113 protein-coding genes and 14 tRNA genes (2 of these 127 only partly in view) are annotated in these 115,343 nt (G+C 26.3%); 67 read left to right on the forward strand and 60 right to left on the reverse strand.

The genetic code is table 11. The annotated features are described in order from the left end of the window. Both AMYT_RS14910 and AMYT_RS02910 read left to right on the forward strand, forming a co-directional pair. Positions 1-33: the end of a DUF5989 family protein gene (locus AMYT_RS14910; protein ID WP_162919460.1), read on the forward strand. It extends 117 nt beyond the left edge of the window; 33 of the gene's 150 nt are visible here — the last part of the coding sequence; the start codon falls outside the window, past its left edge; it ends in the stop codon at positions 31-33. A gap of 11 nt (positions 34-44) precedes the next feature. Continuing rightward, positions 45-1,931, forward strand: coding sequence for a carbamoyltransferase family protein (locus AMYT_RS02910; RefSeq protein ID WP_114841072.1), 1,887 nt, complete (start codon positions 45-47; stop codon positions 1,929-1,931). Between the two features lie 16 nt (positions 1,932-1,947). On the opposite strand, the gene AMYT_RS02915 is transcribed toward AMYT_RS02910, so the two are convergent. The 4 genes from AMYT_RS02915 to AMYT_RS02930 form a co-directional block, all read right to left on the reverse strand. Further along, positions 1,948-2,520 (reverse strand): ComF family protein, encoded by a 573-nt coding sequence (locus AMYT_RS02915; protein WP_114841073.1) that lies wholly within the window; start codon positions 2,518-2,520, stop codon positions 1,948-1,950. Positions 2,521-2,676: 156 nt separating this feature from the next. After that, positions 2,677-4,464, reverse strand: a complete 1,788-nt coding sequence (lepA, locus tag AMYT_RS02920) for a translation elongation factor 4 (RefSeq protein WP_114841074.1) — start codon at positions 4,462-4,464, stop codon at positions 2,677-2,679. 113 nt (positions 4,465-4,577) lie between these two features. After that, complete coding sequence (locus AMYT_RS02925; RefSeq protein WP_114841075.1) at positions 4,578-5,591, reverse strand: OmpA family protein; 1,014 nt, start codon at positions 5,589-5,591, stop codon at positions 4,578-4,580. A gap of 79 nt (positions 5,592-5,670) precedes the next feature. After that, a complete protein-coding gene (locus AMYT_RS02930; protein WP_114841076.1) occupies positions 5,671-6,603 on the reverse strand; it encodes a ribose-phosphate pyrophosphokinase in 933 nt (310 codons plus the stop codon). Between the two features lie 186 nt (positions 6,604-6,789). Between AMYT_RS02930 and AMYT_RS02935 the strand changes: the two genes are divergently transcribed. Then, the gene (locus AMYT_RS02935; RefSeq protein ID WP_114841077.1) at positions 6,790-7,899 is read left to right on the forward strand and encodes an Opr family porin; all 1,110 of its coding nucleotides are present in this window, start codon (positions 6,790-6,792) and stop codon (positions 7,897-7,899) included. 50 nt (positions 7,900-7,949) lie between these two features. Here the strand turns inward: AMYT_RS02935 and mnmA are convergent, their stop codons facing one another. From mnmA to AMYT_RS02950, 3 genes are all read right to left on the reverse strand, one after another. Continuing rightward, positions 7,950-8,987, reverse strand: a complete 1,038-nt coding sequence (gene mnmA / locus AMYT_RS02940) for a tRNA 2-thiouridine(34) synthase MnmA (protein ID WP_114841078.1) — start codon at positions 8,985-8,987, stop codon at positions 7,950-7,952. Further along, positions 8,980-9,465 carry a 2-amino-4-hydroxy-6-hydroxymethyldihydropteridine diphosphokinase gene (gene folK, locus AMYT_RS02945; protein ID WP_114841079.1) on the reverse strand — a complete coding sequence of 162 codons (486 nt, stop codon included), beginning with the start codon at positions 9,463-9,465 and terminating at the stop codon, positions 8,980-8,982. The genes mnmA and folK overlap by 8 nt, the downstream gene beginning before the upstream one ends. Before the next feature lie 104 nt (positions 9,466-9,569). Next, positions 9,570-10,595 carry a M24 family metallopeptidase gene (locus AMYT_RS02950; protein WP_114841080.1) on the reverse strand — a complete coding sequence of 342 codons (1,026 nt, stop codon included), beginning with the start codon at positions 10,593-10,595 and terminating at the stop codon, positions 9,570-9,572. 66 nt (positions 10,596-10,661) lie between these two features. Between AMYT_RS02950 and aroQ the strand changes: the two genes are divergently transcribed. From aroQ to sppA, 3 genes are read left to right on the forward strand one after another with little or no spacing between them, the layout of a single operon-like run. Next, the gene (aroQ, locus tag AMYT_RS02955; RefSeq protein WP_114841081.1) at positions 10,662-11,135 is read left to right on the forward strand and encodes a type II 3-dehydroquinate dehydratase; all 474 of its coding nucleotides are present in this window, start codon (positions 10,662-10,664) and stop codon (positions 11,133-11,135) included. Between the two features lie 5 nt (positions 11,136-11,140). Further along, positions 11,141-12,364, forward strand: coding sequence for an aminofutalosine deaminase family hydrolase (gene mqnF, locus AMYT_RS02960; RefSeq protein WP_114841082.1), 1,224 nt, complete (start codon positions 11,141-11,143; stop codon positions 12,362-12,364). Then, positions 12,357-13,244, forward strand: coding sequence for a signal peptide peptidase SppA (gene sppA / locus AMYT_RS02965; RefSeq protein ID WP_114841083.1), 888 nt, complete (start codon positions 12,357-12,359; stop codon positions 13,242-13,244). The genes mqnF and sppA overlap by 8 nt, the downstream gene beginning before the upstream one ends. 74 nt (positions 13,245-13,318) lie before the next feature. Here sppA and AMYT_RS02970 read toward each other — a convergent pair whose 3' ends face one another. The 28 genes from AMYT_RS02970 to AMYT_RS03105 all read right to left on the reverse strand — a co-directional run bounded on the left by AMYT_RS02970 (position 13,319) and on the right by AMYT_RS03105 (position 32,418). After that, complete coding sequence (locus AMYT_RS02970; protein ID WP_114841084.1) at positions 13,319-14,521, reverse strand: acetate/propionate family kinase; 1,203 nt, start codon at positions 14,519-14,521, stop codon at positions 13,319-13,321. 35 nt (positions 14,522-14,556) lie between these two features. Continuing rightward, positions 14,557-15,555 (reverse strand): phosphate acetyltransferase, encoded by a 999-nt coding sequence (gene pta, locus AMYT_RS02975; protein ID WP_114841085.1) that lies wholly within the window; start codon positions 15,553-15,555, stop codon positions 14,557-14,559. Between the two features lie 209 nt (positions 15,556-15,764). Then, entirely contained in the window at positions 15,765-16,964 is a 1,200-nt protein-coding gene (locus AMYT_RS02980; RefSeq protein ID WP_114841086.1) for an acetate kinase, read from the reverse strand. Positions 16,965-17,037: 73 nt separating this feature from the next. Next, on the reverse strand, positions 17,038-17,655 hold the full coding sequence (locus tag AMYT_RS02985) for a 3'-5' exonuclease (protein WP_114841087.1): 618 nt from the start codon (positions 17,653-17,655) through the stop codon (positions 17,038-17,040). Then, on the reverse strand, positions 17,648-19,489 hold the full coding sequence (locus AMYT_RS02990) for a putative nucleotidyltransferase substrate binding domain-containing protein (RefSeq protein WP_114841088.1): 1,842 nt from the start codon (positions 19,487-19,489) through the stop codon (positions 17,648-17,650). The genes AMYT_RS02985 and AMYT_RS02990 overlap by 8 nt, the downstream gene beginning before the upstream one ends. 154 nt (positions 19,490-19,643) lie before the next feature. Continuing rightward, positions 19,644-21,296 (reverse strand): cation acetate symporter, encoded by a 1,653-nt coding sequence (locus AMYT_RS02995; RefSeq protein WP_114841089.1) that lies wholly within the window; start codon positions 21,294-21,296, stop codon positions 19,644-19,646. After that, positions 21,296-21,610, reverse strand: a complete 315-nt coding sequence (locus AMYT_RS03000; RefSeq protein WP_114841090.1) for a DUF485 domain-containing protein — start codon at positions 21,608-21,610, stop codon at positions 21,296-21,298. Before AMYT_RS03000 ends, AMYT_RS02995 begins: the two co-directional genes overlap by 1 nt. A gap of 246 nt (positions 21,611-21,856) precedes the next feature. After that, positions 21,857-22,489 carry a 3'-5' exonuclease gene (locus AMYT_RS03005; protein WP_114841091.1) on the reverse strand — a complete coding sequence of 211 codons (633 nt, stop codon included), beginning with the start codon at positions 22,487-22,489 and terminating at the stop codon, positions 21,857-21,859. Continuing rightward, on the reverse strand, positions 22,489-24,303 hold the full coding sequence (locus AMYT_RS03010) for a DUF294 nucleotidyltransferase-like domain-containing protein (RefSeq protein ID WP_114841092.1): 1,815 nt from the start codon (positions 24,301-24,303) through the stop codon (positions 22,489-22,491). The genes AMYT_RS03005 and AMYT_RS03010 overlap by 1 nt, the downstream gene beginning before the upstream one ends. Before the next feature lie 153 nt (positions 24,304-24,456). Then, on the reverse strand, positions 24,457-26,343 hold the full coding sequence (locus AMYT_RS03015; protein ID WP_114841093.1) for a sodium:solute symporter family protein: 1,887 nt from the start codon (positions 26,341-26,343) through the stop codon (positions 24,457-24,459). A 15-nt stretch (positions 26,344-26,358) separates the two neighbouring features. Then, positions 26,359-26,613: a DUF4212 domain-containing protein gene (locus AMYT_RS03020; protein WP_114841094.1), complete on the reverse strand. Its 255-nt coding sequence runs from the start codon at positions 26,611-26,613 to the stop codon at positions 26,359-26,361. A gap of 163 nt (positions 26,614-26,776) precedes the next feature. Then, complete coding sequence (locus tag AMYT_RS03025) at positions 26,777-27,439, reverse strand: response regulator transcription factor (protein ID WP_114841095.1); 663 nt, start codon at positions 27,437-27,439, stop codon at positions 26,777-26,779. After that, positions 27,420-28,997, reverse strand: a complete 1,578-nt coding sequence (locus AMYT_RS03030) for a sensor histidine kinase (protein ID WP_114841096.1) — start codon at positions 28,995-28,997, stop codon at positions 27,420-27,422. The genes AMYT_RS03025 and AMYT_RS03030 overlap by 20 nt, the downstream gene beginning before the upstream one ends. A gap of 183 nt (positions 28,998-29,180) precedes the next feature. Beyond that, a tRNA-Glu gene (locus AMYT_RS03035) sits at positions 29,181-29,255 on the reverse strand. Positions 29,256-29,260: 5 nt separating this feature from the next. Continuing rightward, positions 29,261-29,337, reverse strand: a tRNA-Asp gene (locus AMYT_RS03040). Positions 29,338-29,399: 62 nt separating this feature from the next. Continuing rightward, positions 29,400-29,475, reverse strand: a tRNA-Val gene (locus AMYT_RS03045). A 9-nt stretch (positions 29,476-29,484) separates the two neighbouring features. Beyond that, a tRNA-Glu gene (locus AMYT_RS03050) sits at positions 29,485-29,559 on the reverse strand. A 10-nt stretch (positions 29,560-29,569) separates the two neighbouring features. Continuing rightward, positions 29,570-29,645, reverse strand: a tRNA-Lys gene (locus tag AMYT_RS03055). A 19-nt stretch (positions 29,646-29,664) separates the two neighbouring features. Beyond that, positions 29,665-29,741, reverse strand: a tRNA-Asp gene (locus tag AMYT_RS03060). An 11-nt stretch (positions 29,742-29,752) separates the two neighbouring features. Further along, positions 29,753-29,828 (reverse strand) — tRNA-Val (locus AMYT_RS03065). A 39-nt stretch (positions 29,829-29,867) separates the two neighbouring features. After that, positions 29,868-29,942: transfer RNA gene (locus AMYT_RS03070), tRNA-Glu, on the reverse strand. A 10-nt stretch (positions 29,943-29,952) separates the two neighbouring features. Beyond that, positions 29,953-30,028: transfer RNA gene (locus tag AMYT_RS03075), tRNA-Lys, on the reverse strand. 19 nt (positions 30,029-30,047) lie between these two features. Beyond that, positions 30,048-30,124: transfer RNA gene (locus AMYT_RS03080), tRNA-Asp, on the reverse strand. Positions 30,125-30,135: 11 nt separating this feature from the next. Then, positions 30,136-30,211 (reverse strand) — tRNA-Val (locus AMYT_RS03085). Between the two features lie 39 nt (positions 30,212-30,250). Next, positions 30,251-30,325: transfer RNA gene (locus tag AMYT_RS03090), tRNA-Glu, on the reverse strand. 10 nt (positions 30,326-30,335) lie between these two features. Continuing rightward, positions 30,336-30,411, reverse strand: a tRNA-Lys gene (locus AMYT_RS03095). A gap of 40 nt (positions 30,412-30,451) precedes the next feature. Next, complete coding sequence (locus tag AMYT_RS03100; protein WP_114841097.1) at positions 30,452-30,958, reverse strand: CinA family protein; 507 nt, start codon at positions 30,956-30,958, stop codon at positions 30,452-30,454. A gap of 119 nt (positions 30,959-31,077) precedes the next feature. Then, positions 31,078-32,418, reverse strand: coding sequence for an FAD-dependent oxidoreductase (locus tag AMYT_RS03105; RefSeq protein WP_114841098.1), 1,341 nt, complete (start codon positions 32,416-32,418; stop codon positions 31,078-31,080). Positions 32,419-32,793: 375 nt separating this feature from the next. Here AMYT_RS03105 and ileS point away from each other — a divergent pair, with 375 nt between their 5' ends. From ileS to AMYT_RS03125, 5 genes are read left to right on the forward strand one after another with little or no spacing between them, the layout of a single operon-like run. Continuing rightward, positions 32,794-35,520, forward strand: a complete 2,727-nt coding sequence (ileS, locus tag AMYT_RS03110; RefSeq protein WP_114841099.1) for an isoleucine--tRNA ligase — start codon at positions 32,794-32,796, stop codon at positions 35,518-35,520. 1 nt (position 35,521) lies between these two features. Then, positions 35,522-35,629 (forward strand): hypothetical protein, encoded by a 108-nt coding sequence (locus tag AMYT_RS15240; RefSeq protein ID WP_407657348.1) that lies wholly within the window; start codon positions 35,522-35,524, stop codon positions 35,627-35,629. Positions 35,630-35,637: 8 nt separating this feature from the next. After that, the gene (locus AMYT_RS03115) at positions 35,638-35,916 is read left to right on the forward strand and encodes a NifU family protein (protein ID WP_114841100.1); all 279 of its coding nucleotides are present in this window, start codon (positions 35,638-35,640) and stop codon (positions 35,914-35,916) included. Continuing rightward, positions 35,916-36,509 (forward strand): hypothetical protein, encoded by a 594-nt coding sequence (locus AMYT_RS03120; RefSeq protein WP_114841101.1) that lies wholly within the window; start codon positions 35,916-35,918, stop codon positions 36,507-36,509. Before AMYT_RS03115 ends, AMYT_RS03120 begins: the two co-directional genes overlap by 1 nt. Beyond that, on the forward strand, positions 36,490-37,773 hold the full coding sequence (locus AMYT_RS03125; RefSeq protein ID WP_114841102.1) for a UDP-N-acetylmuramoyl-L-alanyl-D-glutamate--2,6-diaminopimelate ligase: 1,284 nt from the start codon (positions 36,490-36,492) through the stop codon (positions 37,771-37,773). The genes AMYT_RS03120 and AMYT_RS03125 overlap by 20 nt, the downstream gene beginning before the upstream one ends. Here the strand turns inward: AMYT_RS03125 and AMYT_RS03130 are convergent. From AMYT_RS03130 to AMYT_RS03145, 5 genes are read right to left on the reverse strand one after another with little or no spacing between them, the layout of a single operon-like run. Next, entirely contained in the window at positions 37,770-38,489 is a 720-nt protein-coding gene (locus tag AMYT_RS03130) for a hypothetical protein (protein WP_114841103.1), read from the reverse strand. The two genes, AMYT_RS03125 and AMYT_RS03130, sit on opposite strands and share 4 nt — an antisense overlap. A gap of 9 nt (positions 38,490-38,498) precedes the next feature. Further along, positions 38,499-39,395, reverse strand: a complete 897-nt coding sequence (locus tag AMYT_RS03135) for a VWA domain-containing protein (protein ID WP_191287680.1) — start codon at positions 39,393-39,395, stop codon at positions 38,499-38,501. Beyond that, a complete protein-coding gene (locus AMYT_RS14915; RefSeq protein WP_162919452.1) occupies positions 39,388-39,774 on the reverse strand; it encodes a hypothetical protein in 387 nt (128 codons plus the stop codon). Before AMYT_RS14915 ends, AMYT_RS03135 begins: the two co-directional genes overlap by 8 nt. Then, complete coding sequence (locus tag AMYT_RS03140; protein ID WP_114841104.1) at positions 39,774-40,607, reverse strand: DUF58 domain-containing protein; 834 nt, start codon at positions 40,605-40,607, stop codon at positions 39,774-39,776. Before AMYT_RS03140 ends, AMYT_RS14915 begins: the two co-directional genes overlap by 1 nt. Further along, on the reverse strand, positions 40,608-41,561 hold the full coding sequence (locus AMYT_RS03145; RefSeq protein ID WP_228197886.1) for an AAA family ATPase: 954 nt from the start codon (positions 41,559-41,561) through the stop codon (positions 40,608-40,610). Between the two features lie 111 nt (positions 41,562-41,672). Between AMYT_RS03145 and AMYT_RS03150 the strand changes: the two genes are divergently transcribed. The 6 genes from AMYT_RS03150 (at position 41,673) to gmk (ending at position 46,984) form a co-directional block, all read left to right on the forward strand. Next, complete coding sequence (locus tag AMYT_RS03150; RefSeq protein WP_114841106.1) at positions 41,673-42,851, forward strand: murein transglycosylase domain-containing protein; 1,179 nt, start codon at positions 41,673-41,675, stop codon at positions 42,849-42,851. Positions 42,852-43,040: 189 nt separating this feature from the next. Then, complete coding sequence (gene rpsB / locus AMYT_RS03155) at positions 43,041-43,832, forward strand: 30S ribosomal protein S2 (protein WP_114841107.1); 792 nt, start codon at positions 43,041-43,043, stop codon at positions 43,830-43,832. Positions 43,833-43,834: 2 nt separating this feature from the next. After that, on the forward strand, positions 43,835-44,887 hold the full coding sequence (tsf, locus tag AMYT_RS03160) for a translation elongation factor Ts (protein WP_114841108.1): 1,053 nt from the start codon (positions 43,835-43,837) through the stop codon (positions 44,885-44,887). Between the two features lie 17 nt (positions 44,888-44,904). Continuing rightward, positions 44,905-45,588: an ABC transporter ATP-binding protein gene (locus AMYT_RS03165; protein ID WP_228197887.1), complete on the forward strand. Its 684-nt coding sequence runs from the start codon at positions 44,905-44,907 to the stop codon at positions 45,586-45,588. Further along, the gene (locus AMYT_RS03170; protein ID WP_114841109.1) at positions 45,585-46,364 is read left to right on the forward strand and encodes a hypothetical protein; all 780 of its coding nucleotides are present in this window, start codon (positions 45,585-45,587) and stop codon (positions 46,362-46,364) included. Before AMYT_RS03165 ends, AMYT_RS03170 begins: the two co-directional genes overlap by 4 nt. Next, positions 46,364-46,984, forward strand: a complete 621-nt coding sequence (gmk, locus tag AMYT_RS03175; protein WP_114843136.1) for a guanylate kinase — start codon at positions 46,364-46,366, stop codon at positions 46,982-46,984. Before AMYT_RS03170 ends, gmk begins: the two co-directional genes overlap by 1 nt. 13 nt (positions 46,985-46,997) lie before the next feature. Here the strand turns inward: gmk and AMYT_RS03180 are convergent, their stop codons facing one another. Next, positions 46,998-48,617 (reverse strand): EAL domain-containing response regulator, encoded by a 1,620-nt coding sequence (locus AMYT_RS03180; RefSeq protein ID WP_114841110.1) that lies wholly within the window; start codon positions 48,615-48,617, stop codon positions 46,998-47,000. Between the two features lie 164 nt (positions 48,618-48,781). Here AMYT_RS03180 and AMYT_RS03185 point away from each other — a divergent pair, with 164 nt between their 5' ends. After that, positions 48,782-51,220 (forward strand): heavy metal translocating P-type ATPase, encoded by a 2,439-nt coding sequence (locus tag AMYT_RS03185; RefSeq protein WP_114841111.1) that lies wholly within the window; start codon positions 48,782-48,784, stop codon positions 51,218-51,220. A 9-nt stretch (positions 51,221-51,229) separates the two neighbouring features. Beyond that, on the forward strand, positions 51,230-51,457 hold the full coding sequence (gene ccoS, locus AMYT_RS03190; RefSeq protein ID WP_114841112.1) for a cbb3-type cytochrome oxidase assembly protein CcoS: 228 nt from the start codon (positions 51,230-51,232) through the stop codon (positions 51,455-51,457). Between the two features lie 27 nt (positions 51,458-51,484). Here ccoS and AMYT_RS03195 read toward each other — a convergent pair whose 3' ends face one another. Beyond that, on the reverse strand, positions 51,485-51,766 hold the full coding sequence (locus AMYT_RS03195; RefSeq protein WP_114841113.1) for a c-type cytochrome: 282 nt from the start codon (positions 51,764-51,766) through the stop codon (positions 51,485-51,487). 215 nt (positions 51,767-51,981) lie between these two features. Here AMYT_RS03195 and AMYT_RS03200 point away from each other — a divergent pair, with 215 nt between their 5' ends. From AMYT_RS03200 to AMYT_RS03260, 13 genes are all read left to right on the forward strand, one after another. After that, positions 51,982-52,593, forward strand: a complete 612-nt coding sequence (locus tag AMYT_RS03200; protein WP_114841114.1) for an ATP-binding cassette domain-containing protein — start codon at positions 51,982-51,984, stop codon at positions 52,591-52,593. Next, positions 52,580-53,512 carry a ferrochelatase gene (gene hemH, locus AMYT_RS03205; protein WP_114841115.1) on the forward strand — a complete coding sequence of 311 codons (933 nt, stop codon included), beginning with the start codon at positions 52,580-52,582 and terminating at the stop codon, positions 53,510-53,512. The genes AMYT_RS03200 and hemH overlap by 14 nt, the downstream gene beginning before the upstream one ends. Beyond that, the gene (gene amrA / locus AMYT_RS03210; protein ID WP_114841116.1) at positions 53,512-54,060 is read left to right on the forward strand and encodes an AmmeMemoRadiSam system protein A; all 549 of its coding nucleotides are present in this window, start codon (positions 53,512-53,514) and stop codon (positions 54,058-54,060) included. Before hemH ends, amrA begins: the two co-directional genes overlap by 1 nt. A 1-nt stretch (position 54,061) precedes the next feature. Next, complete coding sequence (locus tag AMYT_RS03215) at positions 54,062-55,885, forward strand: response regulator (protein WP_114841117.1); 1,824 nt, start codon at positions 54,062-54,064, stop codon at positions 55,883-55,885. Position 55,886: 1 nt separating this feature from the next. After that, positions 55,887-57,665: an AmmeMemoRadiSam system radical SAM enzyme gene (gene amrS / locus AMYT_RS15190; RefSeq protein WP_114841118.1), complete on the forward strand. Its 1,779-nt coding sequence runs from the start codon at positions 55,887-55,889 to the stop codon at positions 57,663-57,665. Continuing rightward, positions 57,665-58,408, forward strand: coding sequence for an ElyC/SanA/YdcF family protein (locus tag AMYT_RS03225; RefSeq protein WP_114841119.1), 744 nt, complete (start codon positions 57,665-57,667; stop codon positions 58,406-58,408). Before amrS ends, AMYT_RS03225 begins: the two co-directional genes overlap by 1 nt. Positions 58,409-58,469: 61 nt before the next feature. Next, positions 58,470-59,204 (forward strand): metal ABC transporter ATP-binding protein, encoded by a 735-nt coding sequence (locus AMYT_RS03230; protein WP_114841120.1) that lies wholly within the window; start codon positions 58,470-58,472, stop codon positions 59,202-59,204. Between the two features lies 1 nt (position 59,205). Continuing rightward, complete coding sequence (locus AMYT_RS03235; protein WP_114841121.1) at positions 59,206-60,000, forward strand: metal ABC transporter permease; 795 nt, start codon at positions 59,206-59,208, stop codon at positions 59,998-60,000. 41 nt (positions 60,001-60,041) lie between these two features. Continuing rightward, the gene (locus tag AMYT_RS03240) at positions 60,042-60,884 is read left to right on the forward strand and encodes a CvfB family protein (RefSeq protein WP_114841122.1); all 843 of its coding nucleotides are present in this window, start codon (positions 60,042-60,044) and stop codon (positions 60,882-60,884) included. Between the two features lie 55 nt (positions 60,885-60,939). Further along, complete coding sequence (gene prx-suh / locus AMYT_RS03245) at positions 60,940-61,476, forward strand: thiol peroxidase Prx-SUH (protein WP_114841123.1); 537 nt, start codon at positions 60,940-60,942, stop codon at positions 61,474-61,476. Between the two features lie 56 nt (positions 61,477-61,532). Continuing rightward, entirely contained in the window at positions 61,533-62,723 is a 1,191-nt protein-coding gene (locus AMYT_RS03250; RefSeq protein WP_114841124.1) for an NnrS family protein, read from the forward strand. Between the two features lie 64 nt (positions 62,724-62,787). Then, positions 62,788-63,747: a protein-methionine-sulfoxide reductase catalytic subunit MsrP gene (gene msrP, locus AMYT_RS03255; RefSeq protein ID WP_114841125.1), complete on the forward strand. Its 960-nt coding sequence runs from the start codon at positions 62,788-62,790 to the stop codon at positions 63,745-63,747. Then, the gene (locus tag AMYT_RS03260) at positions 63,747-64,298 is read left to right on the forward strand and encodes a protein-methionine-sulfoxide reductase heme-binding subunit MsrQ (protein WP_114841126.1); all 552 of its coding nucleotides are present in this window, start codon (positions 63,747-63,749) and stop codon (positions 64,296-64,298) included. Before msrP ends, AMYT_RS03260 begins: the two co-directional genes overlap by 1 nt. A gap of 57 nt (positions 64,299-64,355) precedes the next feature. Here AMYT_RS03260 and AMYT_RS03265 read toward each other — a convergent pair whose 3' ends face one another. Further along, positions 64,356-65,021, reverse strand: coding sequence for a LexA family transcriptional regulator (locus AMYT_RS03265; protein ID WP_114841127.1), 666 nt, complete (start codon positions 65,019-65,021; stop codon positions 64,356-64,358). A gap of 140 nt (positions 65,022-65,161) precedes the next feature. Between AMYT_RS03265 and AMYT_RS15120 the strand changes: the two genes are divergently transcribed. The 13 genes from AMYT_RS15120 to AMYT_RS03325 all read left to right on the forward strand — a co-directional run bounded on the left by AMYT_RS15120 (position 65,162) and on the right by AMYT_RS03325 (position 73,667). Further along, positions 65,162-65,284, forward strand: coding sequence for a hypothetical protein (locus AMYT_RS15120; protein ID WP_265936029.1), 123 nt, complete (start codon positions 65,162-65,164; stop codon positions 65,282-65,284). A gap of 290 nt (positions 65,285-65,574) precedes the next feature. Next, positions 65,575-65,931, forward strand: coding sequence for a hypothetical protein (locus AMYT_RS03270; RefSeq protein WP_114841128.1), 357 nt, complete (start codon positions 65,575-65,577; stop codon positions 65,929-65,931). Beyond that, on the forward strand, positions 65,931-66,758 hold the full coding sequence (locus AMYT_RS03275) for a hypothetical protein (RefSeq protein ID WP_114841129.1): 828 nt from the start codon (positions 65,931-65,933) through the stop codon (positions 66,756-66,758). The genes AMYT_RS03270 and AMYT_RS03275 overlap by 1 nt, the downstream gene beginning before the upstream one ends. Further along, positions 66,755-67,366 (forward strand): hypothetical protein, encoded by a 612-nt coding sequence (locus AMYT_RS03280; protein ID WP_114841130.1) that lies wholly within the window; start codon positions 66,755-66,757, stop codon positions 67,364-67,366. Before AMYT_RS03275 ends, AMYT_RS03280 begins: the two co-directional genes overlap by 4 nt. A 67-nt stretch (positions 67,367-67,433) precedes the next feature. Further along, a complete protein-coding gene (locus AMYT_RS03285; RefSeq protein ID WP_114841131.1) occupies positions 67,434-67,622 on the forward strand; it encodes a hypothetical protein in 189 nt (62 codons plus the stop codon). A 329-nt stretch (positions 67,623-67,951) separates the two neighbouring features. Beyond that, the gene (locus AMYT_RS03290) at positions 67,952-68,926 is read left to right on the forward strand and encodes a tail fiber protein (protein WP_114841132.1); all 975 of its coding nucleotides are present in this window, start codon (positions 67,952-67,954) and stop codon (positions 68,924-68,926) included. Between the two features lie 17 nt (positions 68,927-68,943). Then, positions 68,944-69,528 carry a tail fiber protein gene (locus AMYT_RS03295; RefSeq protein WP_114841133.1) on the forward strand — a complete coding sequence of 195 codons (585 nt, stop codon included), beginning with the start codon at positions 68,944-68,946 and terminating at the stop codon, positions 69,526-69,528. A 12-nt stretch (positions 69,529-69,540) separates the two neighbouring features. Next, the gene (locus AMYT_RS03300; RefSeq protein ID WP_114841134.1) at positions 69,541-69,732 is read left to right on the forward strand and encodes a hypothetical protein; all 192 of its coding nucleotides are present in this window, start codon (positions 69,541-69,543) and stop codon (positions 69,730-69,732) included. A gap of 142 nt (positions 69,733-69,874) precedes the next feature. After that, positions 69,875-70,255: a hypothetical protein gene (locus tag AMYT_RS03305; RefSeq protein ID WP_114841135.1), complete on the forward strand. Its 381-nt coding sequence runs from the start codon at positions 69,875-69,877 to the stop codon at positions 70,253-70,255. Continuing rightward, the gene (locus AMYT_RS03310; protein WP_114841136.1) at positions 70,252-70,479 is read left to right on the forward strand and encodes a hypothetical protein; all 228 of its coding nucleotides are present in this window, start codon (positions 70,252-70,254) and stop codon (positions 70,477-70,479) included. Before AMYT_RS03305 ends, AMYT_RS03310 begins: the two co-directional genes overlap by 4 nt. A 23-nt stretch (positions 70,480-70,502) precedes the next feature. Next, positions 70,503-70,841 carry a phage holin family protein gene (locus AMYT_RS03315; protein ID WP_114841137.1) on the forward strand — a complete coding sequence of 113 codons (339 nt, stop codon included), beginning with the start codon at positions 70,503-70,505 and terminating at the stop codon, positions 70,839-70,841. A 9-nt stretch (positions 70,842-70,850) separates the two neighbouring features. Then, positions 70,851-71,282 carry a M15 family metallopeptidase domain-containing protein gene (locus tag AMYT_RS03320; protein ID WP_114841138.1) on the forward strand — a complete coding sequence of 144 codons (432 nt, stop codon included), beginning with the start codon at positions 70,851-70,853 and terminating at the stop codon, positions 71,280-71,282. A 339-nt stretch (positions 71,283-71,621) separates the two neighbouring features. Then, positions 71,622-73,667 (forward strand): ATP-dependent helicase, encoded by a 2,046-nt coding sequence (locus AMYT_RS03325; protein WP_114841139.1) that lies wholly within the window; start codon positions 71,622-71,624, stop codon positions 73,665-73,667. On the opposite strand, the gene AMYT_RS03330 is transcribed toward AMYT_RS03325, so the two are convergent. Further along, on the reverse strand, positions 73,659-75,083 hold the full coding sequence (locus tag AMYT_RS03330; RefSeq protein ID WP_114841140.1) for a GGDEF domain-containing protein: 1,425 nt from the start codon (positions 75,081-75,083) through the stop codon (positions 73,659-73,661). The two genes, AMYT_RS03325 and AMYT_RS03330, sit on opposite strands and share 9 nt — an antisense overlap. A 342-nt stretch (positions 75,084-75,425) precedes the next feature. On the opposite strand from AMYT_RS03330, the gene AMYT_RS03335 reads away from it, so the two are divergent. The 5 genes from AMYT_RS03335 (at position 75,426) to AMYT_RS03355 (ending at position 82,117) form a co-directional block, all read left to right on the forward strand. Beyond that, complete coding sequence (locus AMYT_RS03335) at positions 75,426-78,041, forward strand: valine--tRNA ligase (RefSeq protein WP_114841141.1); 2,616 nt, start codon at positions 75,426-75,428, stop codon at positions 78,039-78,041. Positions 78,042-78,066: 25 nt separating this feature from the next. Continuing rightward, complete coding sequence (locus AMYT_RS03340; protein ID WP_114841142.1) at positions 78,067-78,819, forward strand: hypothetical protein; 753 nt, start codon at positions 78,067-78,069, stop codon at positions 78,817-78,819. Between the two features lie 42 nt (positions 78,820-78,861). Next, on the forward strand, positions 78,862-80,775 hold the full coding sequence (locus AMYT_RS03345; RefSeq protein WP_114841143.1) for a sensor histidine kinase: 1,914 nt from the start codon (positions 78,862-78,864) through the stop codon (positions 80,773-80,775). Positions 80,776-80,778: 3 nt separating this feature from the next. Beyond that, entirely contained in the window at positions 80,779-81,450 is a 672-nt protein-coding gene (locus AMYT_RS03350; protein ID WP_114841144.1) for a response regulator transcription factor, read from the forward strand. A 103-nt stretch (positions 81,451-81,553) separates the two neighbouring features. Beyond that, positions 81,554-82,117, forward strand: a complete 564-nt coding sequence (locus tag AMYT_RS03355) for a hypothetical protein (protein ID WP_114841145.1) — start codon at positions 81,554-81,556, stop codon at positions 82,115-82,117. 29 nt (positions 82,118-82,146) lie between these two features. Here AMYT_RS03355 and AMYT_RS03360 read toward each other — a convergent pair whose 3' ends face one another. The 7 genes from AMYT_RS03360 to AMYT_RS03390 form a co-directional block, all read right to left on the reverse strand. After that, positions 82,147-83,595 (reverse strand): potassium/proton antiporter, encoded by a 1,449-nt coding sequence (locus AMYT_RS03360; RefSeq protein WP_191287681.1) that lies wholly within the window; start codon positions 83,593-83,595, stop codon positions 82,147-82,149. 12 nt (positions 83,596-83,607) lie between these two features. Beyond that, positions 83,608-86,688, reverse strand: coding sequence for an efflux RND transporter permease subunit (locus AMYT_RS03365; RefSeq protein WP_114841146.1), 3,081 nt, complete (start codon positions 86,686-86,688; stop codon positions 83,608-83,610). 52 nt (positions 86,689-86,740) lie between these two features. Then, the gene (locus AMYT_RS03370; RefSeq protein ID WP_114841147.1) at positions 86,741-88,624 is read right to left on the reverse strand and encodes a 7TM diverse intracellular signaling domain-containing protein; all 1,884 of its coding nucleotides are present in this window, start codon (positions 88,622-88,624) and stop codon (positions 86,741-86,743) included. Beyond that, positions 88,621-89,307 carry a response regulator transcription factor gene (locus AMYT_RS03375; protein WP_114841148.1) on the reverse strand — a complete coding sequence of 229 codons (687 nt, stop codon included), beginning with the start codon at positions 89,305-89,307 and terminating at the stop codon, positions 88,621-88,623. Before AMYT_RS03375 ends, AMYT_RS03370 begins: the two co-directional genes overlap by 4 nt. A gap of 211 nt (positions 89,308-89,518) precedes the next feature. Beyond that, entirely contained in the window at positions 89,519-91,726 is a 2,208-nt protein-coding gene (locus tag AMYT_RS03380; protein WP_114841149.1) for a bifunctional diguanylate cyclase/phosphodiesterase, read from the reverse strand. 10 nt (positions 91,727-91,736) lie between these two features. Further along, positions 91,737-92,384 carry a transglutaminase-like cysteine peptidase gene (locus AMYT_RS03385; protein WP_114841150.1) on the reverse strand — a complete coding sequence of 216 codons (648 nt, stop codon included), beginning with the start codon at positions 92,382-92,384 and terminating at the stop codon, positions 91,737-91,739. 49 nt (positions 92,385-92,433) lie between these two features. Then, complete coding sequence (locus AMYT_RS03390; protein WP_114841151.1) at positions 92,434-93,747, reverse strand: MFS transporter; 1,314 nt, start codon at positions 93,745-93,747, stop codon at positions 92,434-92,436. Positions 93,748-93,902: 155 nt separating this feature from the next. Here AMYT_RS03390 and rdgB point away from each other — a divergent pair, with 155 nt between their 5' ends. After that, positions 93,903-94,493 (forward strand): RdgB/HAM1 family non-canonical purine NTP pyrophosphatase, encoded by a 591-nt coding sequence (rdgB, locus tag AMYT_RS03395; RefSeq protein WP_114841152.1) that lies wholly within the window; start codon positions 93,903-93,905, stop codon positions 94,491-94,493. Here the strand turns inward: rdgB and AMYT_RS03400 are convergent. The 4 genes from AMYT_RS03400 to AMYT_RS03415 are packed head-to-tail and all read right to left on the reverse strand — an operon-like array spanning position 94,468 to position 96,172. Further along, a complete protein-coding gene (locus AMYT_RS03400) occupies positions 94,468-94,797 on the reverse strand; it encodes a hypothetical protein (protein WP_114841153.1) in 330 nt (109 codons plus the stop codon). The genes rdgB and AMYT_RS03400 overlap by 26 nt on opposite strands. After that, positions 94,794-95,147: a hypothetical protein gene (locus AMYT_RS03405; RefSeq protein WP_114841154.1), complete on the reverse strand. Its 354-nt coding sequence runs from the start codon at positions 95,145-95,147 to the stop codon at positions 94,794-94,796. The genes AMYT_RS03400 and AMYT_RS03405 overlap by 4 nt, the downstream gene beginning before the upstream one ends. Next, the gene (locus AMYT_RS03410) at positions 95,134-95,439 is read right to left on the reverse strand and encodes a hypothetical protein (RefSeq protein ID WP_114841155.1); all 306 of its coding nucleotides are present in this window, start codon (positions 95,437-95,439) and stop codon (positions 95,134-95,136) included. Before AMYT_RS03410 ends, AMYT_RS03405 begins: the two co-directional genes overlap by 14 nt. After that, entirely contained in the window at positions 95,408-96,172 is a 765-nt protein-coding gene (locus AMYT_RS03415; protein ID WP_114841156.1) for a pyrroline-5-carboxylate reductase, read from the reverse strand. The genes AMYT_RS03410 and AMYT_RS03415 overlap by 32 nt, the downstream gene beginning before the upstream one ends. 118 nt (positions 96,173-96,290) lie before the next feature. On the opposite strand from AMYT_RS03415, the gene AMYT_RS03420 reads away from it, so the two are divergent. The 11 genes from AMYT_RS03420 to AMYT_RS03470 all read left to right on the forward strand — a co-directional run bounded on the left by AMYT_RS03420 (position 96,291) and on the right by AMYT_RS03470 (position 106,098). After that, positions 96,291-96,950 (forward strand): outer membrane protein assembly factor BamD, encoded by a 660-nt coding sequence (locus AMYT_RS03420; protein ID WP_114841157.1) that lies wholly within the window; start codon positions 96,291-96,293, stop codon positions 96,948-96,950. Positions 96,951-96,982: 32 nt separating this feature from the next. Beyond that, positions 96,983-99,400 carry an endopeptidase La gene (gene lon, locus AMYT_RS03425; RefSeq protein ID WP_114841158.1) on the forward strand — a complete coding sequence of 806 codons (2,418 nt, stop codon included), beginning with the start codon at positions 96,983-96,985 and terminating at the stop codon, positions 99,398-99,400. A gap of 1 nt (position 99,401) precedes the next feature. Then, entirely contained in the window at positions 99,402-99,986 is a 585-nt protein-coding gene (locus tag AMYT_RS03430; RefSeq protein WP_114841159.1) for a hypothetical protein, read from the forward strand. Further along, positions 99,976-100,515, forward strand: a complete 540-nt coding sequence (locus tag AMYT_RS03435; RefSeq protein WP_114841160.1) for a rhomboid family intramembrane serine protease — start codon at positions 99,976-99,978, stop codon at positions 100,513-100,515. The genes AMYT_RS03430 and AMYT_RS03435 overlap by 11 nt, the downstream gene beginning before the upstream one ends. A 231-nt stretch (positions 100,516-100,746) precedes the next feature. Further along, positions 100,747-102,009 (forward strand): Y-family DNA polymerase, encoded by a 1,263-nt coding sequence (locus tag AMYT_RS03440; RefSeq protein WP_114841161.1) that lies wholly within the window; start codon positions 100,747-100,749, stop codon positions 102,007-102,009. A gap of 28 nt (positions 102,010-102,037) precedes the next feature. Next, a complete protein-coding gene (locus tag AMYT_RS03445; protein WP_114841162.1) occupies positions 102,038-102,352 on the forward strand; it encodes a hypothetical protein in 315 nt (104 codons plus the stop codon). 9 nt (positions 102,353-102,361) lie between these two features. Continuing rightward, positions 102,362-102,757: a hypothetical protein gene (locus AMYT_RS03450; protein WP_114841163.1), complete on the forward strand. Its 396-nt coding sequence runs from the start codon at positions 102,362-102,364 to the stop codon at positions 102,755-102,757. A 244-nt stretch (positions 102,758-103,001) separates the two neighbouring features. Beyond that, entirely contained in the window at positions 103,002-103,394 is a 393-nt protein-coding gene (locus AMYT_RS03455) for a PAS domain-containing protein (protein ID WP_228197888.1), read from the forward strand. A gap of 1 nt (position 103,395) precedes the next feature. Further along, positions 103,396-104,700, forward strand: a complete 1,305-nt coding sequence (locus AMYT_RS03460; protein ID WP_114841164.1) for a methyl-accepting chemotaxis protein — start codon at positions 103,396-103,398, stop codon at positions 104,698-104,700. A gap of 109 nt (positions 104,701-104,809) precedes the next feature. Then, a tRNA-Leu gene (locus AMYT_RS03465) sits at positions 104,810-104,894 on the forward strand. 55 nt (positions 104,895-104,949) lie between these two features. Beyond that, a complete protein-coding gene (locus AMYT_RS03470) occupies positions 104,950-106,098 on the forward strand; it encodes a phospholipase D family protein (RefSeq protein ID WP_114841165.1) in 1,149 nt (382 codons plus the stop codon). A 130-nt stretch (positions 106,099-106,228) separates the two neighbouring features. On the opposite strand, the gene AMYT_RS03475 is transcribed toward AMYT_RS03470, so the two are convergent. From AMYT_RS03475 to AMYT_RS03490, 4 genes are read right to left on the reverse strand one after another with little or no spacing between them, the layout of a single operon-like run. Beyond that, a complete protein-coding gene (locus AMYT_RS03475) occupies positions 106,229-107,254 on the reverse strand; it encodes an alanine racemase (RefSeq protein ID WP_114841166.1) in 1,026 nt (341 codons plus the stop codon). A gap of 42 nt (positions 107,255-107,296) precedes the next feature. Continuing rightward, complete coding sequence (locus tag AMYT_RS03480; RefSeq protein WP_114841167.1) at positions 107,297-108,625, reverse strand: alanine/glycine:cation symporter family protein; 1,329 nt, start codon at positions 108,623-108,625, stop codon at positions 107,297-107,299. Between the two features lie 3 nt (positions 108,626-108,628). Beyond that, positions 108,629-109,867, reverse strand: coding sequence for an NAD(P)/FAD-dependent oxidoreductase (locus AMYT_RS03485; protein WP_114841168.1), 1,239 nt, complete (start codon positions 109,865-109,867; stop codon positions 108,629-108,631). A gap of 21 nt (positions 109,868-109,888) precedes the next feature. Further along, the gene (locus tag AMYT_RS03490) at positions 109,889-110,260 is read right to left on the reverse strand and encodes a RidA family protein (protein WP_114841169.1); all 372 of its coding nucleotides are present in this window, start codon (positions 110,258-110,260) and stop codon (positions 109,889-109,891) included. Positions 110,261-110,435: 175 nt separating this feature from the next. Between AMYT_RS03490 and AMYT_RS03495 the strand changes: the two genes are divergently transcribed. After that, positions 110,436-111,092 (forward strand): helix-turn-helix transcriptional regulator, encoded by a 657-nt coding sequence (locus AMYT_RS03495; RefSeq protein WP_114841170.1) that lies wholly within the window; start codon positions 110,436-110,438, stop codon positions 111,090-111,092. Here the strand turns inward: AMYT_RS03495 and galE are convergent. Then, positions 111,089-112,114, reverse strand: coding sequence for a UDP-glucose 4-epimerase GalE (gene galE, locus AMYT_RS03500; RefSeq protein ID WP_114841171.1), 1,026 nt, complete (start codon positions 112,112-112,114; stop codon positions 111,089-111,091). The genes AMYT_RS03495 and galE overlap by 4 nt on opposite strands. A 256-nt stretch (positions 112,115-112,370) precedes the next feature. On the opposite strand from galE, the gene AMYT_RS03505 reads away from it, so the two are divergent. The 4 genes in view from AMYT_RS03505 to AMYT_RS03520 are tightly spaced (at most 21 nt apart) and all read left to right on the forward strand, a layout consistent with a single transcriptional unit that may run on beyond the window. After that, positions 112,371-113,327, forward strand: a complete 957-nt coding sequence (locus AMYT_RS03505) for a sugar transferase (RefSeq protein WP_196779632.1) — start codon at positions 112,371-112,373, stop codon at positions 113,325-113,327. Positions 113,328-113,348: 21 nt separating this feature from the next. Further along, on the forward strand, positions 113,349-114,239 hold the full coding sequence (locus AMYT_RS03510; protein ID WP_114841172.1) for a GNVR domain-containing protein: 891 nt from the start codon (positions 113,349-113,351) through the stop codon (positions 114,237-114,239). Position 114,240: 1 nt separating this feature from the next. Beyond that, the gene (locus AMYT_RS03515; protein ID WP_114841173.1) at positions 114,241-114,930 is read left to right on the forward strand and encodes a nucleotidyltransferase family protein; all 690 of its coding nucleotides are present in this window, start codon (positions 114,241-114,243) and stop codon (positions 114,928-114,930) included. Further along, positions 114,927-115,343: the start of a GHMP family kinase ATP-binding protein gene (locus AMYT_RS03520; RefSeq protein ID WP_114841174.1), read on the forward strand. The gene runs 585 nt beyond the window's last position; 417 of the gene's 1,002 nt are visible here — the first part of the coding sequence; the start codon lies at positions 114,927-114,929; its stop codon lies off the right edge, out of view. The genes AMYT_RS03515 and AMYT_RS03520 overlap by 4 nt, the downstream gene beginning before the upstream one ends.

A 115,343-nucleotide genomic window follows, 5' to 3' on the forward strand; every position in this document is an offset into this window, starting at 1 on the left:
GCTGTAGCACCTTTTATATATACATTATTCTAAGAGTTTAAATAATGTATATTTTAGGAATATCTGCTTATTATCACGATAGTAGTGTTGCAATTATTAAAAATGAACATATTATAGCAGCAGTCCAAGAAGAAAGATTTACAAGAATTAAGCATGATAGTAATTTCCCAAGTCAATCAATTAAATATTGTTTAAATGAAGCAGGAATAACTTTAGATGAAATTGATTATATTGCTTTTTATGATAAACCTTTTATAAAATTTGAAAGATTACTTGAAACATATTTAACAGAAGCTCCAAAAGGCTTTAAATCATTTTTAATGGCTATTCCTATTTGGTTAAAAGAAAAACTTTTTTTAAAAGAAACATTAGCAAGAGAGTTTACTTTATTATTTGAAGAACTAAATCCAAAAAAAAATGAAAAAGAGTTTAAAGCATTTAAAAAAAGAGTAATTGAAAAGTTTATGTTTAGTGAACATCATCAAAGTCATGCTGCAAGCGCTTTTTATCCAAGCCCTTATGAGGAAGCAGCAATATTAACTATTGATGGAGTAGGAGAGTGGACTACAACATCTATTGCCTATGGAAAGGCAAATAATATTAAATTTTTAAAAGAGATTCATTTTCCACACTCTTTAGGATTATTATACTCTGCTTTTACCTATTATACGGGCTTTAAAGTAAATAGTGGTGAGTATAAACTTATGGGGCTTGCTCCATATGGAAAGCCTATTTATTCTGATTTAATTAAAGAACATCTTATTCATATAAAAGATGATGGCTCTTTTAAACTTGATATGAGTTATTTTAATTATACTTCTGGTTTAACTATGACTAGCAATAAATTTCATAAACTTTTTGGTGGTAAACCAAGAGAAAGTGAAAGTGAAATTACTCAAAAAGAGATGGATTTAGCTGCATCAATTCAAAATGTAACAGAAGAGTTAGTTATAAAATTAGCAAATTACGCAAAAAAACTAACAGGTGCTAAAAATCTTTGCTTAGCTGGTGGTGTGGCACTAAATTGTGTTAGTAATGGAAAAATTTTAAAAGAAAATATTTTTGAAAATATCTGGATACAACCTGCTGCTGGTGATGCAGGTGGGTCTTTAGGCACAGCTTATTGTGCTTACTACCAAGAGCTAAATAATCCACGAACTATTAATTTAAATGAACTAGATAAAATGCAAGGTTCATATTTAGGACCTAAATTTTCAAATGAAGAAATAAAATCTTATTTGGATAAAGTAAATGCAGTATATGAGTTTATAAATAATGAAGATATTCTTATTGATAAAATTTCAACACAATTAGCATCTCAAAAAGTTATTGGATGGCATTGTGGTAGGATGGAATTTGGACCAAGATCTTTAGGAAATAGAAGTATTTTAGGAGATGCAAGAAGCTCAAAAATGCAATCTATTATGAATTTAAAAATTAAATATAGAGAAAGCTTTAGACCTTTTGCCCCCTCTGTTTTAAGAGAAAAAGTAAATGAATGGTATGACTTAAATACACATAGTCCTTATATGTTATTTGTTGCTTTGGTTAAAAAAGAAAAATGTTATAAAATGACTACTGAAGAAAAAAATTTATTTGGTATAGAAAAACTAAATATACAAAGAAGTATAATTCCTGCTGTTACACATATTGATTATAGTGCAAGAATTCAAACTGTACATAAAGAAACTAATCCTAGGTATCATAAATTAATATCTAATTTTGAAGAAAAAACGGGTTGTGCAACGATTGTAAATACTTCTTTTAATGTAAGGGGAGAACCAATTGTATGTACCCCTGAAGATAGTTATAGATGCTTTATGCGAACACAGATGGATATTTTAGTTATTGAAAATTTTATTATTTATAAACAAAATCAACCAAAATACTATAATAAAGAAAATTGGCATAATGAATTTAAATTGGATTAAAATTTTTTTAAATAGGCTAAATTTTAGCATCAGCTAGGGTTAAAGAAAATAAAACTTGGTTGTTTTTATTTTCTAAAGCCTTTTTAGCTTCTAATATTGTACTACCCGTAGTAATTAAATCATCACATAGAATTGTTGTTTGTTTAGTGAGATTTTTTACTTTAAATCTTCTTGGATTTTTTTGTCTATATTTTAAATCTTTTCCCGCATATTTTATATGATTTTGTGCTTTTAAAATATTATATTTAGGCAAAATATATTTTGATTTTAGTGAAGAAGCTAAAATTGCAGTATGGGAAAAATCATGTCTAGTATGGTCATCAATAGCAATTGCAAAAACTTTTTGTTTGTATGAAAAATTTAAAGCAAAGGTTTTAAAAGATAAATAAGCAAGTATTTTATAAACCTTATCTCCATAGAAATAATATTTTGAATTTATTAGTTCTTGAATTTCACTAAGAGCATAAAAAGAGTAGTTAAAAAAACCATCTTCTATCTCTCTTTTATAAAAAGATGGTTGTAAATATCTATTTTGACAATTTTTACAAATAATATAAAAAGATAAATTTTCACATAATATACAATGCATATAAAATAATACTATAAATTATTTAAATAGTTAGTAATGTTAATATAAAAATAATAGATATATAGAAAAATTTATAAATATAAAGTGTAAGATTTAAATGCAATATACAAGAAGTATATAAACATTTAAATCTTAAATTGAGTAAAAATCTTAAATTTAGATTTTTAAAACAGCCATAAATGCCTCTTGTGGCACATTAACTTTTCCTATGGCTTTCATTCTTTTTTTACCTGCTTTTTGTTTTTCAAGTAGTTTTCTTTTTCTTGTAATATCCCCACCATAACACTTAGCAGTAACATTTTTCCCCATAGATTTTACAGTCTCTCTTGCAATAATTGTAGTTCCAATACTTGCTTGAACTGCCACTTCAAAAAGTTGTCTAGGAATTAGTTCTTTTAAGGCTTTGATAAACTCTCTACCCCTTGCAACTGCTTTTTCTTCAGGTACAATAATAGATAAAGCATCAACTATATCTCCAGCAACTCTAACATCAAGTTTTTTTAGATTACCTGGTCTAAAACCTATTGGTTCATAATCAAAAGAGGCATATCCTTTTGTTGTAGATTTTAACTTATCATAAAAATCCATTACAATTTCATTCATAGGAATATCATACTCTAAAAGAACTCTTTTCCCTAAGTAATCCATTTTAATTTGAATAGCTCTTTTTTCATTTAAAAGCTTAATAACATTGCCTAAAAATTCATCAGGAACTAAAATAGTAGCTTTCACATATGGTTCAAAAATAGTTTCTATATAGTTTGGTTCAGGAAGCTCAGATGGATTTTGAATAATTACTTTTTCTCCATCTTTTTTTAATACTTCATATACAACAGTAGGAGCAGTTGCAATTAAATCTAAATCAAACTCTCTTTCAAGTCTTTCTTTTATAACTTCCATATGAAGCATACCTAAAAATCCAGTTCTAAATCCACTTCCAAGAGCAGCTGAACTTTCTGGCTCAAATGAAATTGATGAGTCATTTAGTTGAAGTTTTATTAAGGCTTCTCTTAAATCTTCAAATTTATCAGTTTCTATTGGATAAATTCCTGCAAATACAAAAGGTTTCGCTGGTTCAAATCCATCAATAGGTTCTAAAGTTGGATTTTTTGCATCAGTCATTGTATCCCCAACAGCAATACCATCAAGAGTTTTAAGTCCCAATACAACGATTCCAATTTCTCCTGTTTTTATCTCATTTGTATTTTCTCTTTTAATAGGATGAGGATACATAAGATTTAAAACTGGATGTTGAACTTTTGTGTTCATCATTTTTAGCATTTGACCTTTTTTAATACTTCCTTCATATACTCTAACTAAAGCCAAAGCACCAAGATAGTTATCAAACCAAGAGTCATAAATTAAAGCTTTTGCAGGAGCATTTTCATCTCCATTTGGAGCTGGGATTCTATCAACAATAGAATCTATTAAGTCTTTAACTCCAAGACCAGTTTTTGCACTTACTAAGTTGTGTTCAGTACAATCAAGTCCAATAGCTTCTTCAACTTCTTGTAAAACTCTATCTGGGTCTGCACTTGGTAAATCAATTTTATTTACAACTGGTAATAGTTCTAAATTATTATCAAGAGCAATATATACATTTGCAATTGTTTGAGCTTCTACACCTTGTGTTGAATCAACAATAAGTAATGCACCCTCAGATGAAGCTAAACTTCTACTTACTTCATATGAAAAGTCAACGTGTCCTGGAGTGTCAATAAGATTTAAAATATATTTTTCTCCATCTTTTTCATAGTTTAATCTAACACTTTGAGCTTTAATAGTAATTCCACGCTCTTGTTCTATATCCATAGTATCCATAATTTGTGCTGACATTTCTCTTTCACTAATAGCCCCACACTCTTGAATAATTCTATCTGCTAGAGTAGATTTTCCGTGGTCAATATGAGCAATAATACTAAAATTTCTAATATTTTTTTGCAAAGTAGTTTCCTAAGTTTTGTTAAATTTACGCGATTATATCTAATTTTATGTTAGGGAGTAATTAAGTTTAAGATTAGTAAAAAAGATAGATAAAAATCTATCTTTTTTTTAAGTTATTTTTGAATAGTAGCTTCTACTCTTCTATTTTGAGCTCTACCATCTTTTGTATCATTTGTAGCAAGTGGTTTTGATTCACCATATCCAAAAGATTTTAATCTATTTTCATCAATATTATAAGCTTTTAAAGCTTTTACAGTTGATGCAGCTCTTCTTTCAGATAGTTTTTGGTTATATTCATCACTTCCAATTGAATCAGTATGTGCTTCAATTTTAGCTTTAGTGCTTGGATATTTTTTCATAAATTCAGCAAATTTTTTAATTTTTGAATCATATGAGTTATTGATTTTTGCACTATCAAAATTAAAATTAATATTTAAATCTACTTTTAAAGAACAACCTGTTTCATCTACAATATCACCTTTTGGAGTATTTGGACACTTATCTAATGAATCTACAACTCCATCATTATCTGAATCTAATTCAACAGGTGTAGGCTCAATAACTTTTTGTTCAACAACTGCTGGTTTTTCTTCCACAACAGGAGCAGCTTTTTTACCAAAAGGTATTGCTAATCCAACTGTATAAATTAGATTATTATCACCATGATCAGTTTCAATTAAATGTCTAATATCAGTTTTTAATGCCATGTTATCATTGATTTTATATTTAAAACCTACACCATAGTTTCCAAATAAACCACTTTCATTTTTAAAAGCTTCATTTTGATAAACTTCAACTCCAGCTCCAATTAAAGCATATAAAGAACTTTTAGCTGATAATTCATACTCTTTAATTAAGTTAGAGAAAATTCTTGTTACAGATGTATCTTTATTATCTGAATAATCAACATCTCCAAGACTTGTTAAGAAACCTAATTCAATTTGATCAAACATGCTATTTTCAAGATTGAAGCCTAAACTTAATCCCCCCACTCCATAGTGGTCATCCAAATTCATATTACCTTCAGTTACTACTCCTCCAACAAGTGGAGTAATTTCATATTTATATTCACTTTGCGCAAATACTAAACTTGCACACGCGATTGTCGATAATAACAGTTTTTTCATAATTTTTATCCTTGTAAAAAATAATTTTTGATATTATACCAAAAATTATATTTTATATTATTTAAACATTAAAAATAGTTTAATATTTAAATATTGAGTTTACTGATTCATTATTGTGAATTCTTTTAATTGTTTCACCAATAATCTCAGAAGCCGTTAAAACAGTAATTTTACTAGAAGTTTGTTTTGATGGAATAGTATCTGAGATAACTAATTCATCTAAAACACCATTTTCAATTCTTTCATAAGCTGGACCACTTAATACTCCATGTGTACAACATGCCATCACAGAAGTTGCACCTTTCTTTTTAAGTACTTCAGCTGCTTTAACTAATGTACCAGCAGTATCAACCATATCATCTACAAGGATAACATCTTTCCCATTAACATCTCCAATGATATTCATAACTTCAGAAACATTTGCTTTTTCTCTTTTTTTATCAACAATTACTAAATCATATCCTAATTTATTAGCATAACTTCTAGCACGTGCTACTCCACCAATATCTGGACTTGCAATAATTGGATTAGCTAATTTTTTAGATTTTATATAATTAACAAACATAATAGAACCAAATAAATTATCAACTGGTACATTAAAAAAACCTTGAATTTGTGCAGCATGTAAATCAATAGTAATAACTCTGTTAATCCCTGCTTTTTCTAATAAATCAGCAACAAGTTTTGCAGAAATTGGAACTCTAGGAGCAGCTTTTCTATCTTGTCTTGCATATCCATAATAAGGAATAACAGCAGAAATTGATTTTGCACTTGATCTTTTTAATGCATCAATCATAATTAATAATTCCATTAAATTGTCGTTTGTTGGAGCACAAGTAGGTTGAATAATAAATACATCTTGACCTCTAACACTTTCTGTGATTTGAACAGAAATCTCTCCATCACTAAATTTATTTAGGGTTGCTTCACCTATTGGTTCATTAAGATACTCACCGACTTTCCTAGCAAACTCAGGGTTCGCAGAACCACTAAAAAGTTTAAAACATGACATTATAATTTTCCTTGAATAAAGTATTTATTTTGCGATTTTATCTAAATTCTTCTTATATAGAATTTAGGAATAAAATTATAAAAAATAACTTTTGAAAATGTCTAATTTATATACAAATAAACTGTATATAATATTTTCTAAGGGTGTTATAATGATGATGTTTTTCTAAAAATCGAAAGGGGAAATATGAAAAAAATTAGTTTATACACATGTGCATTACTTTTAAGTGCTTCTACATTAGTAGCAGCAGATTCTATTGATGAAGCATTTAAAAATGGTAAAGTAAGCGGGGATATTACTTTATATACTATAAAAACTGATAATAAAGATGGGGTAAAAAACTCAGGTTTTACAGCGGGAACTATTGGATTAGGGTATGAAACAGATTCTTATAAAGGCTTTAGCGCGAAAATGGCTTTTAGAGGCAATCATGAGTTTTCAGAAGTAGAAGAAGATGATTATGAAAACTCTTTTGTAAACGATGCTATTATAACAGAAGCAAATATTAAATATGCAAATAAAGATTTCTCTTTAACACTTGGTAGACAAGTAATTGATTTAGAGTGGTTAGGAGATTATAATGAAGCAGTTGTTGCTGCAATAACTGCAATTCCTGATACAACAATTGTTGCAGGATATACACATAGACAAGCAACTTCAGATGAAGATGAAAGTTCAGATTTTACTGAACTTACAAAAAAAGGTGCTTATGTTTTAGATGTAAAATATAATGGTATAAAAGATGTAGAATTTAATCCGTATTTTTATTCTGCACCTGATGCTGTTGATTTTTATGGTTTAAAAGCCTCTTATTCATCGGATATTTTTAGTGCAATTGCACATTATGCTTCAAGTAATGTGGATAATAAAGCTAAAAATGATACAACAGATGATGGAAATATTTTAAATTTAGAAGTTGGTACAACAATTGCTGGTATTAGTGCAAGCATTGGTTATATTAAAACTGATAGTAAATATGGAATTGGGTTAATGGATACATATGGAGATAATATAAATCTTATGGATTCAGGAAATCAACTTTATAGTGCTGATGCTAAGACTTTTTATGGAACATTAGGATACGAGGTTGCAGGTATTGAGTTAGGGGCTTTATATAGTGCTACTGAATATAGTTCATCAAATTATGATGAAAATGAACTTAATTTAACTGTTGGATATAAAATAACAGATTCTTTAAGTGTGGGAGTACTATACGTAAATATTGATGCAGATGATAAAGATTCAGATACAAATGATAATGAATATGCTAGTTTGACTCTTTCATATAGCTTTTAGCAAATAAATCTAAGAGAGTTTTCCTACTGCTCTCTTAGATTATTTAAAGCTTATTTAGTAGCGCTTGTAATCCAACCACTTCCAATTACTTTTTCACCCATATAAAAAACTGCCAATTGCCCAGTTGCAACACCAAATGCAGAATTTTCAAGTTTAATAGTTGCAGTATCATTTTCAATAGATACCTCACAAGGAATTGTAGTACTTCTATATCTTAATTTTACACCACAAGTGAAATTTTTATCTTCAACATACATATTTAGTTGATTTGCAAGTACATTATTAACTTCTAATGAATCTTTCTTTCCTACTATAATAGTATTATCTTTTGGATTTAAAGATTTTACAAAGTGTGGGTCATGGGCTCCATGAACTGTAAAACCTCTTCTTTTACCAATTGTATAGTGCATATAACCTTTATGAGTTCCTACTTCATTTCCTTCTTCATCAAGTACAACTCCTGGTTGGTCAATATTTGCATGTTTTTTAATAACATCAGTATATACTGTATCAACAAAACAAATCTCTTGAGATTCATTTTTTTCAGTAATTCTTTTATAAGCATCACCTAATTTAGCCCCAAACTTAATAATATCTTCTTTTTTATATGTACTCATTGGAAACATCATATATTCTAATGCTTCTTTTTCAACTTGAGAAAGAAAATAACTTTGGTCTTTTGTTTTATCATCTGCTTCATAGATAAACTTCCCATCTGTTTTTGCATAATGTCCAGTTGCTAAATATGATGCACCATTTGCTTTAGCAAATTCAAGCATTTTTCCAAATTTAATCTGTCTATTACATTTTACACATGGGTTTGGAGTTGTTCCTTCTAAATATGAGTTTACAAAATAATCATAAACCTCTTTAGTAAATTCATCAGCAATATCTAATACATGGTATTTAATACCAAGAAATTTTGCAACATTTTCTATATAGCCGATATTTGACTCGTGATAACCATCAGTTCTATTATGAAGTTTTAAATAAACTCCTTCTACCTCATATCCTTCTTGTTGAAGCATATAAGCTGTAACTGATGAATCAATACCACCACTCATACCTACCATTACTTTTTTAGCCATTTAACATCCTTTCTAAGGGAATAACTACGGACTCTCTTGTATGCCAAAACTTATGTGGAATAGTTAATTTATCTGTATTGATTTTTTTATTATGAAAAAAAATTATATCAATATCAAGTGTTCTTGCAGCATTTTTAAAAGAGCGAGTTCTTTTGAATCTATTTTCTAATCTTTGCATATTTTTAAAAAACTCATTAACGCTAAGATTTGTTTGAAGTGCAATTATACCATTTAAAAAGTGATTTTGTTCCAAAAAACCAAAAGGAGGGTTTAAAAGTAGGGGGCTTGTCATAACTATATCAAATCTAGTATCACTCATAAAATATAAGAATAACTTATCAAATCTTTTTTTTACATTTCCTAGATTCCCCCCAATTCCTATAGTTACAAAGTATTTTTTTCTTGATTGCTTTTTTGAAATATAAGGAAAATTGCTACTATAGTATAGTGTCAAATCATCATTTAATTTTTTTTTCATATTTCTCCAAAAAATAAAAGTATAGTAAAATAGTCAAGTTTATTTTTCTTAAAAAATATGAAATATTATATAAAATATATTAAACTTGACTAAAAAAGTAGGGATTATAAGATTATAGCTTTTCCATCTATCATAGCAACTGTATCTTCAATTCTAACTCCAAACTCATTAGGAAGATAAATACCAGGTTCGATAGTAAATACCATATTCTCTTCAATAATAGTATCTGATTTTGAACTAATTATTGGAAATTCATGAATATCAAGTCCCACTCCATGACCTGTACTATGTACAAAATATTTTCCATATCCTGCTTTTGTAATTATATCTCTTGCAAGAGAATCAATTTGAGATGCTTTCATTCCTATTTTTGCATGTTTAATAGCAGTTTGTTGAGCTTTTAAAACTAAATCATAAATTTTTTGATGTTTTTTATTTTTAAATTTTTGTTCTCTTTTAAAAGAAAAATTTTCAAAATCAACATGTGAAGTACACGTTCTATCTGAACAATATCTTTTATATTTTATTCCTGCATCAACTAAAAGTAAATCATTTAATTTTAATCTTTTTTTAGTTGGAAGTGCATGGGGTTTTGCTGCATTTTCATTTATTGCAACTATTGGGTCAAAACTTAAAGCAAATTTTCCTTGCTGACTCATCTTTTCAATAGCTTTAAAATTTATAAATTGTTCTTTTTGTTCAAAACCATTTTTTCTTATATATTTAGCAAGATTTTTAAAACCTTCTCTACCTAAAATTGCAGCTTTACTTAAGATGGCTATTTCATCATCACTTTTAACTACTCTTTTTAATTTTGAAAAGTTTAACTCTTCAATAAATTCAATATCCAATTCGCTAGATAATTTTGAATAAGCATAATAAGTAAAATCATTTGGGTCAAAAGTAAGTTTTTTTATCTTACTATCTTTTAATAAAGCTTTTGCAGTAGTCAATAAATCATTTGCTTCAATAATTGAACAATCTTTTGCATACTCTTTTGCTTCAAGAATATATCTTGCATCAGTAAGAAAAAACTTTTCACTTCCTAAACTAATAAATATCACATTATCGCAAGAAAATCCACATTCATAGTAGATAGCATTCTCATCTCTTAGTATATAGTTTTGCATAACTCATCTTTCATTAACAAAAATTTTAATATAATCTTACCTAAATTTTATAAAAGGAAATATAATATGAAAATCGCAGTGATACAAGGTCCAAATTTAAATATGTTAGGTGTAAGAGAAAAACATATTTATGGTCCTATGACTTTAGATCAAATCCATGAACAAATGAAAGCAAGTGCAGACCAACACGGAGTTGAATTAGAATTTTTTCAATCAAATTTAGAAGGTGAAATTGTAGATAGAATTCAAGAGTGTTTAGGAGAAGTAGATGGAATTATTATTAACCCAGCTGCATATTCTCATACTTCTATTGCAATAAAAGATGCTTTAAGTGCAGTAAGTCTTCCTGTTGTAGAGGTACATATTTCAAATATTTATAAAAGAGAAGAGTATAGACAAAAATCAATTACAGCTGGTGCAAGTACAGGAGTTATTTCTGGATTTGGTCCTTTTGGATACCATTTAGCACTAATTTCATTAATGCAAATGATCTCAGAAATTAAAGCAGTACAAGAAGCACACGACGCAAAAGAACAATAATTAAAATGAAAATTTTAGCTGCAAAGTGGGTTTTTACCTGCGATGAAAACAGTGGCATCATAGAAGATGGTGCTATTGTTTATAATAAACAAATTATAGATGTTGATACTTTAGAAAATATTCAAAAAAACTATCCATCAGTTGAAATTGAAAGACTAGAAGAAAATTCTGTTTTAATGCCCGGATTAATTAACTCTCATGTACATTTAGAATTTAGTTCAAACTCAACTACTTTAAAATATGGAAATTTTATGTTATGGCTAAATTCAGTTATTGCTTCAAGAGATGAATTAGTACAAAAAGCAAATAATAAGTTAATTTCTAAAAAACTTGAAAAGATGAAAAAAAGTGGAACTACAACAATTGGTGCTATTTCATCTTATGGTTTTGATATGCAAGCTTGTTTACAAACACCTATTAATGTAGTATATTTTAATGAAGTAATAGGAAGTAAAGCAGATATGATTGATGCTTTATTTGCTGATTTTAAAGCAAGACTTGAAAATAGTATAAAAAATCAAAATGAGAGTTTTTTCCCTGCAATTGCTATACACTCTCCTTACTCTGTTCATCCAGTTTTAATTAAAGAGAGTTTAAAACTTGCAAAAGAAAAAAACTTAGCAGTTAGTTCTCACTTTTTAGAATCTCCTGAAGAGTTTGATTGGTTACATAAAGATGAGGGTGGATTTTTAGAATTTTTTAAAAACTTTTTAGGACAAGAAAAAGCTGTAACTAAACCTATGGAATTTTTAAACCAATTTGAAGGATTAAAAAATCTTTCATTTACCCATTGTGTAGAAGCAAGTGATAATGATTTAGCAAAAATAAAACAATTAGATGCAACAATTAATCATTGTGTAACTTCAAATAGAGTTTTAAATAATACAAAATTAGATTTAGAAAAATTAAAAGGAATTAATTTTGCCATAGGAACAGATGGACTTAGTTCTAATAACTCTTTATCTATGTTTGATGAATTAAGAAATGTATTAATGATGCATGTGGATTTTGAAATAAACTCTTTTGCTTCAAAAGTTTTAAAAGCTGCTACAATAAATGGTGCTAAAGCTTTAGGTTTAAATAAAGGAGAGTTGAAAAAACAAAAAGATGCAGATATAATTGCTATAACTTTGCCTGATAAAATAAAAGCTAAAGAGGATTTAGCAACACATATTATTTTACATACTAAATATGTAAAAAGAACAATTATTGGAGGAAAAGATGTTTAATTTTTTAAAATGGTTATTTTCTCCTATTATTGCTATTTTAGATTTTATTACAAAATATTTTAAAACAGTAGTTTTTTTAACAATTATCTATTTTGTAGTTTTTGATACAAATGAAGCAACATTAACTTCAACTCAAAGTAATGCCAATTTACAAAAAATTGAGTTAAATGGCCCAATAATGGATGCTTCAAAAGTACTTGAGCAAATTACACAAGCAAAAAATAGTAGTAATATAAAAGGAGTTTTATTTGTAGTAAATTCTCCTGGTGGAGCAGTTGCTCCTTCAGTTGAAATTGCTTATGCAATAAAAGAGTTAAGTGCACTTAAACCAGTTGTAGCTTATGCAAGTGGAGTGATGGCTAGTGGAAGTTATTATGCTTCTATTTGGGCTAATAAAATTATTGCAAATCCTGGTAGTATGATTGGTTCTATTGGAGTAATTTTTCAAGGTGCTAATGTTGAAGAGCTAATGGAAAAAATAGGTGTAAAAACACAAACAGTTAAAATTGGTAAATATAAAGAAGCAGGAACACCTACAAGAGCTTGGGCTACTTATGAAAAAGAAGAACTTGAAAAAGTTATAAATGATACATATGATATATTTATAACTGATGTAAGTAGTGCTAGAAAATTAAAAAAAGAAAATCATAAAGAGTTTGCTGATGCTCATATTTTTACTGCAAGACAAGCAAAAGCTGTAAAATTAATTGATGAGGTAGCAACTTTAACTTATGCACAAAATGAACTTATAAAGTTATCTAAAGTTAGTTATCCAATTTGGAAAAAAGAAGATAAGTTTGATAAGTTTTTAGATAAATTAATTAGTGAAGCAGTTACAAATTTTTCTGTAAAATTTATGGATGGATTAAAAGCATATTAAATTAATTTTTTTAAATAATAAAAAAAGGGGAAGTTTTTAAAGCTTCCCCTTTTTTATTTGTGAAGTATATTTGTTTATTTTTGAAGTCCAGAAACGATTTTGTATGTATCATTTGCAATAACATACTCTTCATTTGTAGGAATAACAAAGATTCTAGCAGCAGAGCTATTTGTAGCAATATCTCTAGCTTGGCTTGATCTTTTATTATTTTTAGTAGGGTCAATAATTAATCCCATTCCATCTAGACCTGCACATACAATTTCTCTAATTAAAGCAGAATTCTCCCCAATTCCACCTGTAAAACATAAAGCATCAACACCATCAAGTGCAGCAACATATGATCCAACATATTTTTTAATATTATAAGCAACCATTTCCACTGCTAATCTACATCTATCATCACCTTCTTGCATACCTTCTAATACCTCTCTAAGGTCAGAAGATTTTCCAGAAATACCTAAGATACCTGATTTTTTATTCATAATATCTAAAGTTTCATTTATAGTAAGTCCTTCTTGACTCATCATATAAGAAATTGCACCAGCTCCTACATCTCCAGCTCTTGTTCCCATCATTAAACCTTGAACAGGAGTAAGACCCATAGAAGTATCAATACATTTTCCATTTAATACAGCAGAAACAGAAGAACCATTTCCTAAGTGACATACAATAATTCTTGTATTATGTTTTTTATCTAGCATTCCTCTTGCTTCATTTGAAACAAAGTAGTGAGAAGTTCCATGGAAACCATATTTTCTAATTCCATGTTTTGAATATTGTTCATATGGTAAAGCATACATAAATGCGTAATCAGGCATTGTTTGGTGAAATGCTGTGTCAAATACAGCTACATTTGGAATACCTGGCATTAATTCTTGACAGATTTCCATTCCCATAATATTTGCTGGGTTATGTAAAGGTGCTAAAGGAATTAATCTTTTCATAGTTTCAATTACTTTTTCTGTAACCATAACTGAAGAAGCAAACTCTTCACCACCATGTACTGCTCTATGTCCAATAGCTTCAATATCATTAATAGAATTAATAACTTTACCCTCTCCCTCTGTTAAAGTTCTTAATACTAATTCAATAGCTTCTTTATGTGTTGGCATAGAAACATCAATTTTTAATTTTTTACCATCACCAAACTCATGCTTTAAAACACCATCAATACCTATTCTTTCACAAATACCTACTGCAAAAACTTCTTTATTAATTGGATTCATTAATTGGTATTTTAAAGATGAACTTCCCGCATTTAAAATAAAAACTTTCATATTTTACTCTCCCTCTTTTGTTTAAAATATATTTATTAATCTACTACTTGTGTTGCTGTAATTGCTACTAAATTTGCAATATCCTCAACTGAACAACCTCTTGATAGGTCATTAACTGGTTTTGCTAAACCTTGAACAATTGGTCCATGAGCATCTGCACCTGCAAATCTTTGAACTAATTTATATCCAATATTTCCAGATTGTAAATCAGGGAATACTAAAACATTTGCAGTTCCTGCAACTTTACTTTCAGGAGCTTTCTTTTGACCAATTGATGGAATAATTGCAGCATCAGCTTGCATTTCACCATCAAATTTAAAATCAACATTTCTATCTTTTAAAATTTGAACTGCTTGTTGTACTTTTGATACAAGTGGATGTTCTGCGCTTCCCATTGTAGAAAAAGATAGCATAGCAACTCTTGGATCTAATCCTACAACATTTTTTGCAGTTGCAGCAGTACTTGCAGCAATATCAGCTAATTGTTCTGAATTTGGATCTGGTAAAACTGCGCAATCAGCAAATAAAATTAATCCATTGTCACCAAATTGCCCATCTTTTGTCTCCATTATAAATGCAGAAGATACCGTATTAATACCAGGAGCAGTTTTAATAACTTGAATTGCAGCTCTTAATACATCAGCAGTAGGAGAGTTTGAACCTGCAACTAATCCATCTGCATCTTTAAGTCTAACCATCATACAACCAAAAAATCTAGGTTCAGTTGTCATAATTTCAGTAGCTTCTTGCCTTGTTAAACCTTTAGATTTTCTAAGCTCAACTAATTCATCAATATATGTATCAATATTATCAAATTTCTTTGGATCTACAATCGTAGCACCATCAATATTTGCACCACATTTTTGTGCATCAGCTTTAATAGTCTCTTCATTTCCAATTAGGATAATATTAGCTGTTTTATCTTCTAAAACTTGTTGTGCAGCTTTTAATACTCTTTCATCTTCTGGTTCAGGAAGAACGATAGTTCTAAGCTTTGTTTTAGCATTATTTTTAATACTATTAATTAGACTCATTTATATATCCTTTATTTAGATTCGTTATAAATTATAAAAGAAAAGTGTAGCATTAAAATAGCAATAACATAGCATTTTAAAAAAAAATCTATACATTTTATAGGGGTTTTGTATAATAATTGTACATATTTAGTAAAAAAGTATAGAAGTTGTGAAGAATTTTATAAAAATTTAAAGAGCAAAAAATAAATAAGTAAAAGCTGTGGCTTTTACTTATATAAATCTTTTACTAAAGTATAAGTGTCATTTGCAATAACATACTCTTCATTAGTAGGAATTACAAAAATTTTAGTTTTTGAAGACTCAGTATTTATCTCTCTTTTTCCTGATTGTCTTGTATCATTTTTTTCTTTATCAAGTTCAATTCCCATAAACACTAGGCCTTGACAAACTTTTTCTCTAATAAGGCTAGCATTTTCACCAACACCAGCTGTGAAGCATATAGCATCTACTCCACCTAATACTCCAGCATAAGAACAGATATATTTTTTAATTCTATTACATTTCATATCTATTGATAGCATAGCTCTCTCATCACCTTTTGTACTAGCTTCTATTATCTCTCTTAAATCAGAACTAATTCCAGAAATACCTAATAGTCCAGATTTTTTATTTAAATAATCAACTATTTGTTCTGCACTCATCTCTTTTTTTTGCATTAAATAAGAAATTACTGCTGGATCTAAATCACCACTTCTAGTTCCCATAACAAGACCTTCTAAAGGAGTTAATCCCATCGAAGTATCAATAGATTTTCCATCTTTAACTGCACAAATTGATGAACCATTTCCTAAGTGACAAACAATAATTTTTGAATTTTGTTTATTTAGTAGTTTTGAAGCTTCATTTGACACAAAGTAATGGCTAGTTCCATGAAAACCATATTTTCTAACTCCATGCTCCTTATAATCTTCATAAGGTACAGCATACATATAAGTGCTAGGTTCCATAGTTTGATGAAATGCCGTATCAAATACTGCAACATTTGGTTTTCCAGGCATTAGTTCCATACAGATTTTAATACCCATAATATGTGCAGGATTATGTAAAGGTGCAAGTGGAATAAGTCTTTCTAATTTTGCAACAACATTTTCATCTATAATTACTGATTTTGAAAAATATTCTCCACCATGAACAACCCTATGTCCAATAGCATCAATATCTTTTTCAACTGAATCAATAACTTTTTGTGCTCCATTTGCTAAAAGATCTAAAACTAACTCAATAGCCTCTTTATGAGTTGGAAGATTAACTTCTTTTACTGTTTTAGTACCTTTTGCTTCATGCACTAGTCTTCCATCAATACCAATTCTTTCTGCAAGTCCTGATGCAAATACATCATGAGTTGCATGATTCATTAGTTGGTATTTTAAAGATGAACTACCCGCATTTAAAATTAACACTAACATATTTTTTACCCTTTCTTGTAAAATTGATAAATTATAGCCAAAGGTTATGTAAAAAATATGTAATATTTATGTACTAAATTTTAACTTTTGCCTGATTTTTAAGTTTTAGAAACATCATTGCAGTCATAACTGCATCATTATAAGCATCATGTTTCCCCATTTTAGGAATTTCTAAATCTTTCATAAGAGTATCAAATCTTAAATCTATATGCCCTTGAGGAATTGCTTCCATTTTCCAGTCATAATATATAGCTGAAACTTCATAGGCTTTATTTGGAAGTTTAATTCCCAATTTTTTAATAAGATACTTATTAATCATTGCTATATCAAATTCTAAGAAGTAACCTACTAATTTTCTATTTCCTATAAATTGTAAAAATTCTTCAATAACTTCATCAATATCTTCAGCATCTTCTAAATCACACTCTCTAATATAATGAACTTTAATTGCCTCTTCTTGTAGTTTGGTTTTAGGTTTTATAAACTTAACAAATTTTTTACTTGCAACTATAGTATTATCTTTTATTAAAACTGCACCAATAGAAATAATATCATCTTCTTTTGGATTAAGACCTGTTGTTTCACAATCAAAACAGATATATTCATTTTCTAAAGGTTTATCAAATAAATATAAGTACTTAGAATCTTTTAAATTTTTTTTATTAAAATAGTTTCTTATTTTATTAAACATAGTTCAACTTATAATGGTATTCTAATTTTTTCTTTAATTTATTTACAATTTTAAAACTATCTTTTAATAAATCTTTTTCCATTGTATTTAAATCTTCAGGATTAATATAATTATTGATATTTTTTCCAGAATCTAATTTTTCTAGATTTGATTTTAGTTTTAATGTTAGTAAAAAATTAAAAGCTTCTTCTAACTCTTTAGAGAACTCCTCTTCTAAAATATTTAAACTTTGCAGTTCTCTAATTCTTTTAATAGTATTTGTTCTTAGTAATTTATTTTCTAAACTTAAAGCTCTTATACTTTGAACAATAATAAAAATACCACCTCTTTTTATATCAATTTCATTTTTATGGTTTTTATCATTGCTATCAAATACAAAACCATCAAAGAAACCAAGGGGTACATCAAAACTTGTAATAATTTTTGCAAAATGCATATAAAAACTTTGAGAATTTGAACCAACTTTAAATAAATACTCTTTTAGTGAAGTTAAAAGTTCTAAATTTCCACTTGCACATACTGCATCATAAAAAATTGCTAAATTCATAAAATCATCACCAGTTTTTCCTGAAACCCAAGAAAATAGTAACTCTTTAAAGTCACTATGTCTTCTACACCAATAAGGATTTGATACCATAATATTTCCCTCACATCTAGGAAAACCAAAATCCACTAATATTTCAGTGAAATTTTTAGCAAATTTATGTATTTCTTCATTGCTTAAAGAACAATCATCTGCAATTATTAGGGCATTATCTTGGTCTGTTTTAAGAATTTGTTCACCTCTTCCTTCACTTCCCATAACTAAAAGTGCAGACTTACCTAAAAGTTCTTTTGGTGCAGTTATATTAAAGATTTTATCAAGTAGTTTTCTATTTAATTGGTTAATTAATTTAGAAATAAATGTGATTTTTACACCTTTTGCATTTAGTGATTTTATAATTTTTAAAAATCCATTTGAAATATTTTTTAACTCTTCTAATGTTTCAGCTTTATCAATTTTGCTTGAAACTGAAAAAGTATGAGTAGCAAAAAATGAAGATAAAGAGATTTGGTCTATAATTCCTACAATTTCATTATTATCATTTTTTACAACCAATCTTTTAAGTGCGTGCTTTGACATAATAAGTTGTGCATTAAATAAAAAATCATTTTCATTTACATAAACTAAACCACTATTTGAAATCTTACCTACTATATCATCAAAATCCATTCTATTTAAGATTACTTTTTCTCTAAAATCTGAGTCTGTTACAATATATATTTCTCCTTTATTATCTTTTAACAATAAAGTAGGAACTTTTTCTTTTTTTATTGTTGTAACTGCATCATAAATTGAAGTTTCATAAGGTAGAATTATTGCTCTGTGAACATTTGCATCTTTAACTTTTGCAACCATTATATTTGCTAAATCTTTATTCTTTTCATAAAGTAAATTGCTATTTAATTTTTCAGAAATTGATTGAAAAAAGTATTTTTCAAGTTTTTGATTTCTTCTTAAAATATCAATAAATACCTTTCTTGGTAAGGTATAACAAATAGTTTCTTGTGCTGTAATAAAACTATGTTTAGAAAAATTTTCTATTAAAGAAACTGGATCAAAGAATTCATTTACTGAGTAGATTGATAAAGTCTCTTCATCAAGTTTTTCTTGAACAATACCTTTCATTATCAAATAGAGTTTTTCAGGTTTTTCTCCCTCTTTTTGTAATATTTCATTTTTTTTAAAATATAAAATATCAAGATTTTGAGAAAACTCTTCTATTTCAGTTTTATTTAACTGATCAAAAGGATAGATTGATTTTATAAAGTTTATTTGTTCTTGCGTGCTCATTTTTTATCTTTATAGTATAATTTATATGTTTAAAGATTATCATATAAATAATCATAAAAGACTGAGAAAATTATTAATAAATAAAAGAGTTATGGTTAGAAAATAATATGTTTCAAATAGTAAAAAATTAAAGAGGCAAAGACCTCTTTAATCTTTAGTGGCTTACAGCACCTTCAGCACCAAAACCAGTTTCAGCTCTAACATTTTGAGCTTCAAAAGCAATTCTTTCATCTTTTGCTCTTTGAGACTTATCAGTAATTGAGAAGAACCATATAGCAACAAATGCCACAGTTACAGAGAATAGTGCAGGGTGTTTATAAGGGAATAATGCCTCAGCATTTCCTAAAATTTGTACCCATACAATAGGCCCAATAATAACTAGAATTACAGCTGTTAATAATCCTAAAGAACCACCAATTACTGCACCTCTTGTTGTTAATTTTGACCAATAAATTGATAAAAATAAAATTGGGAAGTTTGCTGATGCGGCAATAGCAAATGCAAGACCAACCATAAATGCAATATTTTGTTGTTCAAATGCAATTCCTAAAAGAACTCCAACAATACCAATAACAATAACTGCGATTTTAGAGATTCTAATCTCTTGCTCTTCAGTTGCATTTTTATTAATAACTGATGCATAAATATCATGAGAAATAGCACTTGCTCCTGCTAGTGTTAATCCAGATACAACTGCTAAAATAGTAGCAAAAGCAACAGCAGAGATAAATCCTAAGAATACATTTCCACCAACAACATGAGATAGGTGAATTGCAGCCATATTATTTCCACCAAATAGTTTTCCATCTACAAAATATTTTGCACCCTCAGGAGAGTTAAGAAAAACAATTGCACCAAGACCAATTACTGCAATAACTAAATAGAAATATCCAATAAATCCTGTTGCATAAACAACAGATTTTCTAGCTTCTTTAGCATTACCAACTGTAAAGAATCTCATAAGAACATGTGGAAGACCAGCAGTTCCTAACATAAGTGCCATACCAAGAGAAATAGCAGAGATAGGGTCAGAAATAAATCCACCTGGTGCCATAATAGCTTGACCTTTTGTGTGTGTCTCAACAGCTTTAGTAGCTAAGGCTTCAAAACTAAATCCAAAATGCATTAATACCATAAATCCCATAAATGAAACCCCTGATAATAATAAAATAGCTTTAATAATTTGAACCCAAGTAGTTGCAAGCATACCACCAAATGTTACATAAACAATCATCATAACACCAACTAGAATAACTGCATATTCATACTCTAATCCAAATAGAACTTGAATAAGTTTTCCAGAACCTACCATTTGTGCAATTAAATATAAAGTTACAACAGATAATGAACCAAAAGCAGCTAGTGTTCTAATCTCTTTTTGTCCAAGTCTATAAGCAGCAATATCTGCAAATGTAAATTTACCTAAGTTTCTTAATTTTTCAGCCATTAAAAATAAAATTACAGGCCAACCAACTAAAAACCCAACTGCATAAATAAGTCCATCATAACCACTTAAATAAACAAGTCCAGAAATACCTAAAAATGAAGCTGCAGACATATAATCACCAGCAATTGCCATTCCATTTTGAAATCCAGAAATTCCTCCACCTGCTGTATAGAAATCACTTGCAGATTTAGTTCTTCTTGCTGCCCAATAAGTAATAGCTAAAGTACCAGCAACAAATATAAAAAACATAATAATTGCAGGAATATTTAGCTCTCTTTTTGATGCTTCAAAGTTTGCATCTCCTGCTGCTAAAAGTGAAATAGCAAAAATTGTTGTTATTAATAATAAAATTCTAGCCATTATAATTCATCCTTTACATCTTCTTTAATTGCATTTGTTAAATCTTCAAACTCACCATTTGCTCTTTTAACATAAATTAGTGTTGTAAAGAAACTAATTATAATAATTGCTGCTCCAATAGGAAAGCCAATTGTCATAACTCCATCACCTGTTTTCATACCCATAATGCTTGGATTAAATGCTATAGTTAAAATGTAAGCATAGAACATAACTAAAACAAAAATTCCTAACTTAAGTGCAAAACTAGTTCTTTTTGAAACTAATTCTTGATATTTAGGATTAGCTTTAATTTTGTTTACTAATTCTTCATTCATACTCTTCCTCCTAAAGTATAGTGAAATTCACACTATTAGCGAAGCTATTTTAATACTATTCAAAGTACCTTAAAATCGACTTCGTAGCATTAAAATAGCATTGGCTATCTAGTGTTTCATTATACTCACAAAACTTCTTTTGTTCTAGTGAAAAGTGACAGTTTAAGTCTAATTTAATTCTAGGAAGATACTAAAGTAACTTTTTGTAACGGATATTTAAAAGTTGTGTATTTTGGAGTAAATTCGTTAATTTGTATAAAAAGTTGTTTTAGCTGGAGTTTTATCTTTTAATTTTAGAAAAATCATTGCTGTCATAATTGCATCATTAAGTGCATCATGTTTTCCAAGTTCTGGAATATCCAAATTTTTCATTATTGTATCGAATTTTAAATCAACAAATTCATATTCACTTGAACGTTTTTTTGTTTTATAATACATTGAAGAGACTTCAATACTCTCATTTGGAAGTTTTATTCCTATATATTGTTTTGTATATTTTGATATTATTGCTATATCAAATTTTATATAATAACCTATAATTGGTCTTGAACCTATAAACTCTAAAAGCTTATAAATAGCAACTTTAGGTTCAGTTGCATTTTGCAAATCAATAGGTCTAATTTGATGAATTTTAATTGATTCAGCATTTACTTTAGAAGAGGGTTTTAAAAAAATATTAAAGTTTTTTCTCATTATTACTTTATTATCTTTTATCATAACAGCACCAATAGAGATAATCTCATCTTTTCTAGGATTTAAGCCTGTTGTTTCACAATCTAAACAGATATATTCATTTTTAGGGGCTTCGTCAAAAAGATATAAAAAGTTTTTATCTTTTAATCTACTAATTTGAAATTTTCTAATTATATTTTTAAACATTATGAAATCTTATCTATTTTAAAGGTATATACAATAAATTTTTTAAAAGCAATTACAATTTTTAAACTATCTTTTAAAAGGTCTCTTTCTATTTTTCCTAAGCTATGAGTATCAACTTCATTATTAATTTTTTGCTTATTTAAAATTTGTTCTAATTGAGCTTTTAATCTTAAAGTACATAAAACATCAAAAGCCTCTATAAGCTCATTTGCCATATCATTTTCTAAAATTTTTTTATCTTGTAAAATTTTGATTCTTTTTACTGTCGTTGTTTCTCTAATCTTTTCCCTTAATGCTAAACTTCTAATACCTTGAACAATTGGGAAAATCCCTACTTTTTTAATATCAATATTATGAGTTTTTGTCATAAAACTTGCAACTGTTGTTGGAGTATCAAAAGTTAAAGTTGCTTTTGCAAAATATGCCATAAATACATCTTTATCATGCAATTTATTAAATAAATTATCTTTTAAATTAATTAATAAATCTTTATCTCCAGCAACTGCAAAAGAGTCAAAGAAAATTGCTAAATCCATATAGTTTTGCATATCTGGAGCTTCTATCCATCTTGCAGTTTCATTTTGGTAATCTTTTACATTTTTACACCAAAAAGGATTTGATACCATAATATTGCCTTCACAACGAGGATAACCAAAATTTATTAAAGTTTCTGTCATTTTTTGCATATATGGTCTATATTGTTCTACTTCTATCCCATCTTTTATAACCAATGCATTATCTTGGTCTGTTTTTACTATTTGCTCATTTCTTCCTTCACTTCCCATTACTATAAAACAAGCATTTTTTTGAAGTTCAGGTGGAACTATTAGTTGGTAAAGTTTTTTATATACTTTTGTATTTAATTGACCAATTAAATTTGAAATATGATTTACTTTTACGCCTTTTGCATTAAGTGTTCTAATTATATTGATTAAATCACTACTTGCAAGTTTTAATTCTTCAATAGTTTTTGCTTTTTTTATTTGAGTATCTACCACATAAGTATGGTTTGCAAAGTGTGATAAAACATCAAGTTGTTCTAAAATACCTATTAACTCATTGCTACTATTAGTTACACCAACTCTTTTAATACCTTTTTTAATTAAAAGTGTTAAAGCTTCAAATAAATAATCATCATTATGAACAGTTAAAAGTGGGAAAATTGCTATATCTTCAACAAAAATATTTAAATCTCTTCCTTCAAGTAAAACTTTCATTTTTAAAAGTGAATCAGTAATAATTCCATACTCATTATCTTTTTTTACTATTATTGTGGAAGTTTTATATTCAATAGATTTTGCAATTGCATCTGTTAGTTTAGTATTTTTTTCAACTATACATGCTTCATGAATTAAAGTATCTTCAACTCTTGAAATCATAAAAGAAGATAATTCAGAAGTATATTCTTTATTTTTAAGTGTTTGGATTTTATTTACTAGATTATTTAAAAAGAAGTTTTTAAATTCACTATTTTCTTCAATTAGTTCTAAAAAGATTTTTTTTTCTAATTCATAACAAATTAAATCTTCATAAACTTTAAATGTGCTTTTTGATTCCCCATAAATTAAAGAGTTAGCATCAAATGAATCCTCATGGTGATAATCCATTACTAATTCCTCATCTTTATATTCGTGAACAATTCCTTTTATAATTATAAAAAAGTAATTTGGAATATTTTCAGGGTTTATAAGTGTTGAATCTTTTGGATAATATGCTATATCCATATGATTAATACATTTATCCATCTGCTTTTCATCTAAAACTTCAAAGGGATGAATATTTGATAAGAAGGCTTTTTGATCGCGAAGACTCATAATTTTTCCTTTTTCTAGCACTCTTGTATGCCAAAACTTTTTATACCACTTCGCGCTATGATATAAAAAGTATTGCGATTATACTAAGATTAGCATAAAAGAGAGCTATAAAAAGCCAACAAAAGTTGACTTTTTTATAGTTTAATTATATTTTTAGTGATCTACCGCTGCACCAGCACCAGATGGAATTCTGATGTTCTCAACAATTTCTTGTACATGTGCAGGTGGTTCTGGAGTCATTCTAGATACAACAAATGCTACTATTAAGTGTAAAATTGTACCTACTGTTCCAATACCTGTTGGTGCTATTCCTAAGAAATAATCTGCTTTGTCCCCACCTAAGAATACAAAGTACACAATGTATCCGAATGTAAAGATTAAACCAGTTAAGATACCAGCAATTGCCCCTTCTTTATTCATTCTTTTATCAAATACCCCAAGGATAATTGTAGGGAAGAATGCTGCTGCTGCTAATCCAAATGCAAAAGCAACAACTTGTGCAACGAAACCTGGAGGATTAACTCCTAAATATCCTGCAACACAAATCGCAACTACTGCTGAGATTCTTGCCCACATTAACTCAGATTTTTCATTTAATTTAGACTTACCAGTCTCTTTATCTTTAAAGATTACTTGTCCCATTAAGTCATGTGAGATTGCTGATGCAATTACAAGTAATAAACCTGCTGCTGTTGATAATGCTGCTGCAAGCCCCCCCGCTGCGATAAATGCAATTACCCAATTTGGTAAGTTTGCAATTTCTGGGTTTGCAAGAACCATGATATCTCTATCAACATATAATTCATTTGCAATACCATTATTTTTAGCTAATTCTTCAGCTGTTGGTGCACCTTTACCATTTGTAGTAACTCTATGACCATCTGGAGCTGTTTTTTCTCCATCAAATGCTGGTTTACCATTAAATGCTGTACCTGCTGCATATTGGATTTTACCATCACCATTTCTATCATTCCATGCTAATAATCCACCATGCTCCCAAGTTTTAAACCAGTTACCATCATTTTTACTTCCATCAGCGTGAGTTAATTCACCATTAACGAAAGCTTTATATTCAACATTTTGAACATTTTTAATTAAGTTAACTCTTGAGAATGCTGCAACTGCTGATGCAGAAGTATACATAATAGCAATGAATATTAATGCATATCCAGCAGAAATTCTTGCATCTTTAACTGTTGGAACTGTAAAGAATCTAACAATAACGTGAGGTAGTCCTGCTGTACCTAACATTAATGCAGTTGTTAACATAAACATATTCCATAAGTTTCCTGGCTCAGTATATGCACCAAAACCTAAATCTGTAATAGCAGAATCTAGGGCATGCAGTAAATATGTGCCTTCAGGTATAACTTTTACACCATCATCAAATGCAAAAGTAGTTTGTCCAAAAATACCTAATTGTGGTAAAAACGTATCTGTAACTTGTAATGATAAGAAAATTGCTGGAATAGTATATGCAAAAATCATAACTACATATTGAGCAACTTGAGTATATGTAATACCTTTCATACCACCAAGAACAGAATAGAAGAATACAATAACCATACCGATTATAACACCTGTGTTTACATCCACTTGTAAAAATCTAGCAAATACGATACCAACACCTCTCATTTGTCCAGCAACGTATGTAAAAGAAATAAAGATAACTGAAATAACAGCTACTGTTCTAGCCACATCTGAGTAATATCTATCACCCACGAAATCAGGAACTGTAAACTTTCCAAATTTTCTTAAATATGGAGCTAATAGCATAGCTAATAGAACGTATCCACCTGTCCATCCCATTAAGTAAGCACTCGCATCACTCCCGATAAATGCAATAATACCTGCCATAGAGATAAATGAAGCTGCACTCATCCAATCAGCAGCTGTCGCCATACCATTTGCTACTGGGTGAACCCCTCCACCAGCAACATAGAAATCTTTAGTTGAACCTGCTTTTGCCCATAATGCAATACCAATGTATATTGCAAAAGAAATACCTACGAATAGATAAATTAATGATTGTAATTCCATAACCCGCTCTCCTTTCTATTCGTTTACACCATATTTCTCATCAATTTTTGTCATTAAGTTTACATAAACAAAAATTAAGATAACAAATACATATATTGCACCTTGTTGTGCGAACCAAAATCCTAACTTAACACCACTTATTTCGATTGCATTAAGTTCATTAATAAAAATAATTCCACAACCAAAAGAAACGATAAACCAAACCACTAAAAGTTTTAAAATAGTAGTTATATTTTCTTTCCAATAAGCTTGAGCTTTTTCTGGACTCATGTTCTTCTCCTTCATAAATTTGTTTTAACAAATAAATTGTTTAGTCATCCAACAATGTAAGTATAATAGTCGTTGATAGCAAAAGGGTAGCAATTGAAAAAAAAAGTAAAAAAAATAAGAAAAAATTTTTGAAAGTAGTGAAGAAGTACCGTATAACGGTACTTTATACAGAGTAAAATCTGTCGATTTTATATCCTAAGCCTCTAATATTTTTAATAAAATCCTCTTTTAGTGCTTTTTTTAACCTAGAAATTTCTGCTCTAATTGTAGGATTATCAATATTCTCTCCTCCCCAAATATCAACTCTAAATCGCTCAAAATCAACTATCATATTAATATTTAGTGCTAAAATATGAATAATTTCGGATTGTTTTTTTGTTAAAGTTTGAGGTTCACCATTAAAATACAGGGTTTGAGTATCTTTAGAATAAGAATAATGCTCGCTAAATCTCATATGTGAAGTATTTTTTTGATCTTTTCTTAGAATTTGGTTTATTTTAATTCCTAATTCTCCAAGATGAAAAGGTTTTTTAATATACTCTCTACATCCTAAATTATATGCTTTTGTAATATCTTCAATATCAACTAAAGCACTTATATAAATAGTAGGAATATAGATTTTCTTTCTATTTAATTCTTCAAGTATTTCAAATCCATCTAGTTTTGGAACATTAATATCTAATATTAATAAATCAAAAGATGAGTTAATATTTTCAAGAACTTGCAAACCATCTGTAAAACTCTCAACCATATGCCCAATATCTCTTAAGTATTCACTTATTGCATTATTAAGCATTAATTCATCTTCAAGAAGTAGTATTTTCATTTATATTAAACCTATAAGTAAATTTTGTCTCTTGTTCATTTGAATCTAGCTTGATTATAACAAAGTTTTTATCACAAATCTCTTTTACTATTTTTAAGCCCAATCCAAATCCTCCTCGTGCATTATTTTCCCTATAAAAATCGTCAAAAATTTTATTTTTCTTATCAATTTGTTCAGAAGCAGTTTTTATTTGAAATTCAACAAAATCATCATCTATATAGTCTAGTTTGATATATATTGGAGATTTTGCGTAAGAATATTTTATAGCATTTGAAATATTATTATCAATTATTCTTTGTAATTCTGTTTTATTAAATTTTATATAAATATCTTCATTTATATTTGATACAAAAAATAAAGAGTTAGATTTTGCTATCTCTTCAAAAAATTCAATTCTAAGTCTTAGGATATTTGAAAAGTTTAAATACTCCTTTTTATATTCAACTCTATCTTTTTTAATCATATATGATAAATCATCATAAATATATTGAATAATCTTTGCACCTGATTCTATATTTGTAACATATTTATTGTCATTTACACTTCTTTTAAGTAAATCAATATTTGTTTGAATTATTGCAAGGGGAGTATTTATCTCATGTACAGAATTTTTTAAAAACTGTTTTTGTGATTCTACTAAATTTGTTAGTTCTTTTGTTTTTTCTTGCACTTTTGATTCAAGATTTTTATTTATATCTTCTAATAAATGTTTTTTATATTTTATATTTGTTAATGCTTCATTGGCATAATTAACAATAGTTCTAAATTCAGAAAATAAAATTTTATCTTGGTTTATTGGATTATCATCATTTTGAGATTTTTTAAAGTAATTCCCAATCTCTCTTACTTCATTTGCAATTAATATGGTTGCATTTTTATAAATAAAAATAGAGTATAAAACTAACATAATTGTAAGGGAAGTTACTTGTAAAGTAGAGTTTGAGATTTTTTCATCATACTCTTTTTCTTTTTCTCTTACAAGTTTATTAATTTTATCTAAATATACTCCTTTTCCTATTGTCCAATTCCAAGGTTTATATGACATAGCATAAGAGATTTTTTTTGCTTCTCTTTTTATATTAGGTTTATACCAAAGATATTCAACATATCCACCTTCATTTTTTAATGATACTTTTATTAAATCTTTAATAACTTCTACCCCATTATTATCTGTATATTGATATAGATTTCTACCAGCTTTTCCCACAGGATAATATAAAGAAGTTCCATCAAACTTGTAAATAAAAGTATAATCATCTAAATCTTTTTGATTTTTCATTTTATGAATTGCTTCAAGAATCTCTTGTTGAATTATTTTTTCATCTTTAATATCTTTATATTTATCATGATAAAACTTTATAAATTTTAGAGTATTTTCAATATCTTGTTTAATTATATCTCTTTGTTTATTTGTATAATTATTTTTAATTATGTTAATTTTTTCTTGAAACTCTTCAAAAGTATTATCAATTATAATAAGTGTAAAAAATGAAATAAGTACAAGAATAAATAAAATACTATAAACAATCAATTGATACAGAGATTTTGCTTTTATCAATATAAATCCTTAATTAAGGTTAAGTTACAAATAATAGCCTATTTTTAATTAAATAATAAATGATTATCCATTAAATAAAATAAGATTTAAAAAGGTGTTTCAATGGTTTGCAATTTTTAAGTAATTATTAGTTTTTAGATTAAATTTTATAGGAGTTTATATTTAAAATAAAGTTATAAAGTTTGGTGACCCCTAGGAGATTCGAACTCCTGTGGCAAGGATGAAAACCTTGAATCCTAACCGCTAGATGAAGGGGCCAATGGTGGCGCAGCTGACGAGACTCGAACTCGCGACCTCCTGCGTGACAGGCAGGCATTCTAACCAACTAAACTACAGCTGCAAAAAAAATGAAAATGGATTTATAATACTAATTCAAACAAAGATTGTTTAAGCTTAGGATTATGGTGGTCGATAGAAGACTCGAACTTCTGACATCTACCTTGTAAGGGTAGCGCTCTACCAACTGAGCTAATCGACCTTAAGAAGTTGGTGACCCCTAGGAGATTCGAACTCCTGTGGCAAGGATGAAAACCTTGAATCCTAACCGCTAGATGAAGGGGCCACTTTAAAAGTGGTGATCCGTGAAGGATTCGAACCTTCGGCCACCTCCTTAAAAGGGAGATGCTCTACCGGCTGAGCTAACGGATCAATTTTAACAATATATAAGTGGCGCGGCCGACGAGACTCGAACTCGCGACCTCCTGCGTGACAGGCAGGCATTCTAACCAACTAAACTACGGCCGCACCTTTTATAATGGTGGTCGATAGAAGACTCGAACTTCTGACATCTACCTTGTAAGGGTAGCGCTCTACCAACTGAGCTAATCGACCTAAAAAATATAAACCAAAGTCAAAAGACTAAGGAATATTTGGTGACCCCTAGGAGATTCGAACTCCTGTGGCAAGGATGAAAACCTTGAATCCTAACCGCTAGATGAAGGGGCCACTTTAAAAGTGGTGATCCGTGAAGGATTCGAACCTTCGGCCACCTCCTTAAAAGGGAGATGCTCTACCGGCTGAGCTAACGGATCAATTTTAACAATATATAAGTGGCGCGGCCGACGAGACTCGAACTCGCGACCTCCTGCGTGACAGGCAGGCATTCTAACCAACTAAACTACGGCCGCACCTTTTATAATGGTGGTCGATAGAAGACTCGAACTTCTGACATCTACCTTGTAAGGGTAGCGCTCTACCAACTGAGCTAATCGACCTAAAAAATATAAACCAAAGTCAAAAGACTAAGGAATATTTGGTGACCCCTAGGAGATTCGAACTCCTGTGGCAAGGATGAAAACCTTGAATCCTAACCGCTAGATGAAGGGGCCACTTTAAAAGTGGTGATCCGTGAAGGATTCGAACCTTCGGCCACCTCCTTAAAAGGGAGATGCTCTACCGGCTGAGCTAACGGATCGTCTTACTTAAAATGGAGTGGAATTATATAAAAAAATAAATCATTTGTCAAGAGTTTTTTGGAAAAAATTTGAAAATTTTTGAAAAGCATATTTTGCAGCTTGTATTTGAACCTCTTTTCGGTTACCATTAAAGTGATAAACTTCCACATTTTTAAGGCCATTTCTTGATGCAACTCCAATTACTACTGTACCAACTGGTTTATTTTTTGTAGCTCCTGTTGGTCCTGCAATTCCACTTGTAGCAATTGCATAATCTGCATTGAATTTTTCCATTGAACCTTTTAGCATATCTTCAACTACTTGAATACTTACTGCACCATAATTATCTAAATTTTCTTTTTTTACATTTAATTCTTTCATTTTTACTTCATTTGAGTATGAAACAATTGAACCATTAAATATATCTGATGAGCCAGAAATTTCTGTTATCATTGATGCAATTAATCCACCTGTACAACTTTCTGCTGTTGTTATTGATTTATTATTAATTCTTAGAAGTTCTTGAAGTTTTATCATATCTGCTAAGTCAAAGATGCTTTCATACATAATTTATACCTTTATATAATGATATTATTATATTAGTATAATTTGATTTAAATTTGTATTTGTGATGGAGTATATATAGTATGAAATTTTCATACTATATATATTATTAAGTAGTTATACTATTCAGTTAAATCTTCTAAAAATTGTTTTTCATTAAATTCTAAATTTAAATAATCAGCAACAATTTTAATATCTCTTTCTGCATTTCCTAAACAAGAAGTAGCACCAGGAGATGGAGTCATATTAAAAATTATCCCTGTACCTGGGTTTATTGATGCTTCCCCTAACATTAATTTTTGTTCATCTTTATTTAGAACTTGTGGTCTAACTCCTCCAAATCCTTTTGCATACTCTATATCTTCTTCTTTTAATGATGGAACGATTTTTCTTGCATCTTTAACAAATAATTTTTTATTTAGTCCTGGAACTTCAAATAAAAAGTTTCTTAATACATAGTTTCTAATTTCACTATCTTTTAATAAATCCCAGAAAATTTTAACAATATTTCCATCAAAGTTTAATGTTTTAAAGAAGTCAATATATGTTCCTGGTTTATATCTTTCAAGTTTTGGAAGCATAAGTGCAGTTGGTCCAAATCTTGTTTTCCCATCTGCTAAAATATCTGGGTCTCCGTGTAATGCTGCAAATGGTAATTTATCATTTTGTACCATATAAACTTTACCATTTAAGAATTCACCACCAGTAATATAGAAACTTCCAGCCATTGGAAGGCATCCCATATGCTTACCATATCCCATTTTGTGTGCTAAATATAATGAGTGAGCACCTGCATCTACAACAACAAAATCTGCTGTAAATACAGTTCCAGCAGTAGTAGTTAATTTAAATTTATCTCCAACTTTTTCTATTTCATCAACTTCAGAATTAAAGAAAATATCAGTAACAACATCTTCACATGATTGTGCAGCTTTTGCTAATTCTTTAGTCATAGCTCCAAAATCAACAGTTGTATATTGATCTTTAGCCCCCATTGCAATAATTGGTTCAGGTCTTTCACTTCCATCTTCTAAATATACTAATTTTGGTTCTAATACTTTTAAGTCTTCTTTATCCCATAACTCTAAATAAGGGAAAATAGTTTTAAATTCATTATATCTATTTTTAATAAATTCAACTTCTTTTTCACCTACACCTAAAGCCATTTTTTGATGTTTAAACATAACTTTATCTTCAAGTCCATATTGAAGACAAAATTTTTCAACCATCTTTGCAGTTCTTTTTGTTATTTTTGCTTTTTCTAAAGTATAGTTTGTTTCAATATCTCCCACATGGATAGTTTGAGAGTTACTAGTTCCTTTAGTATTCAATGTTGCTAAATCTTCATATTTTTCTAACATACAAAGGCTTTTTACATTTGTATACTTAGCAAGTTCATAGAATAAAGCGGCACCAGAAATACCTCCACCGACAATAACTACTTCATAATGTTTCTCGTTCATATTTACAATCCCCATCAAGTTTTAAAATATAAAGGATATTATCACAAATAGATTATTTTTTGTATAAAAATAAAAAATATTGTACATGATTAGTATAAAATATCCTCTTTGGTAACATTATAACAAATTTGTTTTATTATGTACTGTACAACAATTGTACATTATGTTTCAAAATGGTTACTTCCGTCTCAGCAAACTATAATATTTGTCTTAAAATTGTTCAAAATATATAATTATAAGAAAAACTTAACTAAAAATAATAATTTAAAATTATAAAACTAAAAAAAATAGTTAATTAAAAGAGTTTTTACATAATCTTGGATATAATCTATGACTTTAATAAGATAATACTAAGAAATCGAAGGTAGTACAGATATGGATTATAAAGATAGTTTATTGCTTCCAAAAACAGACTTCCCAATGAGAGGGAATTTACCGCAAAATGAGCCAATAAGATACTCAGCGTGGGATGAAAAAAGAGTTTATGATAAAATGAAAAAAAATAGAGAAAACAAACCAAGTTTTACTCTTCATGATGGACCACCATATGCAAATGGGCATATTCATATAGGTCATGCATTAAATAAAATTTTAAAAGATATTATTGTTAAGTACCACTATTTTAATGGAAAATCAGTTAGATATGTTCCGGGATGGGATTGCCATGGACTACCAATTGAGCAAAAAGTTGAAGAAAAAATTGGAACATCAAAGAAAAAAGAGTTACCAAAATCAAAAATTAGAGAATTATGTAGAGAACATGCAAGCAAGTTTATTGATATTCAAAGGGATGAATTTAAACAATTAGGTGTAATAGGGGATTGGGATAACCCTTATTTAACAATGGATTTTAAATTTGAAGCAAATATTTATAGAGAATTATGTGCAATTGCAAAGCAAGGGCTTTTAGTTCAAAGAAGTAAACCTGTATATTGGTCTTGGGCAGCACAAACTGCACTTGCTGAGGCAGAGGTTGAATATGAAAATAAAGTTTCTCCTTCAATATATGTTGCTTTTAAACATGAAACACTTGATGCAAGTGTAATTATTTGGACGACTACTCCTTGGACACTTCCTGCAAATACAGGAATAGCATTAAATGGTGAAGAAGAGTATGTAATAACAAGTGATAAATTTATTGTTGCTAAAAAACTTTACAATTCACTAATTGAAAATGAAGTAATTAGTGGTACGGTTGTTGGTTCAATTAACCCAACTGAACTTGAAAATACAAATGCAATAAATCCACTAAATGGAAGAACTTCAAAAATTGTTTTAGGTGAACATGTTGAGATGGATGCAGGTACAGGAGCAGTACACACAGCACCAGGACATGGGGAAGATGACTATAAAGTTGGTTTAAAATATGGTTTAGAAGTAATTATGCCTGTTGATGCTGAGGGTAAATATGATCAAACAATAGTTAGAGAAAAACTATTTAAAGATACTGATAAATATCTTGGTGTTCATGTATTTAAAGCAAATGATTTTATTTTAGAAGAGTTAGGTGAGGCTTTATTAAAAAGAACAGATATAACTCACTCTTATCCACATTGTTGGAGAACTCATAAACCTATTATTTTTAGAGCAACTAAACAATGGTTTATCTCAATTGATGATAAATATGGACAAAAAGATAAAACATTAAGAGAAAATGCTTTAGAAGTTGTTGAAAATATTAAATTTTATCCTGAATGGGGTAGAAATAGATTAAGAGCAATGTTAGAAGGACGACCAGATTGGTGTATTTCAAGACAAAGAGATTGGGGAGTTCCAATTGCATTTTTTAGAAATAAAAAAACTGATGAAATAATTTTTGATGAAAAAGTATTAAACTATACAGCTATGATTTTTGAACAAAAAGGTTGTGATGCTTGGTATGACTTACCAATTGAAGAGTTATTATATCCAGGAAGCGGTTTAAATCCAGAAGATTTAGAAAAAACTATGGATATTTTAGATGTTTGGTTTGATTCAGGTTCTACACAAAATGCAGTATTAAGAAGTAGAAACTATGACGCAGGAACATTTCCTGCTGATATGTATTTAGAAGGAAGTGATCAACATAGAGGTTGGTTCCAATCATCATTATTGACAACTTTAGCATCAAATGAAGTAGCTCCTTTTAAATCGATTTTAACACATGGCTTCACTGTTGATGAAAAAGGTGAAAAAATGTCTAAGTCAAAAGGAAATGTTGTTGCTCCTGATAAGGTAATGAAACAATATGGAAGTGAAATTTTAAGACTATGGGTTGCAATGAGTGATTATCAAAGTGATTTAAAAATTTCTGATAATATTTTAAAACAAAATGCAGAACTTTATAGAAAGATTAGAAACACTGCAAGATTTTTACTTGCAAATATTGATGATTTAGATGAAGTTTTAGCTGTTGAAAAAATGGGAATTTTAGATAAATGGATATTAGCAAAAGCTAAAAAAGTATTTACTGAAATTGAAAACTCTTTTGCACAATATGAATTTTCTAAAGGATTAAATAAATTAAATAACTTTTTAGTTGTTGATTTATCAGGTATTTATTTAGATGTTTGTAAAGATAGATTATATTGTGATGATAAAAATGATCTTCATAGAAGAAGTTCTCAAAGTGCAATGGCATTAATTGCTAAAAAGTTAATTTCAACTCTTGCTTGTATTTTAACTTATACAATGGATGAGCTATTGGAGTTTGCACCTTCATTTATAAAAGGTGATGCAAAAGATATTTTTGATATTGAAGATACAAAATTAGTTGAAGTTGAAAGTAATCTTAACGAAGAACATTTATTAAAAGCTAAAGAAAAATTTTCTGAAGCTATTGATACACTTAAAAAAGATAAAATAATTAAATCTACACTAGAATTAGCAATAGTTACAAATAGTGAAGATATTTTATCTTTAGATAGAACTGAAGCTGAGGATTTCTTCTTAGTAAGTAAAATTGCCAATGAAGAAAATTTAGAAGTTTTAGTATCTTTTGAAGTTGATTCAAAAAAATTCGAGGTTTGTAAAGTTAGTGAACATAAATGTCCTAGATGTTGGAAGTTTAAAGCTTCTAAAGAAGAGTGTTTATGTTCAAGATGTGAAAGAGTGATGGCTTAAGATGTTTGAAGAAGCCATAACACTATCTTTTATATTTAAAACAATAGCAGTAATTTTAGCTTTTACTGCTATTGGAATATTTCTTGTAAATAAAAAAGCAAAGAGGTAAATTTAGTAATGATGCCCTTTTCAGATGAAGATCTAAAACTTCCTGTTTCAACAATAATAGAGAATAAAATAGCACCTATGTTAGCACAAGATGGGGGAGCTATCTCTTTAATAGATATAATTAATGGTAAAGTATATATACAATTGCAAGGTGCATGTGTTGGATGTAGTGCAAGTGGTAGTACTTTAAAATATGTAGTAGAAAAAGAGTTAAAAGCTGCTATACATCCTGAATTAATTATAGTAAATGTACCACAAGGTATGGAAAATAGTTTAGAGGAACTTTAATGATAAATGAGAGTAGATTATTAAATGAGGCAAATTCATATTTTTTAGATAAACAGTATGATAAAGCATTATTTATATATTCACAATTATCTTCTTTATTTCCACAAAAAAAAGAGTATGAAGTGTATGCTGTTTTTTGTGATATTGCAAGTGAAGATGAAGTAAAAGCTTTATCTTTATATGACTATTTTTCAGTTGCAGTTAATGAAGATGTTCAAGCTGCAATAGCATATGTTGAAAATCTTATAAAAGCATATGATGGTGATGTTAATAAAATGATGAATATCTTAAAAGATATTACAGATTCTACAGTTGATTCCTTAGATGCCATAAAATATGAAGATTTTAAAAAGCTTGTACAATCAAGAGGTTCTTTTAGAGTTGCTTTTGAAGATATTATGTTTTCTACAAAAGTTGCAATTGAATCAAAAGAAGATTTTTTTGATTTTGTATCAAATTTAATTGATAATGGCTTTAGCACAACAGCTTATAGTTATCTTGATGGCTTTAATGAATATTTTGCCTATGATAAAAAAATAGAAGAACTTTATAAAAAACTAGAAGAGACTAAAATTGCAAATAATCATAAATAATAAAAAATTTACAGATAATTCAAAAGAAGCAAATAACGAGGTAGCTTTTGTCTATTCTTTACAAAATGAAAAATTTTGTGAAGATGCAAAAGCAAATGGTTGTACGCAACTAATACCTTCTTATAAATTAAAAGAGTATGTTGATTTTTCTTCAATTAAAATAATAGGGATTACAGGAACAAATGGAAAAACTACCACAAGTGCAGCTATTTATTCTATTTTATTAGATTTAGGGTATAAAGTAGCACTTCAAGGTACAAGAGGTTTTTTTATAAATGATAAAAGAGTTGAAGAATATACTTTAACTACTCCTGTACAATTATCAAATTTTGCGCATATTCAAAAAGCAATAGATGAAAGATGTGAATTTTTTGTAATGGAAGTAAGTTCTCATGCAATTGAGCAAAAAAGAATAGAGGGCTTAGAGTTTGAATTAAAAGTTCATACAAATATTACAAGAGACCATTTGGATTATCATAAGACAATTGAAGAGTATATAAATGTTAAAAACTCTTTTTTTAATGATGAGAGTAAGAAGCTACTAAATAAAGATGATAAAATAGTAAAGTTTAATACTAAAAATGCATATACTTATTCATTAGATAATCCTTCAACATATAAAGTTGGAGCATACTCTTTTAAAAATGGTATGCATGTAATGTTTTCAAATATTGAAAAAATGCACTCTTTTTCTTCTTCAATGATGGGAATATTTAATATTTATAATCTCTTAGCAGCAATTGCTAGTGTACATTTAACTACTAATAACTCTTTAGATGAGATATGTGAAGCTGTTGAAAATTTTGCAGGTGTTAGTGGAAGAATGGAAATAGTTTGTACAAATCCTTTAATAATAATTGATTTTGCCCATACTCCTGATGGTATGAAAGAGGTTTATGAAAGCTTTAATCATAAAGATATTATTACTGTTTTTGGTGCTGGAGGAAATAGAGATAAAGAGAAAAGACCTCTTATGGGACAAATAGCAGCAAAATATGCAAAGCATATAATAGTAACTTCAGATAATCCTAGATTTGAAGACCCAGATTTAATTATTGAAGATATTTGTCAAGGAATACCAAATAAAAATAATCTTACTATTGAAGTAAATAGAAAAGAAGCTATTAAAAAATCAATTGAACTTGCAAAAGAGAATGAAAATAGTGTTTTATTAATCTTAGGTAAAGGAGATGAACCTTATCAAATAATATATGATAAGAAATTTCCTTTAGTGGATAAAGATGAGGTGTTAAAGCATATTTAATAATATGCTTTAATCATCACTCCTTTATTTTGTTTTTTTGAACTTAAGTAGTAGTTTACAGGCGTTAATAAAATCTCATTTCCTAAAACCTCTTTTGTATACCAACTAACTTCTAAAACTCTATGTCTTGCCATACCTTTTAAAATATATTCTTGAAGTGTTTTATCATTTGATAATACTGTTGCTTTTTTTATATCTTCATTATTAATAACTGCAATTATTTCAAATCTTAAAGCTTGAGTATTATTAAGTAAAAACTCTTTTAAATTATCTTTGCAACTATTATCTAGTTTTATTTGAAAAACTTTATAATCATAACATTTTGCTAAATTAAAGTTTTTTGATAGAAAAATTTCTTTAAATTTCTCTTTTGTAATTGGTATTTGTTTTTCTACAATTACTTCTTTTAATATAATTTTTTCTTCAACTTTAGGTTCTTTTTGTATTTCTATTTTTTTAGGATTATTTATTATTTGTACTTTTTCTTCATAGTTTTTGATTTTTTGGCTATTTAAAACAAAATAATAAGTAATTGCAACTACTAAAAACATAATCAATAAAGTAAATAAAATATAAAAAATCTTTTTTTGTTTTGTTTTTTCTTGTTTTTTTTCTTCTATTTTTAGTTTTTGTTCAACTAATTTTTCATGAATTTCTTCTTGTGACATACTTTTTTGTAAGATTTTTTTTAATTCTTCTTTTTGATTATCTTGCATCAGTTAAGTTTATTCCTTATTTTTTAAATATATTAATAAAATCAAAATTATTGTTGCTATAAAAAGAGGGTAAAAATATAAATATTCTTTTAATACAATTTTATTTTTTTCTATTTTAGATTTTTCTAATTCATTAATTTGATTATAAACTTCCATTAAATCCTCTTTTGTATTAGCATTAAAATATTTTGCATTTGAATCTTTTGCTATTTTGTCTAATACATATCTATTTTCACTATTTATTCCAATAGTATAAACTTTTATATTATATTTTTTTAAAAGTTTTAAAACAACTTCAAGGGGAATTTTACTTGCAGTATCTTCTCCATCACTTAAAAGTATAATAACTTTACTTTTTGCTTTTGAGTTTTTTAAAATTTTTGCACTAGTAGCAAGGGAGTCAAATAATGCAGTTTTTGGTCCAATTACTCCAATATCCAAATATGATAAAATCTCCTTTTGAGCCTCTTTATCAAAGCTTAAAGTTGAAGCTATCATAGAACTATTTCCAAAAACTACTAAAGCTATATTATCATTTACTCTTTTTTCCATAAAATCAGATACCAATTGTTTTACCACATCAAATCTATTTTGTTTTAAATCAAATTTATTAAAACCTCTTGCACTCATAGATTCACTAGTATCTAAAGCTAAAACAATATCAATTCCATCATTTTTTATATATTGAATATCTTTTATTTTAATAGGTGAAGCTAAAGCAGTTATAGCAAAAATAACTACTAAATACTTAAGTATTTCAATAAAAGCAGTAGTTTTTAAAACACTTTTTTGTATTAAAAACAAATGGGGAAAATAAAAACTTGCCTCTTTTGCTTTACAATATTTAAAACATAGAAAAAAAGGTATTAAAAGTAAAAAAATATAAGGATATTCAAAACTATACATCTAAACTATCCATAAATCTTCTAAATTGTTCTAAAGTTTTTTTATCAAACTTTGAAACCTCTTTTTTATATTTATAGTTTTCTAAACTTTCAAGAAGTTCATAATATAGTTTTTTGCTTCTATCATCATTTAAAACCTCTTTTGCATACTTAGTAATTAAATATGAAGCAGTTTTACTATTTTCTAAATCAATATTTTTTAAATTTATAATTGCAAGTTCATATGCTGTTTTTTTTCTATTTAAAAACTTTTTAACTATTAAAAAAAGTATTATAATAGCTGCTAAAGTTGCTATTATTAATAAAAAAGTATAAATAAAAAATGAATAATCAGGAATTATTACTAAATCTTTTATATCATTTATTTTTAATTCATTCATTATTTCATTAGCCTTATTAGTTTTGAAATAGGGTTTTCTTTTGTATAGATTTTTGTAAAATCAATATTACATTTTCTTAAATGCTCAAAAAGTTTATGGTCATTTTCTTTTAAACTTTTTATATAATTTTCAACTGAATACTTATCAATAACTCCTCTAAACTCAAAACCTTTTTCTAAATCTTTAAAATTTACACTTCCTAAAGTAGATATATTCTCTTCAAAATAATCTCTTACAATAATAACTATAACTTCATGTTTTTTACTTAATATTTTTAAATCTAGTTTTTCTATTTGAAAAAAATCTCCAATTAAAAAAATAAGTGAGCGTCTTTTTAATGTTTTAAATATTTTATTGCTTATTAATTCATAATTAACTTTTTTGCCTATACTTTTATAATTATAAATCTTCTCAGCCATATACTCAACACTAAAATTTCTTTTACTTTTTTTACTACATAAAAGTAAATCTTCATTTGCAATATAAGAAGAAAAAGTATCTCCTTGTTTTATGGCACTAAAGCCAAGTAAAGTAGAAATTTCACAAATTAATTCTTGTTTAAATTTATCTGTTCCAAAAAATACAGTTCCATTTAAAATAGGAATGATATTTATATTTAACTCTTTTTGGGCATGAAAAACTTTTACATATGGTTTTTGAAGTTTGGCACTAATAATCCAATCAATATTTTTTACATCTTCCCCATATTCATACTCTTTTAGTTCACTAAAATCATACCCTTCACCTTTTAATTTAGAAAGGTTATTTCCTACTATCTCACTAAAGACTTCTTTTTTGCTTTTGATTAGTATTTTTTTTATTTTACTATTCATTTATGGTATATCAATCTTTTGTAAAATTTTTTGTATTACATCTTCTACTTTTATATCATCTGCTTGAGCTTCATAGCTTAAAATAACCCTATGTCTTAAAATGTTTTTAACAACAAGAGCAATATCTATTGGACTTACATAATCATAACCCCTAATATATGCTTGTGCTTTAACTGCTTTAAACATATCAATAGTTGCCCTTGGACTTGCTCCAAACTCTATAAAATTTTCTATCTCTTCTAGATTATAATTTTTAGGTTCTCTTGTGGCACAAACAATATCAACTATATACTCTTCTAGTTGTTTATCTATATGTACTTTTAAAACTTCATTTTTAATATTTTGTAAAATTTCATTATCTATGATTTTTTCTAAAATAATTTTTTCATTTGAAGAAGCCATTTTTGCAATCTCATATTCTTGCTCTTTTGTATTATATGATACAACTATTTTAAACATAAATCTATCAAGTTGAGCTTCTGGTAAAGAGTAAGCACCTTCTTGTTCTATTGGGTTTTGAGTAGCTAAAACTAAAAATGGTTCTTCTATTTTAAAACTATTTTCAGCTATTGTTACTTGTCTTTCTTGCATTACTTCTAAAAGTGCAGATTGAACTTTTGCTGGTGCTCTATTTATCTCATCAGCTAATAAAAGATTTGTAAAAATTGGTCCTTTTTTTATCTTAAAATCACCTGTTTTCATATCATAGATTTGTGCACCTATAATATCACTTGGAAGTAAATCAGGTGTAAATTGAACCCTTTTGAAATTTAAATCAATAACTTTTGCTAAAGCATTTACTGTAGTTGTTTTAGCAAGTCCGGGAACTCCTTCTAAAAGAATATGTCCATTTGTAAATAAACCTATAAGTAAAGCATCAATCATCTCTTCTTGACCGATGATTTTTTTTGACAACTCTTTTTTAATCTCTACTATTTTTTCAAATAACTGCAAAGTCATCCTTTTTTTTTTGATTTTTAATTTTATCTAAAATGAAATAAAGCAACTTTAAAAGAAAATATTGTGTTCAAGTATAATCTAAATTATTTTTGTTACAATTTTATTATGAAAAAAAATTTATTAATTATTGGCTCAATTTTTTTATTTGCTGGATGTAGTAGTTCTGATATTTATAATCTTAGCAAAGCAGCAATTAGTAAAGACCCTAGTGCTGCTTTTAAATCTTTAGCAACTTCAAAAAGTATTCATTATGTTTCAAATCCAAAAGCTTTACAAAGTGATATAAAATCTTTAGATAAAAACTTTAAAAAGATTCTTGATATTTTTATTAAAGGTATTATGGAAAATTGGGGTGAAGAAAATATTGAGTTACCTAAACAAAAAGAGTATGTAAAATATATGCAAAACTATAAAAGTAGGGCATTAATAGATTTTGATAAGGGACTTGTTACAGTTGAGACTTTAGATGAAGAAAATACAAAGCAAAGTTTACACAATGCCATAGTTACGACTTTACTTTTACCTGATGATCCAAGAGCTGCTGATTTATTTAATGCAAAAAAAATACAGCTAAAAGGAACACCTTATTTATTAGGAGAAGTTAAAGATGACCAAAATAAAGAAATAAGATATTCTTGGAGGGCAAATAGATATGCTAATATATTAATAAATAATATAAAGTATAAGCAAATAACAAAAGATAATAAAAATATAAAAGTATCATATGTACAAATACCTATGGTAAAAGACCATGCCACAATAAGAGTTGCAAAATTTAAACCAATAGTAGAAAGATATTCAAAAAAATATAATATAAGTGCAAATTTAATTTATGCTATTATTAAAACAGAAAGTAATTTTAATCAATTTGCTGTAAGTAATGCAGGTGCAATTGGACTTATGCAAATTGTTCCTACTAGTGCAGGAAAAGATGCTTATAAATATATCTATGATAAAACATGGACTCCAACAAGTTCTTATTTATTTGAACCTAAAAATAATATAGAGTTAGGAAGTGCATATTTAAAAATTTTAAATACAAAATATTTAAATGGAATTTATAATTTGGTTTCACAAGAGTATTGTGTAATTAGTGCTTATAATACTGGAAGTGGAAATGTTTTGAAAACTTTTAGTTCTAATAGAACAAAAGCAAAAGAGTTAATAAATAAAAAAACTCCAGCTCAAGTTTATAAAACTCTAAGGGAAAAACTTCCTTATGAAGAGACAAGAAACTATTTAAAAAAAGTTGTTGATAATAAAAAAGATTTTATTGCTTTATAAAATTTAAATCTCACTTAAACAAAAATTAAACTTAACTTAGATAGTATACGCGTTCTTATCATCTTTTTTTATTAGAAAGATGTATAAGAAACCTCACATGTGTCAATCCTAAAATGGGTTGTATCAATGGATACTAAGGGGCACAGAGGCTAAACCCAATTAAAAAAATAAAACTTAGGAGAAACGAATATGGTTACAATGAAAGACCTATTAGAGTGTGGTGTACACTTCGGACACCAAACAAGAAGATGGAATCCAAAAATGAAAAAATTCATTTTCGGTGTTAGAAAGAATATTTATATTATTGACTTACAAAAAACATTAAGATATTTCAGATATACATATAATGTAGTAAGAGATGCTGCTGCTGAAGGTCAAACAATGATTTTTGTTGGAACTAAAAAGCAAGCAAGTGAAGCTGTAAAACAAGCTGCTATCTCTTGTGGAATGCCATATGTTAATCATAGATGGTTAGGTGGTATGCTAACAAACTACGGAACAATTAAAAAATCAATTAGAAAATTAGAAATTATTAAAAAAATGAGAGAAGAAGGACAATTTGATCTTCTAACTAAAAAAGAAGCTTTAATGCTTACTAGAAAAGAAGAAAAATTAGAATTATATCTTGGTGGAATCAAAGAGATGAAACAATTACCAGATATGATGTTTGTTCTTGATGCTGTTAAAGAAAGAATTGCTATTAAAGAAGCTAGAAGATTAGGAATTAAAGTTGTAGCTCCATTAGATACAAACTGCGATCCAGATTTAGTTGATTTTCCAATTCCAGGAAATGATGATGCAATTAGATCAATTCAATTATTCTGCCAAGAAATGGCTGCTGCTATGAACGAAGGTAAAGCTGCTGCTGCTGAAGAGGGAATTATTCCTGAAGAAACTCCAGTTTCTCAAGAAGAAGTATCTGAAGTTGTTGCTGAAGCAATGTCTGAAGAAGAATTCGAAACTACTGAGGAGGAAGCGTAATCATGGCTGGAGCAACTCCTAAATTAATTAAAGAATTAAGAGAGATGACTGGTGCTGGTATGCTTGATTGTAAAAATGCTTTAAATGAGTGTGAGGGTGATTTAGAAAAAGCCGTTCAACACTTAAGAGAAGCTGGGCTTGGAAAAGCTGCTAAAAAAGCTGGAAATGTAGCTGCTGAAGGTTTAATTTCAATATTAATCAATGATAATTTTACAAAAGCTACAATGACAGAAATTAACTCTCAAACAGATTTCGTTGCAAAAAATGAGAACTTTATTAACTTAACAAAAGATATTACTGCACACGTTCAATCAACAGGTGTAAGTGAAACTGAAGAATTAAAACAAACAACTATTAATGGTCAAGTTTTTGAAGAATTCTTAAATGAAAAAATTGCAACAATCGGTGAAAACATTGTTGCTAGAAAAATGGTAACTTTAGCTACAGATAGTGGTGTTGTAAATGGATATGTTCATGCAACAGGTAGAGTTGGAGTTTTACTAGCTGCAACTTGTGATGCTGCTGCAAAAGAAAAAGCAGCTGCATTATTAAAAAATATTGCAATGCACGCATCTGCTATGAAACCAACTGTAATCTCTTATAATGATTTAGACCCAGAATTTGTTGAGTCTGAAACAAGAGCTATTAAAGCAGAAATTGAAGCAGAAAATGATGAATTAAAAAGATTAGGGAAACCATTAAAAAATATCCCTGAGTTTGTTTCAAAATCTCAATTAACACAAGAAGCTTTAGCAAATGCAAAAGCTGCATTTGAAGCAGAATTAAAAGAGCAAGGTAAACCAGAGCAAATTTGGGATAAAATTGTTCCAGGTAAAATGGAAAGATTTATTCAAGATAACACTCAATTAGATGGTAGACTTGCATTATTATCTCAAAACTTTGTTATGGATGATAAAAAAACAGTTGAGCAAGTACTTGCAGAAACTGATCCTTCAATCAAAATTGTTGAATACGTAAGATTTGAACTTGGTGAAGGTATTGAGAAAAAAGAAGAAGATTTTGCAGCTGAAGTTGCAAAACAAATGGGTAACTAATCCCATAAAGTTTTATAGTGAACGAACAAGTAATTAACTCGTCACCTTCTACAAAACCCCTTTTGCTTCAAGCAAAAGGGGTTTCTCATAAATTTGACTACGAACTATTTAAAGATATAAATTTACAATTACATCAACAAGAAAGCATTGCTATTATTGGTATGAGTGGAAGTGGTAAATCTACACTTTTAAATATCTTATCTTCTTTATTAAAACCCAATAGTGGTTCGGTTCTTTTTAAAGATAATGAGATTTATAAATTAAAAAAATCTAAGCTTTTAAATATTCGTAGAGAAGATTTTGGTATAATATTTCAAGCACATTATCTATTTAGAGGATTTAGTGCAAAAGAAAACCTAGATATTGCTACACTACTTAGTTCAAATGAGGTTGATATGAACTTGCTTAAAACTTTAAAGATTGAGCATGTTTTAACTCAAGGAGTTGGTGAATTAAGTGGAGGACAACAGCAAAGATTATCTATTGCTAGGGTTTTAACAAAAAAACCTAAAATAATTTTTGCTGATGAACCTACAGGAAATCTAGATAAAGAGACTTCATTATTGGTTATGGATGCTCTATTTAATTATATAAAAGAAAACAATGCTGGTTTGATTTTAGTAACTCATGAAGAGAATCTAGCTAAAAGATGTAATAAAACCTATAAAGTTGTTGATTTGAAGCTAGAGGAGATAAGGTGAATTTATTATTAATAAGTGATACTCCAATAATAATAAAGATTTTTAAACTTGTTTGCAAAAAATTAAATTTAGAGTTATTAGTTCAAAATAATTATGAAGTAGAAACAAAAAAAGATTTTATAATTATAGATCAAACATATATTGATGATAAATTTAATACTTTAAAAAAGTTTTGTTCCAAGCTAGGGGCTATTTCAAATGATGAATTACCTTTTGAAAAAGCAAGAGACTTTATTATTCCTAGGCCTTTTTTGCCTCTACAACTTCAAGAAATTATACAAGAACAACTAACTTTTATAGATGAAGAGGCTACTATTTCAAAACAAGAAAATATTAAAAACACTGCAAAATATGAAGATTTTACAAATGATTTAACAAATTATGTGGAATCTTTAGCTGATGATATAGCTTTAGATATTGATGATGATAATGATGAAAGTATAGTTACTTTGGCTTCACTAAGAGATGGAGGAATATTAGATACTAAAGAGTTATCTAAAATCTCTGAAATTTTAAGATATGATAATATTCAAAATGAAGTAATGCACGAAGAAGCTGACTGGAAAGAGTTATCTGAAATAATTGATGAGGCTTTAAATGAAGTAAATGAATTTACTTTAAAAGAGGATTTAGAAAATCCAACAACTTTAGTTTTAAATAGATATTCAATTGATGAATTAAGACCTTTACTTGAAAAGTTTGACCAAAAAATTATAGATAAGCTAACAAATGGTGAAGATATTGATTTAAAATTACGTTTAAAGGACAATAATTGATTAATAAATCAAATGGAGCAATATTAATTCTTTCAGGTCCTAGTGGTTGTGGAAAATCAACTTTATTAAAAGAGGTTTATAAAGATATAAAAGATTATTATTTTTCTATTTCTACTACTACTAGAGCACCAAGACAAGGGGAGCAACATGGAGTTGATTATTTCTTTGTTTCAAAAGAAGAGTTTGAAAAAGATATACAAAACAATGAATTTTTAGAGTGGGCTAGGGTTCATGATAATTATTATGGAACTTCATTAAAACCTATAAATAAAGCTTTAGAAGAGGGGAAATTAGTAATTTTTGATATTGATGTACAAGGACATGATTTAGTTAGAAAGAGTTCTTTTAATAGCTTTGTAACTTCAGTATTTATAACTACTCCTTCTTTAAAAGAGTTAGAAAATAGATTAAATAGTAGAGCAACTGATGCAAAAGAGGTAATAGAAAAAAGAATTAAAAATGCAAAAGTTGAAATACAATCAATTGATAAATATGATTATTTTTTAATAAATGATGATTTATTATTAGCTAGCAAACAATTAGTTTCTATTGCCAATAGTGCTAGAATTAAAGCCTCTTTATATAATAAACAAGAAGTTATTACTAAGTGGATGAATTAATCCACTTATAACTTTATACTTCATCAAAACTTACAGGTTTTCCAAAATAGTAACCTTGTGAGTAATCTATTCCTAAAGATTTTACTTTTTCAAAAATCTCTTTACTACTTACAAATTCAGCAACTGTTGTAAATCCAAACTCTTTTGAGAAGTTAGCAATTGTATTTACAATAATTTCTTGATTTTTAGAGTGATCAATTTCTTTAATTAGTGAGCTATCGATTTTTACAAAATCAATATTTAAATTTGTTAGCATATTAAAGTTTGAGTATCCTGCCCCAAAGTCATCAACTCCAACTGTACAGCCTAATTGTTTAACATTATAAATAAAATCTTTTACAATTTTAATATCAGAGATTTCTTCACTTTCTAAAATTTCAAATTCTAAAAGTTTTGTTTCTTCACTATGTTTTTTTAACTCTTCGTAAATAAACTGTTGAGTTTCACTACTTGCAATATCTTCAAAAGAGATATTAACTGCAACTCTTTTTCTTTTTTCTTTTATTAGTGATAAGGCCTCTTTTAACATCACTTTAATAATATGTGGATATAACTTTGCTTTTTTTGCCACATCTAAAAATTTAAAAGGAGCTATTACTTCTCCATCATCTTCAATAAATCTAATTAAAGCTTCATATTTATATATTTGTTGTGTATTATTATCTACAATTGGTTGATAAAAACCTTTGAAATTGCCATTTTTTAACCCATTTTTGATTTTTTTAACCCATCTAATATTATCTTCAAAAGATTCTTGAATATTAAAAGAATCATCATATATCATAACTTGTTCAAATTTATTTCTAGCATATGCAATAACTCTTTGAGAGTATTTATAAGCTCTATTTCCATCCCCTTTTGCAATACCAATTGTTACATTTAAATCTATTTCATTATCATCTATTAAAATAGTCTCTTTTTGAACGCTATTTGCAAAATTTTTACAGAGTTTTTTAAACTCTTCTATATCTTTTGTATGGTCTTTACATACAATAGCAAATTTATCAGCTTCTATTCTATAAATTTTATACTCTTGCTTACTAAAGTGTTCTTTTAAGTTATCAGAAAACTCAGAAAGAATTTTATCACCATTATTTTCACCAAATAAATCATTAATAGTTGAAAATTTATCAATATTTATTAAAGCCATTAAGTCTTCTGTTGTTTGAGCTAAATCTTTTTTTAATCTATTTCTATTTGGTAAGTGAGTAAGTTTATCAATATATAAATCTTTTAACTCATGGTAAAGTAAAGATTGACTCATTGTTTGAAGAAGTTTTTTCATATCAATTGGTTTTAATACATATTTATCAACACCAATATCAATTGCTTCAAGTAGGTACTCCGTATTTGAAAATGCAGTTGCCACAATAATAGGAATATTTGGATTTAACTGTTTAATCTCTTTTATCATCTCCAAGCCATTCATATGAGGCATATTTACATCAGTAATAATTAAATCAATCTCTTCTTCATTTTCTTTAAAAAGTTCAAGCCCTTCTCTACCATCTTTAGCAACAAATTGTTTTTTTGTAAAACCTTTTAATATATTTAATGTTATCTCTCTTAAACTAGCTTCATCTTCTGCATATAAAATAGTAATATTTTTTAATATTGAGATATTGTTTATCATTAAGACTTACTCCAAAATTAATACGCTATAATAATTAAATTTCATTATTATTTTAAGCAAATAATAATATCATAAAAGTTTTTAAAAGAGTTTATATAAACTATAATTTAGTTACTTGTACTAAAGTTTAAAGCTTTGTAAAATAGCATATTAGGAAGATATTAGTGTCAAAAATCAAGTGTGACCACTGCCATTTAGAGTATGAAAAAGAAGTTATGATTAAAGATTATTCTTTACATTTTTGTTGTAAAGGTTGCCAAGGAGTTTATCATTTATTAAAAACAGATGGATTAGATTCATTTTATGATAAGCTTGGAAATAAAACAATAGCTCCACCTCTTGAAGTTGATAATGATGTGGAGAAATTTGATACACATAGTTTTGAAGAAAATTTTATTACTACAACAAATGAAGGCTTTAAAAAAATAGATTTAATTATTGAGGGAATTCATTGTGCTGCTTGTGTATGGTTAAATGAAAAAGTTCTTTTTGATACAGAAGGAATAATAGAAGCAAATATTAATTTTTCAACAAATAAAGCAAAAATTGTTTGGGATAATGAAAAAATCAAACTATCTCAAATTATACTAAAAATTCGAAGTATAGGTTATAATGCCTATGCATATGATGCAACTATTGCTGATGAAAAAGCAACAAAATCAAAAAGAGATTTTTTTATTAGAATGATGGTTGCTGTTTTTGCAACTATGAATATTATGATGCTTTCTGTTGCAAAATATACAGGTTTTTTTACAGGTATTGATGAACAAATAAAAAATTATATTCATTTTGGAGAGTTTATCTTATCTACGCCTGTTTTATTTTATAGTGGTTGGATTTTTTTTAAAGGGGCATATTATGGACTAAAAAATCGTATTTTAAATATGGATTTTTTGGTAAGTTCTGGGGCTACTTTTTCTTATATATACTCTTTATATATTCTTTTTGGTGGAAAAGGAGAGAGTTATTTTGATAGTGTAGCTATGATTATAACTTTTGTATTAGTTGGAAAATATTTAGAGGTTATTGGTAAAAAATCAGCAGTTGATACTTTAGATAAAATAAAAAGCTCAATACCACTAGAAGCTACTATTATTGAAAATTCAATAAAAAAAGTATTACCTATTAATAGTGTAAAAGTTGGGGATATTGTTGAATTGAAAGATGGTGAAAAAGCCTCTTTTGATGGGGAACTTTTAAGTGAAATTGCTTCTTTTGATGAATCAAGTATTAGTGGAGAAGCTTTACCTGTGGATAAACAAAAAGGCTCAATTATTTATAGTGGAACAATAAATTGTGAAAGTGTAATAAGATATAAAGTTACAAAATCTTATAAAGACTCAACTTTAAACTCTATAGTTACACTTTTAGAAGACTCTTTAAGTTCAAAACCAAAAATAGAGCATAAGGCAAATGAGGTTTCAAAAGGGTTTTCAGTAACAATTTTAGGTTTATCTTTACTAACTTTTATTGTTTGGTATTTTTTTGGTCTTGATTTAGGATTTGATTATAAAGGGACTGATCACTTTGAAAAGTCATTTATTGTTGCTATTTCTGTAATTGTAATTGCTTGTCCTTGTGCCCTTGCTTTAGCTACTCCAATTGCTAGTTTAATAGGTATTTCGGAACTTGCAAAAAAAGGTTTGCTTTTTAAAGAAGCAAAATTTATTGAAACTTTAGCAAATGCAAATACTTTGGTTTTAGATAAAACAGGCACAATAACAAAGGGAAAATTAAAAGTAGTAAAAGCTAAAATAAAAGATGATAATATTCATAAATTAAATCTTTTATATTCTCTTTTAGATAGCTCTTCTCACCCAATTAGTCAATCAGTTAAAAAATATCTAAATGAAAAATATACTTTAGTAAATAAAGAGTTATATGAGATAAAAACAATAAGTGCAAAAGGAGTAATTGCAAAATATAAAAATATAGATGGAAAAGTTTTTAATTTACTTGGTGGAAATATTAAACTTTTAAGAGATAATAAAATCAATTATAAATTTGAAAGTAAAAATTCTGTATATATTTTTGCAATTGATTCTAAAGTAATTGCAACTTTTGAGCTTGAAGATGAGATAAAAGAAGGTGCAAAAGAGTTTGTTTCAAATATGAAAAAGATGAATATAGATGTGATTATGCTAACAGGAGATAATGAACAAACTGCAAAAGAAGTAGCTTTAAAAGTTGGGATAAAAAACTATGTTTTTGGGGTAAATCCAATTGAAAAGGCACAATTTATTAAAGAATTAAAAAAAGAGAATAAATGTGTAGTTATGGCTGGCGATGGTGTAAATGATTCTGTTGCTTTAGCTTCAAGTGATGTGGCAGTTGCAATGGGTAATTCAGCTGATATTGCCCTTAGTGTTTCAGATATTGTTTTATTAAATAACTCCTTAAAGAGTTTAGAAGAGTCTTTTACAATTTCAAAAAGAACATATAAATTTATAAAACAGAATCTTTTTATATCTTTATTATATAATGCTATAACTATTCCTTTAGCAATGGCAGGATTTGTAATTCCTTTAGTTGCTGCACTTTCAATGAGTTTAAGTTCATTAATAGTTGTAGGAAATTCAATGAGAATAAAATTAAAAAGTTAGGAAAATTTTATGATTAATGATACTTTATTAATGATGTTAATAGTTGGGCTTGTTATCTCTTTTGCAATTTTAGCAGTATTTATTTGGGGTGCAAAAGGTGGACAATTTGATGATGGTGAAAAGATGATGGGTGGTTTACTTTTTGATTCTACTGATGATTTAAATGATGCTTATAAAAAAGAGCAAAAAGTAAAAGAGGCAAAAAAAGAACAAAAAAAAAGTAAATCACAAGAGTGATTTACTTTTCTTTTAATAATATTTAAATTATTTAAATGCAGCAATTTGTTTTGCTAAATCAGCAATATCAGCATCAGAAAGTCTTGCAACTTGACCTTTCATAACACCTTTCATAGCTCCACCATAAGATCCATCTTTATAACCTTTTAATGCAGCAATAGTTTTAGCTTCATCCCAACCAGCAATAATTTGTGATTTTCCTAAAGCAGCTTTTTCAGCTTTTGCTCCATGACAGCTAGCACATGGTGCAAAGTTTGCAGCCATTAAAGATGCAGCAGCAATAACTGTTCCTAAAACAATTTTTTTCATTAATCTCTCCTTATAAATGTAAAGTATGCATTTTATCTTTTTTTTTCTTGAATAAACTTTTAATATTAAAACTAATCTTAAGTATAAATAATTTTTATAATTATATTGTGATTCTAATTTATAATTATTATTATTTTCTTATTCTTTTTTTAAAGGCATATTATAATATTATAAATATTTAATATGTAAATCGACACTTTTATATAAGGTTTTAAATGCTTACTAATGACTTAGTTTTAAAAATTGAAAATTTAGATTTTGGTTATGATAAAAATGATTTAATATATAAAGATTTTAATTTAGAACTAAAAAAAGGCGAGTTAGTAGCTATTACTGGACAAAGTGGAAAAGGTAAAACAACTTTGTTTGAACTTATTTGTGAAAATTTAAAACCTTTAAAAGGGAAAATAGTTTCAAAAAAGGTAAGTTCTATTTATCAAGATCCTTATAGTTCTTTTCACCCTTCACATAAAGTTTTAAATCAAATTTTAGATGTGGTAGATAAAAATTATTTGGACAATAATCTTAATAGACTTTGTAATGAACTACAATTAAATAATGAATTATTAGAAAAAAAACCACATCAATTAAGTGGCGGGCAACTTCAAAGATGCTCAATATTAAGAAGTTTATTAATGCAACCAGAACTTTTATTGGTTGATGAGGCAACTTCAGCTTTAGATAATATTATTGCTTTAGAAGTAATGCAATTACTAATTAAAAATTTAGATAGATGTGGTATAGTTTTAATTACACATGATATCTCACTTGCAAATTGGAGTGCAGATAAAATAATAGATTTGGATAGGTTATATGAAAGAGTATAAAAAAGCATTAGTTTTATTAAATATGGGTGGTCCAAGGACTAAAAATGAGTTAAAAATGTTTTTAACAAATATGTTTAATGACAAAAATATTTTAACTGTAAAAAGTTCTTTATTAAGAAGAATGATTGCATTTTTTATTGTTAAATCACGATTGGATTCAGCTTGGCAAAATTATGAAGAAATAGGTGGTTTTTCTCCAATTAATAAAATAACTGAAAGTTTAGTTGAAAAATTAAATAATAAGTTTGAGGATATTTATGTAACACAAGCTATGAGATATACTCCTCCTTTTGCAACTACTTGTGTAGAAGAGTTAAAGCAAAAAGGAATTAAGGAGGTGATTTTACTGCCTTTATATCCACAATATTCCACAACTACAACAAAATCTTCTTTAGAGGATTTTATTGAAGCAAGTAAAGAGGAGTTTAAAATTGAAGTAATTGAGCCTTTTTATAAAAATGAAAAATTCAATGAAACAATTATAAAAGAGCTTATTTCAAATGTTCAGAATACAAATGAATATAATTTAATTTTTTCTGCTCATGGTTTACCTCAAAAAATAGTTGATAATGGTGATGTTTATGAGCAACATGTAAATGAGCATGTAAAAATTTTATCAAATATGTTAGAACAAAAAGGTTATAACTTTAAATCAATTAATCTTGCATATCAATCAAAAGTAGGACCATTAAAATGGTTAGAGCCTTCTTTAGAAACTATGTTAGAAAAATTTAAAAATCAAAAAGTTTTAATTTACCCAATTGCTTTTATTATAGATAATTCAGAAACAGACTTTGAATTAAGTATAGAGTATAAAGAAGTAGCTCATAAACTAAATATACAAGATTATAAAGTATGTAAATGTGTAAATGATAGTGATGAGTTTCAAGATACTATTAAACAGTTATTAGGACGATAATGGATTTAAAAATATTGCTTGATATTGCAAGAAAAAGTATCTATACTGTTTTTGATAAATCATTACAAATAAATAAAGATTATTATATTTCTTCTTTTAAAGAGTTAGAAGAACAAAGAGCAACTTTTATAACACTAACATTAAATGGCAATTTAAGAGGCTGTATAGGAAGTTTAGTTGCTCATAATAGTCTATATGATGATGTATTTATTAATGCACGAAAAGCAGCTTTTAATGACCCTCGATTTAACTCTTTAAGTTATGAAGAGTTTAATAAAATCAAAATTGAAGTGTCTATTTTAACTCCTGCAAAGTTATTAAATTATAGTGATATTGAAGATTTAAAACAAAAGATTATTCCTTATAAACATGGAGTGATTTTAAAATATAAAAATAATCAAGCAACTTTTTTACCACAAGTTTGGGAACAATTAAATACTTTTGAAGAGTTTATAAGTTCACTTTGTAAAAAAGCAAATTTAGATTTTTCTATTTTATATAAAAACCCAGAAATATATTTATATGAAGCAATAAAGGTTAAGGAATAAAATGAATAAAATTTCTAAAAAGAATCTAACAATTTTATATGTGGAAGATGAAGAAATTATTAGAAAAGAAATCTCTACTATTTTAGGTTTTATTGCTTCTGAGGTTATTGTAGCTAGTGATGGGGAAGAGGGATTAAATAAATTTCAAGAAAATAAGATAGATTTAATTATCACTGATGTAAATATGCCAAAATTAAATGGTTTTGATATGTTAAGGGCAATTAGAGAACAAAGTCAAGTTCCAGCAATAATTTTATCAGCATTTTCCCAACCTGATTTTATAAAACAAGCTAATCAAATTGATATAGTTAATGAATATTTATTAAAGCCTGTGGATATAACTATTCTTTTTGATAAGATAAATAAAAACTATGAAAAAATAAAAAAACAAAGAGAATATCAAGAAGTAAGTAAGCTTTTAGAACAATATAAAATAGCTGTTGATAAATCGGCAATTGTGTCCAAAAGTGATATAACTGGAAAAATCACTTACGCAAATGAGCAATTTTGCAAAATTTCTGGATATAAGTTAGAAGAGTTAATAGGAAACTCACATAATGTAGTAAGACATCCAAATAATAGTAAGGCATTTTTTGAGGATTTATGGAATACCATAAAAGTTGAAAAAAGAATTTGGAATGGAAGATTTAAAAATAGAGCAAAAGATGGAACTACATATGTGGTTGATGCCACAATAGTTCCTATTTTAAATACTTTAAATGAGATTGAAGAGTTTATTGCAATTAGATTTGATGTAACAGAAGTTGAAGCTTATAAGGAGTTTTTACAAGAAAAACTTCACTCTTCTCAAGAAGATGTTCAAAAAAAGATACACTTAGTTAAAGAGTATGAACAAATGATAAATATAAGTGCTTCTGTTATTCGTGTTGATATAAATAAAGAGATAACTTTTGCAAATGATAGAATTTTACAATTATTAAATTATAAAGAAGAGGAACTTCTAAAAAAAGAGTTACTTTCAATAATTGATAAAAGTTCTTTAGAAACTTATAATAAAGTTTTTAATGAAGTTATTGAAAAGAATTTTTGGCAAGGGGTATTAAAACTTTGTTGTAATAAAGAAAAAAATATTTACTATATGGATTTTACTTTTAGAACAATTAAAGATATAAAGGGTAATATCATCGAATTTATGGGAATAGGTAAAAATATTACAGAGACTATAAATTTATATAAAGAAATAGAAGATACTCAAAAAGATGTTATCTTTTCCCTTGGAACAATTGGAGAAGCAAGAAGTAAAGAGACAGGAAATCATGTAAAAAGAGTTGCAGAATACTCTTATCTTTTAGCAAAAAAAGTGGGTTTAAGTGAGGAAGAAGCAGAACTTATAAAAATGGCTTCTCCTATGCATGATATTGGTAAAGTAGGAATTCCTGATGCTATTTTAAATAAACCAGCTAAATTTACCCCTGAAGAGTTTGAGCAGATGAAAAAGCATACTAAAATAGGTTATGATATGCTAAAAAACTCAAATAGAGAGATATTGAAAGCTTCAGCTATTATTGCCTATGAACACCATGAAAAATGGAATGGTCAAGGCTATCCTAGAGGATTAAAAGCTAATGAAATACATATTTATGGAAGAATAACTGCAATTGCAGATGTTTTTGATGCTTTAGGAAGTAATAGGTGTTATAAAAAAGCATGGGAATTACATAGAATATTAGAACTTTTTAAAGAAGAAAAAGGCAAACATTTTGACCCAGAACTTATAGATATTTTCTTTGAAAATCTTGAAGAATTTTTAGTAATTAAAGAGAAATATAAAGATGAATTTGATGAATTAGAGGTTTATAGATAAAATGAAATACTACAAAGAAGAAAATGGAAAACAAATCTGTTTACTTTGTAGTTATTATTGCCACTTAAAACCAAATCAAATTGGAATTTGTGGTGTTAATAAAAATATAGATAATAAAATAGAGTGCTTAGTTTATGGGCATATTAGTGCTTTTAATATAGACCCCATTGAAAAAAAACCACTATATCATTTTTTGCCAAATAGTAAATCCTTATCTTTAGGTACAGTTGGCTGTAATTTTAAATGCTCTTTTTGTCAAAATTATGGAATTTCACAAGAAAAAAATATTGATAAAAGTAGATATATTTCCCCTAAAGAGATAGTTCAAATAGCTTTAAATAAAAAATGTGAATCTATTTCTTATACTTACAATGAACCAACTATTTTTTATCCTTTTGCTAAAGATATAGCCCTTGAAGCTAAAAAATTTGGTATAAAATCAGTTTTTGTTACAAATGGCTTTGAAAGTAGTGAAGTAATAGAAGATATGAAAGGTCTTATTGATGCTGTGAATGTGGATTTAAAATCTTTTAATGAAAACTATTATAAAAAAGAGTTAGGTGGAAATTTACAGCAAGTTTTAGAAAATTTAATTCATTTTAAAAAAAATAATATTTGGGTTGAGGTTACCACTTTAGTAATACCTACTAAAAATGACTCAAAAGAAGAACTTTATAAAATAGCAAATTTTATAAAACAAAATCTAGGAGAAGAAACACCTTGGCATATAAGTGCTTTTCATCCTGACTACAAAGAACTATCTTTAAATAATACCCCTTTTGAAAACTTAAAAGAGGCCTTTGATATTGGTAAGAAAGTAGGGCTTAAAAATGTTTACATAGGAAATATCGGCTATGAAAATAATACTTATTGCTCTTTTTGTAATGAGTTATTACTTAGTAGAGAGTATTATAAGATTAAAAAAAATATTGTAAAAAATGCAAGTTGTCCAAAGTGTAAAACAAAGCTTCAAGGAGTATTTAATATGAGTACAAGAGCAAAAGCAGTTGCAGGAACTTTTTATCCAAATAGCAAAGAAGAGATTTTAAAGTATATTCAACATTTTAATAATGGTTTTAAAATAAAACAAGAGCCACTAAATGCAAAAGCAATTATATCTCCCCATGCAGGATATATTTATAGTGGTTTTACTGCAAATTTAGCTTTTAATTTAGCTTCTAAACAAGAGTATAAGACCGTAGTAGTTATAGGTCCTTCACATAAAGTTTATTTTGAAGGTTGTTCGGTTGCTTTATATGATGAGTATGAGACTCCTTTGGGAAATATAGAAGTTGATTTAAAATACTCTTTAAATTTAGTTGATAAATATAGTTGGTGTGATTTTTTACCAAGTGCTCATTTAGAACATTCAACTGAAACACAAGCCCCTTTTATAAAACACTATTTTAAAAACTCTAAAATAGTTGAAATTGTTTATGGAAAAATTGATTTTAATCTTTTAGCCCTATTAATAGAAGATATTTTAAAACATAAAGATACTTTTTTAGTAATTAGTACAGATTTAAGTCACTTTTACACTTTAAGTGAAGCAAATAAAAAAGATAATATTTGTTTAAATGCAATAGCTAAAAAAGATATGCAACTTTTTGATAGTGGGGCTGAAGCTTGTGGGATGATAGGGGTAAAAGCACTTATTAAAAGTGCAATAAATTTAAAGTTAGAAACTGAAATTTTGCACTATTGTACTAGTTATGATAGAACAAAAGATAATAGTAAAGTTGTGGGATATGCAGCTGCTTTAATAGGAAATAAAAACTAATGTTTTTTCTTAAAAAATTAATTTCTGGGTTTTTAATGCCTTTACCTATAGCTTTAATATTACTATGTATTGCTTTATTCTTTTTACATAAAAAATCATATTTTAAAAGTAAAGTTTTTATTAGTATTAGTCTGCTTTGGTTATTTTTATTTTCCTATTCTCCTATTGCAAATAGATTATTATTTCCATTAGAGTATTCATATAAAGCCTTAAAAACAATTCCCCAAGTTAATTATATAGTAGTTTTGGGAAGTGGTCATAAAACAAATGAACACTTAAGTATAACTTCTCAATTAAATACAACTGCTTTAAATAGATTTATAGAAGCATATAGGCTTTATAAAAATTTACCAAATGCTAAATTGATTTTTTCAGGTTATGGTGGAAAAGATAAAACTTCTCATGCTTTTATGCAAGAAAAATTAGCCCTTGAACTTAAGATAAAAAAAGAAGATATTATAACTATTTCAAAACCAAAAGATACAAAAGAGGAAGCTTTAGCTATAAAAGAGCTTTTAAAAGATGAAAAGTTTATTTTGGTAACTTCTGCTTCTCATATGAAAAGAGCAATGTTAATTTTTAATAATCTTAATTTAAATGCAATTCCTGCGGTTACAAATCATTTGGCTAAAGATAAAGCAGATTTTTTTTCAAGACCTAGTGGTTTTAATTTATATAAATCAGAAGTGGCTTTTCATGAGTATATAGGAATTCTTTGGGAAAAGATTAAAGCTTCTTTTTGATATTAAATTAATAAACTATTGGATAATATTGCGACTTAGTTGCATATTATAAAGGTATAATTTGAATATAGTAGAAATAAAAAACTTATCATATAAGTATGATAAAGTAAATGTTTTAGAAGATATAAATTTACAGATAAAAAAAGGTGATTTTTTAGCTATTATTGGACCAAATGGTGGTGGAAAATCAACTTTATTAAAACTTATTTTACAATTGTTAAATCCACAAAAAGGGAAGATTAACAAACTTTTAAAAGAGGATGCATTTGGATATGTTCCTCAAAATACAAATTTAAATATAGATTTTCCTATTACTGCGCTTGAAGTTGTACTTATGGGGCATATAGGAAATAAAAGAAAATTTTTTGGATATTCAAAAGATGATATTTCTTGTGCAATGCACTCTTTAGAACAAGTTGGAATGAAAGAGTATGCAAATAATAAAATTGGAAATTTAAGTGGAGGACAAAGGCAAAGAGTTTTTATAGCTAGGGCTTTATGTGCAAATCCGCAAATAATGTTACTTGATGAACCCACTGCAAGTATTGATGTAAAGGGACAAAAAGAGGTTTATGAATTACTTGCAAAACTAAATAAAAATATAACAATTGTTGTAGTAAGTCATGATATTTCAGTTTTATTAAATTATGCAAAGAGTGTTGCTCATGTGAATAAAAATCTTGTTTTTCATAAATTAGATAATATAAATAAAAATCTAAATGAAAATGAACATTTATGTGAAGTTGAGCTACTTCGTGCTTTAGGAAAACAAAACTCTTGTGGATGTGGGTGTTAATATGATAGAAGCTTTATCTTATGATTTTGTGCAAAATGCACTTTTTGCAGGAGTCTTAATCTCAATTGCTGCTGGAATAATTGGTTCATTGGTAGTTGTTAATAGAATAACTTTTTTAGCAGGTGGAATTGCCCATAGTTCTTATGGTGGAATAGGGCTTGCTATTTTCTTAGGGCTTCCAATTTTACTTGGTGCAACGGTTTTTGCAGTGTTATCTGCAATTTTTATTGCTTTTATAACACAAAACAATAAAAATAGAATAGATAGTATTATTGGTATGATGTGGGCCTTAGGTATGGCTATTGGTATAGTTTTTGTTGATTTAACGCCTGGGTATAATGTGGATTTAATGAGTTACTTATTTGGGTCTATTATTGCTGTATCAAATGAAGATATTTTATATATGGCAAGTTTGGATATTATTATAATATCTTTAGTTGTCTTTTTTTATAAAGAGATATTAGCAGTCTCTTATGATAGTGAGTTTGCAAAATTAAGAGGAATTAGTGTTAAGTTTTTTTATACACTTATCTTAATTTTAGCTGCTCTTTGTGTTGTTGCAGCTATTAGAGTAGTGGGGCTTATTTTAGTAATTGCTCTTTTAACTATACCCACATATTTAGCTGAGGTTTTTGCTTCAAGATTATCAAGTATGATGATTATTAGTTCACTATTTGCTGTTTTTTTTACTATTAGTGGACTTATTATTTCATATTTCTTTGATATTAGTTCAGGTGCTAGTATTATAATAGTTGGTGTAGCTACCTTATTGGCTGTAAAAGTAGTTAAAAGATAAAATTTAGATATAATCTAAGAAATTAAAACGGAAGAACCAAAATGAATGAAAAAATTAAATTAGGTGAAATTAATACTTTAGAAATAAGTAGAGTAAGTGAACCAGGGCTATATTTAAAAAGCTTAGATAATAGTGAAGTTTTACTTCCAAATGTTTATATAAAACAAGAGATGCAATTAGGTCAAGAAATTGAAGTGTTTATTTACACAGATAGTGAAGATAGACTTGTAGCAACTACAATAATGCCAAAGGCAAAAATAAATGAGATAGCTCTTTTAGAAGTTGTTGATATTGCTAAATTTGGTGCTTTTGTTGATTTGGGCTTACCTAAAGATTTATTAGTTCCTAAGAATAAACAAAAATCACCTTTTCAAATAGGTGAAAAAAGACTTGTTAAAGTTATTGAAGATGAAAAGTCACATAGATTAATTGGAGTTGAAAAGTTTCAAGAAAAGTTTAATAGAGACCTTTCAAATTTCCAAAGAAATGATGAGGTGCAGATTATTGTATACAAAAAAACTCCTTTAGGTTTTAAAGTATATGTAAATAGTAAATTTGAAGGGATGATTTATCATACTGAAATTTTTACAAAAATAAATATTGGTGATAAAAAAACTGCTTATATTAAAACTGTAAGAGATGATGGAAAACTTGATATTTCATTACAAAAAATTGCACAAGATAATTCTAATGATGATACTTTAAAAATAATAGAAGTTTTAAAAATAAACAATAATGAATTAAAGATTACATCAAAAAGTGATCCTGAAAAAATAATTGAACTTTTTGAAATGAGTAAAAAAAGATTTAAAGCAGCTTTAAATAGCTTAATCAACGATAATATAGTTGTTTTAGAAGAAGATAAAATTTTATTAAAAGCTTAAGAGTTTTTTTAAACAAATTTTATATAATTAATTAAATTAAAATTAAGGATAAAAAATGGCAATTACACACTTAAAAGGTAATGTTGTAAATTTAGAAGGAAATGAAGTAAATGTTTCTGATTTAGCTCCTGTTGTAAAAATAGTAGGACAAGATTTAAGTGAAATAGAAGTTGGTGGAGAAAAAGGTTGTGCACAAATCTTAGTGGTAGTTCCGTCATTAGATACTCCTGTTTGTGCAGCAGAAACTAGAAAATTTAATGAAGAAGCTGCAAAATTAGAAAATGCTCAAATTACTGTAGTTTCAATGGATTTACCATTTGCTATGGGAAGATTTTGTACAACAGAAGGTATTGAAAACTTAAAAGTTGGAAGTGATTTTAGAAATAAAGAACTTTCAAAAGCTTATGGTGTTTTAATTGCTGATGGACCTTTAGCAGGTATTTCTTGCAGAGCTATTTTTGTTATAAATGCAAGTGGAGTAGTTACTTATAAAGAAATTTGTAATGAAATTACAGAAGAGCCAAATTATGATGCTGCATTACAAGCAGCAAAAGAAGCAACTAGCACTTCTTGTTGTGGTTCTTGTCACTAATCAATTTTTTTATTTAATAAAGTAGTTATAATTCCTAAAATTTTTTAGGAGTTATAATGAAAAATTGGTATTTAAAATTTTCTTCACAGCCTCATCAACCATTTTTTTCAAGTGGTATGATATTTTTTATTATTTTTTTAACTTTACTTTTGGGCTCATTTTCTTCAGTATTTTCTTTGGATAGTTCCCTTTTAACATATCATGCCTATAGTATGATATTTATTGTTTTTGTACAATTTTTTATGGGTTTTTTATATGTGGTTTTTCCTAGATTTTTAGTGCAAGCTGAGATAAAAAAAGAACTTTATATGAAGCATTTTTTCTTATATTTTTTCTCTAGTTTAGGATTTTTGCTATCTCTACTATTTGCAAATAATTTTATTTTTATTTTTACTTTATTTTTAATTTTAGCGCAAATTTTATCTTTTCGTATTTTATATTTAATATATGAAAATAGTAAAGTTGCAAATAAATATGATACTAAATGGATTTTAATTTCATTTTTATTTGGTCTTATTTCTCATATTATTTACTATTTTTCTCTTTTTGGTTTTTCAAATAGTTATTTTTTAGAAAAAATTGCAATTAATGGTGGTTTTTATCTATTTTTATTTGGTCTTATTTTTTCAATATCTCAAAGAATGATACCTTTTTTTACACAAGTTAAAGTACAAACATATAAAATAAATAAAAGTGCAAAAATAATGGAGATATTTTTTATCTTAATGATATTAAAAGTAGTGTTTTTAACTTTAAACTTAACTATATTTTCTTTAATAATTAATATAGCTTTTTTTATTTTTATTATATTTGAACTTTATAAATGGAAACTGCCTTTATTTAATGTAAGTGCTATTATGTGGGTATTATATATTAGTTTATATTGGATACCTATTGGCTTTTTTATCTCAATTTTACAAAATAGTTTTGAATTACTTAATATAAATTTTGTTTTTGAAAAAGCTTCTTTGCATACTTTTGCTTTAGGGTATTTTTCAACTATTTTATTGGGATTTGGAACAAGGGTTGTTTTAGGGCATAGTGGTCAAACTCCCCATGCAAATAAATTTACAACTATTATTTTTATAGTAGTTCAAATAATAGTACTTTTAAGAATATTTACTTCTTTTTCTTTAAATTTACATTTTAATTATATCTTTTGGGTAAATTTAACTACAGCTATTTTATTGATTTCTTTAGTTATTTGGTCTTTAAAATATATAAAAATACTATTAAAAGGCAAATAATAACTACACATATCCTTAACAAAGATGTTATAAACTTTTAATATAACAACTAAAAGGATATGTTATGAATTTTATTAAAAGAAAAACTTGGCAAATATCTGAAAATGAAGTAACTTCAAAAGAGTTATTTGATAATAGAAGAACTTTTTTAAAACTAGGAGCTGCAAGTTTAGTAGCAAGTGGTTCGATTATTGAAGCACTTGCAAAAGATCAACTTCCTGTACAAAATTTAAAATTTATAAAAGATAATAATCCAAATAATTTAGTTTTAAATACTTATGAACAAATTACTTCTCATAATAATTTCTATGAATTTACAACAAACCAAAGTAGGGTGAAAGATTTAGCTTATACTTTAAATACAAATAATTGGAAAATAGAAGTTGATGGCTTAATTGAAAAACCTGTTACTTTGGATTTTGATGATTTAGTAAAAAAGTTTGCTTTAGAAGAGAGAATTTATAGATTTAGATGTGTTGAAGGCTGGTCTATGGTTGTACCTTGGATAGGTTTTGAACTTTCAAAGCTAATTAAATACTTAAAACCTTTATCAAGTGCAAAATATATAAGGTTTGAAACTTTATATGATGATGATATGTTCCCTGACCAAGCAAGAACAGTTTTTGGTGCAATTGATTATCCTTATGTTGAAGGACTTAGAATAGATGAAGCTATGAATGAACTTGTAATTATGGCTGTGGGGTTATATGGCTCATCAATGCCAAAACAAAATGGTGCTCCTATTAGATTAATAGTTCCTTGGAAATATGGTTTTAAATCTATTAAGTCAATAGCAAAAATCTCTTTTACAAATGAACAACCTTTAAATACTTGGCAAAAAGAAAATCCAAAAGAGTATGGTTTTTATGCAAATGTAAATCCAAAAGTTGATCATCCTCGATGGTCTCAAGCAAAAGAGAGAGTTTTAGGCAAGTTTTTAAAACAAAATACTTTAATGTTTAATGGATATGAAAAAGAAGTTGCATATTTATATAAAGGGATGGATTTAAGAAAGGAGTTTTAATGAAAAGTATTATTTTTATTCTTTTTTCTTTACCTTTATTTATTACATTATATGAACTATTTATTTTAGAAAATATAAATGACCCAATAAAATATATTTATACTGTAAGTGGAGCAACAGCAACTGTGATTTTATTTTTTACTATAAGTATATCAATGATAAAAAAAAGAGTAAATTTAATCAAATATAGAAAAATGATAGGTTTATTTGGCTTTTTTTACGCTTTTTTACATTTACTAAACTTTATAGTTTTAGATGCTGAAATTAATTTTGCTTTTATTTTAAAAGAAAGTTTTGAAAAGCCTTTTATTTATCTTGGAATGATTGCTTTTTTTATACTTTTATTTATGGCATTTACTTCTACCCAACAGCTATTTAAAAAGTATAATAAATATCATAAATTTATATATCTTGCTTTAATACTAATAACAATACATTTTGTAATGGCTCAAAAATCACTTTCTATAATACAATTTGGATATATTGTTATTATTTTATTTCTTGGCTATTGTAAACTACTTCAACAAATTATTAAAAAAAATAAAATATAACTCTTCTTATCTTTATTAAATTAAGATAAGAAGTGTATGTATAATTGGCTTTATTATTTAGAATTTTTTAGCTTCTTTTTGAATGTGTAATAATCTTGAAGCTTTTAAAAACTCTGGTTTATCAATTTCAATATTTTCATATCTCTCATTTAGTGGCTTTAAGTAAATCGATCCATCAGGGTTTTTTTTATAAACTTTTATTCCATTTATATCTTGATTATCTGAGCCAAAATCAAAGCTATAATGTACTACTTCACCATCTTCTAATCCATTATTTTTTAATACTTCAAAAAAGCAGATATCACCCTCATAGATATAATCTTCCATACTATCTCCAAAAGCTCTAATTGCATAAACCATATCTGCATCACCAGAATAAACAGTCGTTTCATCTGTATCATCATACCAATCTTTAAAGTAACTTTCACAAGGAACTGAACACCCACTATTCCCAACAATAGGAACTATTTTGGTGTATAGTTGAGCATTATGGTCTATTATTTCTTTTTTATCTGTAAGTAGTATTTTGGGGTCAACTTTTAAAAATATTGCAGCTTTAATAATATATTCATTTGGAAATTCATGTATTCCACTAAAGTATCTACTAAATCTAGTTCTTTCTGATCCTTCAATATCTTCTTTTCCTAGAAGAAATCTAATTAAATCAATTTGTTTTAAATTTTTTTCATCAAGTATATATTTTATTTTTTCACCTATTTTCATATTTTTACCTATATTTTTGTTACTAATATTGTAACATTTATTTGTTACGAATTATGTAATATTTTAAGAAATTATTAAATTTTTTAATGTTACGATTATCGAAACAAAAATATTTATAGCTTAATTATAAGGAGTAGAAAATGAAAATAATAATTTTTGGAGATTTGCATGATTTTAAAAATATCAAAGATAAATGCAATAAACCAAATATAAAAAAGTTAGAAGTTAAAAATAAAGAAAATAAAAACCCCTTTGGTAAATAACTTCATAAAGAGGTATTCGTAGCTTTCTATTGAGGCTTATTTTTTCCAAGTTGCTAATTTTTATCTCCTTTAGCAACAGTCTCTAAATATTTTTGCGATTTTTTGATAAGAGAGTGTCCTCGACCAAAATTTCACTCTCTTATTTTACACGAATTTAGAATAAGTGCCTAAGGATTATATCTAAAGGCTTATAGAACTTTCAATTAAGCCAACTCCTATGTTCTTTATTCCTCCTACAAATCGGTAGGGGTTGGTTGGTTTAATTGAAGCGATTAATGTAGGAGTTAATCATGAGTAAGAATGAAATACCAAATATTTCACAATTTGAGTTAAAAAATCTAGCAAAAGATTTTATAGCAGAAGATACTAGGTTAATAGCATTGAGTAAGTTAATTAAAACTAAAAAATTACCTAAACGAAGAAAGGAAGTAGCAGAGGCTTTACTTTTATCTTTAGAACCTCAAACTTCATTAATGTTAGAAGTATGGTGTAGTAAACAAGAGAGATTTAAACACTTAAAAAGATGTACAATAACAGGAAGATTTAATGAGCTTGAAAAAGCAAAAATAATTAAAGTATTTAAAACTGCTCCTTGTAAAGTTACAAGAAATACTGCAAAGTATTATACTGTGTCGGAAATTTTGTGATGAAAGCATATTTATTTATAAATCAAAAAGCATTTATATCAATTGCAAACTCAAAAGGTAAAAAAGTAGATTATATAGATGGTGCTTTATTTGATTGGATAAATACATTTACTCATTCAGAAAAAGCACTTAAAAAACTAATAGATAATAAGCTTTTTATTTGGGTTAATTATACAGCTATTAGAGAAGATAATCCTATGGCAAATATTACTTCAAATGATGTTGTAGGTAGAAGATTAAATAAGCTTGTTGAACTTGGAATATTAGAAAAATATTTATCTAAAGAAGATGGAAATAAAGTATTTTTTCATATAACTCAATTTGCTTATGACTACCTACTTGAAAGTAGGGAGCTACCGACTCAAAAGTCGGAACCCCTCCCGACTCAAAAGTCGGATAATAGTAAGTTAAATAACAGTAAGTTAGATAGTAAAGAAAAAAATACTAAAAAAAGAAATTTGGAACATACAGAAAATCAAAATAAAATTAGCATAAATGAGATAATTGAGTTTTACAAAAAAAATATCTCTTCTAAAAATGCAAAAGTAAAAGAGCAATTGAGTTATAACGCAATTGTTTTACATCAAGAGCATATTGATAAGATTATACAAGGATTAAGAAACTATGCACTAATAAAGCCTAAAGATGAGCAGTATATTTGCAATCTTCAAAGTTTTGTAAGAGAAAATATTTATCTTGATTACCAGATGAGAGAACAGAAAAAAATAAAATCAACTGGTCCTAGTGTTGAAAATACAAAGGCTATGATTGAGCAGTTATACTCAACTAGTCCAAGTGGTGTAATTGATTGTGAGGTAATATCATGAGTGCAGTAATACAACCAAAAGATTTTTCTAACTTTATTGTCGAAACTTTTAATATCAAAAGTGGGTCTATGCTTACAGTTATGAATATAAGCAAAAAGATTGAGAGTTTATCTGACCCTTTAGAGTTTATTCAATATGCAGAGCAAACTGTATCTTGTCAGAAATTACAATTCTTAACAGGGTATCAAAAGTTTTTAAAAGTTTTCAATGATTATATTAAATCAAAATTACAACTTAACCCTAAAGCAGAAGGACAGATTGCAGAGTTTTCAGATAAATTAACTAAGAGATTAACAGATATAGCAATACAAATACATTATCTTTTACAAGTAAATGGTCATCCTTTTAGTTGTTATATTAGAACTTTTGAAAAAAATTTAAATAATAAGCAAATTGAAGTATGTAAAGACATCGGAACTTGGGAAGAAGTTTATAAAATGGCATTAAATAGTTCATATAATTTGCAAAGAGATATTTTAGATATTTGTTATAAAAAAGCAATGTTAAAAATAAATGCAAATATTGAAATAGAAAATAAAAATAAAGGTGTAATAAAAATTTGTAATTTAATTTCTAAAGAAATTTTAGTTTTTAAAAATAATGTGTAAGTATTACTATAAAGCTAAATAAAAATGAAATTAAATAGTTGAAATTAAAATTTTAAAGGTAAAATAAATGAGTATAAATGAAAAAAATAGAAAAGCAATTACTGCACAAGTAAGACCATCATTGGAAATAGAAACGATTATTACATTAGAGGCATTACAAAAGAGTATGCCTCTTGGTAAAACAATAGAAGAACTTCTTAAAGAATCTGCAACTTTTATGAAGAAAAAAGAAGAATTAATGAACTTTAAGGAGTAATTCTTTTTAACAATAACTCATTGCTATAATATAAAAAGGTATTTTTGGCTTGTGAGAAATGTTTTTAAAAACTTCACACAAGTCTCAATTGCATTATGTATTAAACTATCATCTCTATTTATATCTAAAAAATTACTAACTTCTTTTTACTGTTTCTAATTTATTTTTATCTGGATAAACAACCTATTTTTACCATCATCTTGCAATAAATAGAATTTATAATATGTTTATCAAGCTTTATTTTACAAAAAATAGCACCACTTTTTACTCCCTTACTTTATTTAAAAAAACATATAAAATTGCAGTCTAATTTAAATTAAGGAGAAAATATGCCTACAAATGAAATTGATGTTGTAGAAAATTTAGTTGATAGTGTAAGATTATTACTATCAAGTGATACAAGTTTAGAAAGTTTAAAAGAGATTGAACTTTGTGTAAAACAAAATAGAGTTGATGTTGAAAGTATTGAAGTTTCAAAAATCATTGGATTAGAAGAACTTCTTGCTTCAAAATTAAATATTGCAGATATTGTTGATGATTTATTATCTACATTAGCTAATGTGCCACTTAGTGCAAATCAAGGTAGAGTTTTAAATGAAAAATTAGTAATTTTAAATGAAGCTATTGAAGCTATTAAAGTTGTTTTAGCAAGTGATGATACAACTTTAGATGAGTTACAAGAAATTGTAAATTTTATTAAACAAAATAAATCTGAACTTCAAAATTTAGATTTAAGTAATATTGCTGAGACATTAGATTTAAAACATTTTACTGCTGAATTAAAGGCAAAATTAGAATCTTTACCTCTTAAAGAAGAGTTAAAAACTTTTGCAGTGCCAACTGGAATGATTCTTATTAGTCCTTCTTCTATTATTCCTAGTGGGTTTTTAGAATGTAATGGTACAGAATTATCAAGAACACAATATGCTGAATTATTTGCTGTAATTGGTACTACATATGGAGTAGGGGATGATATTACAACATTTAACTTACCAGATTTAAGAGGCGAATTTATTAGAGGTTTTGATAATGGAAGAGGAATTGATAGTGGAAGAGTTATTGGTAGTTGGCAAAAAGCTTCAGCACAAATAGTAGACCCCAGTTTAAATGCTATTTATGCGACAGGAATTACTAATGCAGATAATAATACTAGTGAAATTAATGATAGAGCAGGTTTAGATACAGTTAGTGCAAGTGACTATAATATAGTAGCTGGATATAGTAATGCTATTGGGGTAGGAAATTTTAATTTAGGTGGAACTAGACCAAGAAATATAGCAATGATATATTGTATTAAATATTAAAAGTTAAAGGAAAAAATATGGATATTGTAAAAACAGATTTAGAAAACTTAATTGAAAGTTTTACTAATATATTAAAAACAAATGATACTTCATTAGATCAATTACAAGAAATTATTGATTTTATTAAAAAAAATAGAGAAGATTTAGAAAACTTATCTATTGAAAATATTATAGGATTGCAAGATACTTTAAATTCAAAAGTTGATAATACTAAGGTATTAACACCAGTACCTGAAAATGCATTATTTACAGATACAAATACTTGGAGACCTATTAGTGATAGTGTTTCAAGTGTTGATTCAACAGTTAGTGCTAGTTCAAAAGCTGTAAAAATTGCTTATGATAAAGCTATGGAAGCTATAAGAAAAGCTGCAACGGTTCCCTCTTCTATTGGTGGAGTTGGTACTTATGCTTTTTTAGCATATTATGGTTCAAAGACTTTTTCACCAGGATCTACATGGGTAGGTTCAAAATTAAGATATGCTGGAGTTTCTGAATATGGTTCTGTAAAGTTAGAAAATCAAAGTTTAAGTGGAACTTGGAGATGTATGGGGTATAGCACTTCAAATACGCCAGCAACATTATTTTTAAGAATTGCATAAAAAAGGAAAAAAATGAAAATAGAAATTAAAAACCCAAAATATTCAAATAAAGAAAAAACACAAGTTGATGTTGAATTAAATCATCAAGAATTTGGATGGATCCCATATACTTTTCATTATGAAACAGAAGATGAAAGTTTTGATGGAGTAATTAGAGAATATCTAAAGAATGAAAATATAGAAATAGAATTTTACTCTAAATAGTTATAAATTTAAACAGGTGCAGAAAGCACCTGTTTTTACTCCCTTACAAAATCTAAAAAAATCCCTAAAATAAACAAAATATTTTATAAGTAATATATATTAAAGAACAAATAACAAATAAAATTTAAGAATTGGAAGAATAATGAAAGTAATTTTATATGCCAATCCAAAATATTGGGCTTTATCTAATAAAGAAAAAAAAGAGATTTGTAATGGTTGTGGTGCAAAAGGTGCTTGGTACAATTTTTTAATACCAGGTGGAATATTTAAAGAAGCTTGTAATATCCATGATTTTGATTATCTAATTGGTAAAACAGAAGAAGATAAAAGAAAAGCAGATAGAAGATTTATTCAAAATTTAAAAAGAATAGTTGATAAAACTGAAAATAGAGCTTTAAAAAAATATAGATTAGTTAAAGCAAAAGGTTTTTATAAAGCAGTAAAAGATTTTGGAGATGAAGCTTTTTGGGCAAATAAAATAGTTGATGAGAAAAATTCACAAGGAAAGGAAGTAGAAATATGAAAAAGTTAGTTTTATTAATTATTGCTCTTGTAGCAGTATTTAGTGGTTGTGTTGCAACAAATGAGAATGGAGAAAAAGGTTTAAAAGGAGTTTATACAGGACACATCTATACAAAACAAGATTTGAATAGATATAAAGAGATTTATAATGATGGTAAACATATTGTTTTGCAAGTAAAAGAAGAAGTAAATCTTGTGAAGCAAAGCTTAAAAGAAACAGAATAATAGTTATATGTTGGTGGTAAAAAATGATAGATACAATTTCTCTAATAATAAGTAAACACTTTTTAGTTTTTTTATGGATTACAACATTATCTTTATTAGGTGGATTAGTGGGGTATATTAGAAAACTAAAAGAGGGTAGATATGAAAGATTTTCAATTACTGAACTTGTAGGAGATTTAGTAATATCATTTTTTATTGGTATTACAACTTATTTTATCTGTAAGTCAGCAGGTTTTGATGATTGGTTAATTGCTGGACTAGTTGGGATTACTTCTCATATGGGTACAAGAGGTCTTGTTTTAATAGAATCAATGGTTGAAGAGTATGTTAAAAGAATTTTTAAACTTGATAGTAAAAAGTAGGAGAATATAATGCCTAGTTTTGGAAAGACTTCAATACAAAGATTAGAAACTTGCCATAAAGATTTACAAACAATTTGTAATGAGGTTATTAAGTATTATGATTTTTCAGTTATTGAAGGATATAGAACTTTAGAAATGCAACAAAAATATTTCAAAGATGGAAAATCAAAACTTGATGGAATAAATCAAAAATCAAAGCATCAATCATTGCCATCACTTGCAGTTGATGTTGCACCATATCCAATTGATTTTAAAAATGAACATAAAGCAAAAGCAAGGTTTTATCATCTTGCAGGATATATGTTTATGGCAAGTGAGATTTTATATAAAGAAAAAAAGATTACTCATAAATTAAGATGGGGTGGAGATTGGGATATTGATAACTATTTTAATGACCAAAGTTTTGATGATTTACCTCATTTTGAATTAGTAAAGGTTTAAAAGTAATTTATGAAAATTTGGTATTACTTAACTGATTAATTAAGTAATAGAATATAGATAATAAAAAATAGTGTTAGTATTAACTTTTCATTAACCTTTTGTTGAAGTTTAGTTAATGGTTAAGTGTTATAATTTTCTTAGAAATAAGCAAGAATACGGACTTACTTATTTTCCAATAGAAATTAGATAGCGAATTTCAAGTTTTCCGACAACTAATTTTTTATGTTTCCTTGTGTGTAAAAGGCTTCCTCCCCGGGAAGCCTTTTTTTTTGCTTGAAGCAAAGCAATTTTATGTTAATATTCGAAAATGATTAATCTTACAAAAAATGAATTCAACTAATGCCCTTATCAAATCTAAATAAAGAACAATTAGAAGCTGCAACTTGTGAACCTGGATATAATTTGATTATTGCAAGTGCAGGGACTGGTAAAACTTCTACTATTGTTGGAAGAATTGCTAATTTAATAAATGGTGGAACAAAACCAGAAGAGATTTTATTATTAACTTTTACTAATAAAGCAGCAGCAGAGATGGTACAAAGGGTTGCAAAGTTTTTCGGAAAAGAATTAGCTGCAAAAATAATGGCAGGAACTTTTCACTCAGTTTCATATAAGCTACTAAAACAACTTGAGATAAATATTACTTTAAAACAACCAAATGAGCTAAAAACTTTATTTAAATCTCTTTATGAAAAAAGAGTTTTTTATAATAGAGATGATGAAGCAAACCCATATGATGGGGGATATTTATATGATATGTATTCACTTTTTTTAAACTCAAATGATGGAGAAGAGTTTGGAGCTTGGGTTATTTCTAAAAATCCTGCCCATGAAATATATACTCCAATTTATGAAGATGTAGTTATAGAGTTTGATGAGTTAAAGAAAAAATATGGTTATGTAAATTTTGATGATTTACTTGTATTAATGTTAAATACTTTAAAAGAAGAAGAGTTTGATTTTAAAGAAATTTTAGTAGATGAGTATCAAGATACCAATCCACTTCAAGGAAGATTACTTGATGCTTTTAAACCAAAGTCTCTTTTTTGTGTAGGGGATTATGATCAAAGTATTTATGCTTTTAATGGTTCAGATATAGGTATTATTTCAACTTTTTCTAAAAGATATAATAGTGCAAATGTTTATACTTTAAGAAAAAATTATCGTTCTTCTAAACCAATTTTAGATCTAGCTACAAAAGTAATAGAATTTAATGAAAGAATTTATGAAAAAAATTTAGAAGTTATGAGAAATGATGTTGATATAAAACCTAAACTTTTAGCTTTCAATGAACTTTTTGGTCAATATGAATATATCTCAGAACTTATCTCAAAAAGTAGTACGCCCCATAGTGAAATAGCTATTATTTTTAGAAATAACTCAAGTGCAGATGGTATAGAAGCAAACTTAAGAGAGTTTGGAATTCCTGCAAAAAGAAAGGGAGGAATGTCTTTTTTTGATGCTTTAGAAGTAAAATTTGTATTAGATATTTTGATGATGCAATTATCCCATAATGATATGATGGCTTTTATTCATGTAATTGAGTATGGGAAAGGTATTGGAAAAGCTATTGCAAAAGATATTTTTGATGCATTAATAAAACTTGGACATGGAAAGCTTTTTGATGGTTTATTCCATCCTGATGATAAGATAAAAAATCCTTATGAATCTAATAAAGTAAAAAATATTCAACTTGGGTTATTTGATGATTTTATAGAACTTGGTAGCTTATCAAAATTTAAAGAGTGCAATTTTGAAGAGAAGTTTTTATCAAATCCTATTTTAAAGCATCCTAAATTAACAGTTGAGGGTGCTTTATACTTATATGATTTTTATAATTTATTAAAAGAGTTAAGAAGGGTAAAATCTCCTGCTTCTCAAATAGAACATATTGTTAAAAGTTCACTTTTTAATAGAATAAAAGAGTTTTTATCTACAAAAAGAGCAACACAAAAAGATGGAACAATAAATGAGAGTTTAAAAAGTAGTTCTATTACAAAAATCAATAGGAAAGCTCTTTTATTAAAAACACTTTCAACTCATTATAAAGACCTTTCAAAATTTATAAACTCTATGGTTTTAGGTGGAAGTGAGATGAGTGAAGGAGAAGGTGTTAATCTTCTTTCTGTTCATGCAAGTAAAGGTTTAGAGTTTAAAGAAGTATATGTAATAGACCTTATGGATGGGCGTTTTCCTAATAGAAAGCTTATAAGTAAAGGTGGAAGTATAGAAGAAGAGAGACGACTTTTTTATGTTGCAGTTACAAGAGCTAAAGATATTCTTTATCTAAGTTATGCAAAATATGATAAAGTTAAAAAGTTAGATTTTATTTATTCACCTTTTCTAAAAGAAGCCGGACTTATAAAAGATGAGAGTTTAGATTAGGTTAAGTCTACTTCTAACTCTGTTTCTTCCAGAATTTTTTGCACTATAAAGATGAGTATCTGCTTTTTGAAGCATTTCATCTATATTTTTCATATTTTTTATATCAGTTATTCCAAAACTAGCAGTTATATTTATAATATCATCTTTTATATAGATTTGAATTTTTTCAATTTCATTTCTTAATTCTTCAGCTTTTTTTATGGCATCTTCTAATTTATAATTATTAAGAACTATTGCAAACTCTTCTCCACCTAGTCTTCCAAATATATCTTCACTATTTAAATGTTGTTTTATACAATCACTAAAAGATATTAAAACTCTATCTCCCATATCATGACCATAATTATCATTGATTTGTTTAAATTTATCAATATCTATCATTATTACACATAAATTTTTCTGATTTTTTTTAGCTATATTAAAAATATTTTGTGCATGCATAAAAAAATGTCTTCTATTCATAGTTTTTGTCAAAAAATCTGTATGTGCTAGATCATATAGTTTAAGATTAACTTTTTCCAATTCATTTAATGCCGATTGTATTTGATGTGTTCTTTCTTCTACTTTCTCTTCTAATTCATTATTATGTTTTTTTACGGTTTTTTGATAGATATATGTTATATAAAATAAAAGTGCTAGAAAAATAGATACAAATATAATAAAAATAGTAATTGTCTCTTTTCCCTCTTTAATTAAAATAGAATCATTTGATAATTCTAAAGAGAATAAAAATTTATTTTTATATCCGTAAAATGAGATTTTATTTATTACTTTTGTTGTCTCAATATTTGTATGCAATTCAATTTTTTTAAAATAAAGTGAGTTAAATTTATAATTACTATTTGTTGAATAAATATGTTCATCTATAAAATTTATTTCAGAAAAATTTTTAGAAAAACCTTTTAATTTTTTTAAAGACAACTCTTTTAAAGCATAATATGTATTATTTAAATGATTAGTTTTAGTAATTAAAAATAGTTCTTTATTTATTTCTATTATAGTATTAAAATTATCAAATTCTTTATATATTTTAATAACTTCTTCTTTTAATGTTTGCATATTTTTTATAGAATTTTGAGAGGAACTAATATAAAAACTTGAAGAGTTATTTTGAAAAATAAGTAAATCTATATTTAATGAATTTAAGATGTCTTTTGTTTTAACAATATTTTTCCCTTCTTTAATTAAACTAAAAAGTTCATTTGATGCTGTAAAAATAGTACTATTTTTATTATTTATTCTTATATTTTCTTCAATAAGTGAAATAAGAGATTTAATATGTTTTATATTTTGTTCATATTCTAATTTCTTATAATCCTCTAAAATTATAAAACAGTTAAAAACAATGAAAATAATAGTTATAGCTGATATAGAACTAATAAAAGTAAGAGTCTTATTTTTTATAATTTTTGTCACATTAATTACTTAATCTTTACCTAAATTTTTTTTAAACTATAATTCTAGCAGAAAATTTTAAAAAAGCTATAATTTTTAAACAGATTTTTGACTTTTTTTCTAAAATTAAATAAATAAAAAATATATAAGATTATTTTTATGGTTATTTTATTAAACAATATGTATAATTTTATCTTTTAAAATATATAATATAATCTTTTAAATTATTAATAAAATAGTTAAACTAGATATAATAATTTTAAATATGTGAGTTTTTAAAGCCTTTGCCTTTGGAAATTTATTTACCTAAGATAAAACTACTTTTAGATATAATCGCGCATATTTAAATGATTAGGAATTTTAATGAGTGAAAAGTACGAACCATCAAAAATTGAAGATAATTTTTATAAAATTTGGGAAGAAAGAGGATATTTTGAAGTAGATGGAAATAAATCTATTCAGCAAAAAGATAAAAATTTTGCAATTATGATGCCTCCACCAAATGTAACAGGAAGTTTACATATAGGTCATGCACTTACTTTTACCCTTCAAGATATTATTACAAGATATAAAAGAATGGATGGGTATAAAACATTGTGGCAACCAGGAACTGACCATGCTGGTATTGCTACTCAAAATGTAGTTGAAAAACAACTTTTAGCTCAAGGTACTACAAAAGAAGAATTAGGAAGAGAAAAATTTTTAGAAAAAGTTTGGAAATGGAAAGAGTTTTCTGGTGGAACAATTGTTCATCAAATGAGAAAACTTGGTGTTACTCCAGCTTGGTCAAGAGAAAGATTTACAATGGATGAAGGTCTTAAAGAAGCAGTAAAAGAGGCTTTTGTTCATTTATATAATGAAGGTATGATTGTTCAAAATAACTATATGGTTAATTGGTGTACACATGATGGAGCCTTATCTGATATTGAAGTTGAGCATGAAGAAGTAAATGGTAAATTTTATCATATGAATTATCACTTTGCTGATGGTAGTGGCTTTGTAACTGTTGCTACAACTAGACCTGAAACATATTTTGGTGATACTGCTATTATGGTTCATCCTGAAGATACAAGATATACAAATATTGTGGGAAAAGAAGTAGTTTTACCTCTTACAAATAGAAAAATTAAAATTATTACTGATTCGCATGTTGATATGGAATTTGGAACAGGAGTTGTAAAAGTAACTCCTGCTCATGATCAAAATGACTATGAAGTTGGTATTAGACACGATTTAGAGTTTATTACTTGTTTTGATGAAAAAGGTATTTTAAATGATTATTGTGGAGAATTTGCAGGACTTGAAAGATTAGAAGCAAGGGCATTAATTGTTAAAAAGCTTGAAGAAGAAGGTTTTATTGTAAAAATCGAAGAACACAATCATCAAGTAGGACATTGTTATAGATGTAAAAATATTGTAGAGCCTTATATTTCTAAACAATGGTTTGTAAGAAAAGAAGTAGCAAGAGGAAGTATTGAAAAGACTTATGCTGGACTTACTCAATTTTTCCCTGCGCACTGGATAAATTCTTATAGAGCATGGATGGATGATTTAAGAGATTGGTGTATTTCTAGACAACTTTGGTGGGGACATAGAATACCTGTATTTTATTGTGATGATTGTAATCATCAATGGGCTGATAAAAAAGATGAGCCAGAAGCTTGTCCTCATTGTGCAAGTAAAAAAATCACTCAAGACCCAGATGTTTTAGATACTTGGTTTAGTTCAGGATTGTGGGCATTTTCTCCTCTTGGTTGGGGAAATAATGAAAAAATGAAAAATTGTTTTTCAGACTCTGATTTAAAAGACTTTTATCCAAATTCTTTACTAATTACTGGGTTTGATATTATGTTTTTCTGGGTTGCTAGAATGATGATGATGGGTGAACACTTTATGGGTGAATTACCATTTAAACATATTTATATGCATGCTCTAGTAAGAGATGAAACAGGTGCTAAAATGTCTAAATCAAAAGGAAATGTAATTGACCCTCTTGATATGGTTGAAGAGTTTAGTGCAGATATTGTAAGATTCTCTTTAGCATATTTAGCAGTTCAAGGAAGAGATATTAAACTTGGTAAAAAACATCTTGAACTTTATAGAAACTTTACAAATAAATTCTATAATGCTTCAAACTTTTTATCTTTAAATGTATCAGTTTTCCCTGATTTAAAAGATATTGAAGTAAAAACAGCTTTAGGAAAATATATGCTATCAAAACTTTCAACTGCAGTTGATGAAGTTAGAGAAAATTTAGATACATATAAGTTTAATGAAGCAGCTTCTAGTTTATATAGATTTGTATGGAATGAGTTTTGTGATTGGGGTATTGAATACTCTAAAGCTTCAAAAGATTCAATTACAGAATTAGGAGCTATTTTTAAAGAGACATTAAAATTAACTTCTCCATTTATGCCATTTATTTCTGAGTACTTATATCAAAAATTAAGTGGAACACAGCTTGAAAATAGTGAATCAATTATGGTTATGAATTATCCAAAAGATTTAGCTAAAAACGAAGAAGTAGAAGCTATGTTTGCTATAATTGAAGAAGCAATTGTAAGTATTAGAAGAGCAAAAGTTGTTATTGATATGGGTAACTCTAAAATAGAAAAAGCTTATGTTAAATTAGATAAAAATATAGATAAAGAGTTAGCAAAACCATTTATTGAAAAACTTGCAAAAGTTGAAACTATTGAGTTTGTTGAAACTAAAGTTGAAAATAGTATAACTGATGTTTCAAATAATCTTGAAGTATATATTCCAACTGCGCAAATTGATATGAGTGCAATTATTGATAAATTAACTAAGCAAAAAGAGAAAGCTTTAAAAGAGTTTGACAAATTAAATTCTATGTTATCAAATGAGAGATTTGTTGCAAATGCACCTGCAAATGTTGTAGAAGAAAATAAAAAAGCTTTAGAAGAAGTAAAAACAAAATTAGAAAAAATTGAAAATGAATTAAAAGCTATCTCTTAATAGCTTTTAATTAAGGAGCTAAAAAGTGTATAAAAAACTTTTCTTATCTATTTTTTTTATTACACTTTTTAGTGGATGTGCTAAGCATAATAAAGTAAATGAGCTTTTTCAAACAAATAAAGCAGTAGAAATAGCTAATGATTATAAAGAGATTTTATCTTATTTAAATACATATAAAGTAAAGTTGGATAAAAGAAATCCAAAACAATTTAATAAAGATTTAAAAGTTGCTATTCACAATCAAATAAATAGTTTAAATAATATTGTATCCTTAAAAAATTTTGATAATGAAATACTTATTAATTATAAACAGTATTTAGATATGGCTTTTTCTAGTAAAAATGTCTATTTTAGAAATGATTATCTTATTTTAGGAATGTATTATATGATTTATGATTCTTATTCTTTAAAAGAGTTTCATAAATTTACAGCTTTAAATTACAATAAAGAAAAATTACAAAATCTTTATAAAAATCTTCATATTTTAAGATGGAGAATAAAAACTGCAAAAAATAGTGATGGTAAATATTTATTTCTAACATGGCAAAATAATTGGCAAGTGGAATTTATAAATAAAAATATTAAAAATTTAAATGAAATTAATGAATTAACATATATTAAAACTGCAAAAGAAAGTATTTTATCCCCTTCAAATTTTTCTTTTGAAGTTTTAATCTCTTTGATGATATTAAGAGTTGAAGATACTTTAAAAAATATTGGAAGTGAACCCTCTCAGATTACTATTGATACAATTAAATCTTTAGTATTTATTATCTAGATTTTAAAAAATATTTAAGTAAAATGCAATTTAACTAAGAAAATGGAGTTTAATATAAATAAATTATTGTTAATATTTTTCTTTCTTATTAATGTTAATGCCTCTGTTATTACTCTAAAAGAAGATAATAGATATAAAATTTCAACAAAAGATACAAAAGTATATAAAGATGAAACTAAAAACTACTCAATAAATGAAATTATAAGTAGAGTTTTTAGTGATATTAAAAATGATAGATTAAATTTTAAATATTCAGGAAATACTTATTGGTTAAAATTTGATATTAAAAGAACAACTAAAGAAAGTTACTATTTAAAGCTTAATAATACTTGGCTAAATGAAGTAAATATTTATTATGTAAAAAATAAAGAGGTTTTAAAAGAGTATAAAACAGGTTTAAAATATAATCATCATTCAAAAGCTATTAGTTCTAATGAGTTTGCTTTTCCTTTAGATTTATATTTAGATAGTTATACAATATATTTAAAAATAAATTCAGCAAATCCTATTTTATTGCCTTTAGAAATAATTAAAGAAAACTACTTTTTAAAAGAGCAAAATTTTAATACCATTTTTGATACAGTTTTTTATGCTTGTGTAATTTTAATGTTTTTTTACAATCTTTTTATTTATATTATTTCAAAAGTACAGATTTATAAATTTTATCTTAGCTATATAGTAGGAATAATTGGCTTCTTATTATATTATGATGGTTATTTGTTAAGTTTAGTATTTTATGATACTGCTTTGCTAAATGAGTTATTTTCATATTTATTTTTTATTATGATTTTTATTTCAATTTCTGTTTTTTCTTCTATTTTATTTCAAAGTAAAAAATATGCTAATGTCCTTCATAATATTTTAATTTCAAGTTCAATTTATATTATGCCTTTATTGTGTTTATTGGCAATGTTATTAGTATATTTTAATCTTTTAACTTATTTATATTTATTACATAAGGCAATTATTGTTACTTCTATTTTCATACTTTTATTAATTGTTTCAATTACAATTAGGCAATTTGTTATTAATAGGGTAATTGTTTCAAAAGTATATGCTTTTATTTGGGTTATTTTTATGCTTGTAACAATGTTTTATATAATGAATTTTGTTCTTGGAATTGTAGATATTCAATTAATGACAAAAATTTTAAAATTAAATATAGTCTTAGAAGTTGTTATGATGTCTTTATTAATTGCATATAAATTAAAAATAAGTAATGAAGAAAATTTAAAACTTGAATTAAAAAATAAAGAACAAGAACTATATATTTTAAGGCAAACTAGACTTGCTTCTTTTGGAGAAGTATTAAACTCAATTATTCATGAATGGAAGCAACCTTTGCATAGAATAAATATGATTTCTTTAGATTTAGAAATAACTTATAATAAAAAAGGTTTAACAAAAGAGTATTTATATCATCAATTAAATGAGATAGAAACACAAACTAAATATATGAATGATACAGTTACACAGTTTTCTGATTATTTCAATCCTAAAAAAGAAAAAGAGAAATTTTATTTAATAGATTGTGTAAAAGAAGCTATTAAGCTTTTAAGTGTAAAATTTAATAAAAATTCAGTAAACTATCTAATAAATTGTACTGATAATAAAATAAGTACTAGTGGATATAAAAAAGAGTATATTCAAGTTATAATCATATTGTTAAACAATTCAATTGATGCAATAGTAAAAGAAAATATACAGAACCCAACAATAGTTTTTGAAATTTTTCAAAGGGATAATATTCCAATGCTTTGTGTAATAGATAATGCAGGTGGAATTAAAGTTAAACCAATAGATAAAATTTTTGATGCTAATGTTTCAACTAAAGATGAGAAAGTAAACTCAGGAATTGGTTTATTTATTGCAAAAAGAATTATTGAAGATAATATGAATAAAAAGTTAATTTGCCAAAATCATTATGATGGGGCTAAATTTAGTATAATAGGATAAAAAATGAAACTTTTATTTGTTGAAGATGATGAATTATTAAGAAAAAGTTATAGTGTATTTTTAGAAGATCTTTTTGATGAAATTATTGAAGCTCAAGATGGAAAAGATGGTTTAGAAAAATATTATAAATATAGGCCTGATATTATAATGCTTGATATTAGTATGCCTCATATAAATGGTATGGATGTAATAAAAGAGATTAGAAAAAATGATAATGATGTAACTATTATTATACTTTCTGCTCATAGTGACAAATCATACCTTTTTGATGCTATAGAGTTAAATATTTTTAAATATTTGGTTAAACCACTACCTAGAAGCTTATTTAAAGAAGCAATAGCAAAAGCAATTGCAAGTCGAAGTGAACATGAAAAAAATGATTTAATCTACTTAGATGATGGCTTTGTATGGGATAGCTTTAATAAAATTTTAAAAAAAGATAATGAAACTGTTGATATTACAAAAAATGAATATAAAATACTTTCTAAGTTTTGTAATAAAGATATTCACTATTTTACTTTAATGGATCTTTTTAATTGTATTTATGACTATAGTGAAGAGTTTAATGAAAATAAAATAATGATGATTTTAAAAAGATTTAGAAAAAAGACTTCTACTAAGATTATTAAAAATATCTATGGAATGGGATATAAATTTAATATAATTAATCGATAATAAAAAAATATTTTATAAAAAATAAAATAATTTATATAGTGACTTTCCTATGACTTTCATTTAATATAATATAAAGATAGTTTAAATCATAGGAAAAAATTATATGATAGTTTTAAAAGATGAAATTTATAATAATAGTTCAGTTATAAAACCACAGTCTGCAATTATTTCTAAAAATATAACTCAAAGTACAGAAGTTATATCTTCACTTCAAAACTCAATTATTCTAATAAATAAAGATAAAGAAAATTTTATAAATATAAAAATGAGATTGTATGAAATATATTTAGAAATAAAAAATAAAGAAGAGCTTTTTTTAGTAAATGAAGAGATACAAGATATAATTGATAAGCTTTCAAATAAACAAGAAATAACAAAATATAAAAACTTAATAAAAATGATAAATTTAAATATTAATTTTGATAAAGTATTTAAAAATATAGATGAAGAGATAAGAAAACTAAATAAACTTGAAGAGCTTTATTTTTATTCAATAGAGGAAATCTCAAACTCAATTAAAGAATTTTTAAAAACAAACTATAAAAGTCAGATAGATTCTTATGAGGAATATACAACTTTTAGTAAAAAAAAAATTAAAGAAATAAAGGGTAGTTTTTTATTTTCTCAAAGTAATGTTTTACAAAACTATCTTTTTGATTTATTGTAAATAAGTAAAGAAGAAACTCTTCTTTAAACTTATTGTATAAAATTTTTAAGTATTCTTTTATATCTTTTTTCACTATTACATTGAATTAAGAGCATATCATTCTCTTTTAAAATAGTAGAACCTGTTGGTTTTATATAATCATTTTCTCTTTTTATTAATAAAATTAAAAAATCTTGGGGTAGTTTTAATTCAACAATACTTTTCCCTAATACTATAGAGTTTTTCCCTATATAAAACTGTTTTAATGTATTTAAAAGTAAAGGTGAGACTAAAACATTATTCTTTTTAGCTTTTATTGATTCAACTTTTAATATTTTTGCCATAAAAGGTAAAGAAGTTCCTTGAATTAAAATTGAAGATAATACAATAAAAAATACAGTATTAAAAATCAAATTTGAGTGTTCAAAATCTTTTAAATATGGATAAGTGGCCAATACAATAGGAACTGCTCCTCTTAATCCAACCCATGAGATAAATAACTTCTCTTTAAATTTAAATTTGCTAAAAGCCATACTTAAAAAAACACCAATAGGTCTTGCAATAAACATTAGCCATAAAGCAATTGCTAAACCTTGAAAAGCAACTTCAGGTAATTGTGAAGGAAATACCAATAATCCTAAGGCTAAAAAGACTGTAATTTGCATTATCCAAGATAATCCATCATGGAAACCTACTAAGTTTTTCTTGTGTACAAACTCTTTTGTATTTGCTACAATTCCAGCAATATATACAGCAAGGAAACCATTTCCTCCTAAAATTGAACAAGAAGCAAATAAAAGTAAAATCCATCCAATAGTAAATACAGGATATAATCCATAAAAATTTAAGTGGATTTTATTTAGGATTTGTGGTAGTATTATTCCAAATACATATCCTAAAACTGCACCTATTATAAATTGTAGAAAAAACTTAAAAATCCATGTTGAAATAGTAGCTTCTTGTGGAAAAAGTAGTATTTGTAAAATAGCAATTGTAAGAAAAATTGCCATAGGGTCATTACTTCCTGATTCAAGCTCTAATAGGGGTGTGATTCTTTTTTTTAAAGCAATTCCTTTTGCTCTTAAAATAGCAAATACAGCTGCTGCATCTGTTGAGGAGATAATAGCACCTAATAATAAAGCTTCCAAAAAAGTAAAATCAAATAGATAATAAACCCCAATAGCAACCATAAAAGCTGTAAAAAATACACCAATAGTAGCTAAAATTATTCCATCTTTTAAAACAGGTTTTATAGCTTTCCATGTGGTATCAAGTCCCCCACCAAAAAGTATAAAAATTAGTGCTAAAGTTCCAATATTTTGTGCAATTTCAACATTATCAAAATAAATACCTAAAATTCCATCAGAGCCAGCTAGCATCCCCAATGCTAGGAAGATAAATAAAGAAGGAATACCAAATTTAGTAGAGAGTTTACTAGCTACTACACTAAGAAGAAGTAAAAAAGCAGTTATAAGTAAATATATTTCAATTGCTTGCATTTTTTCTCAAATTTATTTTAATCTATATGCTAAAGTATATAAAACAGGTATATAAATTAGATTTAATACTGTTCCCCAAGCAAGCCCAAATCCAAGTGCTATTGCAATTGGTTGGAAAATTACAGCTTGTCCTGTTGGGAAAAATATTAAAGAACTCATTCCAATTAAAGTTGTAACTGTTGTTAAGATAATAGGTCTAAACCTTTTTGTTGCCCTATAAAAAACTTGTTCAATCTTTTTTGCTTTTTTTAGGTAAGTCATCATAATAATTCCATCATTTATAACCACTCCTGCTAAACCTAAAGAACCAATAATTGATGGCATTGTTAGATTTAATCCCATTATTTCATGACCTATTAAAACCCCTAAAAGAGAAAAAGGAATTACACTCATAAGTATAAAAGTCTCTCTAAATGAATTAAATAGATACAACATTGATAGCATAATTAGTAAAAGAGATAAAGAAGTTGCATAAAGCATATCATTTTTTAAATCTTTTTTCTTTTCAGCTTCTCCTTTAAATACTAGTTTAATATCATCTTTTTTAATTTTATCTAATATTGGTGCAAGTTTATCTAATACTTCTGTGGCAGTTATTATTTCTGGATTAACATTTGCATATACATAGAAATTTTTTTCTGTATTATCTTTTACAAGTTGTTCAAATGATTTAATTATATTAAAATCGGCAACTTCATATAATCTTACAAATTTTCCATTTGTAAGGGGAATTTCTATATTTTTAAAGTTATCATAATTATCTTTATTGATACTTTTTATTTTTATATCAAGCATCTCTTTTTCATCAAAAGATACACCTTTTTTCTTTTCTAAATATAAATTTGATAAATAAGAACCAATATAAGTCTCTGTAAGACCTAATTTTTCTCCATATTCATTAATTCTTAATTTAATCTCATCAATACCAAATTTTAATGAATTTGAAGCAGAAACTATACCTTTCATATTTAGTAATTCTTCTGTTAGTTTTTGAACATTTTTTATAATTAATTGATTATTATCTGAAATTAGACCTATTTTAATATCTGATTTTACAGGACCTACTTTTCTTTCTAGAACTACTAGTTCATTTAAATTAAATTTTTCTTTATATTTATTTTGTTCTAGAAATTTTTTTAATTTTAAAGCTATATCTTTTGATTTTTCTGTTCTTGTTCTTCCCTCACTATCATAATAAAAACTAAGATATGGAGTGATATATTTATCTAAAAAATTCATCTCTTTTTGTTTTTGAAGTTCAACTGTCATATACATAACATATGGAAATCTTTCAGTATTATTTCCTGTATCTCTTCTAAATCCAGCAGTTGAGTCTATACTTCTAATAAAAAATTCATCTTTTTTATTTATTAAATCAGCTTCTATTTTTTGAACTATTGCATAGGCTTGTTCTAAAGTAGTATTTTCATCTGCTTTTATTGAAATTTTTATATCTGTAGCATCAAATTTTGGAAACATTTGAAACTTTGAAGTTGCAATAAAATATGCAGTTGCAAGGGGAACTAAAATAATAAATAAAGTTAAAAAGCTTTTTTTCCATCTCATAAAAAAATGAATAATATCACTATAAATTTTATTTGCTTTTTCCCATGAAGTTACTTTTGAACCATTTTTTAAAGTATGGGCTGCATGAATTGGTAAAAAGATAAATGATTCTATTAATGAAGCAACTAAAAGTGCAGATAAAGCAATAGGTATAAGCTTCATAACTTCTCCCATTGTCCCACTTATCATTAATATAGGTAAAAAAGAAAATAAAGTTGTAAGTGAAGCAATAGAAACTGGCATTACCATCTCTTTTGCACCCATTATGGCTGCTTCTTTTGGTTCATATCCCTCTTCAATATGTTGTTGAATATTTTCACTTACAACAATAGCATCATCCACTACAATTCCAATTGCAATTAAAACTCCAACCAATGAAATCATATTAATTGTATAACCAAAAAGATACATATAAATAGCTGCAATAACAAAAGAAGTTGGAATACCAATAGCAATAATAGCTGACATTCTAAAATTTATAAGTAAAGCAACTAAAATTGTAATTAATATAATTCCCAGTAAAATATTTGAAATTACAATATTTAATCTATCTCTAATTCTTTCACTATTATCATCTGCAATAGTTATATTTATATCACTATTTTTTTTATTTGCAATTTCTAGTAGTTTTTTCATATCATCTGAAACTTTAAGTGCATCTGATGTTTCTGATTGTTCTACTGATAAAGATAGGGCATTTTCTCCATTAAATGAAAAAAGTGTTGAAGCATCCTCATATTTTTTTTCAACTTTTGCAATATCTTTTAAATATAGTTTTTTATTATTGATTTTTATTAAAATATTTTCAAAATCTTTTGCATTTTTAGCTCCATTATATGTTGAAATATAAAAATGCTTTTTATTTCCTTCTATTTTACCAATAGGAAAAATATATGAAAGGTTAGAAATTACATTAAAAATATCACTTTTATTTAAATCTAAAGCTTCAATTTTTCTATCATCTAATTGTATTTCAAAATATTTATCTGAATCTCCAAAGATAGTCACATCTCCAACACCAGCAATTCCTAATATTTTACTTTTTAAATCATCAGCAAAGGGCTTAAGTTGGTCAGTAGTATATTTTTTTGATGTTAAAGCAATATCAATTAGGTTTTTATGCCTTTCCATAACATTAACGCTTGGTTCGTCCATATCAGAAGGAAGATTAGATTTTACAAGGGTTACACTATCTTTTACTTTATCTGCAATATTATATCTATTTTGTCCCTTTTCTAATTCTAAAACTATTGTAAAACGATTTGGACTAATAACTGTTGTAATATTATCAATTCCATTAATATTTTTAATATTATCTTCTATTTCAGAAACAGCCATTTTATCTAAAATATCAACACTTGCTCCGCTATATGATCCACTAACACTAATCATATCCAAATCAAAATTTGGAAAAATCTCTTTAGGTGTTTTTGAGTAAGACCAAATACCAATTGCAAATATTAAGAAAAATAAAGTATAGTTCATACGAGAATTTTCTACAAAAAATCTTAAAAATTTTTCAAACATCTATTACCTTTAATTAAAAAAGACATTATAAATAATAATTATTAATAAAGAATTAACATTTAGGAAAAGCTATCTTAAAAACTGCACCAGTTTTAGTATTTGCAGCTTTAATTGTACCTTTTAATCTATTTTCTATTAATCTTTTTGTTAAGGCAAGTCCAATTCCACTTCCATTATTTTTCTTTGAAGAATAATCTATATGAAAAAGCTCATCAAAATTTTTATTTTTAATTCCGCCTGCATTATCTTCTATCATAATTATAATAGTATCTTTAGTATCTTTTATAGTAATAAAAATTTTTCTATTATTTTCCTTAAAATGAATTAGTTGATATATCGCATTTTCTAGTATTGACATTAATGAATTTGATAAACTACTTTTATATCCATAATATAAAATTTCATCAATCTCTTTTATTATTTCAATATTATTATTTTCAATTTTATTTTTTAACATTCTTAAAATTGAATCAACTTCTTCTTCTATTATAAATTTTTCTTTTGAAACTGGATTTGCATAAAAATTATAAATATCATCCATTGTATGATTTAAGAATTTAATACTACTTTCTATTTGAGGTAAAGTATTTATAAAAGTATTTTCAAAGTTTTTTCTATCTAAATTATGGGTTGCTTTTAGTAAAAATACTTGAGAACCTAGTTGTGAAATAGGAGTTTTCCACTGATGAGTTAAATCTGCAATTGTTTGTCCCATTGTTGAAAATCTTGATTGAGAAATTAGTAATTGTTCATTTTCAAGTCTTTCTTGCTCTATTTTTTTAACTTTCATAAATAAAGCAAAAGATAGAAAAATAACATCTACTATAACACCCAGTGGAATAAAAATCCAAATATTATTCACATGTTCAAAATATCCAATTGAAACAAATACTCCATAAAAAATTAATGTAAAATATAAAAGTTGAGCTAAGAAATAAAATCTAGCTCCCGGAAGTTTATGATACATTGCCCAAAATGAAACAAACAATAAAGTAGGAATAGTTGCCGTTGTAACAAAATCAGTATATTTTGTAAGGTATCTTAATTGAGCATTTTCAATTGAAAATAAAAATAATACAACTATACAAATATTTATATAAAATAAAAGTATTAGATATTTATATAATAATCCATCTTTTCTTGGTTTAAAAAAGAATATAGGAAATAAAATTACAAAAGCTTGAGCTAAAAAACCTGTTGACCAATTTATATTATGAAGAAATTTGATATTAAAAGAACTAAAGAATTGATAATAAAACCCATTTATATAAATTTGGTATATTGTAAAAAAGATCAACATAAATACATAAATTAAAAAAGAAATCTCTTTTATACTAAAATAAATAATAGTATTGTATAAAATTAAAGTAACAATTATTCCAATAAAAAATCCCCATGCAACTGCTTCAAAAGTTGCTGTTTTTATATAGCTATCCCTATCAAAAATCTTCCAAAAAGTTGAAATACTACTATAACCTTGATGCATAATATAAATAGTAAATTCACTATTTTTAGGAACATCTAAAATAAAAGTGCTTTTTCTTGTTTGCATTTCTCTTAATTGTATACTTCTATCATCTCCTAATTTTATCTTTCTATATGGCATATTATTTTTAAAAATATAAATATCAATAATATCTAAAAGAGGTCTATCATTTTCAAAAAAAAGTTTTTTATTAAAAGAAGATAAATTTTTCAATGAAAGTCTAGTCCAAATCTTATCTTTTGTAGCTTTATAATTAGTCTTTTTTATATGAGTAAACTCTTTTAATAATATAATATCATCAATTGTAAGCTTAGAAGTTTTATCTATATAAGTATATTGATATTTTGAAGTTTCAATTCCTGAAAGTTTTATATTATCTTCAATTATAAAAGTATTTGAAAATAAATAATTAAGTAAAAGAAGATTAATAATAAGTATTTTTTTTATCATTGATTTTCAACTTTTAAAGAATAACCTAAATTTCTATCGTTTTTTATTAGATCTTTTCCTATTTTCTTTCTTAGTCTATAAATTACATTTTTTAGAGCATTTTCATTTATATATTTATCTTCATAAATAATAATTGCAAGTTCATCTTTTGTAATGATTTGATTTTTTTTATTTATAAAATACTCGAAAATCTCTATTTCTATATGTGTTAAATAAATCTCTTTATTATCTATAAACAGCTTTTTTGTTTGAAAATCATAAGTTAATTTATTTGAAATTGTAAATCTTAAAAAATTATTCTTTTCCAAGTGATTTTTGCATAAATGTAAAGTATCTATAAGCTTATTGTATTCTATGGGTTTTTCTAAATATTGAGTTAGATTTAAAGGGATACATTTTAAAAGCTTTTCTTTATCTGTATAATTACTTAATATTACAATAGGAACTTTATAACATACTTTTCTAATTTCACATGTAAGCTCATATCCATCAAATATTGGCATAATAAAATCAGTTAGGATAATATTTGGAGTATATCTTTTAAAAAGCTCTAAAGCTTCTTTGCCATTAGAAGCAATATAAACTTTTGAGAAAAGCAGTTTTAATATTTTGCTAATATTTTCTTGTATTATTAAATTATCTTCAGCATATAAAATAGTTAAGTTTTTAAATTCATTATTCAAAAAAGGCCTTATTAAAAATAATTGAAATTATTACAAAAAAAAGTGTCAAAAAATATTATAGTATATTAAAATAATTTTAGAATTAAATAAAATTAGTTTAAATAATTATTTCTAAAAATAGTAAATATAGATTTTTTCAACTATTTGTAATATTGATGAATCTTAATATCATTTTGTTTGTGGAAGTTGTGAAAGAAAATAGTTTATGAAGCTATCTACTAGCTCCATAAACATCTAATTTTTCAATTGTTTTAAAATCTTCATCATCTTTAACATTTTCTGCAAATAGTTTAATATTTAATAGATTTGTCATTTCAACCATTGCTTCAATAAAACTTTGTTTTGAAGAGTCATTTTTAACATTATTTGTATATTCTCTTGCAAGTCTAATATAATCTAAATTTAAATCTTTTATATTATCAAGAGGTATAAATTTTGATTCAAATCTTTTTATAATTATTTTAGCACCTAAAGAGTGTATAACATCTACAAAATCTTTAAATTTGTAAATATCTTTTGTAACTGCATAAGCAGTTAATGAAAATACTAATTGTGGCACTATTTCTTTATATTTTATTAAAGTCTGTCTTAGCCATAAAATAAAGTTTAAATCATCAATTGAATCAAGAGATAAATTAATTGAAATTGAGTGTTTAATATTTTCCATTTTTATATCACTAATTACTTTTGAAATAACTGCTTTATCAAAATCTACAATTTTTTCATATTGTTCAGCAATTGAGACAAAAGTTCCAATAGGTATATCATTGTTGTCTAAATCATAGGCTTTTGTAAAGGCTTCTTGCATTACTATTTGCCCTTTATTCTCTGCATTTAAAACTTTTGCATCATTAATATAACTTATTTCAAATCTTTGATTATCAATAATATCAAAAATTAAACTTCTCCATACATTCATATCTCTTACTAAATCATCACTATCTCTAATAAAAGCTTCATTTGGACCAATTAATTTAGCTTTTTCATAGGCTTCATTTGCTGCAAGTAGCATTTGTTCTGTTGTGCCAATTGGATTAAATGGTGTTGCTCCTATATGAGCAATTTCATTTTTTCCTATTTCATTTGAAAGATTTTCAAACTCTCTTTTGATTGTTAATGTAAGCTCTTGGGCCTCTTCATAATTTAAACCATCTGTAATAAGTGCAAATTCAGAACCATAAAATCTATAAGCACTAATATTTGCATTTTTACCTGCTTTACACTCTTTTAAAATTTCTGCAAATTTTTTAATAAAGTTATTTACTTCACTTGGAGTGTGTGTTTTTGCAAAATCTCCTAAACTATCTATTTTTATACTAAAGATATATCCATTAGATTTTGAAATAAACATCTTTTTCATATCTGTTTCAAAAGTCTGTTTTATATTTAATCCTGTTAATTCATCTTTAGATAGTTTTTGTGTTAAATTTTCTAAATTTCTATTTAATTTACTAATTACAGATTCAATTTTTGCTGACATTTCATTCATAGAAATAGCAACATTTTTTATTTCAGTTGTCCAAGGAAGTTTATCAATTGTTTTAAAATTTCCCATTGCAATATTTTGTGCAAGTTTTTCAATATTTTTAAGAGGTTGTAAAATATATTGTACAAAAACAAATAAAATAAGCATAGAGATTAAAAAAGCAAAAATAGAGTAAATAATTCCACTTTTTGCTTGTTCATATAGTTTTGCATATGCATCTCCTGCATTTGCACTTACATATATTGTTGCGGTTGTTTTCCATCCATCACTAATTTCACTTTTCATCTCATATAATTTTATAGAAATAGTATCTATAAACCATTGTGGAACATAATCAAACTTTTCATCTCTAGTAACTTTTGCAATAGTTTTATCCACATTAATAAGTGCAAAAGTTTTAATACTATCTAATCCTTTTGAAGCTATAAATTCTACTTTAATTTCATTTGAGTTTAAATCTTTATTTGCAATAAAAGTATAAGTTTTAGTTTTATCAAAACTATTTTCACTATTTTCTTCTAAAGCTTGTAATTCTTCTAAAAATTCTAATTGAGTATTATTGTCTTCTATCTTTCCATATTTTTCATCAACTTCTAATTTTGAAATTTGCCAGCTATTATCTATTGTTTTATTATTTGATAAGGAGATTAAGTCTTCTTTTTTTATTTGGAAAAATGAGTCTTCTAATCTTATTTCCTTATAAAATCCACTATTTGCAATTGCACTAATAATAGATTGTATTTCAGGATCATTTTTATCTTTCATTAGAGTTTTTAAACTCATTCCTAAAGAAGTAGCAGTATCTTGTGCTTTTGTACTAGCTTCAGTTTGCAAATATTCTTTTGTATTTTTTACACTAATAATAAAATTACCAGTAAAAATCATCAAAAAAATAAGTGAAATAATAATATATAGCTGTTTTGATAAAGACATTTTTATTCCTTTAAAATCTACTCATTAAATCTTTCCAAGATTCAAGATTATTGTTTCCTACTCTTTGTGAAGTTTGCCCTTTGTTTTGAGCTCTCCACAATCCACTAGCATTAAAACTATAAACTGGTTTTAAGTCATTTCTTTTATTTGCTAATACCAATTTTTTATTTACATTATCTAAAACAATTGGTGTAGAATCAGGTGTATGATAATATGTAAGTACCATATGTGCTTGTTCAAACTTAGAATTTTTTCTAAGTAACTTAACATAAACAATTCTTAACTTATCATCAGGAATTCCCAATTGTCTTAAAGTATAGTATTTAGCAATAGCATAATCTTCACAATCTCCAGCACCAGTTCCTAAAAACTCAAAAGGACTAGCCCAATAATCATTTTTGCCCCAATGAACAGAGTCAAGTTTATAAGTAATTTTATTGAAAAAATCATTTACCATTTTAAGCTTATATAAAAGCTTTTCTTTTTTTGCATTTTCAATTAGATTATCCCATAAAGTAAGTCTTTGAGAAGCTTTTTCTCCATACTTTTCTTTAAATTCATCAAATTTACTTTGGGTAAAGTTTTTAGGGACTGTTGCAGTAGAAAAAGAGATAAAGCTAGAAAAAATAAGAACAATTGCAATAAATGCTTTTTTCATCACTTTACCTCTACTAGAATTTATAACTATGTAGATAGTATAAATAAAACTATTTTAATAACTTCTTAACACTCTCTTCATCTATATGATTACTATCATATTTAACTACGATTATATGCTCAGTTTCATTTATATACCACTCATCAATATAAGTATTGTTATTTAGGTTTTTACCATTTTCTCTTTTGTATTCATCTAGATTTAAATATGCCATTTTTTTCTTAGCTGGATTTGGCATAGTTGCAATTAGTATTATCCATACTAAACAAATAATAGCAATTGTAATAACTAAAGTACTTAAAGATACATCTTCAAAAAAGATACCACCTAATAATCCACCAATAAAAGTTCCTAAATATCCACTTGAGTTAAATATTCCAAGAACTAATCCTCTTTGATGAACTTTTGCAAATTTTGAAGCAAGAGATTGCATAATTGGCTCATGCATATTAAATCCTGCAAAGAAAATCACAACACCAATAACAAATAAAACTGCACTACTTGAAGTTCCAATAATTAAATATGAAATAGCAAAAAATGCAATTCCAATCATTAGAACTTCTTTATATTTGCCTTTTTTCTCGGCTAATATTGCAGCTGGAGCCATAGATAAAACCCCAACAATCATTGAAGGTAAATATACTTTCCATAATTCACTAAATTCCCATTGAAAGTTTTTTATTAAAACCATAGGAATAATCATAAACGCAAATGTCATTAAGCCTTTTTGTAAAAAGTTTGTAATATTCATTTTTATTAAATTAGTATTTGAAAAAATTTGACTTAAATTTGCTTTTGCATTATATGTATGTGTGATATGAGGAGGGTTTGGAACACCTTTAAAAAGTATTACAATAGAACCTAAAGCTAAAATCATTGTAATATAAAAAAGTGTACTAACCCCTGCAATTGCACCAATTGTAGGACCAGCAAGCATAGAAATTGCAAAACTCATTGCTATAAATCCACCCATTACTGCCATTGCTTTTGGTCTTTGCTCTTCTTTTACTATATCACTTATCATTGCAGTTACTACGGCACCAATTGCACCTGCACCTTGTAAAAATCTTCCTAACATTAAAGTTAAAATATCATCAGCAATTGCACAGAAATATGAACCAATTGCAAATAATAAAAGCCCTGTAACAATAGTACCTTTTCTTCCTAGCTTATCACTCATAACTCCAAAGGGAACTTGAAATAGCATTTGTGTTAAAGCATAACCTCCAACAACAATACCAACTATCTCAGTAGTAGCTCCTTTTAGATTTATAGCATAAGCTGATAATACTGGTAAAACTAAAAAAAGACCTAAAAATCTTAATGCTATAATTGAACTAAGAGGAATAATTGACTTAATCATATATAAAATCCCAAAATTTAAAATAGGCAAAGATTATATATTAATAAAGTTAATAAGATGTTAAAAAACTACACTTCTAGGAAGCTTTAAGAAAAGTTATAAAGCTAGTTTTTTTATAGTTTTAATATAATATGAAAAAATTTAAAAGGGATTTTATGCGAATAGTTTTAGCAACAGGAAATAAAGGTAAAATTGAAGAGTTTAAAAAACTTCTACCAAAGCATGAAATAGTTACATATAAAGAGCTTTTAGGGGATATTGAAATAGTAGAAGATAAAGATAGTTTTAAAGGTAATGCTATAAAAAAAGCAAAAACTATTTATGATTTATTAAATGATGAAACTGCTATTGTAATCTCTGATGATAGTGGAATATCAGTTCCTGCACTTAATAATGAACCAGGTATTTATTCAGCTAGATATGCTAAAGAAAATGCAACAGACAAAGAAAATAATAATAAACTTATTTCAAAACTAAATGAAATAAATCTTGAAAAAACAGAAGCTTATTATACAGCTTGTATAGCAATAGTTTATAAAAATGAAGTTTATACTGTACATGGTTGGATGCATGGAAATGTTATTAATAAAGAGTTAGGTGAGGGTGGTTTTGGATATGACCCTATGTTTATTCCAAATTCATATGAAAAAACTTTAGGAGAACTTCCTTATGAAGTAAAAAAAGCTTTTTCACATAGAACAAAAGCTTTAAATTTAGCACTTAAGGTTCTTGATGTAATAATATAAGAGTTTTATAAACTCTTATATTATACTCTTTTGCTTTTACAAAAATATCTGCCTTATTTTTATTTATATAGGCTTCTATTATAAATTTATCATCTAATATTTCTATTTTTGTATCCTCCTTTATATCTTTTAAAGTTTTAATATACTCATTCAAAAATTCCAAATGATTTGAAGCTTGTATATATAAATATTGGTTTTTTATATTTATAGAGTTAATGGCTCTATTTTCTAAAAGTTTAATGCAAACAAAACCTAAAATAGATAAAAATAAAAGAGTAAAAAGTAAAGTGAAAGCTTTTTTCATAGTTTAAATACCCACTTTACATAAAGATGATTTTTATATAAAAACTTTATAGTTATAAAATTGTTTTTCTCTTCTATGATAAAGTTTTTTACATTTTCTAAAAATAGACTATTATTAAAATAAAGTTTCTTATCTTGATATTTTAAAAGTTTTTTTATTTTATAAATATTTCTTTTAATAATAAGTTTTGAACTTAATAAATCTATTTTATATATGGCTATTTTTTGGCTATTTAATGAAAATAAATAAATATCTTTTATACTAATAAAAGTATTTATTATAATAATTGAAGAGATAACTACTACAAGTAACAATTCAAAAATAATAAAGGATTTTTTATTTTGGTTCATATTTATATAAAAGTATATTTTTATCTTTATAGATAACTTTTTTAACACTAATAGTTTTAGAACTATTATTAGTTATAACCTCTAAATTTTCTTCTTTTATTGTAAAGTTTTTATCATACTTTTTTAAAGTAAAACTATTTTCTATATTATTTAAAGTTTCAAATAAAGTAGTAAAACTATCATAATAAGTTAGTTTGTAAACTAAGCTTATTACAATAGCTAAAAGTGTAAGGCTAAGTAGGGTTTCAAATAGTGTAAAACTATTTTTTACTAAGCTCGATTGCTTTTTCATGGGCTTCTTGAATAGCTTTTATCATAGCATTTCTAACATTTCCTTCTTCAAGTGCTGCAAGTCCTGCTGCTGTTGTTCCCCCTGGGCTCATAACTGAATCTTTTATAATTGCAGGATGAGTTTTAGCTAAAAGAGCAGATGTTCCTGCAAATAATCCGTGGATTAATTCCACTGAGATATGTCTTTCAAGTCCTGCTTTTACAGCACCATCAGCTAAAGCTTCTGCTACTAAAGCTAAAAATGCTGGGCCACTTCCTGCAACTGCTGTTGCAATATCTAGTTGAGCTTCTGTATTTACCCATACAGTCTTTCCAATTGCATTAAAGATTTCTAATGCTGTTATTTTTGCTTCTTTGTCTCCTGTAATAGTAGTCATTGACATAGATAATGAGGCTGCAATATTTGGCATTGTTCTAATATAATAATTTGCACTAATTTGTTTTTTTAATGTTTCAAGTTTTGTTCCAGCAAGAATAGAATATAAAGTATTTGCTTTTCCTTGTAATCTAACTGCAACACTTTGTAAAGCATATGGTTTTACACAAAATATTATATTTTTATCTGTAATATCTTCTTGGTCATCAATTACTTTTATAGAAATTTGAGGAATTTTATCTTGCATAAGTTTTAGTTTTACTTCATCTCTTCCTATTACTTCTACTTCATAGTTTTTCACTAGTCCTTTAGCTAATGATTGTGCCATGATACCATTTCCAATAAGAGTTAGTTTCATAATTTTGCCTTTTTCACATTTTATTTTTTATAGTATAGCAAATAATTAATAATATATTTTATTTCATATAAGCAACTATTAGATAAAATACTTCTTTTATCAAAAAAGGATTATTCAGATGATTAAAAACTTAAAATTAAAAAACCTATTATTACTATGTTCTGTTGGGGTAATGTTAGCTTCTTGCTCTTCTAAAAAAGAAGGGATTCAAGAGTATGACAGACCAGCACTATATTGGTATAATAAAATGACTAAACAAATTGCAGATTATGATTTAGAAAGTGCTGATGATACTTTTACTTCACTAGAGAGTGAACATAGAAATTCACCACTTTTACCAACATCACTAATTATCTTAGCAAATGCGCATATGGAAGAAGAACAATATGCTTTAGCAAATTTTTACTTAGATGAATATATTAAAAGATATACGATAAGTAAAGAGATTGATTATGTTAGATTTCTTAAAATCAAAGCTAATTTTATGGGATTTACATATCAATTAAGAGATCAACAATTATTAGATGACACAATAGCAGATATTAAAGTTTTTAAAACTACTTATCCACAATCACCTTATATGCCATTAGTAGATACTATTGATTCAAGAATCCATATGGCAAAAGCTAACTTAGATAAAGAAATAGCAGATTTATATAAAAGATTAGGTAAAGATAAAGCTGCAAAAATCTATGAAGAAAAAGCTAAAAATACTTGGGATAAACCAGAAGATATTAAAGATGTGGATGTACCTTTTTATAGAGCAATATTTGAATAATTTTTATAAAATTTAAAGGGAGGAAAATATAAATGGAATTAGAAAATTATGATTCATTTCCACAGCAAATACCATTAATTATAGAAGAAGATATATTTTTATACCCTTTTATGATTGCACCATTATTTTTAAATGATAAAGTAAATATAGATGCTGTAGAAGATGCTATTAATAATAATAAACTTGTACTTGTAACAGTAAGTAAACAAGGTCATGAGAATAGTAGAAAAAAAGAGCATTTTTATGATGTGGGTGTAATTGGGAATATTATGAGAAAAGTATCTTTACCAGATGGTAAAACAAAGATACTTTTTCAAGGTTTAGCAAAAGGGAAAATTACAGATTTCAATGAAGAAACGCCATCTTTTGCTGTTGTTGATTTGCTTCAACCAAAAGAGTTTCAAAAAGAAGCAGTTGATTCAATAATAGAAGTTTTAAGAGAACAAGTTAAAAAACTTTCAAGGGTAAATCCTAAATTTCCTGTTGATTTAATCAAAACAATAGAAGAAAATGATGATGCTGTAAGAATTGCTGATTTAATTTCATCTGTTTTAAGAGTTAAGAAAGATGATGCTTATAGACTTTTTTCTGAAGTTGATGTGGAAAAAAGACTTTTAGATATTATTGAAACTATTAAAAAAGAGATTGAAGCACTTAGAATTCAAAAAGAAATAACTCAAAAAGTAAACTCAAAAATTGAAAAAACACATAAAGATTACTTTTTAAAAGAGCAAATTAAAGCTATTCAAAAAGAACTAGGTGCAGATAATCAAAAAGAAAATGAAATTAAGTCTTATAAAAAAAGACTTAAAAAAATAAAAGAATTTATGCCAAAAGATGGCTATAAAGAGACAAAAAGACAAATAGAAAAATTAAGTAGAATGCACCAAGATTCACCTGATGCTTCACTTCTTCAAACATATATCGAACAAGTTTTAGAAGTACCTTTTGGTGAATATGCAGATGCCAAAATTTCAGTTGCTAATGTGGAAGATCAATTAAATAAAGACCATTATTCTTTATGTAAAGCAAAAGAGAGAATTTCTGAATACTTTGCTGTAAAAGAGTTACTTGAATCAAGAAATATCCAATCACAAAAATCAAGAGGAACTGTATTGTGTTTTGTGGGACCTCCAGGTGTTGGAAAAACTTCACTTGCAAACTCTATTTCTCAAGCTTTACAAAGACCACTTGTAAGAATTGCTTTAGGTGGAATGGAAGATGTAAATGAATTAAGAGGTCATAGAAGAACATATGTGGGAGCAATGCCAGGTAGACTTATCAAAGGTTTAGTTGATGCAAAAAAAATGAACCCAGTTATGGTTTTAGATGAAATTGATAAATTAGGAGCAAATCATAGGGGTGATCCAACAGCTGTTATGCTTGAAGTATTAGACCCTGAACAAAACCATGAGTTTAGAGATTTATATTTAAACTTTGCAATTGATTTATCACAAGTTATCTTTGTAGCAACTGCAAATGATGCAAGAAGAATTCCCGCTGCACTTAGAGATAGAATGGAGTTTATTGAAATTAGTTCATATACTCCAAATGAAAAATTTCATATTGCTAAAGATTATTTAATTCCTCAAGAACTAGAAAAACATGGGCTTAAAAAAAGCGAAATATCTTTAAGTAATACAACAGTTGAAAAAATCATCTCTGAATATACAAGAGAAGCAGGAGTTAGAAACTTAAGAAGAGTTTTTTCAAAATTATTTAGAAAAGCAGTTAAAAAAATAGTTTCAGATGAAAGTATTGATAAAGTAGTTATAAATACAAAAAATCTAAAAAACTATTTAGATAATCCAATTTTTGAAATTGACCCAGCTGATAAAAAAAGTGTTATTGGTGTTACAAACGGTCTTGCTTGGACAGCTGTTGGTGGGGATGTTTTAAAAACAGAAGCTATTAAGTTAAAAGGTAAAGGTGGTTTATCTGTTACAGGAAATATGGGTGAAGTTATGAAAGAATCATCTAAAATTTCATATTCGGTTGTAAAACTTTTAATTGATGATAAAAAGTTAAAAATAGATGAAGAAATTATTCCAAAAACACCTAAAGAAATAGAAGAAAAAGTAAAACTTGATCCAAGTGAAGTATATAAAAGATATGATATTCACTTACATATTCCAGAAGGTGCCACTCCAAAAGATGGACCAAGTGCAGGAATTACAATGGCAACAACTTTTGCTTCTATTTTAACTAATAAAGCTGTAAAATCAGATGTTGCTATGACAGGTGAGCTTACTTTAACAGGAAAAGTTTTACCAATTGGTGGATTAAAAGAAAAATTAATAGCAGCATATAAAGCTAAAATGAAAAAAGTTTTAATTCCTAGAAAAAATTTCCAAAGGGATTTAGATGATATTCCTTATGAAGTTAAAAAAGATATGGAAATTAAGCCGGTTGATACTATAGAAGATGTATTAAAAGAAGCACTTATTTAAGATGAAAAAGGGTGCTAGACCTAGCCAAATAATTAATAACTTTTTTACTTTTGGTACAATAGTTATGATTTCAATAGTCATAACTTTGTACTCAAAATATTTTGGACAAAACCAAAATGAACCACTTCCCCTTCCTTCAAAATTAAAAGTACTAGCTTGTTTTGATGAAAATAGTAAAGTAAGATTTACAAACTCTACACTTTTGCAAGAGGCTTCAAAAGCTTTATCTAAAGGTTTTTATAAAATAGATGGAGGGTATATTAAACCTTTAAATGCAAAGTCTTATATTCAAGAGTATATCTCTTTAGAAGAAATAGATAGTTTTTTTATAGAGTCTATAAAAACTGCTAAAGCTAAAAATCCTGCAAAATATATTACTATTAAATATGAAGTTATTGAAAATGATAAAAATGACACAACTTTAGAAGAAAAGAAAAAATTTAATTTTGGAGCATTACAAACTTCTATAAGATTAAATGGTAAAGAAATTTTATGGGTATTTACTGATTTTAGATTTTTTGATAAAATAGAATTGAGAAAAATCACAGACTGTACAATAAGGACACTTAAAGCTAATGCAAACTAATAATTTTACTATGACAAATATTGTTATTGCTATTACAGTATTAATGTATGTTATTCAATTAAACATTAATTATGGAAGCCTAATTTTAGGGCTAAATATGTATTTAGTTTATGAGGGCTTTTGGTGGCAACCTTTAACTACAATGTTTGCCCATGGTGGAATTGGACATTTGGGTATGAATATGTTTGTTTTATATCAATTTGGAAATGCAGTAGAAAGATATAAAGGGAAAACACACTTTTTTATTGCTTATTTTGTATTTGGTTTATTAACTTCATTTTTAAGTTTTTTATATATTGTTTTTTTAGATAATCAAGTGAATTTAGTGGGTGCTTCAGGAGCAATTTGTGCTTTACTTGGATATATAGCTTTAATAGACCCTTATCAAAGAAAAGGAATAATTACTTGGATTTTACTTATCTCTGTTGCACCAATACTAATAGGCTTACCAATTGCATGGTATGCTCATATTATTGGTTTAATAGTAGGTTATTTTGGTGGAATGATTTTAAGAAGAGTTACTTTATAATATAAGTAAAGATACTCATAACTAATAATACAATAGCCAAACCTATAAAAACATCTTTTAGTTTTACTGTTGGATTTAAAATCCCACAGTAGGGACATTGTCTTTTTTTAGCTTCAATTTCTCTTTGGCAGTTTCTACACTTTTCTATTTTTTATCCTTTTATTTTTTCAAATATTATCACAAATTGAAATATTTTTGGCTTATGTTTTTTTTATTTGATAAAATTTTATTATGTTTTTGCATATGGATTTAGATTGTTTTTTTGTTTCTGCTCATAGAACTTTAGATAAAAATTTAGAAAAGATTCCAGTTGCGGTTGGAGGAAGAAGCAACTTAAATATCTTTGATAAAAAAAAGCAAGTAAGGGCTATTAGTTCTAATAGTGGTGCTTTTGTAAGTTCTATTTTAACGGATGAACCAAATAAAACTTTCAAAGAGTATTTTAAAGATGAAAATGGACGAATAAGAGGTATAATCACAACTGCTTCTTATGAAGCAAGAGCTTATGGTGTTAAAACAGCAATGAGTGTAAATGAAGCTTTACAACTTTGTCCTAAGCTTTTAATGATACCTCCAAACTATCCTTTATATCATAAACTCTCAGAAGCTTTATATGAACTATTAAAAAAAGAGATACCTTTAGTTGAACAATTTAGTATTGATGAGTTTTTTGGAGATGTTACAGGGTATATTGAGGAAGAAGAAGTATATGAGTTTGCAAAAAAATTAAAACAAAAAATAAAAGATGAACTTGATTTACCAATTTCTATTGGAGTTGCCCATTCAAAGTATCTTTCAAAACTAATTACAGAATTTGCTAAACCTGATGGTATAAAATATATAAAAAAAGAACAGATGAGAGAGTTTATTAAAGATATACCAATTGAAAATTTTCCAGGTATTGGAAAAGGCTATGCTTCAAAACTAAAAGGCTATGCAATTAAAACTTTAGGTGATATTGAGAGTAAAAAAGAACTTTTTTACTCTTGGAAAAAGCCAGGAATAGATTTATATAATAGAGTATGTGGGATAAATGATAGAAAACTTACAACTTCAAGAGATAAAAAATCCATAGGAATAGGCAGAAGTTTTGATGCTATTTATGATAGGGCTGAAATTCTAAGACGAGTAATGATTCTTTGTAGATATTTATGTTTTTTGGTTAAAAAAGAACAAGTAAATCCTTTAAGTTATGCAATAAAAATAAAGTATGAATATAATATAAAATCAAAAAATTATGTAAATGTAAATAGAGTTTTTAATGAAAGTGATTTTAAATTAAAAGTAAAAGAACTTTTTATAAAAAGTGATAATCATCCACGACATGGTATTATTCAGTTAAACTTAACAGTGTATAATTTTGCAAATTCAAATTATACTTATAATCTTTTTGAGTATGAAGAGGATTTAAAGAAAAAAGAGCTTACAAATAAACTTCAAGCACTAAGAGATAAGTTTGGAATAGATATTATAAAAAGTGCTTCAGAGTTGTAATGCTATAATAAAATAAAAAAGAGTTTTTATGAAAATAAAAGAAAAGATAAAAAATAGTTCAACAAAACTTTATAATATTGCTTCTGAAAATGTATCAAAAGCCTTTGATTATCCAAGTTTAAAAAGTAAGGAATTAAAAGAAGCAATTGCAAAAAAGATAAGACAAAGGGCAATTTTAAGTACAAAAGCAAGGCTTGCAGAGAGAAATAAAAGCTTTGAAGATTATAGTGATGAAGAGTTAGAGATTATTATTAGTGATGAAGAAAGAAAAATCAAAGATGATTTAAAAACAAAATCTTTAGTTGCTGCTTTGGCAATTTTAGGTTTAGATTTTTTAATATAAAGATAAAAAATGTTTAGACAAGTAAAATCTGCAGTTTTTTGGTATTATTTATATAAGTTTAGAAAAAGAGTTGTAATAATAGCTTTGCTTTTAATTGTAGCTTTATTTGCAAATGCTATTTATTCAGATGTAGTTGAATATTTAAAATTAAAAGATAAATTGCAATATTTAGAAATTGCTTTATTTTCTAAATGGTTTATAATAATTTTTAATATAGTTTTTAGTGTATATTTAATTTTAACTTTATTTAAAAATAATAAAAAAGAAGAAAAAACAACTATAAAAAAAGATAATAAAAAAGAAAAAAAAGTGTCTAATATGGAAGATAAACTTAGCCAAAGAGAACAGGAGTTTTTAGAAAAAAAGAACCTAAAATCAAAAGCAGATTATTTACTAGATAGATAATAACTTAAAACTTATAAAAAGATATTTCTACAAAATTAATATATAAAATTACAAAAAAGTATAATTAAAAAATATTATAATTCTTAATAAATTACAATAGAACTAAAATAACTATACCAAGTATATAAAATGTAGTCTATATTTATAAAAATACGATAGTTTTATATAAAAATGATACTTTTCTAATACTATTTTTATATATTATTCAAAATCAAGTTTATTAAATTTACAGAGGTGATGTTAATTGGATAAAGAGATAATTTTGTCTAAAAATACAATGATTGTATCTGAAACAGATGCAAAGGGAATAATATTATATGCAAATAATGATTTTTGTAAAATTGCAGGATATTTAAAAGAAGAACTTATTGGACAACCTCATAATATTTTAAGACATTTTGATATGCCTAAAGTTGCATTTAAAGATTTATGGGATACTGTACATGCTGGAAAAACTTGGAATGGTATTGTGAAAAATCGCTGTAAAAATGGAGATTTTTATTGGGTAAATGCCACTGTTTATGGTATTGAAAAAAATGGTGAAAAAAGATATATTTCTGTAAGAGTAAAACCTACTAAACAAGAGGTTGATACTGCTGAAAAACTTTATATACAACTAAAAAAAGAAGAGAAATAATATGTTTGGTTCCAATAAAGATATAGATAAAATTGAACTTTTTTTAGACTCTTTAGAAAAGTTTATTTTAAATGAAACAAATAGTCTAACTCCTTTAGATAAAATTGAAAAAAAAAGATTTAAAGTTTTAGAAGAAAAAGTTTTAAGAATTGCAAAAATAATTGAAAATAAAAAACTTGAAGATTTGAAAATTTATGGAGAGATAATTCTTTCTTGTGAAAAAGTATCAGATGGGATTACTGATGATTTTATTGTTTCTAAATCTAATGATGCAAAAATTTCATACCTTTGTGAAACAATAAATGCAATGAATCAAAAACTTGATAATACTATGAATGAAGTTATTTTAAGATTACAAGAATATGAAAATCAAAACTATTTAAATGCAGTAGATACAACTTTATTTAGAGGTGGTAAGTTAAAAGAGTTACTTTTAGGTATTAATTCCCTAAGAGAAAAAATCACTTTAAATTTACAAAAAAGTGTTAGAGAATCTCTTGTTTTAAAATATGAATCTGATGTTTTAAGAAAAGAAGCTGATGTTCTTGCAACTTCTTCTATGAAACAAGCTACAACTATTGAAGAAGCTTCTGCTTCAATAGATGAAATAACTTCAAATATAAGTGAAAATAGAAAACTTACAAACTCTATGGCTCAAATAGGTGAAGAAGTAAAAAATTCTGCTTCAAAAGGAAAAACTTATGCTTCAAAAAGTTTAACTTCTATGGAAGAAATAGCAGAAGCAACAAAAAAAGCTTATGATGCTATAGGTTCTATTTCTGATATTGCTTTTCAAACAAATATTTTATCACTAAATGCTGCTGTTGAAGCTGCAACAGCAGGTGAAGCAGGGCGTGGTTTTGCAGTTGTTGCGCAAGAGGTGCGAAATCTTGCAAATAGAAGTGCAGATACAGCTAGAAATATCCAAGCACTTATGGATATTTTACAAGAAAAAACAAAAGAAGGTACATATACTTCTAATTTGATGAATGAGGAGTATGAAGTATTAAATAAAAATATAGAAGAGACTTTATCTTTAATTAATCAAGTTAATAATGCTACAAAAGAGCAAGAACTAAGTATTATTCAAATAAATAATGCAGTATCTCAAATAGATACCTTAACTCAACAAAATGCAGAAGTTGCAAATACTGTAAAAGAAATCGCAATACAAAGTAATAATATAGCAACACAAGCTGCAAAAACAGCAGAAAGTGCACAGTTTGAGGGTAAAGATAATATAAAAATAAGAAAAAGAGAAAGAATAGATAAATATAAAGGAGAAGAAAGAAGAGATAGATATTAACTCTTTTTTTTTCTTAAAGAAGTATATATTTTAATATTGATATAATTTCAACTTCTTAAATTTATATTCTTCTTTAAAATATAATATATACTTAAGAAAACTACTATTTGCGACCGTGGTGAAATTGGTAGACACGCCATCTTGAGGGGGTGGTGCCTTTGGGTGTACGAGTTCAAGTCTCGTCGGTCGCACCATTTTTTGACTTTTAGATTTTATATAAAATTAGGAAAATATTAAAAAAGATAATAAATGGAGATAATAAATAATACATCTGGCCTTTGCAAAGATATTAAAATAGTTAATAATGTAATTAACTCAAATACTATTAAAAATCATAAAGAACTATTAAAATCTCTTATTTCTATTAGTGATAAAGTTATTATTGCTTCACCATTTTTAATGGAAGATTTTGAAGATTTCTTTAAAGAAATAAATATAAAAAATGTTTATTTTGAGCTTATAACAACATGTATACCTAGAGGAAATGAGCAAATTATTAAACCTTTTCAATTAAATAATTTTGCTAAAACAATTAAATTATTTACAAATAAATGGCCAAAAATTCATTTAATGCAGTCATTGCATTCGAAAATTTATTTATTTTATAAAGATGATATTAGGTTATGTGGAATAGTTACATCTGCTAACTTTACTATTCGTGGATTAGTTAGTAATCACGAAACAGGAATAATAACAACATCAAGTCAAACAATAGAAACTTTAGAAAATGAATTATTATCAAGTATAGACTATGTTAGTTTATCAGAATATCAAATTAAACAACTTTGTGTAATTGCTGAAAAAATGAAAAATGAAAAAAGATTTGAATTTCAGAAAGATATTGATATTAGATTAGAAAAAAATATTGAAAAGTTATGTACTCCAAGTAAAGGTAATAAAAATATAAAATTAAAGGAAAATGCTCAATATTTTATTAAAGTATCAGGAGTTAAAGATAGGCCTATATTGCCAGCAGATAAAAGAAAAATCAATGAACCTCATACGGTCTTACATTTTGCAAGAGAACCTAAAAAAATAAAAAATGGAGATTGTTTATTGGAAGTTGCAGTAGGAGGAAAGTGTTTTTTAAGTTACTATACTAAAGCAAGTAATGTTTTTTTCAGAACAGAAAAAGAACAAGAAATAAATAAAGATTATAAAAGATGGCCATTTTATATTTATGCAAATAATTTGTCTCTTAATTTTGGTGAAAAATGGTTTGAAACTCCATTATATTATGAAGATGTAATAAAAGGTTTTAAAAATAAATTTCCAAATTGTTATATAACTTATGCAGGAGGAAACTCATTAAAAGGCGCAATACAATTAGGGAATAGTTATATTCAAGTAACTAAAGAATTTGGTGAATATGTAAAAGAAATAATAGATAACCAATAAGAGATAATATTTAATTTTGTTTAGAATTATTTCATAATTTAATATTATTAATAATTTTATAAATAAATAAATTAATTTAAAGATTTTATTGAATAGTTTATAAAGTTTAAAATATATAATTAAAGAGAAATTATTTTGTAATCTCTCTTCTTATATCTTTACTTAAAGTTGTAATAATTTCATAGCTTATGGTATTATGAATTTTTGCAAGATTTTTAACATTATCAAATATGCAAACTTCTTCTTCATTACTATTTAAAGTTAAAAAATCCATTGAAACTCTACCTAATACTTTAAAACCTTTTGGTGTTGTATAGTGTTGATTTTCATTTAATCTTAAAAATCCATCACCATAACCAATATCATATGTTGAGATACTTATATCTTTTTTAGAAGTATAAGTTCCTCCATAACCAACACTTTCCCCCTTTTTTAGTATCCTCGAAGATACTTTATTTGCCCATAAAGACATAATTGGTTTTAAATTAGGTAAAGTTTTACTATTTGTTTCAAGATAGCCATAAGTAGCAATACCCACTCTTACAAAGTCATCTTCTATACTTTTGTGTCTAAATAAAGCAGAAGAATTACAAGAATGAAAAGCAGGAAGCTTTATAGAAAACCTTTTGCAGATTTTTTTTACTTCTTCTTTTATCTTTGAAAAAAGTAAATTTTGTTGTTCAAAATCTTTGCTTAATATATTATCAGCGTTTTTATGATGAGTAAAAACTCCTGTTATATTTATGTTTTTTTCCACTAATTTAAAAAAAGTATCTTCTAATTGTTCTGGTAAAATACCATTTCTATGCATACCTGTATCTACTTTTATATGAACATTTATATTATTTGGCAAATCTTTTATTAATTCAAAACAATTTAAAGCAAAATGAAAATTATGATGAAAATTATTGAAGTTTTTATTTGAAAGAACTAAAATATAATCAAAATAATCTTTTATCTTAAGTGCTTCTTTGAAGTTCTTTACAACAGCTTTTTTTATGCCAAACTCTTTTAATAAACTAGAAATCTCTATAATTCCATGTCCATAAGCATTGTCTTTTAATACAATTGCAACTTTTTGTATTTTGCCAGCTTGTTTTAAAATTAGATTTAAATTATGAAATAAATTTTCTTTATGTAGTAAAATTTTTGCCATTTTTATTACCTTTTATTTAAATATCATAAGAATCTTCTCTTCTTATGATATTTTATTAAAATAGATATTTGTCTCTTTTTTAATTACTTTATATAATAAAAGCAATGCTATTAAGTTAGGAATAGCCATAAGCCCATTTGCCACATCAGAAAAATTCCATACTAATTTTAACTCAGCAATAGCACCTAGCATAATAAAACATAAAAATAAAAATCTATAAAATTTTACAGATTTTTCGCCAAAGGCATATTCAAAACCTTTTTCTCCAAAATATGACCAACCTAAAAGTGTAGAATAAGCAAAAAATATAGTTGTTATAAAAACTACAAAAGCACCAGTTCCTCCAAGAAAAAATTCAAAACTTTTTATAGTTAATATTCCAGCACTACCACCTTCTAACCAAATAGGAGACATTAAAATTATAATTGCAGTCATTGTACAAACAAATAAAGTATCTATAAGTGTTTGAAGCATAGAAACTAAAGCTTGTTTTACAGGTTCACTAGTTTTAGCAGCAGCTGCAACTATAGCACTTGAACCTAAACCAGCTTCATTTGAAAAAAGTCCTCTTGATACTCCCATTCTAATAGCTGCTACAACTGCTGCACCTGCAAATCCACCTGCTGCTGCAAAAGGAGAAAAAGCATATTTAAAAATTAGCTCAAAAGCAGTAGGTACTTTTTCAAAGTTTGTTATGATAATAAACATTGCAGTACAAACATAAATTAAAACCATTACAGGAGAAAAATATGATGTAAATTTACCAATTGATTTTATCCCTCCCATTAAAACCAAACCTGTTAATACAACCAAAATAATACCTGTACCCCAAGTTGGAATTTGTATTTGCTCTAATAAAATCGCAGAAACGGCATTTGATTGAGTCATATTTCCAACCCCAAATGAAGTAATAAAAGTTAAAATGGCAAAAATCATAGCAAGCATTGGCATATTTAAACCATTTTTTATATAATACATAGCTCCACCTTTATAGCCATTTATGCCTTTTTCTCTATATTTTACTGCTAAAATGGCTTCAGAATATTTTGTAGCCATACCAACCAAACCAGTAATCCACATCCAAAAAATAGCACCTGGTCCTCCCAATGCAATAGCCGTAGCTACGCCTACAATATTTCCCGTACCGACTGTTGCTCCTAATGAAAGCATTAATGCAGAAAAGTGTGAAATATCACCTTTTGCATCTTTATCTTTTGAAAAAAGAACTTTTAAAGCATGTCCTAAAGCTCTAATTTGTAAACCTCTTAATTGTATAGTTAAAAAAAGACCAACTCCCACAAGTAAAATTAGCATTGGTGGTCCCCAAACCAATGAAGAAAGTGAACTTAGAACATTATTAAGTGTTTCCATGATTTATCCTTGATAGAAGCTTGAAAATAATAAAATATCAATATTAGTTTCATTTTTTTTATTTATTGTAATTAGATCATTGATAATTTTTCCAATTGCAGGTGCAAAAGTAATTCCCAACCAACCTAAACCAGTTGCATAGACTAAGTTTTTATATGTTTTATCAAAACCAATTATTGGCATATCATTTATAGTTAAGGGCCTAAATCCAGCCCATTCTTCTATATTTTCTTTTTTAAAATCTTCTGTATATAAAGAAAGATTTTTATATATACTATTAATTTGTTTTTGCACTATATTTGGGTTTGTGGAGCCTATTTCAAGTTTTGAAGTTATTCTTACAGTATCTCGTCTTGGAGTCATTGCTATAAATAAATCAGCAAAAAGTGCGCAAGTTTTAGGTTTTTGTTCTTCTTGCATTGTAAAAGTTATACTATATCCTTTTGCAGGAGTCATTAAAAATCTATTTTGTGCTTGTTTTGCTAATGTATCATCAAAACCTGTTGAAAGAATATAAGTTTGAGCACTATATGAAGATTTTGAAGTATAAATTTTTGATATTTCATTATTTTCAAATTCAAGTTTAGTAACTTCTTCATTTAGTAAAAATTCAACATTATTTTTTTCTAAATATTTTTTTAATTCAACTACAAATTCTGTAGGGTCAAGATGCCCATTTTCTTTTAATAAAAAAGAGCCAATAACTTTATCATTTATAATTGGCATATATTCTTTTGTTTTTTCTTTTGAAAGAATTTCAACATTATGTGTATTTTTATATATTTGAAGTTTTTCATTAAAGTTTTTTTCTTCAGTATATACTAAAAGTAAACCATCTTCTTTAAAATAAAAATCCATACCATCATTTTCTAACATATCTTTGTAGATATTTAAGCTTAACTCTCCATATCTTTCAAATAGTGCTAAAGTTCTTTTAAGTCTTTCTTGTGTAGCACTAGCAGCAAACTTGTAAAGCCATTTATATAAATGCAAATCAAGACTTGGATGAATATTTACAGGTGATTGTCCCTTAATCATAAGTTTTAAAGTATCTAAAACTACTCCTGGATTACTTAAAGGAGCTTTTTTAAAAGCAGATAATAAACCAGCATTTCCAAAGGAAGCACCATCAGTTAGATTATTTTTATCTATTATTGTTATAGTTCTTCCACTTTTTTGTAAGCAGTATGCGCACATTAAACCAATCACTCCTCCACCTATGATAATAATATCTTTTTTCATAAAAGCTCCTATTAAAATATTTTATTTTTTTGCAATTGTTTCTATTTCAATTAAAGCCTCTTTTGGTAGTCTTGAAACTTCATAGGTTGTTCTTGCTGGAAAAGGGGGAGTAAAGTATTCATTATAAATTTTATTTACTATTTCAAAATCATCTAGATTTTTCAATAATATAGTAGTTTTTACTATATCTTTCATTTGTAAATTTGCTTCTTCTAAAATATATTTTATATTTTGTAAGGCTTGTCTAGTTTGACTAGCAATATCTTCTTTTATTAAAGAAGTATTACTATCAATAGGTAATTGTCCAGAGACAAATATAAATTCATCTTTTTCAACAGCTTGAGAATAAGGTCCAATTGCACTTGGTGCATTTTTAGAAAAAATCTCTTTCATAATTTTATCCTTTATTTTTTTATTTTATGCAGTATATAATAAAAAATTATCAATGTAAAGATTTTTTATCAAAAAAAATAAGATTTTTTATTATAAAAAACTTATCTTTACTTGACAATTACTCTCAAATCTTCTATAATTGGATATTTAATTTATAATATATAGGATTATTTATTTGAATAAAAATATTGAAAAATTTATTACAATTGCTGATTTCTTAAGTGAAGTATTAGGTCCTAATACGGAAATAGTATTACACAACTTAACAAATTATGAAAAATCAATAGTTCATATTATAAATGGACACATAAGTAATAGAAAAATTGGTGATTCTATTACAGATTTAGTTTTAGAGTTTATTGAAAATGAATCAAAAGGGAATCAACAATATGTATGTAATTATAATTCTAAAAATATAAATGGAAAACTTCTTTATTCTTCTACTTATTTTATTCGAGATGAAAACAATACAATTGTGGGGGCTTTATGCCTAAATTCTGATTATGAAAAAGTTGAAAAATCTTTATCTTTTCTTAGTTCTTTATTACCTAATTATGTAGAAAAAAAATCTTTGAAAACTGATATTAAAGAGAATTTAACTTCAAATCTTAAGGAATTAACTTTAAATAAAATAGATACAATTATTAATCAATTTGAAGTACCTGCTAATAGAATGACTACAAAAGAAAAAACAGAAGTAATTCAAACTTTAAATAGTTCAGGAATTTTTAATACAAGAGGAGCTGTTCAAAAGGTTGCTCAAAGGTTAAATATGTCTGAACCTTCTATTTATAGATATATAAATAAAATTAAAAAAAACAAAACTACTTAAATATATAAATTTTTTTCCCATATATAAGAACTAAAACAAATTATTTCTAAATTATCATATTTAGGTTTCCATTTCATTTTACTTTTAAGTTTTTTGGTATTTGAAATAAGAATTGCGGGATCACCTTCTCTTCTATGAGTATTTACAGTTTTTATATTTACTCCTGAAACCTTTTTCATTGTTTTAAGTACTTCTTTAACCGAGTACCCATGACCATAACCTACATTAAAGATGTCACTTGGATTTTCATCTAAGTAATCAATAGCTTTAATATGTGCATCTGCTAAATCATCCACATGAATATAATCTCTAACTCCTGTTCCATCATATGTGTTGTAGTCTGTACCAAAAATATTTACAACATCTCTTTTTAAGCTTGCACATTCCGATGCAATTTTAATTAAGTGAGTTGCTTCAGGAAATGATTGTCCAATTTGTGGTTTTAGATTTTCCTTTTCATAGTATATATCTGCTCCAGCTACATTAAAGTATCTAAATATAACATATTTTAAATCTTTATATACTCTAGCTGTATCTTGAATGATTTTTTCACTCATAAGTTTACTCATTCCATATGGATTAATAGGATTTGTTTCTAAGTTCTCTTCAATTCCCTTTTGTGAGATATTTATAGGATTTCCATAAACAGCAGCAGTGCTTGAAAAAATAAACTTTTTTACTCCATGTTCTGCAGCACATTTGATTAAATTTGTTGTATTATTAGTATTATTTAAATAATATTTAATTGGATTTTTAATACTTTCGTAAACAACTATACTAGCTGCAAAATGAAGCACAGTGCTAATATTGTTTGTAGAAAAAATATTTTCAATTTCTTCAAATTCTTTTAAATCTATTTTAATAAATTCAAAATCTCTTATAGTTTTTAACTTATCAAGTATTTCTATATTTCCTGTTGATAAATTATCAATAACAATAATCTCATTATTAGTTTCTTTTAATAATTGTTTTAGAACATGTGAACCAATATATCCTGCTCCACCAGTTATTAGTATTTTCATAAATAATTATTATTCCTCTATTTTAATAGGTTTGTATATATAAAATCATAGTTAATTATAATTCATTTTATATAAAAAAGAGACAATTTTACTTTGTTTAAACTTTATTTTCACTTCATAGAATAATAGAATAGAATTTTTTATTATTTTTAAATAAATAAATAGTTATTTATTATACACTTTTATTATATTTTAATGAAAATAATATTAGTATAATTGCCTTTTTAAAATATAAAATAATGTATAAGGTTTTTATTTGCTAATACTTGGAGAGAAATACAATTTATCTAAAAAAGAGTTTAATGAATTGGAATATAATTTTGAAAAAATTTATAAAATAAATATTTTTGAAAATAATTTTGATGATTTGAAATGCAAAGTTTTAGAGTATGTAAATAAAAATCCTTCTAATATAATAGTACTTAATTTTGATGAAGAGATTTCTACAAAACTATTTGAGTACTTAAAAAAATTAAACTATTCTCATATTGAATTTTATACTTATTCTAAGTTTTTATCAAAGTTTTTCAATAGATGCCATTTGGAATATTATAATGACAATTTTACTTTATATGAACAAACACAATCTAATTTATTTAATCGCTTTTTAAAAAGGGCATTTGATATTTTATTTTCTATCTTTGCTATAATTTTACTTATTCCTGTGTATATATTGATTTTTTTACTTATTAAGATAAAGTCTCCAGGTGCTCCTGCTGTTTTTGCACATAAAAGAATAGGCAAAGATGGTAAATTTATAAAAGTTTATAAGTTTAGAACAATGGTTCCTAATGCTGATAATATTTTAAAAGATTGGTTAAATAATCATCCTAATATAAAAGAAGAATTTGAAAAAGATTTTAAATTAAAAGATGACCCTAGAATTATTCCAGGTATTGGAGAAACTTTAAGAAAATTAAGTATTGATGAACTTCCGCAGTTTTTTAATGCTTTTCTAGGAGATTTATCTATTGTTGGTCCACGACCTATTGTAGAAGAAGAACTTCCAAAATATGGAAAAAACGTTGTAAAGTTATATAGTGTTAAACCAGGAATAACTGGTTTATGGCAAGTAAGTGGAAGAAATAATATTACTTATGAACAAAGAGTTGCTTTAGATATGAAATATATTGATTCTCAATCATTATTAAAAGATATAAAAATTATTTTTAAAACTGTATTTGTTATTTTATTTAAAAATGATACTTACTAATATTTTGTAAAAAGGTTTAAAATGCAACAAAATGAATATATTGAGAATAAAGATATAATTGATTTAAAAAAGATTTTTAAAATAATATATAAAAATATAAGATTTGTATTGTTATTTACAAGTTTTGTAGTTATTGTTGCAATTATTTATATATTTATAAAAAAACCTATATATCAAGTTGAATCAAATATACAAATAGGGCATATAGAAAATAATTTAATAGCACGACCTGAAGTATTATCAAAAAATGTGCAATTATATTTTAAAGTTAAAGATACTGAGCAAAATAGTAAATCATATGTTTCTGAACTTACAAAAATTAGACCTTTTGAGATAATGAATTTTATAACAATACAAACACAAGCCTATACAAATGAAGAAGCATTGAAAAAAAATCAAGAAGTTGTTTATTATATACAAAATTTATATCAAGATAAAATTGAACAATATAAAACAAGTATAAAAACTCAAATTGAAATTAATAAAGCTAAAATTATTGCAATTGAAAAATTTCAAAAACAGGATTTACAAGAACAAATTGAAATACTAAAAAAAGAAAAAAGTAGTTTAATAGATGCAAAACTATTAGATAATACTTTTCTTGAGGATAGAAAAAGAACTCTAAAAATAGAAGTTCTAAATAAATTGCAATATCAATTAAATATAGAACTATTTGATAAAAAACAAAAACTGGAAAAAGAAATACAAAATTTAAATTTTCAATTATCAGAACAAAATATAAAAAACTCTGAAATTGTTGGAGGATATTTAATTTCTGACAAACCAATAAAGCCTAAAAAATTATTAATTATTCTAATCTCATTAATAATTGGATTTATATTAGCATTATTGATTGTTTTTATTAAAGAATATATGTTTTCAAACAAAGCTATAGATAATAAAAAGATTTAATATGGAAGTAATAATACTAGCAGGAGGATTTGGAACAAGACTACAAAGTGTTGTAAAAGATATACCAAAACCTATGGCAGATATAAATGGATATCCTTTTTTAAAATATGTTTTTGATTATTTATCAAAGTATAATATAACAAAAGTGATTTTAAGTGTAGGATATAAACAGGAAATTATAAAAGAATATTTTGAGACTTCTTATAAAAATATTAATATAGTTTATTCTACTGAAAATAATCCTTTAGGTACAGGAGGAGCTATAAAAAAAGCATTGAATTATTGCACAAATAGTAATACAATAGTGCTAAATGGAGATACCTTTTGTAATATTCAATTAGATGAATTTGTAAATAATTCTATAAAAGATAGTGATATGAGTATGGTTATAAAGAAAATGAAAAAATTTGATAGATATGGTAGTGTAGAAATCAAAGATAATAAAGTAATAAATTTTAAAGAAAAAATGTATTATAAAGAAGCATTTATAAATGCAGGTATTTATCTAATAAAAAACAAAATATTTGATAGTTATACCTTGCCAACAAATTTCTCTTTTGAAGAATTTTTAGAAAAAAATATCAGAAACCTTAATATTTATTCTTATAAAGAAGAAGATAATTATTTTATAGATATTGGAATTCCAGCAGATTATGAAAAAGCAAAAAATGATTTTAAGGATATATTTTGATTATCTCTAGGACACCCCATAGAATATCTTTTTTTGGTGGAGGCACTGATTATCCTGCATATTATAATGAATATGGTGGAAAAACTTTAGGTGTTGCAATAAATAAATATTCATATTTAAATGTAAGAAAATTACCACCTTTTTTTATGCATAAGCATAGAATTGTATATTCAAAACAAGAAAATGTATGTAATATTAATGATATACAACATCCAAGTGTAAGAGAAACATTAAAATATTTTAATGTAGATTATGGCTTAAGTATTCATCATGATGGAGATATTCCTGCAAGAAGTGGAATGGGAAGTAGTTCTGCATTTACAGTTGGTCTTGTAAATAGTTTAAATGCTTTAGAAGGAAGAATGTCTTCTAAAAGTGAACTTACTAAAAAAGCAATATATATTGAGCAAAAT

Origin of the sequence: Malaciobacter mytili LMG 24559, from assembly GCF_003346775.1 — a bacterium.
GTDB lineage: Bacteria > Campylobacterota > Campylobacteria > Campylobacterales > Arcobacteraceae > Malaciobacter > Malaciobacter mytili.

Excerpts from the sequence above, each read along its gene's own strand:
- AMYT_RS03195 (WP_114841113.1), bottom strand. The coding sequence starts at position 51,766 with ATGAAAAAAATTGTTTTAGGAACAGTTATTGCTGCTGCATCTTTAATG.
- AMYT_RS03225 (WP_114841119.1), top strand. The coding sequence starts at position 57,665 with ATGTTTTTTCTTAAAAAATTAATTTCTGGGTTTTTAATGCCTTTACCT.
- AMYT_RS03380 (WP_114841149.1), bottom strand. The coding sequence starts at position 91,726 with ATGTCTTTATCAAAACAGCTATATATTATTATTTCACTTATTTTTTTG.
- AMYT_RS03355 (WP_114841145.1), top strand. The coding sequence starts at position 81,554 with ATGATAGTTTTAAAAGATGAAATTTATAATAATAGTTCAGTTATAAAA.
- AMYT_RS02910 (WP_114841072.1), top strand. The coding sequence starts at position 45 with ATGTATATTTTAGGAATATCTGCTTATTATCACGATAGTAGTGTTGCA.
- AMYT_RS03475 (WP_114841166.1), bottom strand. The coding sequence starts at position 107,254 with ATGGCAAAAATTTTACTACATAAAGAAAATTTATTTCATAATTTAAAT.
- AMYT_RS03335 (WP_114841141.1), top strand. The coding sequence starts at position 75,426 with ATGAGTGAAAAGTACGAACCATCAAAAATTGAAGATAATTTTTATAAA.
- AMYT_RS03120 (WP_114841101.1), top strand. The coding sequence starts at position 35,916 with ATGATAAATGAGAGTAGATTATTAAATGAGGCAAATTCATATTTTTTA.
- AMYT_RS03300 (WP_114841134.1), top strand. The coding sequence starts at position 69,541 with ATGAAAATAGAAATTAAAAACCCAAAATATTCAAATAAAGAAAAAACA.
- AMYT_RS02990 (WP_114841088.1), bottom strand. The coding sequence starts at position 19,489 with ATGAGCACGCAAGAACAAATAAACTTTATAAAATCAATCTATCCTTTT.
- AMYT_RS02950 (WP_114841080.1), bottom strand. The coding sequence starts at position 10,595 with ATGCAAAACTATATACTAAGAGATGAGAATGCTATCTACTATGAATGT.
- AMYT_RS03385 (WP_114841150.1), bottom strand. The coding sequence starts at position 92,384 with ATGAAAAAAGCATTTATTGCAATTGTTCTTATTTTTTCTAGCTTTATC.
- AMYT_RS03295 (WP_114841133.1), top strand. The coding sequence starts at position 68,944 with ATGGATATTGTAAAAACAGATTTAGAAAACTTAATTGAAAGTTTTACT.
- AMYT_RS03420 (WP_114841157.1), top strand. The coding sequence starts at position 96,291 with ATGATTAAAAACTTAAAATTAAAAAACCTATTATTACTATGTTCTGTT.
- AMYT_RS03025 (WP_114841095.1), bottom strand. The coding sequence starts at position 27,439 with ATGAAAATACTACTTCTTGAAGATGAATTAATGCTTAATAATGCAATA.
- AMYT_RS03180 (WP_114841110.1), bottom strand. The coding sequence starts at position 48,617 with ATGATAAACAATATCTCAATATTAAAAAATATTACTATTTTATATGCA.
- rpsB (WP_114841107.1), top strand. The coding sequence starts at position 43,041 with ATGGTTACAATGAAAGACCTATTAGAGTGTGGTGTACACTTCGGACAC.
- AMYT_RS03280 (WP_114841130.1), top strand. The coding sequence starts at position 66,755 with ATGAGTGCAGTAATACAACCAAAAGATTTTTCTAACTTTATTGTCGAA.
- AMYT_RS03115 (WP_114841100.1), top strand. The coding sequence starts at position 35,638 with ATGATGCCCTTTTCAGATGAAGATCTAAAACTTCCTGTTTCAACAATA.
- pta (WP_114841085.1), bottom strand. The coding sequence starts at position 15,555 with ATGAGTCTAATTAATAGTATTAAAAATAATGCTAAAACAAAGCTTAGA.
- AMYT_RS02935 (WP_114841077.1), top strand. The coding sequence starts at position 6,790 with ATGAAAAAAATTAGTTTATACACATGTGCATTACTTTTAAGTGCTTCT.
- AMYT_RS03200 (WP_114841114.1), top strand. The coding sequence starts at position 51,982 with ATGCTTACTAATGACTTAGTTTTAAAAATTGAAAATTTAGATTTTGGT.
- msrP (WP_114841125.1), top strand. The coding sequence starts at position 62,788 with ATGAATTTTATTAAAAGAAAAACTTGGCAAATATCTGAAAATGAAGTA.
- AMYT_RS03410 (WP_114841155.1), bottom strand. The coding sequence starts at position 95,439 with ATGAAAAAGCAATCGAGCTTAGTAAAAAATAGTTTTACACTATTTGAA.
- aroQ (WP_114841081.1), top strand. The coding sequence starts at position 10,662 with ATGAAAATCGCAGTGATACAAGGTCCAAATTTAAATATGTTAGGTGTA.
- folK (WP_114841079.1), bottom strand. The coding sequence starts at position 9,465 with ATGAAAAAAAAATTAAATGATGATTTGACACTATACTATAGTAGCAAT.
- AMYT_RS03415 (WP_114841156.1), bottom strand. The coding sequence starts at position 96,172 with ATGAAACTAACTCTTATTGGAAATGGTATCATGGCACAATCATTAGCT.
- AMYT_RS03250 (WP_114841124.1), top strand. The coding sequence starts at position 61,533 with ATGAAAAATTGGTATTTAAAATTTTCTTCACAGCCTCATCAACCATTT.
- ccoS (WP_114841112.1), top strand. The coding sequence starts at position 51,230 with ATGATTAATGATACTTTATTAATGATGTTAATAGTTGGGCTTGTTATC.
- AMYT_RS03350 (WP_114841144.1), top strand. The coding sequence starts at position 80,779 with ATGAAACTTTTATTTGTTGAAGATGATGAATTATTAAGAAAAAGTTAT.
- AMYT_RS03435 (WP_114841160.1), top strand. The coding sequence starts at position 99,976 with ATGCAAACTAATAATTTTACTATGACAAATATTGTTATTGCTATTACA.
- AMYT_RS15120 (WP_265936029.1), top strand. The coding sequence starts at position 65,162 with ATGAAAATAATAATTTTTGGAGATTTGCATGATTTTAAAAATATCAAA.
- AMYT_RS03105 (WP_114841098.1), bottom strand. The coding sequence starts at position 32,418 with ATGAACGAGAAACATTATGAAGTAGTTATTGTCGGTGGAGGTATTTCT.
- AMYT_RS03100 (WP_114841097.1), bottom strand. The coding sequence starts at position 30,958 with ATGTATGAAAGCATCTTTGACTTAGCAGATATGATAAAACTTCAAGAA.
- AMYT_RS03015 (WP_114841093.1), bottom strand. The coding sequence starts at position 26,343 with ATGGAATTACAATCATTAATTTATCTATTCGTAGGTATTTCTTTTGCA.
- AMYT_RS03130 (WP_114841103.1), bottom strand. The coding sequence starts at position 38,489 with ATGCAAGATAATCAAAAAGAAGAATTAAAAAAAATCTTACAAAAAAGT.
- AMYT_RS03325 (WP_114841139.1), top strand. The coding sequence starts at position 71,622 with ATGCCCTTATCAAATCTAAATAAAGAACAATTAGAAGCTGCAACTTGT.
- AMYT_RS03480 (WP_114841167.1), bottom strand. The coding sequence starts at position 108,625 with ATGGAAACACTTAATAATGTTCTAAGTTCACTTTCTTCATTGGTTTGG.
- AMYT_RS02925 (WP_114841075.1), bottom strand. The coding sequence starts at position 5,591 with ATGAAAAAACTGTTATTATCGACAATCGCGTGTGCAAGTTTAGTATTT.
- AMYT_RS03485 (WP_114841168.1), bottom strand. The coding sequence starts at position 109,867 with ATGAAAAAAGATATTATTATCATAGGTGGAGGAGTGATTGGTTTAATG.
- AMYT_RS03285 (WP_114841131.1), top strand. The coding sequence starts at position 67,434 with ATGAGTATAAATGAAAAAAATAGAAAAGCAATTACTGCACAAGTAAGA.
- amrS (WP_114841118.1), top strand. The coding sequence starts at position 55,887 with ATGAAATACTACAAAGAAGAAAATGGAAAACAAATCTGTTTACTTTGT.
- AMYT_RS03010 (WP_114841092.1), bottom strand. The coding sequence starts at position 24,303 with ATGAGTCTTCGCGATCAAAAAGCCTTCTTATCAAATATTCATCCCTTT.
- AMYT_RS03140 (WP_114841104.1), bottom strand. The coding sequence starts at position 40,607 with ATGAATAGTAAAATAAAAAAAATACTAATCAAAAGCAAAAAAGAAGTC.
- hemH (WP_114841115.1), top strand. The coding sequence starts at position 52,580 with ATGAAAGAGTATAAAAAAGCATTAGTTTTATTAAATATGGGTGGTCCA.
- mqnF (WP_114841082.1), top strand. The coding sequence starts at position 11,141 with ATGAAAATTTTAGCTGCAAAGTGGGTTTTTACCTGCGATGAAAACAGT.
- AMYT_RS03135 (WP_191287680.1), bottom strand. The coding sequence starts at position 39,395 with ATGTATAGTTTTGAATATCCTTATATTTTTTTACTTTTAATACCTTTT.
- AMYT_RS03000 (WP_114841090.1), bottom strand. The coding sequence starts at position 21,610 with ATGAATGAAGAATTAGTAAACAAAATTAAAGCTAATCCTAAATATCAA.
- galE (WP_114841171.1), bottom strand. The coding sequence starts at position 112,114 with ATGAAAATACTAATAACTGGTGGAGCAGGATATATTGGTTCACATGTT.
- AMYT_RS03270 (WP_114841128.1), top strand. The coding sequence starts at position 65,575 with ATGAGTAAGAATGAAATACCAAATATTTCACAATTTGAGTTAAAAAAT.
- AMYT_RS03460 (WP_114841164.1), top strand. The coding sequence starts at position 103,396 with ATGTTTGGTTCCAATAAAGATATAGATAAAATTGAACTTTTTTTAGAC.
- AMYT_RS02970 (WP_114841084.1), bottom strand. The coding sequence starts at position 14,521 with ATGAAAGTTTTTATTTTAAATGCGGGAAGTTCATCTTTAAAATACCAA.
- AMYT_RS02980 (WP_114841086.1), bottom strand. The coding sequence starts at position 16,964 with ATGTTAGTGTTAATTTTAAATGCGGGTAGTTCATCTTTAAAATACCAA.
- AMYT_RS03275 (WP_114841129.1), top strand. The coding sequence starts at position 65,931 with ATGAAAGCATATTTATTTATAAATCAAAAAGCATTTATATCAATTGCA.
- AMYT_RS03390 (WP_114841151.1), bottom strand. The coding sequence starts at position 93,747 with ATGATTAAGTCAATTATTCCTCTTAGTTCAATTATAGCATTAAGATTT.
- AMYT_RS02930 (WP_114841076.1), bottom strand. The coding sequence starts at position 6,603 with ATGTCATGTTTTAAACTTTTTAGTGGTTCTGCGAACCCTGAGTTTGCT.
- AMYT_RS03260 (WP_114841126.1), top strand. The coding sequence starts at position 63,747 with ATGAAAAGTATTATTTTTATTCTTTTTTCTTTACCTTTATTTATTACA.
- AMYT_RS03490 (WP_114841169.1), bottom strand. The coding sequence starts at position 110,260 with ATGAAAGAGATTTTTTCTAAAAATGCACCAAGTGCAATTGGACCTTAT.
- AMYT_RS03405 (WP_114841154.1), bottom strand. The coding sequence starts at position 95,147 with ATGAACCAAAATAAAAAATCCTTTATTATTTTTGAATTGTTACTTGTA.
- AMYT_RS03515 (WP_114841173.1), top strand. The coding sequence starts at position 114,241 with ATGGAAGTAATAATACTAGCAGGAGGATTTGGAACAAGACTACAAAGT.
- rdgB (WP_114841152.1), top strand. The coding sequence starts at position 93,903 with ATGCGAATAGTTTTAGCAACAGGAAATAAAGGTAAAATTGAAGAGTTT.
- AMYT_RS03445 (WP_114841162.1), top strand. The coding sequence starts at position 102,038 with ATGAAAATAAAAGAAAAGATAAAAAATAGTTCAACAAAACTTTATAAT.
- AMYT_RS03150 (WP_114841106.1), top strand. The coding sequence starts at position 41,673 with ATGAAAAAAAATTTATTAATTATTGGCTCAATTTTTTTATTTGCTGGA.
- AMYT_RS03310 (WP_114841136.1), top strand. The coding sequence starts at position 70,252 with ATGAAAAAGTTAGTTTTATTAATTATTGCTCTTGTAGCAGTATTTAGT.
- AMYT_RS03365 (WP_114841146.1), bottom strand. The coding sequence starts at position 86,688 with ATGTTTGAAAAATTTTTAAGATTTTTTGTAGAAAATTCTCGTATGAAC.
- AMYT_RS03265 (WP_114841127.1), bottom strand. The coding sequence starts at position 65,021 with ATGAAAATAGGTGAAAAAATAAAATATATACTTGATGAAAAAAATTTA.
- AMYT_RS02985 (WP_114841087.1), bottom strand. The coding sequence starts at position 17,655 with ATGTTTAATAAAATAAGAAACTATTTTAATAAAAAAAATTTAAAAGAT.
- AMYT_RS03305 (WP_114841135.1), top strand. The coding sequence starts at position 69,875 with ATGAAAGTAATTTTATATGCCAATCCAAAATATTGGGCTTTATCTAAT.
- AMYT_RS03510 (WP_114841172.1), top strand. The coding sequence starts at position 113,349 with ATGCAACAAAATGAATATATTGAGAATAAAGATATAATTGATTTAAAA.
- AMYT_RS03360 (WP_191287681.1), bottom strand. The coding sequence starts at position 83,595 with ATGCAAGCAATTGAAATATATTTACTTATAACTGCTTTTTTACTTCTT.
- AMYT_RS03400 (WP_114841153.1), bottom strand. The coding sequence starts at position 94,797 with ATGAAAAAAGCTTTCACTTTACTTTTTACTCTTTTATTTTTATCTATT.
- AMYT_RS03215 (WP_114841117.1), top strand. The coding sequence starts at position 54,062 with ATGAATAAAATTTCTAAAAAGAATCTAACAATTTTATATGTGGAAGAT.
- AMYT_RS14915 (WP_162919452.1), bottom strand. The coding sequence starts at position 39,774 with ATGAATGAATTAAAAATAAATGATATAAAAGATTTAGTAATAATTCCT.
- ileS (WP_114841099.1), top strand. The coding sequence starts at position 32,794 with ATGGATTATAAAGATAGTTTATTGCTTCCAAAAACAGACTTCCCAATG.
- lon (WP_114841158.1), top strand. The coding sequence starts at position 96,983 with ATGGAATTAGAAAATTATGATTCATTTCCACAGCAAATACCATTAATT.
- AMYT_RS03320 (WP_114841138.1), top strand. The coding sequence starts at position 70,851 with ATGCCTAGTTTTGGAAAGACTTCAATACAAAGATTAGAAACTTGCCAT.
- AMYT_RS03430 (WP_114841159.1), top strand. The coding sequence starts at position 99,402 with ATGAAAAAGGGTGCTAGACCTAGCCAAATAATTAATAACTTTTTTACT.
- AMYT_RS02915 (WP_114841073.1), bottom strand. The coding sequence starts at position 2,520 with ATGCATTGTATATTATGTGAAAATTTATCTTTTTATATTATTTGTAAA.
- AMYT_RS03020 (WP_114841094.1), bottom strand. The coding sequence starts at position 26,613 with ATGAGTCCAGAAAAAGCTCAAGCTTATTGGAAAGAAAATATAACTACT.
- AMYT_RS03370 (WP_114841147.1), bottom strand. The coding sequence starts at position 88,624 with ATGATAAAAAAAATACTTATTATTAATCTTCTTTTACTTAATTATTTA.
- AMYT_RS02995 (WP_114841089.1), bottom strand. The coding sequence starts at position 21,296 with ATGGCTAGAATTTTATTATTAATAACAACAATTTTTGCTATTTCACTT.
- AMYT_RS03440 (WP_114841161.1), top strand. The coding sequence starts at position 100,747 with ATGTTTTTGCATATGGATTTAGATTGTTTTTTTGTTTCTGCTCATAGA.
- prx-suh (WP_114841123.1), top strand. The coding sequence starts at position 60,940 with ATGGCAATTACACACTTAAAAGGTAATGTTGTAAATTTAGAAGGAAAT.
- AMYT_RS15240 (WP_407657348.1), top strand. The coding sequence starts at position 35,522 with ATGTTTGAAGAAGCCATAACACTATCTTTTATATTTAAAACAATAGCA.
- sppA (WP_114841083.1), top strand. The coding sequence starts at position 12,357 with ATGTTTAATTTTTTAAAATGGTTATTTTCTCCTATTATTGCTATTTTA.
- AMYT_RS03315 (WP_114841137.1), top strand. The coding sequence starts at position 70,503 with ATGATAGATACAATTTCTCTAATAATAAGTAAACACTTTTTAGTTTTT.
- mnmA (WP_114841078.1), bottom strand. The coding sequence starts at position 8,987 with ATGGCTAAAAAAGTAATGGTAGGTATGAGTGGTGGTATTGATTCATCA.
- AMYT_RS03235 (WP_114841121.1), top strand. The coding sequence starts at position 59,206 with ATGATAGAAGCTTTATCTTATGATTTTGTGCAAAATGCACTTTTTGCA.
- AMYT_RS03470 (WP_114841165.1), top strand. The coding sequence starts at position 104,950 with ATGGAGATAATAAATAATACATCTGGCCTTTGCAAAGATATTAAAATA.
- AMYT_RS03240 (WP_114841122.1), top strand. The coding sequence starts at position 60,042 with ATGAATGAAAAAATTAAATTAGGTGAAATTAATACTTTAGAAATAAGT.
- AMYT_RS03450 (WP_114841163.1), top strand. The coding sequence starts at position 102,362 with ATGTTTAGACAAGTAAAATCTGCAGTTTTTTGGTATTATTTATATAAG.
- AMYT_RS03290 (WP_114841132.1), top strand. The coding sequence starts at position 67,952 with ATGCCTACAAATGAAATTGATGTTGTAGAAAATTTAGTTGATAGTGTA.
- AMYT_RS03345 (WP_114841143.1), top strand. The coding sequence starts at position 78,862 with ATGGAGTTTAATATAAATAAATTATTGTTAATATTTTTCTTTCTTATT.
- tsf (WP_114841108.1), top strand. The coding sequence starts at position 43,835 with ATGGCTGGAGCAACTCCTAAATTAATTAAAGAATTAAGAGAGATGACT.
- amrA (WP_114841116.1), top strand. The coding sequence starts at position 53,512 with ATGGATTTAAAAATATTGCTTGATATTGCAAGAAAAAGTATCTATACT.
- AMYT_RS03005 (WP_114841091.1), bottom strand. The coding sequence starts at position 22,489 with ATGTTTAAAAATATAATTAGAAAATTTCAAATTAGTAGATTAAAAGAT.